A 115,343-nucleotide genomic window follows, 5' to 3' on the forward strand; every position below is an offset into this window, starting at 1 on the left:
ATCTGCGGTTGCACAGTTGACAGGCGAGCGATCCTGCCGCTTAAATTTCATCGGACAGCTAAATGATTGTTCCATAATGTAGAATATCAGGCGCGATACGGCGACGACATCGCGGCAGGGGGCAGGAATGCGGGTTTTTGTGGCGTCTCTGGCGACCGAGACGAATACGTTCTCGCCGCTCTTTGTCGATCGCAGCGCGTTCGAGGGGGCGTTCTATTGCCCGCCCGGCACCCATCCCGAGACGCCGACGCTCTGTTCCGGCCCGATGGTGGCGGCCCGCAACCGCGCCCGCATTGATGGCTTCACCCTGTTCGAAGGCACCGCGACCTGGGCCGAGCCGGCCGGGCTCGTTTCGCGCGAGGCCTATGAAAGCCTGCGCGACGAGATCCTGGATCAACTCCGCGCCGCCATGCCCGTCGATGTCGTGCTGTTCGGCCTGCATGGCTCGATGGTGGCGCGCGGCTATGATGATTGCGAGGGCGATCTGCTGGCGCATGCCCGCGCCATTGCCGGCCCCGATGCCATCGTCGGCGCTGAACTGGACATGCATTGCCACCTGACCGACCAGATGGTCGAGGCGGCCGATGTCATCACCGCCTTCAAGGAATTTCCGCATACGGATTTCCTCGAACGGGCGGAGGATCTGGTCGATCTCTGCCTGCGCGCCGCGCGCCGCGAGATTGCGCCGGTCAGTGCTGTGTTCGATTGCCGCGCCATCACCGGCTTCATGACCAGCCGCGAACCGGGTCGGAGCTTCGTCGACCGGATGCTGGCGCTCGAAGGGCAGGACGGCATTCTCTCGATCTCCGTCGCGCACGGCTTCCAGGCCGCCGATGTCTACGATGTCGGCACCAAGGTGCTTGTCATCGCCGATGGCGCGGAAAACCAGGAGAAGGCGGCGGCCTTGGCCGAGCGTCTTGGCCGCGAGATCCTAGGCTGGGGTGCCTCAGGCGGCGGCCCCTATCACTTCAAGCCGGAAGAGGCGATCGAGCAGGCGCTGAGCGAACTCGGCCAGCCGGTCATTCTGGCGGATCGCTGGGATAATCCGGGCGGCGGCGTCGCCGGCGACCAGACCGTCATGGTCGCGGCGCTGCTGCGCCATCCCGAAATTCCGGCAGCCATCGGCGCGCTCTGGGATCCGGTCGCGGTCGCCTTCTGCCGCGCCGCTGGCGTCGGTACGGAAATCGACCTGCGCTTCGGCGGCAAAGCAGCCTCCACATCGGGCAAGCCGATCGACGCCCGGGTGGTGGTGCGCGGCATCACCGACGATCTGCTGGTGCCGTTCGAGCAGAGCTGGGTCTCGCTCGGCGCGGCCGCCGCAATCACCATCGGCAATCTCGATGTCGTGCTGTCGTCGACGCGGGCGCAGACCTTCAGCCCGCCTGTTTTCACCGATCTCGGCATCGATCTCGCTGCCAAGAAAATCGTCGTGGTGAAGTCGTCCAACCATTTTCATGCCGCCTTCGCGCCGATTGCGCACAAGGTCCACTACCTCGATACGGGCGGCCCCTATCCAAGCGATACGGCCAGGATCCCCTACACCAAAGCCCGTCGCCCCCTCGCACCGATGGACCCCAATCCATGGCTCTGATTCCCCGCCTCGACATCGTTTCGCTCGACGCGCTCGAACTCGATCCCTCGACCAAGGGGCTGCCTTATGACGCGCCGCGCCTGACGGTTGGCGATGTCGGAAGCCAGGGCTGGAGCCTGCTCGCGGGTGATCTGCCATTGCCGGTCGCCGTGATCCGGCAGGATGTTCTGGCCGCCAACAGCGCCTGGATGAGCGCCTTCACGGCTGAGAACAATCTCGTCATCGCGCCGCATGGCAAGACGACGATGTCGCCGCATCTGTTCGACTTGCAGATCGCTGATGGCGCGTGGGCGATCACGGCGGCGACGCTGCAGCAGGTTGGAGTCTGCCTGCGCTTCGGCGTCAAGCGGGTGCTGCTCGCCAACCAGCCGATCGGTCGCCCGGCGATCGACGCCTGCTTCAGCGCGCTGCATACCGAGGGCGGCTTCGAGCTCTATTGCCTGGCTGACAGCCTCGACGGCGTCGCCTTCCTGGCCGAGGGCGCCCGCCGCAATCCGCCGCCGGAAGGCAACCCGCTGCGCATTCTCGTCGAGATGGGCTTTATCGGCGGACGCACCGGCGTCCGGACGCGAAAGGGTGCCATCGAACTGGCGCGCGCCATCGCCGCCGCGCCGGGACTGGAACTGGCCGGTTTCGAATGTTTTGAAGGCATGTTGCCGACGCCGGAAACGGCGGACGGGCTGATCGACGATGTCGCCGCCATGGCGCTGCTGGCGATGGAGGAGGGGCTGTTCGCCACCTCAGCGCGGATCATCATCAGCGCCGGCGGGTCCGCTTTCTTCGACCGGGTCGTCGAACGCTTCGATCTCGTCTCGTTCCCGTATCCGGTTCTGCGCGTGCTGCGGTCCGGCTGCTACCTGACGCATGATTCCATCGCTTACGCGGCAGCGTTCAAGCGCATCGTCGAGGAGACGACGCTACAGCTTCCCGAGGGCGGTCTGGAGCCGGCGCTTGAAGTCTGGGCGATGGTGCAGTCGCGTCCCGAAGGCGGCCGCACCATGCTGACCATGGGCAAGCGCGATGTCAGCCACGACGCCGGACTGCCGGTGCCGCTGCGCTGGTATCGGCCGGATGGCAGCATGACGGCACCGGCCGAGTTGTCGCCCGGCCATTCGGTCGTCGCGCTCAACGACCAGCATTGCCACATGATCACGCCGATCGACAGTCCGTTGCAGGCCGGCGACATGGTCGGCTTCGGCATCAGCCATCCCTGCACCACCTTCGACAAATGGTCGCTGCTGATGCTGGTCGACGAAGATTATCGCGTCACCGGCGGGCTGAAGACGTTCTTCTGATGACCGCAGGCGGCTTTTGAAGCCGTGTCGCTTCGAAAGGATGCCCGCTGCCGTCTGTGCGCGCGGGCATCTGATTTGGTTGAACTATAGAACTTGTTCCATCTGGCGAAACGTGGCGGCATTGACACGAAACAGGCCCATTAATAGCCTGAATTGAGGTCGGACTGCCTGTCCTTCGCAGTCACGGACCGAGTCTGCCTCGATCTTATACTCGGCGTCTCACAGCCGTTTGGATCGAAGAATAGGCGCCACAGCGGATCTATTCGTTCGCTTTCAATATTAGACATCATGGAGATGGTCGTTGCGTATCGCTGTCATTCACGTTTCGCAGGAAACCAACGACTTCAACCCGGTGCTGACCACGCTGGATGACTATGCGGGCTTCGGCATCTACGAAGGCGCGGAAATCTTCGAGAAGCTGCGCGGCTTCGGCCAGGTCGGCGGCCATCTTCAGGTGATCGAGGAATCGGGCCTCGAGATCGAGCAGATCCCGATCATCCGCGGCTATGCGTCGGCGGGCGGGCGGCTTTCGACGGAAACCTTCCAGTTTTTCCAGGACAAGATCCGCGCCGGCCTGCTGGCCGCCGGTCCGATCGACGGCCTGGCCCTGCAACTGCACGGCGCTTGCTCGGCCGAGGGCGTTGACGATGTCGAGGGCGAACAGATCGCGCTTTGCCGCGAAATCCTCGGTCCCGATGTCGCGATCGTGCTCGGTCTCGACCACCACGCCAACGTCACGCAGAAGATCATCGACAACGCGACCGCCATTGTCGGCCATCGCACCCAGCCGCATGATGTCTATGACACCGGCGTCATCGGCACGAAGCTGCTGCTGCGCATCCTGACCGAAGGCCTGAAGCCGACGACCGCGTGGCGCAAGATCCCGCTGGTCTCGCATCAGGAGCAGTTCCTGACCTCGCAGGGGCCGATGAAAATCTGGTTCGACGCGGCGCGTGCCGTCGAGGCCGATGCGCGCGTGCTGCAGGCGTCGAACTATCCGATGCAGCCCTGGCTCGACGTCGCCGAGGGCGGTTGGGCGACGATCGTCGTCACCGACAACGATCAGGCCCTGGCGGAAAGGCTCGCCGACGATCTGGCCGATCTCTGCTGGTCGCTGCGCGATGATTTTCAAATCCGCGAGTCTGTCTCGGTCGATGACGCCGTGCGTCAGGCCGACGCCGCTCCGGGGCTGGCGATCCTCAGCGACACCGGCGACACGGTGTTTGGCGGCGCGGCGGGCGACAGCAATCTGCTGCTCGAAGCCATGCTGCGCCTCGGAATCCAGAAGCGCGCACTGGTGCCGCTGATCTCGCCAAAGGCGGCAGCGGCCCTGGTCGCGGCCGGCGAGGGCGCGACGGTGACGCTGCCGCTCGGCGGCGACGCGGCGACGGAATTCTTCACGCCGCTCGAAGTCACCGGCACGGTGCGCACGGTCGGTGGCGGCCTGCTGAAGATCGAGGGTTACAACCACCAGAGCGAGGTCGACCTCGGGCCGTCTGTCATTTTCGATGTCGGTCCGGTCACGCTGATGATCACGACGCTCCGCGCCGTCGCCGGCAATGTGCCTGGCGTCTACCGGGCGATGGGCGTCGAGCCGACCGACTACGGCATTGCCGTGCTGAAGACCGCGTCGAACTTCCAGTATTTCGCGCCGATCGCTTCCGGCGTCATTCGCGCCGATACGCGTGGGCCCGGCCAGTCGGATGTCTTCACGCTGCCCTGGAAGCGCATTCCGCGCCCGATCTATCCGATCGAACAGTTTGATGACTGGCGCGCGCATTCGTCCCAGCCGGGCAAGCGCGTCGACGCCTGAGCCATCGCGGCCTCGGCCGCGACGAACACCTTGATAACGCATCGTTAGCCATAAAGCGCAACAGCGGGGAAAACAGCATGAAGACGAACCTGTTCCGGACACTCAGGCGGCTGGGTTTCCTGTTCCTCGCCGCGACGGCGCCCGTTGCCATGGGCGGAACGAACTGGATCGCCCCGGCGCATGCCGAAGAGGCGGCGCTGAAGGGCGGCACGCTTCGCGTCGCCCTGCTCAGCGACATGACCAACTACGATCCGCAGCAGTTCTCGACCGTGAATTTCCACCTGGTCAAGAACCTCTATGACAGCCTGATCGAGTATACGGCCGAGGGCGAGGCGGTGCCGAGCCTGGCGACCGCATGGCAGATCGCGCCCGACAACACCTCGGTGACGGTGACGCTGCGCGACGACGTCACCTTCCATAGCGGCGCCAAGCTGACCTCGGCCGATGTCGCGGCGACGCTGGCCAAGGCGGCCGATCCCAAGCGCGGCAAGAACGTCTACGCCACCATGTCGATCGTCAAGGATTGGACGACGCCGGACGCAAACACCGTCACGATCAACTTCAAGGCGCCGGTTCCCCTGCGCCAGATCACCGATCTGCTGCAATTCACGATCCCGATCGAGGCCGCCGGCATCGACACGGTCGAGACCGTTCCGGCCGGCACCGGCGCCTACATGCTCGACAGCCGCGCCGTCGGCCAGGGCCTGACGCTGAAGGCCAATCCGAACTACTGGCGCAAGGGCCAGCCGATTGCCGAGAAGGTCGATTTCACGATTTTCAGTGAAGACGCCTCGGCCAGCGCCGCGCTCGAATCCGACGCCGTCGACCTGATCTATGGCGGCACGTCGCGCAGCGCCGTCCGCCTGAAGGATGCCGGCTACCAGATGGTGCGCGGACCCGGTCCCCTGGTCATGGTTTTCCGCATCAACTCGACCCGCGCCCCCTTCACCAACGCAAAATTCCGTCAGGCCTTCAATTATCTGATGGATCGTGAAGGCATGTTGCGGGTCGGCTATGCCGGTCTCGGCGAAGTCGTGGCCCTGCCTTGGGCGCCGGCAAGCCCCGCCTTCAACGCGGCCTACACGGAAGAGTTCGCCTACAATATCGACAAGGCCAAGGAACTGATCGCCGCTTCCGGCCTGACGCCGGCCGAAATGAGCAACTGGAAGATGCTGGTCTGGGGCAATGACGAGCCCAGCGTCGTGCTCAGCCAGATCCTGCAGAGCGCCTTGGCCGAAGTCGGCATCAACATCGAACTGGATGTGCGCCAGGGTGCGGAATACACCGAGGCGCAGCTTGCCGGCGACTACGACACCACCTTCGGCGCCGTCGGCAATGTGCAGAAATTCCCCTCCCGCGTCGCCACCAACAGCATCTACCGCGGCGTCAAGAACCCGGTGCTGAAGGACCCGCATCCCCATGCCGATTATGTCGCCGCCATCGCGCAGGTGAACACGACATCAGGTCCGGATGAAGCCGTGAAGGCTTCCTACGACAATCTCAACCGCGTTCTGGTCAACGACGCCTTCGCCATCCCGACCAATTCCTATGACACCGGCCTGATCGTCGCCTCGCCGAAGCTGGGTGGATTGTCGCTCGACATCGACAATCTCTTCGTCGCCCGCACGGTAGGCTTCCAGTAATGCCGACGGGTATCGCGTCTCCCGCAGGCGGTCCACGCACGGCTGACCCGGTTCTCTCTGTCCGGGGGCTCAAGGTGGATTTCGGCGGCGAGGGACGTTCGGTACCCGTCGTTCGCGGCGTCGATTTCGACGTCTATCCCAATGAAGTTCTCTGCATCGTCGGCGAGTCCGGCTCTGGCAAGAGCGTCACTTCCCTCGCGGTCACCGGCCTTTTGTCGGAGACCGCGCGGGTTTCGGGCTCGATCCGGCTTTGCGGCATCGACGTCACCACCGCCGCGCCGGAAACGCTTCGAACGATGCGCGGCAGCGATGTCGGCTTTATCTTCCAGGACCCGACGACGACGCTTAATCCGGTGCTCACCGTTGGCCGCCAGATCACAGAGGGCGAGGTGGCGCATGGCAGGCTGAAGAAGGCCAATGCACACGCCCGCGCGGCGGAGCTATTGCGCGAGGTCGACATCGCCGATCCCGAGGGCAGGGCGGGGCAGTATCCGCACCAGTTCTCCGGCGGCATGCGCCAGCGCGCCGTCATCGCCATGGCGATGGCCGGTCAGCCAAAACTGATCATCGCCGACGAGCCGACGACGGCGCTCGACGTGACCGTCCAGGCGCAGGTGCTCGCCGTTCTGGCGCGCCGGCAGGCCGAAATGGGCTCGGCCGTCATCCTGATCACGCATGATCTGGGCGTCGTCGCGGAAGTCGCCGACCGCGTTGCCGTCATGTATGGCGGCCGCATCGTCGAGACGGCCCCCGTCGCCGACATCTTTGAAGCGCCGCGCCATCCCTATACGCGGGCGCTTTTGCGCAGCATTCCCCGCATCGACACCTCCGACAGCCGGCTCGATCCGATCCCCGGCCAGCCGCCGATTCCCGGCCACCTGCCCAAGGGTTGCGCCTTCCAGCCGCGCTGTGCCGTTGGCCGCGACCGGCCGCTCTGCGCGGCGGAGGATCCGGTCCTGCGCGCCATTGGCGAAAACCGCCAGTCCGCCTGCCACTATGCCGAGGAACTGCCGGTCACCCCGCTCCCCGCCGAGCCGCGCATCCACGCCGACGCTGCGCTGGCAAGGCCCGAACCGCTGCTGGTCGTCGATGGCCTGAAGGTTCATTTTCCGGTCAAGACCGGCGTACTTCGGCGCACGACTGGCTGGGTCAAGGCGGTCGACGGCGTCAGCCTCTCCGTCAATCCAGGCGAGACGGTTAGCCTCGTCGGTGAATCCGGTTGCGGCAAGACGACGACCGGCCGCGCCATTATGGGGCTGATCCGGGCGACTGGCGGCAGCATTCGCTTCGGCGGCAAGTCGATCCGCGATCTCGACCGTGGCGCGATGCGCGCCGCGCGCCGCCAGATGCAATATGTCTTCCAGGACCCCTACGCCTCGCTCAATCCCGTCCTTTCGGTCGAGGACATCGTCGCCGAGCCGCTGCGCATCCACGGCATCTATGACGAGATGGGCGGTGCGCGCCGGATTGCCGAGCTGTTCGATATGGTCGGCCTGTCGCGCACCATGCTGACCCGCTTGCCGAGCGAGTTTTCCGGCGGCCAGAAGCAGCGCATCGGCATTGCCCGCGCGCTGGCCTTGCAGCCCAAACTGCTGATCCTCGACGAGCCGGTGGCTGCCCTCGACGTTTCGATCCAGGCGCAGGTGATCAACCTGTTGCAGGATCTTCAGCGCGAACTCGGCCTCGCCTACCTGTTCATCGCGCATAATCTCTCGGTGGTGCGCCATGTTTCCGACCGCGTGGCAGTGATGTATCTCGGCCGCATCGTCGAGGAGAGCTCGCGCGACGGGCTCTACGACTTGCCGGTCCATCCCTACACGCAGAGCCTGCTTTCGGCCGCGCCCGTACCGGACCCGGCCGTGCGCGACACGCGGCGGCGGATCGTGCTCGAAGGCGAGATCCCCAATCCGGCCTCTCCCCCTTCCGGCTGCACCTTTCACCCACGCTGTTTCCGCGCCACCGAGATCTGCTCGGCCAAGGCGCCGGCCTTCGACCGTTACCTCGATTTTTCCACGCGCACCGCCTGTCACCATGCGGGCCCGCTCGAAGGACAGCGCAACGTGTTTGCGCCCCGCGCGATGGAGGTGGCGTCGTGAGCAAGCTTGGCCGCAAGACACTCTCCATTTTGGGCCGTCTGCTTTCCAGCAAGGGCTCTGCGCTGGCGCTGATCTTCCTCGTTGGCATCACGCTGGCGGCAATTTTCGCTGATTTCCTGCCGCTCAATCCGGTGGGACAGAAGCTTGCCAATGCGCTGAAGGGGCCCTCGGCCACCAACTGGTTCGGGACGGATGAACTCGGGCGCGACATCCTCTCCCGCGTCATCTTTGGCGCACGGACGTCGCTGATCACGGCGGGTGGCGCGGTGGCGATCGCAGCGCTGGTCGGCGTGCCGATCGGCCTCGTCGCCGGCTTCTTCGGTGGCTGGCGCGACGCGGCGCTGATGCGCTTCGTCGATGTGCTGCTGGCGCTGCCGGCGATCCTGTTCGCCATGGCGATGATCGCCGTGCTCGGTCGCAGCCAGGCCGCCGCCCTGATCGCCGTCGGCCTGACCGGCATTCCGAGCTTTGCCCGCATCACCCGGGCGCAGGTGCTGACGCTCCGCAAGCGCGACTTCGTCACCGCCGTCGAGGCGTTTGGCGGTACGGCGACCTACAACATGTTCCGCACCATCTTGCCGAATAGCTGGAGCCCGATCTTCGTCCAGGTCGTCGTGCTCTGCTCGGTGGCGATCCTGCTCGAAGCAGCGCTTTCCTTCCTCGGCGTCGGCGTGCCGCCGCCAACCCCAAGCTGGGGCGAGATGCTGCGAACCGGCAAATCTTATCTGCATGAGGCACCGTATTACGCCGTGCTGCCCGGCATCGTGCTGACGCTCACCATCCTCTCCTTCGACGTGCTTGGCCGGGCGCTGAGCGGCCTGCTCGAAGGCCGTCGTGACCCCGTCATCGCTCCCAAGGTCGAAGAGGTCACGACATGATCGGCTTTGTACTCCGCCGTCTGCTGCAACTTTTGCCGGTTCTGCTGCTCGCCTCGACGGCCATCTGGGCGATGATCTATGCCGTTCCCGGTGGCCCGATCGGCGCGATTGCCGGCGACAATGCCAGCCCCGAGCAGATCGCCGCCGCCACCGCGCAATTCGGCCTCGATCGGCCGGTGCTGGTGCAATATGCGGACTGGCTCTGGAACGCGATCCGCGGCGATTTCGGCATGTCGATCCGCGGCCGCGCGCCGGTGCTGCAACTGATCGGCGAACGCCTGCCGGCAACGCTGCAACTCGCCGTCGCCGCGACCATCGTCTCGCTTTTGATCGGCATTCCGGTAGCGATTGCCAGCGCGCTGCATCCCGGTTCCTGGCTCGACCGAATCCTGTCGGGCTGGAGCGCCATGGCGCTCGGCGTGCCGACCTTTTGGCTTGGCATCCTGCTGATCCTGGTATTCGCGGTCGAATTGCGCTGGCTGCCGTCTGCCTCCGCCTATGTGCCGATCTGGGTCGATCCGATTGGCGCGATCCGCAACCTGGCGCTGCCGGCGCTGACGCTCGGCATCTATGTCTCGGGCATCCTGGCTCGGTTCCTGCGCGCGTCGCTGGTCAGCGAACTCAGGGCCGATTACGTCCGCACGGCGCGCTCAAAAGGCCTGCCGGAGCGGCAGATCGTCGGTGTTCATATTCTCCGCAACGCGCTGCTGCCCTTCATCACGATTGTCGGGCTGATGATGGCGAATTTCATCGGCGGCGCGGTGGTGACCGAGGCGGTGTTCACCTATCCGGGCATTGGCCGTCTGCTGATCCAGGCGATCTCGACGCGCGATTACCCGCTGATCCAGGGCTGCATCGTCGTGATCCTGGTGCTCTACATCGCCATCAACATGGCCGTCGACGTGCTCTACGCCTACATCGACCCGCGTATCGAGTATCGGTGAGGCTTGGGGGCGGCGGCCCTTCAGGGCCGTCTCCGCCATCATCCTGAGGTGCTTCGCGCCAGCGAAGCCTCGAAGGAGGGTCCAGCGGGTATTTCATGCTGCCGATAGGATCTGGAAATCGGCACCGGGGATCCATGCCCGGGGGATCTCATCGACCCTCCTTCGAGGCCCGGCTTTGCCGGGCACCTCAGGATGATGGTCGCGTTTGGGAATTCAGCCGAGTGTGAATTGGCGACGGCTCCCAATTCAATCCGACAGGCCGCGCGCCTCGATCGGCCAGATGTCTTCCAGCTTGTCGCCGCGCACCACGTGCAGAAAATCGTGCAGATTGGCGGTCGGGTCGCAATGCGGCACGCTGCATTCGAGCCGCATGCCGACCGGCGGAACCGGCTTGCCCGGGATGGCTTCCAGCCGGCCGAACTCGTCGCCGACAAAGGTGATGCGGCCGATCTCGCGGCCGTCGAGATAGGCGCGAGGCTCCGGTCCGTCGACGGAAAAGCTCTTGCTGCCGGCATCGACAATCGCCTCGCCATGCAGATTGTGGGCGATCACGGTGACAGCGACGAACAGGGCGGTGCCGAACACATCGGCGCCGGAGCCATGCAGGTCGACCCGGCGATAATCCTCGTCCATGAAGACATAGGAGCCGGCCTGCACCTCGGTCAGAACCTTGTCTTCCAGGTCGAGAAGATGGCTTCCCGTGCCGCCGCCAGTGACGATTTCAGGCGGCAGGCCCGCTTCGTCGAGCGCGTTGACGATGGCGAGCAGGCGGCCCATGGCGACGCGGTTTTCGGCCCGACGCGCCTCGTGATCGAAGACGTGCTGCACGAAGCCGGCATAGCCCTGCACGCCCACGAAGCGGAGCGAGGGCTCGTCCGCGATCTGGCGCGCCAGTGCGACGGCGGCCTCCGGGGTGGCGACGCCGGTGCGGCGCTGGCCGACATCGCATTCGACCAGCACATCAAGGCGCACGCCTGCTTCCTGCGCGGACTGCGCATAGTCGGCGACGAGGGCGGCACGGTCGACGACCACGCTGATCTCGGCGCCCCGCGCAACAGCCTCCGTCAGGCGGTCGATCTTGCGGCGGCTGGCGACCGGGGCTGTCAGCATCAATGGGTTGATGCCGGCCTCGAATAAGGCCAGCAATTCGCCGATCTTGGCGCAGGCGATGCCAAGCGCTCCGGCCTCGATCTGTGCCCGCGCGATGGCGGCGCATTTGTGCGATTTGGCATGCGGGCGAAGGCCGAGGCCGGCTGCGTTCGCCATGCGGGCGAGGGTCTGGACGTTGTCGTCGAACGCGTCGGCGTCCAGCACCAGCGCCGGTGTTTCCAGCTTCGTCCTGCCGCCGCGCGCGCCGAGCCACGTTTCGTTCAGTCCGGCGACGCCGCGTCTCATTCGGTCAACTCCTGCCACGCCTCTCCCGGCACTCACGAGCGCGAGGCGGGGGGCTTCTCGATGGATACCCCGAATGCGGAGCGTATCGATGGAAATCAGCCAAGCTTGTGGCCAGGCCAGCCCATCAACAGTTTTGCGTCCTTCTCGGCTTCGCGCGCCTTGGCCGGATCCTTGAAGATCCGCGTCACGCATTGCGGCTTGGTGCGGTCGATCACGTCGTAGACCATGTGATATCCGGTCTTGTCCATGATCGGGCCGATCCAGCCGGCGCAGTGATCGCAATAGCGCTCCATCGGGGCGGCGTCATTGTCCAGAACCTTGGAAAGGCTCGGGCAGACATTCATCCGAAGTTCCAGCCGGTCCTCGTCGAAATCGAGGTCCATGTCGCAGTTTTCCTCGATCTTGATGTGCGACCAGTATTCGTACATCCCGGCGAGGCCCTCGGTCTGGATCAGATCGAGGATATGGCGCTCCTGGTTCTTCGAGATCGCCAGCCAATAGGCTTCCAGCGCCTCTTCGCCCTGCGTTTCGAGGAATTTGAAGATCTCGTTGTAGAACCGCGTGAAGTGGTCGCTCGGGATCATGCGCGCCTCCGGATGACCTGCCGGCACGAACCCTCGCCGGTGATTTCGGTGTCGATGGCATAGGGCGAACCCTCGGCCATGGCCTCGTTAGTGCGGCTGGTCTGGTCGCAGAAATGCGGCGAGACGTGGCCGACCAGGCCCTTCACATGATGCCACGCCGTGCAACGGCGCACCGTCAGCACGATCTCGTCCTCGCCGATTGCGATGTCGTAATCGGCGTTCTCGCGATCGAAGAAATGCTTCCAGTGGCGCACCAGCTGGCGCGTATCGCCGGCGATCAGATCCTGCCGGATGCTGACATAGACATCGCGGCCGACCTTTTTGAAGATCTCGTCCATGGCGTCGACGCCGAAGCGTTCGACGATGAAATCGATCGTCGTGTTGACCGCGCCGTGGAAATCGAGATGGACGTTGCCGTCCTCCTCATAGCGCATCGGGCTGTTCTGGCTCGCCATGCTCACACGCTCCCGTAAAGCCGCTCGCCACCGACATAGGTGGCTTTCACCGCCAGTGTCGCCGGATCGAGGACGCAGAAATCGGCGCGTTTTCCGCGCGCGAGACTGCCGATTTCGCTTTCCAGCCCAAGCACGCGCGCCGGCACCAGGCTCGTCGCATGGGCGGCTCGGACAAGATCCTTGCCCGAGAAGCTCAGATAGTTGCGCATCGCCTCATCCGGCGCCAGCGACGAGCCGCAAAGCCCGCCATTCGTATCGCGCACCGCCTTGCCGGGGGCGCTGGTGACGACATAGCCCGGATAGAACTCGAAGGTCTTGCCCGGCGTGCCGGCATATTTCATCGCGTCGGTTTCCAGGAACACCCGGTCTTCCGGCAATTGCGCCATCAGCCGGATCAGCGCGGGGTCGACATGAATGCCGTCGCAGATCAGGCCAAGCGCCAGAGTCGGCTCGGCCAGCAGTGCGTCGGTCAGCGACACGACATGCACGCCCATATTGCCCGGCGGATAGGTCGGCATGACATTGTACATGTGGGTGACGGCGTCGACACCCCACGACACATAGCGCGGCACGTTTTCCGGCCGCGCCAGGCTGTGGCCGAGATGGATCGAGACACCGGCCCGCTTGAGGACGCCGATGAAACCCTCCGCGCCCTCGCGTTCCGGCGCGACGGTGACGGCCTTCAGCATGCCGCTGGTGGCGGCCAGCATCCGTTCGGCCAGCTCGACGCTGGGGGCGACGATGTTTTCCGGGTTATGCGCGCCCGGCGAACCGAAGCAGGGCCCCTCGCTATGGACGCCGAGCGCCCGCGCGCCCTTCGCATCGACGCACTGCGCCGAAAGGCGGGCGAGCACATCCTCCATGTTGGCCGGCGGCAGGCAGGGGATTGCGGGCAGGAAACCCGTCACGCCATGCCGCAACATCACCTGCGAATTGGCGGCAACGGCGCCAGCGTCCGTGTCGCAATAGAGATGCTCGCCAAAGCCGTGCTGCAGCAGGTCGATGATACCGGGGTAGAGGATCGCGCCGCCGCCGTCGACCCGCTCCCAATCGTCTCCGACCGAGACATCCGCCGCCACGATCCCGGCGATCCGGTCCCGCTGGATGAGAAGATCGCTGGACCGGAGCCCCTCGGCGGTCACGACCGTGACATCCGTCCATCTCTGCTTGACGCGCATCGGTAATTCCATCGTTATGATGTTATCATGCTAACAACATAATTGACGGCAGCAAGGAGAAAGCGATGACGCAGTCCTGCGTTCTGGTGACGGGTTCGACCCATGGGATCGGCTATGGAATCGCCGAGGCGTTTGCCCGCCAGGGTGCCCGGCTGGTGATCAATTCGCACATGCCGGACAATGGTGCGCTGGCCAAGCTTTCGGCCTTGACCGAGTGCCATTTCATCCAGGCGGATCTTTCCACCACCGGCGGCGCAGTCGATCTCGTCGAGCAGGCGCATGCGAAGCTGGGGCGGCTGGATACGCTGGTCAACAATGCCGGCACCTTCCTCGACACGCCCTTCGATGAACTGACCGAAGAGCGGTTCGACCGCACCTTCAATCTCAACGTGAAGGCCTATGTGTTCGCCTCGCAGGCCTTTGTCCGCCTTCTGACGCCGGAGCAGGTGGGGGCGAGCATCGTGCTCGTCGGCTCGACCAATTCGGTCACGGCCGAGCGCCACAGCGTCGCCTATGACGCCTCGAAGGGCGCTGTCCTGATGCTGGTGCGCTCGCTGGCGGTTTCGCTTGCCGGGCGCGGCGTGCGGGTAAACGGCATCGGCCCGGGCATCGTCGAAACGCCGCTGACGCAGCGCGGACTGGACACGCCGGGCGTGCGGGCATCGCTGAACAAGCAGATCCCGTTCGGCCGCATCGGCCAACCGGAAGATGTCGGCGGCGCGGCGGTCTTCCTTGCTTCTCCCGCGGCAGGCTATATCACCGGCCAGATGCTGTTCGTCGATGGCGGGATTCTCGCCATCCAGAAGACGTGGGAACCGCCGGTTTGAACCTCGAGGCCTCGCCCCGCCATCTCCAGCTCCGCGACTGGCTTTTCCGGCGCTGGAAGACCGGGGGGCTCACGGCCGGCGACCGGATTGAATCGCAGAACGAGATCGTCAAACTCTGCGATTTCTCGCTGATCACCGTCATCAAGACGCTGAAGGATCTGGAGAGCGAAGGGGTCATCCGCCGACAGGTCGGCCGGGGTTCCTTCCTTCTCGCCACACCCTGGGCCGAGGCGCACCGGCGCATCGGCTTCTTCTATAATCGCGACATCGTCGGCGGCGGCATCTTCGACAACGAATTTTATACGCGGCTGGTGATGGCGTTCGAGAGGGGTGTCGTCTCGGCCGGGCATGAATTCGTCATGGGAAGCTTCACCGACGAGCGGATGCCCACAGGCATGTGGGACGCGCTCGACGCCGTGGTGCTGACCGGCTTTACACGACAGACTCGGCTGGAACCGCTGGGCGAAACGTCGAGCCAGGTCAGTTTGATCGACACCAGCCTCGATGATCCACGCTTCCACACCTATCGCCTCGACTACGGTCCGGCCTTTGCCGGCATGTTCGAAGCATTTGGTGGCGAGCGACAGACCTATCTCTACCTCGACTCGACCATCGGCTCGAAAGAGCAGGCGGCGCGTCTCGCGGCGTTTTGCGACGCCTGCGATCAAGCGCCGACGCCGCAGGATCTGGAGATCCTTGCCGTCAATCAGGAGACGGATATCGGCAATACCGAGGCTCTGGTCGCAGCGATCGAACGGGTTAAGCCGGATTTCATCTGCGGCCATATCCATCAAAGCTGGCGGCCGCTGATCCGCAGCCTGAGCGGGGCTCGGATCTATCCGTTCCTGCTCGACCAGAAGGGGCCCGGCTTCGTGGTCGATACGGCGCTCTGGATGGCCGAGGTCCTGCCGACAATCGAGGCCAACCTCGCCGACCGCCAGCGCCCGCCGGCAGTGCATGCTTTCGCAGCGCGGTTTTTGGGGTAGGGGCATGCGCCCTCAGCCACTCCCACGCTCGGCGTCATCCCAGGCTTGACCCGGGATCCATGCATCCGGGTTGATTGCCGTGCGAAAGGCCCCAAGCCTGCGGCCGTATGGGTCCCCGCCTTCGCGGGGATGACGGCGAGGGTTTGGATAGGAGGCATGCGCCGGCGAGCGCGGGGGTGGAGGTCGCCTACGCCAGCGCGTTCCCCGCGAGGCCGCTTTCGACCGTCAGGATCGCGCCGACCAGGTTCCGCGTGGCTTCGGCTTGCGGCCGGACAAAAAGGTCCATCGGCTTGCCGACCTCGACGATTTTTCCGGCCGACATCACGGAAACCCGGCTCGTCGTGTAGGCGACGACCGAGAGGTCGTGCGCGATGAAGACGAGGCTCAGGCCCAGATTGTTGACCAGATCCTTCAAGAGGTTCAGCACCTGCGCCTGGATCGAGACGTCGAGCGCGGAAACCGGCTCGTCGGCGATCAGCACTTTCGGTCCCGGCATCAGCGCGCGGGCGATGGCGATGCGCTGCAACTGGCCGCCGGAAAACTCGTGCGGATAGCGCTCCAGCGCCTGCCGGCTGAGGCCGACCTGATCCAGCACCTCAAACACGCGCGTTGCGTGGTCGCCTTCAATTTTGAGGCTGCGAAGCGGTTCGAGCAGCGAGACGCCGATGCGCATTCTCGGATCGAGCGATGAGCGCGGATTCTGCATCACGACCTGAACCGAGCGGCGGAAGGTTCGCCAGCGCTCGCCGTCGCCGTCCCAGATATCGGCGCCATTATAGAAGACATGGCCTTCGCGCGGCTTTTCCATGCCGGTCAAGATGCGCGTCAGTGTAGTCTTGCCCGAGCCGGATTCGCCGACGAGGCCGACTGCCTCGCCGGGGCGGACGTCGAAATCGATATGGTCGAGCACGGTCAGCGAAGGTCGGGTTCCCAGCAGCGTCGGGCGAGCGAGCGAATAGGTCTGCGTCACCTGCCGCATTTCCAGCAGCGGACGGCCGAGCAGGGGTGTTTCGACGGGTGCGTTCATGCCGTCACCATCGCAACGGAGGCTTCGATCGGGTGCCAGCAGGCGGTGCGGCGCGAGCCGTCGTCGAGCGGTGGAACTCTTGTCATGCAGGCTTCCGTGGCGGCGGCGCAGCGCGGGTGAAAGGCGCAGCCGGCAGGCAGGCTGTGTAGCGGCGGCACCATGCCGGGGATCGAGGCGAGGCGCGAACTGCCGTCGAGCGCGATGTTGTCCATGGTCGGCTGCGAGTCGAGCAGGCCCTTGGTGTAGTGGTGTCGGGGATTGCGGAACACCTCTGCCACCGGCCCCATTTCGACGATCCGGCCGGCATACATGACGGCGACCGTGTCGCACATCGCTGCGATGATCGGCAGGTCGTGCGTGATCATCATCAGCGCACAGCCGCGATCCTTTACGGCCGCGTTGAGGATGCGCAGCACCTGCTTCTGGACCGTCACGTCGAGCGCTGTCGTCGGCTCGTCGGCGATGATCAGCTGCGGATAGCAGGCGAGCGCCATGGCGATCATGATGCGCTGGCGCTGGCCACCGGAGATCTCATGCGGATAAGCCCGCATCAGTTGCTCGGGACGCGGCAGCGACATCTGGCGGAACAGTTCTATCGTCTGGCTCTCGGCTTCCCGCTTGCCGACATTGGTGTGTCGGCGAATGACGGAGGAAACCTGGACGCCGATACGGCGGACGGGATCGAGCGAGGACAGCGGGTCCTGGAACACCATCGAAATCGTGCGGCCGCGCCGACTGGAAAGCGCCCGGTCCGACTGGGCGATCAGGTCGACGCCATCGTGGTGGACGGTTCCATTCGCCTGCCAGCCCATCGGCAGCAGCCCCATCAGCGCCAGCGCCGTCAGTGTCTTGCCGGAACCGGATTCACCGACAAGGCCCATGCGGCCGCCGGCGGGCAGGGTGAAATCCAGCCCGCGCACGGCGGTCAGCGCCGTGTTGTGGACGACGAGGTTTTTCACCTCAAGCGCGTTCAATTGGGTCCCGGTCATGACGCCCTCCGCGCCAGCTTCGGGTCGAGCACATCGCGCAGCCCGTCGCCGAGCAGGTTGAGGCCCAGCACCATCAGCACGATGGCGAGGCCCGGCCAGATGGCGAGCGGCGAGGAGACGCCGACCTGCTGCTGCGCTTCGTTCAGCATCATGCCCCAGGAGATGGACGGGCGGTGGACGCCGACGCCGAGATAGGAAAGGCCGGCCTCGGTCAGGATGCCGGCGGCGAAATAGAGCGTGAACTGCACGATCATCACGCCGGCGATGTTGGGCAGCACATGGCGGGCGAGCACGAAGATCTTGCCGCGGCCATAAAGCTTGGCGGCGGTGATGAAATCCTCGTTCAGCACGCCGATAGCGGCCGAACGGATGACGCGGGTGAAGGAGGGCGTGAAGAAGGCGGTCAAGGCGAGAATGGTGGTGAGCGCGCCCGAGCCCATGGTCGCGGCCAGGACCAGCGCCGTCACCATGCCGGGGATCGACAGCATGATGTCGGCGCCGCGCGAGATTGCCTCGTCGGTCATTTTGCCGGAGGCGGCCGCGGCCAGTCCGGCGATGGTGCCGAGGATCAGACTGAAGGTGGCGCCGCCGGCGCCGACCAGGATCGAGGTGCGGGCGCCGACCATCAATTGCGCGATGATATCGCGGCCGAGCACGTCGGTGCCGAGCCAATGGCCGGGCGTGCCGGCGGGCAGCAAGCGGTTGCGGATCACCGGGATGTTGGGGTTCGACGGCAGGTAGAAGATCGAGACCAGCGCCACGGCGAGGAAGATCGTGGTCAGGACCAGACCGATGATCAGCGATGCGTTGCGGGGCAGCCGGCGACGCTTCTTGCTCGCGGTCGTCGGGGCGGGAACGCCGGGAGGGGCGGGGACGGGAATGCGGGAGGATTTGCTCATGGTCATCATCTGATTTCTCCCGCTCACCGTGTCGACCGGACGCGCGGGTCCAGGATGCCGTAGAGGAGATCGACGATGAGGTTCACGCCGATGACGAAGATGATGATCAGCATCACCGTCGACTGCACGACGATCACCTCGCGCGCGGCGACATTGGCGAGGATCATCCGGCTCAGGCCCGGCAGCGAAAACACTGTCTCGATGATGACGGTGCCGCCGATCAGCTCGGCGATCTGCAGGCCGACAATGGTGACGAGCGGCAAAGAGGCGTTGCGCAGGCCGACCTTCAGCAGCGCTTCGGTGCGCGTCATGCCGGCCGCCCGCGCCGTGCGCAGATAGTCCTGGTTCATGACGTCGAGCACAGCGGAGCGGACATAGCGGATCAGCACGGCGGCCATGATCAGGCCGAGCGACAGGACCGGCAGCACCAGCGAGCGGATCGCGCCCCAGACACTGTCCGACCAGTCGGTCCAGCCGCCGGTCGGCAGCCAGCCGAGGCGGACGCCGAAGAGCAGCGACAGCAGGATGCCGGCCCAGAACACCGGCACGGCAACGCCGATCTGGCTCACCAGCGCCAGCAGCGCGCCGGAAGGCGTGCCGACATTGCGGGCCGCATAGGTGCCGACGGGAATGGCGATGATCAGGCCGAGGATCAGGCCGGAAAGGGCGAGGGGGATCGAGACCGAGAGACGGGCGGTGACGAGATCGGCAACGCTCTCATTGGTGCGGAAGGAGCGGCCGAGATCGCCCGAAAGCATGCCGCGCACCCACTCGAAATACTGGACGGGCAGAGGACGGTCGAGGCCATAGGCATGGGCAAGTGCGTTGATCGCTTCCGGCGTCGCGCTCTTGCCGAGCACGACCGCGGCGACATTACCGCCAGCGCCTCGGATCAGCAGGAAGATCGCCACCGAGGCGATGAACACGGCCCCGAGGAAGAAGGCCAGTTTTCGTAAAGCGTAGATCGCCATGCAGGGGTCCCAGCCGGGGGTGTCGGGAGCGGCGGTGCGCCGAGGAAACAGGCCGCCACCGTCGCGAAACGTGCGATGGCGGCGGCCTGTTCAGCCTGTGGAGACTACCAGTGCAGCTTGGACATCTCGATCGCCACGCCGACGCGCGGCTCTTCAAAACCCTTCAGGTCGGGATTGAACAGGCCGACGCCCTTCTTGGCGATCAGCGGGATGATGACGGCGTCCTTGCGCAGGATGTCGGCGGACTTCTTCATCTGCGCGGCATAGTCGGCGTCGGTCAGCGCGACGTCGGCATCGGCGAGCGCCTTGGTGTAGTCAGCCGAGCAATAGGTGCTCCAGCCGGCCTTGGTCGGATCCGGGCAGGCCCACTGTACCGGGTTGGCGTCGCCCGACATGATCGTCACGTCGAACTGCGGCGGCCGGCCCTGGAAGATCAGCTGCGAGTAACGGGCGAGGTCGATGGCGTTGCGGGTGACGTTGAAGCCGGCAGCCTGCATGGCGGGCACCATGATGTCGGCCGGCAGCGACAGGTCCGGCACGTCGCTGAGCGAAGCGTATTCGAGCGGCGTGCTCGCATAGCCCTTCTCGGCGATCGTCGCCATCGCGCCTTCCATGTCATAGGGGAACGGGCAGGTTTCGGCGTTTTCGGGCGAGAACCAGACCTGGTTCGGCAGAGCGAAGGTGCAGGTGTTTTCCGCGCCCCAGGCAGCGCCGAAGGCGTCGTTGTAGGACTGGCGGTCGAGCGTCTTGGCGATGGTCTCGCGCAGATCCTTGTCGAGCTTCTGGTTCAGCACGGCATAGGTTGGCTCGCCGACCTGAGGATAGGTGACGAGGGTGAACTTCTTGTCGAGCTCGCGCTTGGAGAGCTGCTCCCAGAGATCGATCGTGATGACGGGGAGCGAATCCACTTCGCCGGCTTCGAGCGCATTGAGGCCGGCGGTGCCGTCGGTGATGATGCGGACGGTGACGTTCTGTACCGCCGGCTTTTCGCCCCAGTAGGTCGGGTTGGCTTCGAACTCGAAGGTGCTGTTGGTGGTGTAGGTCTTCAGCTTGTACGGGCCAGTGCCGATCGGGTTGGTGGCGATGGTGCCGGCCGCCGCTTCGGGCTGGATCAGGCCGGAAATAGCACCCATGCCGCGCCAAAAATTCTGGCTCGGGCGGGAGAGCGTCACCTTGACGGTGTGGTCGTCGACCTTGTCGATCGCCGTCACCGCCTCATAGGCGGCGGCATAGTCGACCACCGGGCTCGCCTTCATGGTATTGAGCGAATAGACGACGTCTTCCGCCGTCACCGGCGCGCCGTTCGAGAATGTCGTTTCGCGGATCTTGAAGGTGTAGGTCAGCTTGTCGTCGCTGATTGTCCAGCTTTCGGCGACGCCGGGCGCAACGCTGCCGTCCTTGTTGAAGTAGACGAGCGGCTCGACGATGTTCGCCGGAATCCACAGCCGCATGGCGGTCAGGTTGCTCTTGACGAAATCGAGCGTGCCGGGGTCCTGCCGGGCAACGAGGACCATCTTGTTCTCAGCCGCGCGCGGCGAGGCCGCCTCGGCGAAACTGGCCGTGCCGCCCAGAGCGCCGGCGAACAGCGCCGCCGCTGCCGTCAGCAGGCCCAGGCGCTTGGTGATTGGATGCATTGTATCCCGCATGGTCTCGGTTCCCTTCTGGAGGCGTGGTGTGATCTGATCTGTCACTTGCCACATTGGCTTTTGGCCGCCGCGCCTTTTGGGCGAGGCGTAATTGTCAGGCGCGATGTGCGCTCCTGCTGAATCCTGTCTCCGGGACGAATTTCGGGAGGGCAGCGGGCTGGTGGCGCGGTGCCGAAACATGCCGCGCATCTGCGGATCCCGATGGGAACGCACGCGGTGCAGTCTCGATCTCGTTCTTATTGCTCAAGCCAGACTTGCCACTCAAAAACTTCGTTCCATTATGTGGAATGAATATTCGTCCTCGTCTTTCTCAGTTTGTCGAGGATGCTGCGGCAATGCAAGTGGCTTGCCGTTCTGTTCGATAGCCCGTCCGCAGTCGCGAATAATTCGACGTCCGATCATTCTACAATATGGGATGAGATGTCGGTTGCCTGCTTGTTGAGGCTAGGTCGCGGTTCTGTTGGCCAGCCGTGGGCTGCCCGCGCGACGGCGCGGGAGAGGCGTATTTCAGCGATCGGCATTTTGGGCGGGGAAGGGGCGTGCGCGTCGTTGCGCGGGCGCTTCCGATTATCCGAAAGAAACTTTGGGAAAATCGGGCGGCGGCGCGACCTCATCGCGTGGACGAGGGCGGCGCGGCCGGTGGCGCAGACAATGCCCGCGACGAACGAAGGCCGCCCGCGCCGTTCTCCGGCGCGGGCGGGAAGGGGATCAGTTGTCGTCGGAACCCGAGATGGCCGAGGCAGGCATCAGGTAGCGGACGGCGACGAGGCAGAGCACCGTCGTGAACAGCAGCACCAGCGCAACCAGCGCGTTGATGTCGGGCGTGAAGCCAAGCCGCATCATCGCCCAGAGCCGGACGGGCAGGGTACTCTGCGTGCCGGTGACCAGCAGGGTGATCATCGTCTCGTCGAAGGAGAGCGCGAAGGCGAGGATGGCAGCACCTACCATGGCGCTGGAGAGGTTCGGCAGCAGGATCAGGCGAAACGTCTGCCAGCTACTGGCGCCGAGGTCGTAGGAGGCCTCGACCAGACTGCCGCTCAGCGATTGCAACCGCGTCAGGATCGTGCGGTAGACCAGCGCCAGCACGAACACCGTGTGACCGATGATGATGGTCAGCAGCGAGCGCTCGAATTCGACCTGCCGAAAGAAAATCAACAGCGCGAGGCCGGTGATGATCGGCGGCATCAGGAACGGCAGGAAGATGATGAACTGCAGGAAATTGCGGCCCTTCGCATGGGGCGAGGCGTAATAGAGCGCCAGTCCGGTGCCGAGCGCCACCGACAGCACGACCGCACCGGCGCCGACGATCAGCGTCGTCCAGAGCGCCGAGAGCACGCTGTCGTTCTGGGTCAGCGCCACATAGGCCGAGGTGGTCGGCTGCGACCAGTCGACGGCGCCGTGGCTGACGGTGAAGAAGGACGAGACGATCGGCACCATCAGCGGGCCGTAGAGCAGCACGAAGACGAAGAGGGTGAGGGTGATCAGCAGCGCCGGGGCTGCCCTGTCGGCGAAGCGCATCACTTGGCCCCTCCATGCTTGCTCTCGAGCCTGCCGCCGAGCCGGATCGCGAGGATCACGACGGCGGCAAGGATGACGGAAAGCGCCGCGCCGAACGGCCAGTTGAAGGCGGTTCCGAACTGGCTGTAGATGATGCGGCCGAAGGTGAAGCCGGACTGGCCGCCGACCATTTGCGGCGTGAGAAAGTCGCCGATCGCCAGCACGAAGACGAAGCTCATCGCCGAAAGCGTGCCCGGCAGGCTCAAGGGCACCGTCACGCGCCAAAAGGTCTGGGCGTTGGTGGCGCCGAGATCGGCCGAGGCATGGCGCAGCGCCTTCGGGATGCGCTCCAGCGACAGGAAGATCGGCAGCACGGCGAACGGGATCAGCAGCACGGTCAGCGTCAGCAGCACGGCGTTCAGGTTGAAGACGAACAGCATGGACGGCTTGTCGATCAGGCCGGTCGCGAGCAGGGCGCGGTTCAACATGCCATTGCCGCCGAGGATGCTGCGCACCGCGTAGATCTTGATGACGTAGCTCATCAGCAATGGCACCAGAAGCAGCACCAGCAGCATGTAGCGACTGCGCCCGCGCAAGGTCGTCAGGAAATAGGCGACCGGGAAGGCGAACAGCACGCAGAGCAGCGCGACGGTGAAGCAGAGCAGGCAGGTGCGCCAGAAGATCGGCAGGAACACCGGGTCGGTGAAGAAGCGGACATAGTTGGCGATCGTCGGCGAGAAGACGATGCTGCCGTGGTCGACGCTGAAGAAGGAATAGACGAGGAACAGCGCCATCGGCGCCAGTACGAAGCCGAGCGGCACGACATAGGCGGCGATGGTCGCGAGCCACGGCGCCAGCGCGCTTGGCCCGGCCGGAGCGGCGCGCTCGCTCATGCCGGCACCAGGCGGCAGGCGCTGCTCGGTACCACCAGCCGAACGGTCTCGCCCTGCGACAGCGACGTGCCGTCCGGGCGGCTTGGCAGGCGGGCTTTCAGGACCTGCTGCGGCTGGTAGACCGCCGCGGTGTTGACCATCGTCGAGGCGCCGCCGAAGGCGACCTGGTCGATGCGGGCGGCGATCCGGTTCTCGCCCTCGGCCGCTTCGCCGATGCCGACCGCCTCGGGGCGGAACACGGCCAACGCCGGACTGCCGGCCGGGAGTGCCGCGATCTGCGGCTGGCCATCGATCGCGCAGACCAGGCGGCCAACGGCCGTGTCGATCGAGCGGGTCGCGCCGTCGACCGGCCCGAGCGTGCCGGGGATGAGATTGTTCTCGCCGAAGAACTTGGCGACGAACTCGGTGCCCGGCCGGTAATAGACCTCGTGCGGCGAGCCGATCTGCTCGATGCGGCCGGCGCTCATCACGCAGATCCGGTCGGCCATGGCGATCGCCTCTTCCTGGTCGTGCGTCACGAACAGGAAGGTGGTGCGGATCTCGGTCTGGATTGACTTCAGGAAGGTCTGCATGTGGCGGCGCAGCTCGACGTCCAGGGCGGCGAGCGGCTCGTCAAGCAGGATCAGGCGCGGCCGGCAGATGATGGCGCGGGCGAGCGCCACGCGCTGGCGCTGGCCGCCGGAAAGCTGCGCCGGGAAACGCTTGCCGAGATGGCTGAGCTGCACCAGTTCGAGCGCATCGGCGACGCGCTTCGCCGTCTCGGCGCGGGGCGTGCCGCGCACGGCGAGGCCATAGCCGACATTCGCCTCCACCGTCAGGTGCGGGAACAGCGCATAATCCTGGAACACGGTGTTGAACGGGCGGCGGTTGATCGGCATGGCGGCGATGTCGTTGCCGTCGAGCAGGATCTGGCCGCCGGAAGGCTGGGTGAAGCCGCCGATCAGGCGCAGGATCGTCGTCTTGCCCGAGCCGGACGGCCCGAGAATGGTGATGAACTCGCCGTCATGCACGTCGAGATCGATCGAGTGCAGGATGGCGGTCGCGCCATAGCTTTTCGAAACCGACCGCAGTTTCAGAAGGATACCGGCTTCGGCCATTGCCACCCCGAACCATCGACAAAGGGTCCCGCGCGCAGTGCGCGCGGGGTGAGACAGGAGAGGATGGAGCCGTGGTTCCATCCGGTTTTCGGGGGGGGCGCTCTTCACCTCTCCCGGAGGGAGAGGTGAAGAGCGCAGTGCGGCGGGTGAGGGTTTACGGTCTCACCCGGATCGTTCCCTAAACCCTCACCCGGAGCTTCGCTCCCGTGACGCGCTTACTGCGAGGCCTTGATCTCGTTCCAGAGATCCGAGCGCTTCAACGGGTCTTCGACGCTTTCGAGCCAGACGAGCTTGTCATTGTCGTTGGCGTTCGAGCTGGCGGCGGCGGTGTTGCCGAAGCCGGTGCGCTCGGAAAGCTCGGCGCCGATCTTCTTGTCGAGCAGGAAGTTGACCCACTTCGCGGCAGCGTCGGGATCCTTGGCGCCGCTGGTCAGCGCCCAGTTGTCGAGCCAGGAGAGCGAGCCCTCGGTTGGCGCGATATAGGCGACATGGGCGCCGGCCTTCTGCATCGCCTTCAGCTGCTGCTGGCCGTAATTGGCCCAGATCAGCGCGACGTCGTTGTTCTGGTAGATCTGCAGGGCTTCGTCAGCCGTCGTGTAGAAGCTCAGGACGTTCGGCTTCAGCTCAAGTAGCTTGGCCTTGACCGTGGCGAACTGGTCGGTCGAGAGCTGGAACGGGTTCTCGATGCCGAGCGTCAGCGCGGTGAACGAGAAATTGTGCTCGCCATTGTCATAAGCCAGCACCTTGCCGGCATATTGCGGATCCCACAGCACCGACATCGAGGTCGGCGCCGGCTTCACCTTGTCGGTGTCGTAGATCAGGCCGATCGAATCGAAACAGAACGGAATGCCATAGACCTTGCCGTCGCGGGTCATGCCCGTGATCTTCGACAGGTCCTGGAAGCGGGGCAGCACGTCCTTCTGGTTCGGGATCTTGGAAAGGTCCCAGGGCTTGACCAGGTCGGCGTCGATGTAGCGCTGCAACTGAGCCGTGTTGACGGCCATGACGTCGAAGTCCTTGCCTTCGCTGCCCTTGATCTTGGCCCAGATCTCGTCGTCGCTGCCGACGAAGACGACGTCGACGTCGATGCCGCTCTGCTTGGTGAAGTCCTTGACCCAGTCCGGGTCGGCATAGCCTTCCCAGGCGAGAACGCGCAGCGTCTCGGCCGAGGCGGCGGAGACCCAAAGGCCGGCCGCCAGCGCGGCGGCTCCCAGCGCAGCTTTCAAAATCTTCATGACACTTCTCCTCTGGATGGGTGTTCTGGTGGTGTGTGAGGAGCGCCTTCACCGTGGCTCGGCTGGCGCTCTCTCAGGCTTTCTTGAACTTTTTGGCCGTCACGCTGCTCAGAGCGGCGTCACGGTAACCAGCTTCTCCTCAGGCCCGGCGACCATGCGGTTGCGCAGCGGCTTGCCGAAGGTCGGCGACACGATTTCGAACTCGTCGTTCACCTCGGTCTTCATGTTCGAGGCGTAGCTCATCGCGTCTGCGCCGAAGAAGTAGGCGTGCAGATCGCCCGGCCGGCGGAACATCGGGTAGCGGAAGTGGTAGTGCTCGAGATTGCCGATCGAGTGCGACATGTGGCTTTCGCCGGATAGGAACGACTCGTCCCAGACGACCTTGCCGTCGCGAATGATGCGGACGTTGCCAGAGACTTCCTGCGGCAACTCGCCGAGCAGCAGTTCCGGGCCGAGTGAGCATTCGCGCAGCTTCGAATGGGCGAGATAGAGGTAGTTCTTGCCCTCGGTGATGTGGTCGGAAAAGTCATTGCCGAGCGTGAAGCCGATGCGGCGCGGCTGGCCATCGCCGTCGACGATATAGAGCCCGACAATCTCGGCTTCCTCGGCGCCGGCGAGCGCGAAGCCCGGCAGGTCGAGCGGCGCGCCGGTCGGCACGACGCAGGTGCCGACGCCCTTGAAAAACCATTCCGGCTGGATGCCGATCGCGCCTTCGGCTGGTTTGCCGCCGTCGAGGCCCATCCGGTAGATCTTCATCGAGTCGGACTCGATCGCGTCCGGGCCATGCGTGTCCATGTGCATGCGGTTGCGCGCCGTGGCGCTGCCTGTATGTGTCAACCCGGTGCCGGTGATCAGGAAGCGGGCCGGCTCCGGGTGATCGAGCGGCGGCAGCACGCGGCCGGCGATCAGCACGGCGTCGTAATCGAGGGCGGCGTCGCGCGGGGTGTTGGCGACCAGCGCCTCCAGCCCCGTTCCGGTCTCGACACTCTTGAGCGCCAGTTCGTGAACGGTCGAAAAGCCCTGCAGCGGCAGCAGCGTTTCGCCATCGGCGCCGACCACGGCCACCCTGCGCTCGCCGGTCTCGGTCTTGAACTGAACCAGCCTTGTCCGGCCTGTCTCAACGCCGCGCATCAAACCCAACCCCCGTCCACGATGAAATTCTGCGACGTGCACATGCGGCTATCGTCGGCAGCGAGAAAAAGCGCCATGCGCGAGATGTCGGACGGCTGGACGCGGTCCTGCAGGCACTGGCGGTCTGCGATCTGGCGTTCGCCCTCGGGCGTCAGCCAGAGGCGCACCTGGCGCTCCGTCATGACCCAACCGGGGATCATGCAGTTGACGCGGATGCGCTCGGGTCCGAACTCGCGCGCCAAAGCGCGGGTCAGGCCGGTGATGGCGGCCTTGGCCGTCACGTAGGCAGGGCAATCGCCGTCGCCGACCATCCAGGTGATCGAGCCGAAATTGATGATCGAGCCGCCACCGGCTTCCTTCATCATCGGCCGCACGGCCTGCGCCGCGAAGAACTGGTGGCGCTGGTTGACCGCCATGCGGTCGTCCCAATAGGCGACGGTGACGTCTTCCGTGCGATGACGGTCGTCATTGCCGGCATTGTTGAGCAGGACGCGGATGGCGCCATGCTTCTCCTGCGTCGCCCGGATCGCCGCCTGCAGCTTCTCGATGTCGCGCAGGTCGCAGGGGATGAAGTCGGGTGCGCGGTGGCCATCAGCCCTGACGCTCTCGACCAGGGCGCGCGATGCGTCCTCGGCGAGGTCGACGAAGGTGACGTTGGCTCCCTGGGCCGAGAAATGCCGCACCAGGCTTTCGCCGATGCCGCTGCCGCCGCCGGTGATGAAGACGACGCGGTCCTTCAGGCTGGGATAAATCGCTTCGGAAAATTCGGGTTCCATCTGCGCCTCAATGAGAATGGCGGGGAATGCCCGCTTCGCGTTTGCCAAGCAGGAAGTCGAAATCGCAGCCTTCGTCGGCCTGCAGCACATGGTCGACGAAGAGCTTCTGGTAGCCGTTGATGCCCTCATGCGTCGGCGGCACCCAATCGGCGCGGCGGGCCTCCAGTTCGGCGTCGGAGACGTCGAGATGCAGGCGCCGTCCGGCAACATCCAGCTCGATCATGTCGCCGTCGCGAACCAGCGCCAGCGGGCCGCCGGCGGCGGCTTCCGGCGCCGTGTGCAGCACGACGGTGCCATAGGCCGTGCCGCTCATGCGGGCGTCGGAAATGCGCACCATGTCGGTGACGCCCTGCTGCAGCAGCTTGGCGGGAAGCGGCATGTTGCCGACCTCCGCCATGCCGGGATAACCCTTCGGGCCGCAGTTCTTCAGCACCATGATGCAACTGGCGTCGATGTCGAGATCGGGGTCGTCGATGCGCTTGTAGTAGTGCTCGATGGTCTCGAAGACGACGGCGCGGCCGCGATGCTGCATCAGCGCCTCGGTCGCCGCTGACGGCTTGATGACGGCGCCGCCAGGCGCGAGATTGCCGCGCAGCACGGCGATGCCGCCCTGCGGCGTCAGCGGCTCCTCGAAGGAGCGGATGACCTCGCCATTATAGTTGGGCGCATCGGCGACGATCTCGCCGATGGTCGGACCGGCGACGCTCGGCGCATTGCCATGCAGCAGGCCGTGCTCGTCGAGCACGCGCATGACGGCGCGCAGGCCGCCGGCATAATAGAAGTCTTCCATCAGGTAGCGGCCGGACGGCATCAGATCGACGATGGTCGGCACGTCGCGGCCGAACTTGTCCCAGTCGTCGAGCGACAGGTCGAGGCCGAGGCGGCGGGCGACGGCGATCAGATGGATGACCGCATTGGTCGAGCCGCCGATGGCGCCATTGACGCGGATGGCATTTTCGAAGGCCTCGCGGACGAGGATCTTCGACATCTTCACGTCCTCGCGCACCAGTTGGACGATGCGGCGGCCGGATTCCTGCGCCAGGATGGCGCGGCGGGAATCGACGGCGGGGATCGCGGCGTTGTCGGGCATGCCGATGCCGAGCGCCTCGACCATCGACGCCATCGTCGAAGCCGTGCCCATCGTCATGCAACTGCCGGCCGAACGACTCTGGCCCTGTTCGGCGGCGAGGAAATCGTCGACCGACATGCGGCCGGCCTTTACGTCCTCGTAGAACTTCCAGACATGCGTGCCGGAGCCAATCGCCTTGCCGCGGAAATTGCCGTTCAGCATCGGGCCGCCGGAGACGGCGATGGTCGGCAGATCACAGCTTGCAGCGCCCATCAGCAGGGCCGGCGTGGTCTTGTCGCAACCGACCAGCAGGATGACGCCATCGATCGGGTTGGAGCGGATCGATTCCTCGACATCCATCGAGGCGAGGTTGCGGAACAGCATCGCCGTCGGGCGCATGTTGCTCTCGCCGAGCGACATCACCGGGAATTCGAGAGGGAAGCCGCCGGCCTCATAGACGCCGCGCTTCACATGCTCGGCGATGGTGCGGAGATGCGCATTGCAGGGCGTCAGTTCCGACCAGGTGTTGCAGATGCCGATCACCGGGCGGCCGTCGAAGACGTCAGGCGGATGGCCTTCATTCTTCATCCAGCTGCGATGCATGAAGGCGTTTTTGCCGGCTCCGCCGAACCAGGAGGTGGAGCGATATTTACGCGGCTCATCGGCCATGGATGCCCTCGGAAATGTTTCTTATTGAAGAACACTATTTTGTATTACAGGATTCTATTCCTTTCCTGATCCGAGTCAACCAGGATGCGGTGGCTTTTGGGGGAGTGAAATCGGCGGCACACGCTGTCTTCGCGACCCGGTCCGAGCCGCCCGAAAGGCAAAATCCATGAGCGCCGCGCCTTTGCGAGGAATCCTGGAGGGGGAGCTGAAACGGTTTTTGTCACGACACAAAGTTTTGTATTGAAGAAGATTGTTTCTTATTGCGACTCGATTGCCGCCGAAATTGCTGCTTAGCTGGGCGTCGATCCAAATGAAGGGCGGCCGACGATGACGGATGAGCGATACAGGGTGCAGAGCCTCGGGCGTGCGCTCGACCTGCTGGAGCGGATTGCCGACAGCGGGCCGGCGGGCGCCAGGCTGACGGATCTGGCCCGCGATATCGGCCTGTCGAAGCCGGCGGCTTACGCGATCCTGGCGACGCTGCGGGCGAGGGGCGTCGTGACCGATAGCGGCGAAGGCATGACACGGCGCTACCGCCTTGGCCTGTCGCTGCTGCGACTTGGCGATCTTGCCGTCGCCAATACCGGGCTTGCCGAAGTGGCGCTGCCGGTACTGCGCGACCTGACGCAGGAGATCGGCATGACCTCGCGCGTCGCCATGATGGATGATGGCTTCGCGGTGGTGATCGGCCGCGTCGATGCGCCGGGCGCGATCCGCTTCGATGCGGCGCTCGGCCGGCGCGAACAGCCGCATTGCTCCGGCGTCGGCAAGGTGTTGCTCGCCGCCATGCCGCGCCCGAGCGCGTTGCAACTGCTGGAGCGCGTCGGCTATCCGGCGCGGACGCCAAAATCTTTGACCTCGATCGCGGCCCTCAGCGATGATCTCGACCGGATCGCGGCGCGTCACTACGCGATCGACGACGAGGAAGACCATGAGGGCATCATCTGCGTCGCGGCGGCGGTGTTCGGCCGTGGCGGCCAGACGCTCGGCGCCATCAGCGTCACGACGCTGAAGCAATTGCTGCCGCTGGAGGCGGTGGGCTCCATCGCCGAGCCACTGGTGCGCCATGCCGATCTGATTTCGCGCGCGCTCGGTGGTCCTTCGGCGCTCGAAGCCTGGACCCTGCGACCGCAGACGGACGTTTGACCGTGACCCGGGTCGATACCACCGGTCTGGAGACGGAGCGCTTTCGCCTGACCCTGCTGCCGGAACTGGGCGGCCGCATCGCCGCCTGCCAGTGGCGTCATCCCGACGGACGCTGGCTCGACCTGATCCGGCCGATGTCGCTGCCCTATGACGGCGACGAGGAGGCCGGTTGCTTTCCGCTGACGCCTTTCTCCAACCGCCTGCGCGACGGGCGTTTCAACTTCGCCGGCCGCGAGATCCAGATGCCGCGCAACACGCCGGGGCCGCATGTCGAGCATGGCCATGGCTGGCAGCGGCCGTGGACCGTCGCCGCGCGCGGGCCGGGCCAGATCGTCCTGCGCTATGAGCATGCCGGCGACGCCTGGCCGTTTCCCTATGCCATCGAGCAGGCGATCGAATTGTTGCCGGATCGGCTGCGCGTCACGCTGACGGCGCATAATCGAGGCGTGGAGCCGATGCCCTACGGCTTCGGGCTGCATCCGTTTTTCCCGGCGACGCCGGAAACCACGCTCGAAGCTCGGGTCGAATCGGTCTGGCATGTCGATGACGAGGTGATGCCGACGCGTCTCGGTCTGGCCTCCGAGCTTTGGGGCAGCGCGCCGCGTCTGGTCGTCAGCGAGGCATCGCTGGACACTGCCTTTGCCGGCTGGGACGGCGCGGCGACCCTTCGCTGGCCGGAACTTGGCGCGGGATTGAGCATGGCGGCCGATGCGCCGCTGCGTCATCTCGTGGTCTACACGCCACCCGGCGCTTCCCATTTTTGCGCAGAGCCGGTCAGCCATTCCACCGATGCGTTCAATCTCGCAGAGACCCGGAACGACACGGGAATGGTGGTTCTTGCCCCCGGCGAAACGCTGACAACGGCGATATCGCTGTCCCCGTTCGCCTTGCCGTGACGGCTGCCTTCGGCCGAAGGCCGCCGGCGAGCCGAATGCTTACCTTCAAAGCGCTTTGACTGATTTTCGGGCAGGCCGTGGCGAAGTGATCTTGCGCAACAACGCCCGTCTCAAGGACAGCCAAGTTGTAAGACGGTCGTTGACATTCCGCTTCAGCAAACATAGCATTTAATTACAGAACACTATTTCGTAATGCAAAACATTAAACATGGATCTGGCAGTGTTTCCTACGGAGGCACTGCGGGAGCGGCTCTTCTGTAGAGCAGCCCATGCATCTGCTCCCAGGGAAGGCGTCCCGTGTTCACGACATTCATCGACTTGTTTAATTTCGAGGGCTTCTGGGATTATTTCCCGGATTTGATGCGCGGCGCCGCCATCAGCCTTCAGCTTACTTTCTGCGTCATGCTCATCGCCTTGCCGCTCGGGCTTTTGCTGGCGTTGGCCAAGATCGGTCGATCGCGAATTCTGCGCATCGCCGCGTCATTCTACATCGAGGTCGTGCGCGGCACGCCCTGCCTGCTGCAGCTGTTCTACATCTACTTCGTGCTGCCGGCCTTCGGCATCCGTTTCGATCCCTTCATGGCCGGCGTCATCGGCCTGTCGATCAACTATTCGGCCTATCTCGCCGAGGTCTATCGCGCCGGCATCGTCGCCATTCCGCATGGCCAGGTCGAGGCTGCCAAGGCGCTCGGTATGTCGCGCCGCAAGATGCTGCGCCTGATCATCCTGCCGCAGGCGATCCGCGTCGTCGTCCCGCCGCTCGGCAACTATTGCATCTCGCTTTTCAAGGATACGTCGCTGGTATCAATCGTAACGGTGCGTGAGCTTATTTTCACCGGACAGATCATCTCGTCGACGAATTTCCAGTATTTCACCGTCTTCACGATCATCGGCGCGATCTACCTGTTCTTCTCCTATCCGGCGGCCTTGCTTGTCCGCTACCTGGAAAAGCGCATGGCGATCGGCGCGCGGCGCCCTGTCGTCGTGGCGTCCGACATTGCCCCGGTTGCCACCGTCGAAGGGACCGCCAAGTCATGATCCGCCTCGAGAGCATCAACAAGAGCTTCGGCGCCCACCACGTCCTGAAGGACGTCTCGCTGACGGTCGACAAGGCGGAAGTCGTCTGCGTCATCGGCCCATCGGGTTCGGGCAAGTCAACGATGCTTCGCTGCATCAACAACATGGAAGATATCGGCAGCGGCACGATCTCGATCGATGGCCAGCCGGTCTACCGCTACGAGCGGGACGGCAAGCTCATTGTCGACAGCGAGAAGCAGATCGAAGCGATCCGCGCCAAGGTCGGCATGGTGTTCCAGTCCTTCAACCTGTTCCCGCATCTGACGGTGACGGAGAACATCACCGTCGCGCCGATCCACGTGCTCGGACGGTCGCGCGGCGAGGCGACGGACATCGCGCTGGGCCTCCTGGAAAAGGTCGGCCTCGCCATGAAGGCGCAGGCTTATCCGCACGAGCTTTCCGGCGGCCAACAGCAGCGCGTCGCCATTGCCCGTGCGCTCGCCATGCGGCCGAAGGCGATCCTGTTCGACGAGGTCACCTCGGCACTCGATCCTGAACTTGTCGGCGAGGTGCTCCGCGTCATGCGGGCCTTGGCCGACGAAGGCATGACCATGGTGGTCGTCACCCACGAGATGGGTTTTGCCCGCGACGTCTCCGACCGCGTGGTCTTCATGGCCGACGGCAAGATCGTCGAAAGCGGCAAGCCGCACGAGCTTTTCTCCGCGCCGCAGCAGGAGCGGACCCGGGACTTTCTGCGATCTGTCCTCGAGCGCAACAGGGAAATGGGCGCCGCGGCCAGTCGATAGAGCGTTTGCCTTCAACAAAAACAACGAGGGGACTATCCAGTGAAACTGACCAGTTTTGTTCTTGCTTCGGTCGTGGCCGGCGTCATGTCGGCATCCGCCGCCTGGGCCGGCGACATCGGCGTCGGCAACGCCACCTATGATGGCGGCGACGGCTCCTACAAGCGCGCCATCGCCGACGGCATCACCCTGCTGATCGCCGCCGATCCGCCGAACACGTTCCAGGACGAGAAGACCAAGGAATATGACGGCACCGACGTCCGCATCTTCCGCGAGATCACCAAGCGCCTCGGCATCGAGAAGGTGACCTGGTCGCTGATCCCGTTCGACGCGATGGTGCCGACCCTGCTTTCGAACCGCGGCGACGTCATCGTCGACAATCTGCATGAGAACGAAAAGCGCCTGAAGGTTCTGGCCTTCACCGGCCCGTCCTACTGGTACGGCTCGGGCGTCACCGTCGCAAAGGGCAACCCGCTCAACATCCACAGCTGGGATGATTTCGCCGGCAAGACCGTCGGCACGCTGCGCGGCTCTGTCAATCACGGCCTGCTCGAGAAGCGGACCGACCTCAAGGAACTCAAGCTCTACACGAGCAACGAGGCCGAGTTCTCCGACATCATCGCCGGCCGTCTCGACGTCGGTATGGAAGACGACATCAAGGTGGGCCAGTTCCTGAAGAAGCATCCGGATGCCGCCATGGAGCTGGTTTCCGACTACAAGCCGCTTCCGGAAGAATACGGCTACGCCCGCTACGCGCTTCGCAAGGAAGACGTCGATCTGAACAGCGCCATCTCGCGCGCTCTGGCCGAAATCCGCGCCGATGGCACCATGTCCGCCATCATCAAGGAATTCGGCTACACCGACCGCAATCTCTGGTTCTTCCCGGTCGACAAGTAACCGCTTCCTCGCCCGGTCTCTGGATCGGGCGACATTCTGCGTCACACTCTGGCAGGCCGGCTCATGCCGGCCTGTTTTTGTTGGGATCCCCGCATAGCATTTGCTTCCGGCGCCAAGTCGCGCAAGGGTAGCGCGTGCGTCGATCGGCCGTCGCGCCGCGTCCCGAGCGACCCCGTCGCCGCGATCGCGGATATCCCCCGGCCGGGCCCCAGACGAACGAATTCGGGAGCACGCGCGGAAAGCCGCGCGACACGGCCGTCTGGCCGCGTGAAAAGAAAGAACATGACATGAAGAAGCGGCAGCTTGGGCGCACCGGCGCACAGATCTCGGAAATCGGCTTCGGCGCCTGGCAGATCGGCGGTTCCTGGGGCGACGTCAGCGAGGAAGACGGCAAGAAGGCCCTGAACGCCGCCCTCGATGCCGGCGTGACCTTCATCGACACCGCCGACGTCTATGGCGACGGCCGCTCGGAAAAGATCATCGCCGAAGTGCTGAAGGCGCGCGGTGGTGACCGTCCCTTCGTCGCCAGCAAGGCAGGCCGGCGGCTGAGCCCGCATGTGGCGGACGGCTATACCGGCGCCAATATCGAGGCCTTCATCGACCGCAGCCTGAAAAACCTGCAGATCGAGACGCTGGACCTCGTGCAACTGCATTGCCCGCCGACCGACGTCTATTATCGCCCCGATTTCTTCGGCGAGCTCGACGGCCTCGTCGCCAAGGGCAAGATCCGCAATTACGGCGTTTCGGTCGAGCGGGTCGAAGAGGCGCTGAAGGCGATCGAGTATCCGAACGTCGCCACCGTCCAGATCATCTACAACATCTTCCGCCAGCGCCCGCATGACCTCTTCTTCGCCGAGGCGAGCAAGAAGAATGTCGGCGTCATCGTTCGCGTGCCGCTGGCATCCGGCCTGCTCTCGGGCAAGATCACCCGCGACACCGCTTTCCGGGCCGACGACCACCGCAACTTCAACCGCCATGGCGAGCAGTTCGATGTCGGCGAGACCTTTGCCGGCGTGCCGTTCGACGTCGCGTTGCAGGCCGTCGACGAACTGCGTCCGCTGCTGCCGGCCGATGTCGCGATGTCGACCTTCGCGCTGCGCTGGATCCTGCTGCAGCCGGCCGTCTCGGTGGTGATCCCGGGCGCCCGCAACGAGACGCAGGCGCAGTCCAACGCCGCCGCGAGCAACCTCGCCGGCATCTCGCCGGAAAACCGCGCGCGGATCGTAGAAATCTACGACCGGCTGGTCAAGCCGCACGTCCACCATCGCTGGTAGGCCTTTGGCCGGCATTGCCGGGCCATCACCCTGACAAAGAAGCCCGGCCTGTCCACGACAGGTCGGGTTTTTTTGTTTGTCAGACTCAGAACCGGATGTCGTCGGCGCGCCAGATCGAGCGGATCACCGGGTGGCCGTCGACGAGGCGGACACGCAGCAAATCGGCCCGCCGACCCGGCTCGATCCGGCCGCGATCGGTAAGGCCGAGCATGTCGGCCGGGGTCGCACTCACGGTGGCGAGCGCCTGCGGCAGCGACATGCCGTTGCCGGCGAGCACGAAGGCTGCCTCAAGCAGGCTGGTCGGCACGTAGTCGGAAGAGAGCGCGTCGAGCAGGCCGTGGACCGCCAGTTCGGCGGCGCTGACATTGCCGGAATGCGAACGGCCGAGCACGACGTTCGGTCCGCCCATGACGATCTTCATGTCTCTGGCGCGTGCCTGTTGGGCCGCTGTCAGCGTCGTCGGGAATTCCGAGATTGCGACGCCCTCCTGCCGGGCACGATCGACCTCGTCCGGCGTGGTGTCGTCATGGCTGGCGAGCGGGATGCCACGCGCGGCGGCCTGTCGGCGGATCTCGGCGCGCTGCGGCGTCGAATAGGTTTCGCGGTCGGCGCGGCGCTGGGCGATGTAGGCGTCGAACTCGGCATCGGTCCAAACGCGGCCATTCTTCTTGCGGCGGAAGGCGCGATAGATCGCGAGATCGCTCCACTGGCCTTGGCCGGGCGTGTGATCCATCAGGCTGACCAGACCGAGGCGCGGATGGTCGGCATAACGTCCGAAGATGTCGAGCGCGCCGGCGTCGGATACCTCGCAGCGGAAATGCAGGAAATGGTCGGCCTTGAGCAGGCCATGCGCCCGCGCTGCGTCGAGGTTCTCTATGCTCTTGCCGATCATCGCGCGGCGCTCGCCGCCGCTGTCGTAATCGCCGAGCGAAATGGCGTCGTAGACGGTGGTGATGCCGGCGCCGAACATGTCGCGGTCATGGGCCAGCACGGCGCCGATCGCCGAAGGCCACGCGACGGCCGGGCGCGGCGCGAAGTGACGTTCCAGATTGTCGGTGTGGACGTCGATCAGGCCGGGAAGCAGGAAGTCACCGTCACCATCGATGGCGCCCGATACCGAACTGGCCTCGCTGTCGATTTCCTGGATGCGGCCGTCTTCAAGAACGACGCTGCCCCGGATGATCTCGGTCGGAAGGACGATCTGGAAATTGTTCAGGACGGTTTGCATGGCGATCCGGGATGCGGGTAGGGCGGAGGGATGGCCCAGAGACGAGCCTGCGGCCGCACCTAAGCCTGTTTTGTTGCGGTTTCGTGACGGACTTTCGGATGCGCGCAAGACGGCATGGCAAAGCCGGCCGCGACGGGTTCGCCACGGCCGGCTTTTGTTGAAACTGCTGGCTCAGCCCTTGATCGGGTTGAGCTTGCGCCAGGCCAGATATTCGTCCTGCGCGTCGGCGTGCAGCGGGTAGTAACGCTGCAGCGCGCCGCCTTCGAGCAGCTTGATCTTGGAGAATTCCTCCCATTCGTGATGCTCGGACGCCGTGGCGATCACTTCCTCCGCCAGCGCCGCCGGCAGCACCACCGCGCCGTCATCATCGGCGACGATGATGTCGCCGGGGATCACCGTCACGCCGCCGCAGGCGATCGGGATGTTGTAGTCCATCGGCATCAGCCCGGTCTGGGTGTGGAAGTTGGGCGTAAGGCCGCGGATCCACATCGGCATGTCGAGTTCGATCTGGCCGGGATAATCGCGGATGCAGCCGTCGATGACGAGGCCGGCACCGCCACGGCCCTTGAAATAGGTCATCATCATCTCGCCGAACACACCGGCGGTCATGTCGCCGCGCGAGTCGACCACCACCACGTCGCCCGGCTGGGTCTTGTAGAGCACGTGCCGGTGCAGCTGCTTTTCCGGGTCGGCATATTCGCCGTCGCCATAGAGATCCTCGCGCTTCGGCATGAATTGCAGCGTCAGCGCCGGGCCGACCATGACGCGGCCCTTGTGCCAACTGACAGGCCCGGTCATGTGCGGGTTGCGGATGCCCATATGGCCGAGCGTGCCGGCGACGGTCGCCGCGCCGATCTTCTTCAGCGCTTCGATCTGCGCCTTGGGCGGCCGCTTGATGTCCTTGATGTCCGCATTCGTCGTCATGGTCGTCTCCCCTGGCGGATTTCTGCCGCCGTCATCGCGTGATCAGGCGATGGCGCCCCGCTACCGGTGGCGCCCTTTGTGGAACCGGTTCGAGAGGCTCAGGCGTAGGGTGTCTCGCCGAAATAGCTGGAGCCCTTCTTGAGATGCGCCTTGGCGACGTCCTCGTTCAGCGTCAGGCCGTGGCCCGGCTTGTTGTTGAGCGGGATGAAGCCGTCGACGAGCGGGCTGCCGCCTTCGACCAGGTCGCCCCACCAGTCGACGTCATGGGCGTGGTATTCCATCACGAGGAAGTTGTTGATCGCCGCGCAGACATGGCCGCAGGCAACCGTGCCGATCGGGCTGGCGACGTTATGCGGCGCCATGGCGATGTAATACATGTCGGCATGGTCGGCGACCTTCTTGAACTCGAGCAATCCGCCCATCTTCGGGATATCGGGCGAGATGATGCGCGCCGCCTGCTTCTCGATCAGGTCTCGATAGCCCCATTTGGTGTAGAGGCTCTCGCCGGTCAGGATCGGCGTCTTGGTCGAGCGGGTGACCTGCACCAGCGCGTCGATGTTGTGCGGCGGCGTCGGGTCTTCCAGCCAGATCAGGTCGAGCGGCTCCAGCGCCTGCGCCAGCTTGATCGCGTCGTTGACGCCGAACTTCCAGTGCGCGTCCATCGCCACCATGATTTCGGGGCCGACCGCTTCGCGCACGGCGGTGGCGACACTGACCATCCAGGTCAGTTCCTGCGAGCCGATGACGCGGTTGTAGGGCTCGACCCACTGCCGGCTCGGATAATCATCGTCGGTGACGTCGAGCGTGTAGGGGTTCTCGTTGTCGAGGTCGAACTTGATCGCCGTGAAGCCATCGGCGACGACTTCCTTGGCGCGGCGGGCATATTCGGCCGGATCGGGCGTGTCGCCCTCGTGGCAATCGGCATAGATGCGGATCTTCTCGCGGAAGCGGCCGCCGAAGAAGGTCGAGATCGGCAGTTCATGAGCGCGCCCCATCAGGTCCCAGAGCGCGATCTCGATGCCCGACATGGCGGTAACGGTCGCGCCGCCTTGCGCACCTTCGCCGGAAAGCACGCGGTCGATGATGAACATCAGCTTGGCGATGTTGGTCGGGTCCTGGCCGATGATGTAGGGCGCGGCGCGATGCACCAGTTCGGCGACGCCGGCGCCCCAATAGGCCTCGCCAAGCCCGGTGACGCCCTTGTCGGTTTCAATTCGGACCAGCACCCAGGGAAAATTACCGTCAATGACGGCGGTGCGCACGCTCGTGATTTTCATTCCGGAAGCTTTCTGGCGGTGGACGGAAAAGGGTTTCAGGCGGCGGCCAGCGCCATTTCGGTGGCGCCGTCGAACAAGTGAATTTTGTCCTGGTCGAATTCGATCCAGACCTTCTGGTCCGGCTCGACGATGACGCTGGGGTCGAGACTGACGATGACAACCGAAGCGCCGAGGAAGACCTGGACGAAGGTAATGTCGCCGGTTGGCTCGACCGTATAGATGACGCCCGGCACGGTGCCCGGCGTCTGCGTCGTGTGCAGTTTCACCGTCGAGTGGCGGGCGCCGAGCACCACCTTGGCTGTCGTCGATGTCAGCGCTTTTCTCGCATTGGCGGCCGAGAGCGGCAGTTGCCAGCCTTCGGGGCTTCTCAGCGCGACGTCCGTGCCGTGGGTGACGACTTCAAGGGGCACCAGACTCATTGCCGGACTGCCGACGAAGCTCGCGACGAACATGTTCACCGGATTGTCGAAGACGTTCTTGGGCGAGTCGTATTGCTGCAGGAAGCCGCCATTCATCACCGCCATCTTGTCGGCCATGGTGACGGCCTCAAGCTGGTCGTGCGTGACGTAGACGACGGTCGCCTGCAGGTCCTGGTGGAAGCGCTTCAGCTCGGTTCGCATCTGCACGCGCAGCTTGGCGTCGAGGTTGGAGAGCGGCTCGTCCATCAGGAACACGCGAGGATCACGCACGAGGGCGCGGCCGAGCGCCACGCGTTGTTGCTGGCCGCCGGAAAGCTCGCGCGGCTTGCGCTCAAGCAGATGGGTGATGTCGAGCACCTTGGCGGCCGACAGCACCTTTGCCTCGATGTCGGACTTGGACAGCTTTCGCATCTGCAGCGGGAAGGCGAGGTTCTTGAATACTGTCTTGTTCGGATAGAGCGCGTAATTCTGGAACACCATGGCGATGTCCCGGTCCTTCGGGTCGAGGTCGTTGACCAGCCGGTCGCCGATATGGATATCGCCGCCGGACATCTCGATCAGTCCGGCAATCAGGTTCAGCGTCGTAGTCTTGCCGCAGCCGGAAGGGCCGACAAGCGCCACGAATTCTCCGTCGGCGACGGTCAGAGAGACATGGTTGACCGCGTAGACATTGCCGTATGTCTTGACGACTTGGTTGAGAACGACTTCAGCCATCGGAAATTCCTCTTGGTGTCTCAAAGGCCTGCGCCATGGGAAGACGCGATCAGGACTTGACCGCGCCTTCGGTGAGCGCTCGGACGAAATACTTTTGCAGCACCAGGAACAGCACGACGACGGGCACGCTCATGATGAAAGACGCGGCCATCAGGCCGGGCCAGTTGGTGGCGTATTCGGCAAAGAAGCGCTGCAGGCCGACGGGCAGGGTCAGCTTGTCCTTCGAGTTCATGAAGGTCAGCGCATAGACGTATTCGTTCCACGCCATGATGAAAGCGTAGATCCCGGTGGCGATGATGCCGGGCGAGGACAACGGCATGACGATGTAGAAGAACGCCTGGAAGCGCGTCGCGCCGTCGATGCGGGCCGCCTGCTCCAGCTGCACGGGAATGTTGTCGTAGAATCCCTTGAGCAGCCAGATCGACAACGGCAGGCCGAAGGTCAGGTAGGTCAGGATCAGCGAACCGTGCGTGTTCACCAGCCCAAGCCATTTCATCAGCAGAAACAGCGGCATAAGGAAGACGACCGCTGGGAACATGTTGCGCAGCAAAACCGAGAAGAACAGGAATTGCCGGCCCGGAAAGCGGAAGCGCGAGAAGGCATAGGCGGCCGGAACGGCGACGGCGACGCCGAGGATGGTCGACAGGATCGAGACGTAAAAACTGTTCCAGAAATACTGCAGGAACTCCTGGCCCACTTCATTGTTGGGTGAGAGAAGCTGGATATAGTTCTGGAACGTAACTTCTTCGGGCCACCATTGCGGCGGATATTGCAGCGCCGCCAGCTGCGACTTCAGCGAGGTGATGATCATCCACGCCATCGGCAGCGCGGTGAACAGCAGCAGGAAGGCGAGGATGCCCCGGCCGGCCCAGCGCCACCCGCCTATGCGCTTCTTCGAACGCTTGCGCGGAATGGCGGGCCCGAAACGAGGGGGAGGGGTTGCGGTTTGCGTGCTCATCCGACTTTCGCCTCATCGCCGCGGGTCAGGGCCTTCACGTAGAAATAGCCAAGCAACATCATCACGATGAACAGGATGACCGAATAGGCGGATGCCATGCCGAAGCGGATTCGGCCGAAGGCCATCTGGTAGATCTGCGTGATCCAGATGTCGGTAGCGCCGGCCGGGCCGCCGCCCGTCATGATCCAGGGGATGATGAAGGAGTTCAGATTGGTGACGACGAGCAGCAGGATCGTCACCATCGAGACGCCCTTCAGATGGGGCATGGTGATGTGCCAGAAACGCTGCCAGGCGTTGGCGCCATCGACCTGGGCGGCGCGCAGCAACTGGTCAGGCACCGTCTGCAGGCCGGCCAGCAGCATGATCATCGCGAAGGAGAATTCCTTCCAGATATTGACGACGATGATTGCCGGCAGCGCCGTATAGATGTTGTCGAGGAAGTTGATCGGCCGGTCAGTGAAGCCGAACTGCACCGAGAGCGCGCCGATCACACCGAAATCGGAATGATAAAGCCACTTCCAGACATAGGAGGCGGCAACAGCGCTGATCACATAGGGGATCAGCAGCAGCGCCCGCAGTATGCCGCGCCCCAGAAATTCGCGATTGAGCGCCAGCGCAGCGCCGAGGCCGAGCACGAAGGCGAAGAAGGTCGAGAATACGGTCCAGATCAGCGTGTTGTAGGTGACGTCCCAGAAGCTTCTCGATGTCAGGATCGCCCAGTAATTATCCAGACCGACGAATATCTTCTTGTCCATCGAAAGATTGGCGGGAGTTTTGAAGAAGCTCAGTTCGATCGTGTAGTAGATCGGGAAGGCGATCACCAACAGCATCACAAGGAGGGCTGGCGCGATATAGGTGTAGTCGTTCCAGTGGCGGACGATGCGCTGGAAGACGTTGGGTTTGCGGCGCAGGCGCGGTGCGGGCATAGCTCCGCCTTGATGAGCGACGTCGATCGTCATCCGGTACCTCTCGGGGGATCTGGAGATCGACCGCCTGGCGGCGGTCGATCGTCGTATCGGGAGAAGGCTACATTCCGTCGAGCAGGTCCTGGACCTTCTTGGCCGCGTCATCGGCGGCCTGGTCGACGGTCATCTTGCCAGTCAGCGCGTTCTGCAGCATGTCCGGGACGATGATGTTCATCAGTTCCGCCTGTTCCGGAATGACCGGGAAGGGGATGCCGCTCGGCAGCATGCTTGTCGTCACGTCGAGGAACTTGATCGTGTCGAGGCGTTCCTTCATCCACTTGGTGGTGAAGCCGTCGAGATGGCCGGGGTTGGAGCCCACCCAGGCGAGCTTGGTCGACCATTCCGGACCGGTCGAGAAGCAGACGAAGGCCTTGGCTGCCTTTTCGTCGAGGCCGCCATCCACCAGTTCGGGTGCGAAGATGTGCACGTTCGAACCGCCGAACACCACGGCGCGCCGCGCCGGGCCGCTCGGAAGCAGGCCGTAGCGCATGTTGGCCACAACCGCGTCGGCCTTCTCCTTGTCGGCGCCGGTCGCCTTGCTGGCCAGATCGACCATTTTCGCATACTCGGCCGGGTGGGCGATCATCATCGCCAGCTGGCCGGCGATGAACGGGTTCTGGTTCTCGTTCTGGGTGTTGGTCAGAGCCGAGGCCGGCACCGATTTGTCGCGCACATACATGTCGTAAGCCGCCTGCAGCGCGGCCTTGGAACCGGCATTATTCAGCTCGACGGTCTTGTAGGCAGGCGTGTCGGAGGTCTCGTCGAGCACGCCGCCGCCATAGGACCAGAGCTGCGGCATGTAGCGGAACGGCGTATTGCCGGCGTTCTGGCGTGCGACAAGGCCATAGCCATTGACGCCGAGCTTGTCCTTGATCTGCTTCGAATACTTGACGACGTCATCCCATGTCGCCGGCGGCTTTTCCGGATCCAGACCCGCATCGGCGAATATCTTGGCGTTCCAGATGAAGGCCATGGTCTCGTTGTTGGTCGGGATGCCGTAAGTCTTGCCTTCATAGGTGACGGACTTCATGGCGCCCGGCCAGAAATCGCTGGTCTCGTAGCCGACGTCCTCCGGCTTCAGTTCCTGCAACTGGCCCTTGGCGGCGAACTCGACACCCCAGAGAATGGGGAATTTGGCGACCATCGGCGCGGCATTGCCGAGGGCGGCGGTGCGCACCTTGTTGAGCATGTCGTTGTAGTCGAGGTTCTGCGCGTCGGTCTCGATGTTCGGATAGGCCTCCTTCCAGGCGGCCCAGAACTCGGCGTTCATCTTGTGGTCGATTTCGGGCTGCGCCTGGGTCGGGCCAACCCACCAGTAGGTGAGGCGACCCTTGTAGTCGCGGGGCACGACCTTGGCGCAGTCGGCGGCCGTGTCGACTTCCGCCGTTCCGGCGATCGACTTGATGTATTCGGGCGACCATTTGGAAAGATCGACATTGGCGGCGAAGCTCGCCGTCGAGCCGGTGATCATCGTTGTCGCCAGGAGAGCCGCGACGGTGCGGGCAGCGACGGAGCGGTTCAGGAATTTTCGGCGATGCGGGCGCAAGCCCACCCCCCCACGGTCCAGCAGGCTGGTCATGGAATATCCTCCCTCTGACGTGTTCGGCGGCGGATCCTGGTTCGATCTCTTCCGGATACGGAGGGGACGCTAGCGTCGATGCTCGAGCCCTGTCAACATCATAAACCGCAACGCATTGCGGTTGAAGTTAGCTTGTTAGGTTCGCACTTGCAGCAATTACGGAGCGGCACTCGAGGCCGTCGCCGGCGCGACGGCGAGGGCGTCAGGAACGTGGCATTCTGCGGCCGATCTCGAGCGCGGCGCCGGCCAGCGCCCGATGCAGGCGCTCCCGAAAAGCCTGGTCCCTGTCGGCGAGGAAGGGGATGCTAAGGGCTGCGAGAAACCGCCCGCCCATGTCGAACACAGGGACGGCGATCGCGTGCACGCGGGCATTGTGCTCGCCGAGATCGACGGCAAAGCCGAGCTTCTTGACCTGCGCCAACTCGCGGGCGAGGTGCTTCGGATCGGTGACCGTGCGCGGCGTGTAGCGGATCAGCGGGACGCTCAGATGGCGGGCAAGGTCGTCGGCCGCCATGTGGGCCATGATCATCTTGCTGGCGGCGCCCGCGTGGAGCGGATAGCGCGAGGTGATCGACGGCGCGAAGCTGGATTTCGGGCCGGCGACCGTGGCGGCGATCACATTGGCCTGGTCACCATCGCGGACGGAAAGCTTGTTCGGTTCGCCCGTTTCATCGCAGAGCTTCTGCATGATCGGCGTGGCGATCTGGGCGAGGTCCGCTGCGCCGACATCGTTGGGCACGCGGGCGGCGAGGGACACAAGCCTCTGTCCCAGCACATAATTCCCAATGGCCGTGCGACGGACGATCCGGCGTGCGAGCAGCGAATTCAAGATGCGGTAGACGGTGCTTCGCGGGACGTCGAGTTCGTCGACGAGCGAGCGCGGCGCGAGTCCGTCCGGCGATCGTTCCAGCAGATCGAGCAGGTCGAAGGTGCGGTCAATGACCGGCACGCCGTTCTTGATCGCGGGCTGCGCCATGCCAACTTCCTCCCGACCCTATCGGTAGCATTAAAATGCAAATGGTCGAAGTTCAGATTTGGGACAGCGGCGACGACTGTTCAGGCGGCGGTGGAGAGGGACGATATCAGTTTCTGCCAAGGCGGATTGCCTACCGGACCGGTCGAAGCGCGGCGGACGATCTCGGCTGCCAGCGCCATGCGGACGGGCGCTTTCGAACGGTTTTCAGGCATGGCGAGGCGGTCGGCGATACAGCGCACCATTGCGGCGCCCATCTCGACCTGCGGGGTGCGGACCGTCGTCAGATGCGGAGAAATCTGCGTGGCGCAGGCGAAGTCGCTATAGCCGACGATCGACACATCGTCGGGGATCCGCAGGCCCATCTGCAGCAGTTCCGAGACGGCGCTGACGGCAATGCCGTCATGGCCGCAGAACAGCGCCGTGGGCGTTCCGCCTTGGCGCAGATAGGCGAGGAACGGGCGGCGGAAGCCTGTCGCCTCGTCATAGATCAGGTCTTCAACGACGGCGCCGGGGGTCTCCAGCATGCCATCCCGGAAGCCGCGGAACCGCTCATGCCGGCCGAGAGGCAGGCTGCTGCCATGGACATAGACGGCATGGCGATGACCCAATCCAGTCAGCATGCGCGCCACGGCGACGCCGCTTTCCCAGTCGGCTCCAACGACATGGTCGAACCGGACCAGCGGTTCGACATAGCTCGCACAGACGACCGGCACGCCGCTGCGCGAAGCGATGTCGGCGATATCGGCCGGCCGTGGCACCGCCAGAATCAGCCCGACCACCGAAGGATCGAGATGCGCCGTGGCGCTTAGATAGCGGGCCTGACGAGGAATGACGGAATAGCCCAGCCGCTCAGCCTCGGCCTCGGCGCCATGCATGATGTTGAGCCAGAGCTCGCTCGAAACCGGATCGATCTCGCTGCGCACGAAGAGGATCTGGCCCACCGCATGGGTCATCTCCGCATGGCCCTGATAACCCATGGCTCGGGCGGCCTGGATCACGCGGCTGCGCGTGGTCTCCGCGACCCCCGGCTTGCCTGAGAGCGCCCGGGAGACCGAGAACTTCGACAGGCCAAGCCGATCGGCCACGTCCTGGATGGTTACGCGCGATGACATTGCGGGCCCATTGATTGGTGTGAGGCGCCTTTGACTACGGCGGTCCAGGGTTGTCAATCCGGAAGCAATTTTTACAAAACATATTGCGCTCCTTGTTTGGTAATAGTAGCAACAAAAATAACAACTAACAAACACGCTGGTCGGGAGGACCCTGTGATGACGGCTTTGGACGAAGGCGCTGCCCAGACGATCGAGAACAATGTCCGGATGAGTTCGCATCCGAGCGCGTTGCGGATCACGGATATCCGCGTCGCGACGGTGGTCGGGGCCGGCTACTATCCGATCGTCCGGATCGATACGAACCAGGGCATCTATGGCCTCGGCGAGGTGCGCGACGGCGCCCATCCCGATACCGCCCTTCGGCTGAAGCATCTCCTCGTCGGCCAGAATCCCTGCAACGTCGAATATCTGTTCAAGTCGATCAAAACCTTTGGCGGCGACAGCCGCGAGGCCGGCGGCGTCTGCGGTATCGAGATCGCGCTAATGGATCTGGTCGGCAAGGCCTATGGCGTGCCCTGCTATCAGCTGCTTGGCGGCAAGTTCCGCGACCGCGTCCGCATCTATGGTGATACGCCGGCGCCGAAGACGGCGACGCCGGAAGGCTATGTCGAGATCGTCAAGCAGCGCGCGGCGCTAGGCCTGACCTTCATCAAGTTCGACCTGCCGGGACGGCTGTTCGAAGAGACGCCCGGCGCGTTGATCGGCACGAAGACCCAGTTTGAATATCCGCAATACAAGCAGTGGTACGTTCCGGGGCGCGGGCCGGGCGCGCGCATCAGCGAGCGCGGCATCGAACTGGCAGCCGAGATCACCGCCGCGGTGCGCGACGCTGTCGGCGACGAGATCTCGCTCTGCACCGACCATTTTGGCGAAGGATTTGTCACCGCCGACGAGGCGATCCGCATCGGTCACGCGCTGGAGCCTTACAATCTGGCCTGGGTCGAGGACCCGCTGCCCTGGACCGATATCGCCAACCACAAGAAGGTCGCCGACGCGCTGCTGACGCCGGTGGCGGCCGGCGAGGACCTTTATCTCTGGGAGGGTTTCCAGGAGGCGATCGAGACGCGCGCCTTCGACATCATCCATCCGGACATGCTGAGTTCGGGCGGCTTGACTGAAACCAAGAAGATTGCCGACCATGCCGAGCGCTACGGCATTCCGACGGCTCTGCACGCCTGCTGTACGCCGATCGGCTTCATGGCCAATGTCCATCTGGGCGCGGCGATCTCCAGCCTCGTCGCCGTCGAACACCACGGACTCGATCAGGACTATTGGCCCAATCTCGTGACCGGGCTGGCCGACGACTACATGTCCGGCGGCTATGTCACGGTTCCCGATGGGCCCGGCCTCGGCGTCGATCTCAACGAAGAGGTCATCCGCGAGCACCTGCGCGACGGCGCCACCTACTTTGGCGACACGTCGGAATGGAATCGCCTGCGCGTCGGCTTCGATCGCGTCCCGCACGACTGATCGCCTTCGATCGTCCTTGAACATCGTCGCCCGCAAGGGCACCGAAGGGGATAGCTATGAAGATCACCGACCTGCGTTGCGCCGTTATCGGCAAGCATCCGATCGTCCGCATCGTCACCGACGAGGGGCTGTACGGCCTCGGCGAGGTGGAGTTCACCAAGCCCTATTTGAAGCCGTTCATCCTGCATTTTCGCGAGGCGCTGATCGGCGAGGATCCGACCGACGTCGAGCGCGTCATGCTGCGCATCCGCCAGCGTGGTTCGTTCAAGCCCTATGGAGCGGCGGTCAGCGCCATCGAGCACGCGCTTTGGGATATCGCCGGCAAGGCCGCCAACGTCCCGGTCTACAAGCTGCTTGGCGGCAAGGTGCGCGACAAGGTTCGCGTCTATAACGGTTCGATCCGCCGCAAGCGCAGCGGCGACAATCCTGAAGACTACGCTGCCGACGTCAAATGGATGATGGAACGGCCCGAAAAGTTCTTCATGGTGAAGCAGGGCATCAGCTTCCATTCCAACATGAAACACAGCGTCGAAGGCTTTCACTACGGCGTTGCCCAGCCCAAGCACTATCACGGCGCGATGGACCAGGGCGTCATCAGCGAGCGTGGCTTCAACCACATGCTCGATTGTGTCGCCGCCATGAAGGAAGTACTGGGCGACAAGGTCAGTCTGGCGCTCGATTGCGGGCCGGGCTGGATGTTGCCGGACGCCATCCGCTTCGCCCAGGCGGTGGAGAAGTACAATCTGATGTGGCTCGAGGACATGCTCACCGGCGACTATGTGCCCTGGGTCAATCCGCAGGCCTATCGCGAGCTCACCACGTCGACGTCGACGCCGATCCACACCGGTGAGCAGATCTATCTGCGCCATAACTTCAAGGAGCTGATCGAGACGCAGGCCGTCCGCGTCATCGGGCCGGATCCCGCCGATGTCGGCGGCATCGCCGAGCTCAAATGGATCACCGAACACGCCTACATGCACTCGATCCTGATGGCGCCGCACGGCACCGCCAACGGCCTGCTCGGCCTCGGCGCGCTGATCAATGTCTGCGCCACTTTGCCGGCAAACTACATCGCCTTCGAATATCCGAGCGCGTCGGAGCCGTTCTGGGACGAGATCGTCATCGGCCTGCCCAAGCAGATCGTCAGGGACAGCATGGTGGATGTGCTGGAAGCGCCCGGCCTCGGCGTCGATATCGATGCCAAGGCTGGCAAGCAGTATCTGCGCGAAGAGGATGCGGGCTTCTTCGACTGAGCCAAGGGAGCGCCCCGCCGTCGTGCGGCCGGGTGCTTCATTCCTGCATGGTCCGGACCGTTCGCGGACGTTGCGGACTATCGCGGCACGATCGCCCTGATGTCGGCGAAAATGGCATCCCATTCGTCGGCCTCGAACTGGGCCAGGCCGAGGCCGCGCAGCAGGAACGCGCCCTCCGCTGCAAGGACAGCCGTCAGCGCTCGCCGCCCGGCCTCGGTCTTCGTGTCGAGCTTGCCGAACAATTCCTGATAGGAGCCCTGAATCTCGCGTCGATAGCCGGGCGACTGCACGAGAGTGGCGAGGAGGGCGCTGGCGCGGATCGCGGCCAATTGGTCCTCGCGATGGCTGGCGTTGATATGGGCCGAAGCATCCGAATGCGGGGCGCGTTCATGGGTCGCCAGATAGTCGTCGATCAGGCTCTCATAGGATCGTCCGGCCCGGTCCAGCATGGCCTTGATGAGGGCGTCCTTGGTGCCGAAGCTGTAGAGGACGCCGCCCTTGCTGACGCCGGCCTCCGAAGCGACGGCGTCGATGGTCAGGCTGATGACGCCGCCCCTGGCGATCACCCTGTCCGCCGCGTCCAGCAATTCCTCCCGATCGATGGTCGATCTTCTGCCCATGATTTTTCTCTTTTAATACCGTCTGGACGGATATAAATCCGAGTTCCCGCCGCCGGCAACCCCCTTGGCGCGGGAATGGAGATGAAAATGACTGTCGCGCCCAGCAACCGCTGGCTCGTTCTGACCGCCGTGATCCTGGCGTTCCTGCCCGTTGTCGTCGACATGACGATCCTGCATATCGCTGTCCCGTCGCTGACGGCCGCTCTCGGCGCGTCGGGCACGGAGATCCTTTGGATCATCGACATCTACCCGCTGATCATGGCCGGTCTTCTCGTGCCGATGGGCACGCTCGGCGATCGCGTCGGCCATCGCCGACTGATGTTGACCGGCCTCACCATCTTCGGAACGGCGTCGATCTGTGCCGCCTTCTCGACGACCGCGATGATGCTGATTCTGTCTCGCGCCTTTCTCGCGCTCGGCTCCTCAATGATCATGCCGAGCGTTCTCGCCATCGTCCGGCAAACCTTCGAGGATCCGAAGGAGAGGGCCGTGGCGCTGGGCGTCTGGACCACGGTCGGCTCGGCTGGCGCCGCGATCGGCCCGCTGGTCGGCGGCCTCCTGCTCGAGCATTTCTGGTGGGGATCGGTGTTCCTGATCAATGTGCCGATCATGCTGGTCGTGCTGCCCATCGTGTTCGTGCTGGTTCCGAACCGGCCCGTGGCCGCCCAGGGGAGCTGGAAGATCGGCCACGCCATGCTGCTGATCGCCGGCCTGATTACCACGGTCTATGCGATCAAGACCGGCTTCAAGGCGGCCGACCTGTCCGTCTGGAATCTCGCCGTACTGGTGGCAGGGCTCGGCCTGATCGCCTGGTTCGCGCGGCTGCAGGTCGTCTCGAGCGAGCCGTTGCTTGACCTGTCGCTGTTCCGCAAACCGGCCATTTCGGTCGGCATGATGATAGCGTTCGTCGTGTCCGGGTCCTTTGCCGGTTTCGAACTTCTGCTCGCGCAGGAGCTGCAATACGTCTATGGTCGGACGCCGTTGCAGGCCGGCCTGTTCATGATGCCGCTCGTCATCGCGTCCGCCATCGCCGGCCCGATTGCCGGCAAGCTGGCGGGGCGCTTTAGCCTGCGCTGGCTTGGCACGATCGGCCTCGGCGCCGCCGCCCTGTCACTTTTCGGGATCAGCCAGTCCGACATTGGCGGTGATGTCGTGATCATCGGCAGCCTTCTGGCCGTGCTCGGCTTCGCGCTCGGCGTTGGCCTGCTGGCTTCGTCGGCCGCGATCATGGGCGCGGCGCCGGTCGAGAAGGCGGGCGCGGCCGGATCGCTGGAAGCTACAGGCTATGAACTCGGCGCGGGTCTCGGGATCACCTTCTTCGGCGTCCTGCTCAGCTCCATCTATCGGACCAATTTTACGGGAGCGGCCGGTCCAGGCATCGATCTTGAAGCGGCCTCTGCTTCGATCGGCGAGGCCATGGTGATCGCCCGCCGGATCGGCGGGACGGAGGGAGAGGCGATCGCTGAAGCTGCCCGAGTCGCCTTCGCCAGTGCGCATGGCTCGGTTCTGATGGTGACGGCGACCCTGATCGCGATGCTGGCCATTGTCGTTTTCGTGGCGTTGCGTCGCGAGGGTGCCCCGCTCGAAACCGGGGTAGTCGCGACGGAGCCCTGAGGCTCGACCGCTGGAACTCTATGCCCGGGGTGTCGATACGTCGCCCCGGGCCTTTTTTTGCCCGATGCTGCAATGCCCGCGCTCGATGATGGGCTTGCGTCAAAAAAGTATCAGTCAGATGATGCCGGTTTGGTAGCACAGGCCTTCATTGATCCCTACGGTAAGTGGCAAGCAGAGAACCACGTAAAAGCTGGCCTGCTGGGAGTTCCGTTACGATACCGGCGAAGAATCGGTATGGAGCGGTTTTGGGTGGGGAGGTCCGCCATGACGCCAGATCTGGAAGTCGTCGATATTCGACGTGGCGAATCCTATAAGGCTTGGGAGCACGGCTACCCGTTTCGTACGGTTCGCTGGCATTTCCATCCCGAATACGAGCTGCATCACGTCGTGGCGACGCATGGTCGTTATTTCGTGGGCGACTATATTGGCGAGTTCGAGCCCGGCAATCTGGTCCTGACAGGACCGAACCTTCCGCACAACTGGATCAGCGATCTGCCCGAAGGCGCGACGGTGCCTTTGCGCTGCCGCATGGTGCTGTTCTCGCAAGAATTCATCGGCAATCTGATGAGCGTGGCGCCGGAGCTGGCGGCCTTCGATCGGGTGCTGGAGATGAGCCGGCGCGGCGCACTGTTCCAGCCGGCGACCGTTGCCGAAGCAGCCCCGCTGATGCAGGACATGATCGAGGCGCAGGGCATTCGCCGGATCGAACTCTTCATCCGCCTGATGGGAATTCTGAGCCGGTCGAACGACATGCGGCCGCTGGCCAGTTCGCATTATCTGCCGGATCCGTCCGGCTACATGTCGGTCGGCATCAACCGGGCGCTGGCCTATGTCGGCGAACATCTGACCGAGCCATTCAGCGAGACGGATCTCGCCAATATCGCCGGCCAGAGCCCGAGCGCGTTTTCCCGCAGCTTCCGCCGCCATACCGGCATGGCACTGGTGCAGTTCGTCAATCGGCTGCGGATCAACCTGGCCTGCCAGTTGCTCATGAGCGACCGGGCGCAGCCGATCACCGAGATCTGCTACGCGGTCGGCTTCAACAATCTTTCCAATTTCAACCGCCAGTTCCTGGCGCAGAAGGGCATGCCACCCTCGCGCTTCCGGAGTTTGCTGGCGGAGAATTCAAGGGTGGCCAAGGCCGCCTGAGAGCCGCGGAAGAGCAGGGAGAAGTCGACTCCGGTCGAACGGGCTCTTCCGACAAGAACGAAGGCGCTGGGCAAGCTAATCGAATGGCTTAGGTCCGAAATGGATCGACGCTGAACGGTCTCAAGATCGGGTTCTCCGACCGCGGGCATCGTTCGATTGCTGGGTCCACAGCTTCGCATAAGTGTGATTTATCAAAGGGAGAAGACGGAATGACCAAATTTGCATGGAAACGCGTTGCCGCGCTGGCATTGGCGACCTCGATGCTGGGCGGCCTTGCCGTCTCGGCGCAGGCCGCTGAAGTCACGGACGCCACGGTTGCGTTCCTGATGCCCGACCAGGGCTCGACCCGCTACGAAGAGCATGACTATCCGGGCTTCAAGGCCGAGATGGAAAAGCTCTGCGCCGGTTGCAAGGTGATCTACCTGAACGCAGGCGCCGACGCGACGCGCCAGCAGCAGCAGTTCAACTCGGTCATCTCGCAGGGCGCCAAGGCGATCGTGCTGGATCCGGTCGACTCGGCCGCGGCCGCCTCGCTCGTCCAGCTCGCACAGAGCCAGGGCATCAAGGTCGTCGCCTATGACCGTCCGATCCCGGATGCCAAGGCCGACTTCTACGTTTCCTTCAACAATGAAGGCATCGGCAAGGCCATTGCGGATTCGCTAGTCGAAGAGCTGAAGGCCCGCAATATTTCGCCGGAAGCCGGTGGCGTGCTGCAGATCAACGGTTCGCCGACCGACGCGGCAGCCGGCCTGATCAAGAAGGGCATCCATGCCGGTCTCGACAATAGCGGCTACAAGATCCTGGCCGAATACGACACCCCGGATTGGACCCCTGCCAAGGCTCAGGAATGGGCTAGCGGCCAGGTAACGCGCTTCGGCGACAAGATCGTCGGCGTCGTTGCCGCCAACGACGGCACCGGCGGCGGCGCGATCGCAGCCCTCAAGGCTGCCGGCGTTGACCCCGTTCCGCCCGTTACCGGTAATGACGCGACCATCGCTGCGCTGCAGCTGATCATCGCCGGCGACCAGTTCAACACGATCTCCAAGCCGAGCGAGATCGTGGCGGCTGCCGCTGCCAACGTCGTCATGCAGCTCCTCAAGGGCGAGACGCCGAAGGCCGAGATGGAACTCTACAACACGCCGTCGCAGCTGTTCACCCCGGCTGTCGTCACCGCGAAGAACCTGAAGGCTGAGATCATCGACAAGAACATCACGCCGGCGGCAACGCTGTGCGTCGATCGTTATGTCGACGGCTGCAAGGCCCTCGGCATCACCAACTAAGCCGAACCGCCCGGCCTCTTTCGAGGCCGGGCGGACTTTTCTACGCGTATCCGTATCCTGTAGAGGCTTGCCAAGGCATGACAAACACAGAAGGCGCTCCTGCGACCGGCCAGCCGGTACTCAGCCTCCGGGGCATCTCCAAGCATTTCGGCGCCGTCTCGGCGTTGACCGATATCGATCTCGACGTTCACGCGGGCGAAGTGGTGGCGCTGGTCGGCGACAACGGCGCCGGCAAGTCGACGCTGGTCAAGATCCTGTCCGGCGTGCATCAGCCCAGTTCCGGCACCATCCGCTTTCAGGGCGAGACGGTCACGCTGAACGATCCAAGTGCCGCTTTGTCGCTCGGCATCGCGACCGTGTTCCAGGATCTCGCCCTTTGCGAAAACCTCGACGTCGTCGCTAACATTTTCCTCGGCAAGGAGCTCAATCCGCTGCAGATGGACGAGGTGGCGATGGAAACGCGCTCCTGGACGCTGCTGAATGAGCTTTCGGCCCGCATTCCCAGCGTTCGCGTCGCCGTTGCCTCGCTTTCGGGCGGACAGCGCCAGACGGTCGCCATCGCGCGCTCGCTGTTGCTCAATCCCAAGCTGATCCTGCTCGATGAGCCGACCGCAGCGCTCGGCGTTGCGCAGACGGCTGAAGTCCTCGACCTGATCGAACGCGTGCGCGAGCGTGGCCTCGCGGTCGTGATGATCAGCCACAACATGGAAGACGTCCGCGCCGTTGCCGACCGCGTCGTCGTGCTGCGTCTTGGCCGCAATAATGGCGAGTTCCCGCCGGATGCCTCGAACGAGGCCCTGGTGAGCGCCATTACGGGCGCATCGAACAATTCGGTTTCCAGGCGCGCCGGCAGACGGCAAGCCCAGGCCGCCCATCTTTCGGAGTCCGGCCAATGACAAACAACAGCAAACCCGGTACTCCCGCCGCGCAGCCGACCCTCGACCGCCGTGATGAGCGCGTCGCGCATTCCGCCGGTATCGGCGATACCATTCGTGCCTTCCTCGACCGCATCCGCTCCGGTGACCTCGGCATGCTGCCGGTCATTGTCGGCCTGGTGATCATCTGGACGGTGTTCTCGATCCTGAACCCGGTGTTCCTGTCGCCGAACAACCTCGTCAACCTGCTGTTCGATTCCTCGACGGTTGGCATCATCTCGCTCGGCATCGTCTGCATGCTGATGGTCGGCGAGATCGACCTTTCGGTCGGATCCGTCAGCGGCGTCGCTTCGGCCATCCTCGGCGTTCTCTGGGTCAATCAGGGTGTTCCTGCCGGATTCGCCATTCTGGCGGCCGTGCTTGCGGGCGCGGCGATCGGCTTCCTCTACGCCCAGCTCTACAATCGCTTCGGCATGCCGAGCTTCGTGGCGACGCTGGCCGGTCTCCTGACCTTCCTTGGTTTGCAGCTTTATCTGCTCGGATCGAGCGGCTCGATCAATCTGCCCTATGGCTCGCCGCTGGTGCGCTTCGGCCAGTTGATGGTGATGCCGGCGATCGTTTCCGTCATCTTCGCCGCCGTGCCGGGCATCGTCATGCTCTACACCGGCTATCGGACGGCAGCGCGCCGGCGGGCGGCTGGCCTTTCGGCGCAGTCCTCGGGCGGCATCATAGCCCGCGCCGCGGCGGTCACCATCGTGGCCGAGCTGGTCGTCGCCTATCTCAACCAGGGTCGCGGCGTGCCGTGGATGTTCGGCCTGTTCGTCGGCCTCGTGCTGGCGATGCAATATGCGCTGACCCGCACGCGTTGGGGCAGGTCGATGTTCGCTGTCGGCGGCAATCGCGAGGCGGCACGGCGCGCCGGTATCAACGTCCGCGCCATCTACACCAGCGCGTTCGTCCTCTGTTCAACGCTGGCGGCCTTCGGCGGCGTGATGGCGGCATCGCGTCTTGCCTCGTCCAGCCAGCAGGCCGGCACTGGAGACGTCAACCTGAACGCGATCGCCGCGGCGGTTATCGGCGGCACCAGCCTTTTCGGTGGACGCGGCAGCGCCTATTCCGCGCTGCTTGGCATCATCGTCATCCAGTCGATTTCGAGTGGCCTGACCTTGCTCGATCTGTCGTCGTCGCTTCGCTACATGATCACCGGCGGCGTTCTCGCCATCGCGGTTATCGTCGACTCGCTCGCCCGTCGTTCGCGCGCCAGCCACGGTCGCGCCTGATCCAGAAATCCTGACAGACGCCATCCTCGTAATGGCGCCTGTCTCCGCCTTGCAGACGTCAGGCAGCACCCCCTGCTGCCTGCACCGGGCTGCCTTGTCCGAAGCGTCGCGGCATCTCCACCGTGACCGCGCTCCCCCGTTCGACCATTTTTCAAGAAGGAAGACGATCGTGATCCCCAAGAGAGGCGAAGGCCAGGCTGTGCTCGTCACCGGCTCCTCGCGTGGCATCGGCCGTGCCATCGCGCAGCGTTTCGCAGCCGAGGGCTACCATGTCGTGGCGATGGACATTCCGCGTCAGGAAACCGACCTCAAGGAGGCCCAGGCGCTGATCCGCGAGGCGGGTGGCCGTTGCGACATCGTCTTTGGCGACGTCAGCAACCCGGAGTCGGTCAAGACCTTTGTCGCCGAAGCCAAGGCAATCGCCGGCCATATCGACGTCCTGGTCAACAATGCCGGCGTCCTGTCGCTGGCGCTGGTCGACGACATCGAGCCCGATGAATGGGATCGCATGTATGACGTCAACACCAAGGGCACGTTCCTGGTGTGCAAGGCGCTGCTCGCCCAGTTCCGAGAAGCAGGCCGGGGCCGCATCGTCAACATCGCCTCGATCGGCGGCAAGCGCGGCGCCCCGATGCAGGCGCATTATTGCTCGTCCAAGGCGGCCGTCATCGGCTTCACCCACATCCTCGCGCAGGAAGTGGCCAAGGACGGAATCACCGTCAACGCTGTCTGCCCCGGGATCATCGACACCGACATGGGCCGCAACAATTATCGCGACGAGAAGGCTTTGCAGGCCGTGAAGGACAAGACGGCGCTGGGTCGTCTCGGCTATCCCGACGATGTCGTCGGCGCGGTTGCTTTCTTTGCTTCCAGCGACGCCTCGTTCATCACCGGTCAGGCGCTGAACGTCTGCGGCGGCATCATCTTCCACTAAGGCCCAATTCCGCGATTGGCGCCGTCCCTCGCAAGGGACGGCGCATTTTTCTAGGCATCGGCATTCAGGCCGAGTTCGGCCAGCGCCTTCTCGGTCGAGGCGAGGTCGGTATGCACCAGCCCGCGAATGCCGAGGCCCGCGGCCAGTTCGACATATTGCGCCGTGTTGTCGATGTAGAAGACCTGATCCGGCGGGATCATCGCGATCTCCAGCGCCATTTTGAAGATCTCCGTATCCGGCTTGCGGACATGGACGAAGCTCGACGAGATGAAGGCGTCGAACAAATGGTCGAGGCCAAACGTCCGGATCCGGTACGCATTCAGCTCCCGCGCCTCGTTGCTGACGGCAACCAGCTTCAGGCCGTGGCGCTGCTTGAGTTTGGGAAACAGCGCCAGCATGCCGGCATCCGGCTCGGACTGCGCGCACATGAACGCCCAGAACGCCTCGCGGCTGAATGCGCGCGCTTCGTAGAAGATGACCCGATCCAGATAGTCATCGAGCGGAAGACGCCCTTCCTCATAGGCCGCGACATTGGCTTGATGCCGGCTCTCTACGGCGTCCCAATCGAGCCCGAATGTCTCGACCGCGCGCCGGCGGGCATGGCGGTCCCAGCCATTTGTCAGTAGGACGCCGCCGATATCGAGAAACAGGCAGGTGATTTTTGCGGGAGATGACATGAGGGATCACTCGCCCGCGTCGGACGCGGGTTCTCGCGTCGTCGCCAGCGGTACGATGGGTGATTTGCCTTCGAGGTGGCCGCCAAAGCCAAACCGCATGGCCGACAGCATCTTGTCGCCGAAATGCAGCTCCATCCGGGTGCGGAAGCGGGCATAGAGCGAGGCGGTCAGCACATCGGCCGGTACGGCTTCCTCGATTGCCGCCTGCACCGTCCAGCGTCCCTCGCCGGAATCCTGCACGAAGCCGGAGAACTCCTCCAGTTGCGGATCCCGCGCCAGGGCGGCGGCGCCGAGATCGAGCAGCCAGGAGGTGACGACGCTGCCGCGCCGCCAGACTTCCGCTATCTGCGCGATGTCGAGCGTAAAACGCTCGTCTTCCGGCAACTCGTCCGAATCCTTGTTGCGCAGGATGTCGAAGCCCTCGGCATAGGCCTGCATCAAGCCGTATTCGATGCCGTTATGGATCATCTTGACGAAATGGCCGGAGCCGGCCGGGCCGGTGTGGATATACCCATGCTCCGCCTGCGAGATGGCTTCGCCAAGCCCTGGCGTGCGGGGGATGTTGCCGATGCCGGGCGCCAGCGTCGCGAAAATCGGATCGAGATAGTCCACGGCATCCTTGGCGCCGCCGATCATCATGCAATAGCCGCGCTCGAGCCCCCATACGCCGCCCGACGTGCCGCAATCGACATAGCGGATGCCCTTTTGCGCCAGGTGGCGGGCGCGGCGAATATCATCCTTGTAGAACGCATTGCCGCCGTCGATCAGGATGTCGTCGGCCTGAACCAGACCTTCAAGTTCGGTGATTGTGTCCTCGGTGATCTTGCCAGCCGGCAGCATCAGCCAGATCGCACGCGGCCCCTCGGTCAGGGACGACACCATGTCCTCCAGCGAGCGAACCACGATCGCGCCCTCCAGAGCCAGCGATTCGCCGGCGGTAGGGTTGCGGTCGTAAACCACGCAGCGGTGCCCCGCCCGCATCAGGCGGCGCGCGATGTTTCCGCCCATGCGGCCCAGTCCGATCACACCAATCTGCATTTCAATCGTTCCTTGCGAGAGAGTGGAAGGCGAGTTTTGGGAGTGCGGTGTTCGTGGAGAATTCGGGTCGACCGTCCTGTCCTTGCCCCGGCGGAGACTTCGAGAAAGATAGCGCCGTCGCAGTCGATTTGAACCCCGGGGCGGTTCGCGGTGGACCCGCTCAGAGTATCAAGGCATGCGTAACCCTATGCGAGTGGACAAGGCGATGCGATGACGTTGATGCATCGGCCGACGAACGGAATTATCAAACCACACGGAACAGGTTTCCCACCCGACCCGTTGAGGCGTGGCGAGGGCTGGCGTTTCCTCGTCGGTCATGTCCCCAAGCTATGACTTCCGCACCGCGTAACCCTTCGTCGAAAAGGCACACCGATCGATCATGATAAAACTCGCAGTCTTCGACCTCGACGGCACGCTTGCCGAAAGCAAATCCTCGCTCGATCCGGAAATGGCGGCGCTGCTCGTTCGTCTGCTCGAAGTGACGCAAGTAGCTGTGATTTCCGGCGGCGCCTGGCCGCAGTTTGAAAGCCAGTTCCTGCGCAATTTCCCGAATGACGAGCGGCTCAAGGGCCTGTCGCTGCTGCCGACCTGCGGAACGCAGTTCTATCGCTACGATGGCGGCTGGACGAAGCTCTATGCCGAGGATTTCTCGGATGCGGACAAGCAGCAGATCATCGGTGCGCTTGACCGCGCCCTCGACGAAACCGGCCTGCGCCCGGCTAAACACTGGGGCGAACTGATCGAGGATCGCGGCAGCCAGATTACGCTTTCCGCGTTGGGCCAGCAGGCACCGCTTGAAGAAAAGAAGAGCTGGGATCCTGATTTCAGCAAGCGCAACCGGCTGAAGGAAGTGCTGCAGCCGATGATCCCGCGCTTCTCGGTCAATCTCGGCGGCGCCACCTCGATCGATGTGACGATGCCCGGTATCGACAAGGCCTATGGCATCCATAAGCTGCGCGAAATCCTGCACATCGCGATCCCGGACATGGTCTTTGTCGGCGACGCGATTTTCCCGGGCGGCAACGACTATCCGGCCAAGCAGGCCGGCGTCGCCTCGATCCGGGTCCGCGATCCCGAGGAGACTAAGCGCGTGGTCGAGGCCTTCCTTGCTTGCCTGGAGAGCGGGAGTCGGCCGTGACCGATTTCGAGATGAAGCGGATTGGCATGATCATGCAACCGCTGGCGGGCGAACCCAGCGAGGTGGAGGGCGTCCTCAACCCGGCCGCGATACGCGGCAAGGATGGGGAGCTCTATCTGTTCCCCCGCCTTGTCGCGAAGGGGAACTATTCCCGAATTGGCATCGCCCGCGTGCTGTTCGACGCCAATGGCGACCCGCGCGACGTCGAGCGCATGGGTTTCGCGCTTGAGCCAGAAGCTGAATACGAGCTTCGCGGAAATGGCGGCGGTGGCTGTGAGGATCCGCGCATCAGCTATGTCGAGGCTCTCGGCCATTACGTCATGACCTATACCGCGCTATCGTCGCGTGGGCCGCGCATCGCCATCGCCGTCTCCGACGATCTGTTTCACTGGAAGCGGCTGGGATTGGCCAGCTTCAGCCCCTATCACGGCATCCACTTCGAGGACGTCGACAACAAGGATGCCAGTTGCTTTAGCGCGCTGGTGCCCGACCCGTTGGGCCAGTTGAGGTTCGGGATCATTCATCGCCCACTCTTCCCCGGAACCCGTCCCGAGGAAACGGTCCATCAGGCTGATTCTCAGCCCCAGGGCACGGCTCAGGAGTGCATCTGGATCTCCTATTGCCGGCTTGGCGATCACGATGGCACGCCGCAGCTCGGCCAGTTCGTCGAGCATCACCGACTGGTCAGCCCCAAGGCCGACTGGGAGCGGCTGAAGATCGGCGGCGGCGCTCCACCCATCCCCTGCCGACACGGGTGGTTGATGATCTATCATGGTGTCGGAGACGTTGCGCATCCAAGCCGTTCCGGCCGAACGCTTCGCTATTCGGCGGGAGCGCTGGTGTTGGCGAAGGATCATCCCAACCAGGTCATCTATCGTTCCCCGGAGCCGGTTCTTGTGCCGGATACGCCGTTGGAACTGGAAGGAGCCGTCGATGCCGTCGTCTTCCCGACGGGCATCGATCGCCGCGACGACATCGGCCAGCCGGATCGCTTCGACGTTTATTACGGCATGGCGGACGATAGGATCGGCGTCGCGCGCTTGGACGTGCCGGAGATTTTGCCGGTGACGTCGTGATGGCGACGTTTCGTGGGATTAGCCCCGGCTGGAAGCCGGAGCTTTGTTGAAAGAAGCTAGCCCTTGACCGCACCCGCCGTGAGGCCGGCGACGATGTGCTTCTGGGCGGCGAAGAAGACGATGATCGTCGGCAGGATGGTGAGCGTGATGAACGCGAGCACCAGTTGCCAGTCGGTCGAGAATTCGCCCTGGTAGACCATGATCCCGAGCGGCCACGGATATTTGGAATCCGTGTTCAAGAGGATCAGCGGCATGATGTAGTTGTTCCAGGAATTCACGAAGGCGACGATGCCGACGGTCGCCAGGATCGGCCGCGAGAGCGGCAGCGTGATGTGCCAGAAATAGCCGATATAGCCGCAGCCATCGACCTGCGCCGCATCGAATAGTTCATGCGGCACGTTCTGGAAGAACTTGCGGAACAGCATGATGCTCATGCCGAGGCCGAAGGCCACCTGCGGCAGGACAACGCCCCAATAGGTGTCCAGCAGGCCGAGATCGCGGATGCGGATGAACAGCGGCAGGATCGCGGTGGCGACCGGGAACATCAGCCCGATAAGGAAATAGTTGAGCAGGAAGCCCGAGCCGAAGAATTTCACATGCGCGAAGGTGAAGGCGGCCATGGCCGCGACGGCGAGCGTCAGGACCACCGTCAGACAGGCAATGATCATCGAGTTGCCGAGCATCTGCCAATAGCGGGCACTGACCAGGATATCGAGATAGTTGGACCAGATCCATTCGCCGGGCAGGCCGAACGGATTGACCCGCAGGTCGCCCAAAGTTTTGAAGCCACCAATGGCGGTGGTGAGCAGCGGCAACAGCACGATCGCCGCCACGATGAACAGGCTCGCATAGAGATAGAGCCAAGTGAGGAAGCTCAGGCGATGCTTCGAGAAGACGTCGCGGCGTGGGCGCTTCGCAACGGCCGGCTTCGTGGCCACAGGGTTCCCGGCGATGATTGTTTGATCAGTCATTGCGCATAAAGATCCGTTTGTAGCCGAAGGCCAGCGTGATGCAGATGACGAACAGCACGACGCCGATGGCGCTGCCGAAGCCGACCTTCATGCGGGTAATGCCGTAGGAGTAGAGGAAGGTGACCATGGTCTGTGTGCTGTTCGACGGGCCGCCGCCGGTCAGCGGCATGATCATGTCGAAGAGCTGCAGCGAGCCGATCACCGAGAAGAAGACGGAGAGCCGGATCGTCGGCGCCAGCAGCGGCAGCGTGATGTTGCGGAAGCGCTGCCAGCGCGTCGCGCCGTCCATCTCGGCTGCTTCGTAGTAGCTCTTGTCGATCGATTGCAGGCCAGCGATGAACAGCATCATGTGGAAGCCGAAATACTTCCAGACGATGACGCCGAGCACGGCATAGATGGCGAGGTTCTTGTCGGCCAGAACATAGGGCGAGGCGACATTGAAGAACGAGGCGATGGCTGCGAACAGGCCATAGTCGCCGTCATAGACGAAGCGCCAGATCAGGCCGGCGGCCACGTCGGCCAGCACATAGGGCATGAAGAAGATCAGCCGGAACGAGACCGCGCCGGGGATGCGGTGCGAGACCATCGTCGCGAGCCAGAGCGCCAGCGGAATCTGGATCACGATCGAGACGACCATGATCAGGCCGTTGTTGATCAGCGCCTGGTGAAACGCGCCATTGCGAAACAGAACCTCGAAGTTCTTCAGGCCGATGAATTTCTCCGGCAGGCCATAGCCGCTCCAGTCGTAGAGGCTGTACCAGGCGGCTTCGCCCATCGGCAGGATGACGAAGAGGGTGAAAATCAGAAGGGCTGGCGGCAGGAACAGGACAAGGACGGGCAGGGTCCCGTTGTTCCTCCGGCGGCCGCTGTGGCCGGGCGCGCGCGCGGCAGTCATCGTTTGGGTCATCGGCCCGGACTCTCCGGTGAAAATTGATCGGCCGCCGCGGCGAGGGAACCGCGGCGGCGATGGACGGCCTCGGGGCTAGTTATCCAGCGCCCAGGCGTCCTGGATCTGCTGCGCGGCGTCTTCGGGCGACATCTGGCCGGAGACGATCTCGACCGAGACGTCATTGACCACGCGTCCGACGGCCGGGCCGAGATCCTGATCAAGGAAGTTCTGATGCCAGGTCGAGGCGGCGAGCCCCTGCGCGGCATTCTTGACCAGTGGCTCCTGGATCGCTTCGCCGCTGCCGATGGCGGCGGGAATGATCAGGTTCTTGCTTGCCATCAGCTTCTGGCTTTCCGGATTGGTCAGGAAAGCCGCGAATTCCAGCGCCTCGGGCGGGGCGTTCTTGGTCAGAACCCAGCCATTGATGCCGCCCATCGTGTCGGTCAGTTGGCCTGCGCCGCCATCGACAAGCGGGAAGGCGAAGGTGCCGATCTGATCTCTGGGCAGGCCCTTGCCGTCGGCAGCGCCGTTGCCCTGCATATAGACCGTGCTTTCGAAGCCGAGCAGAATCGCCGCCTTGCCGTCACCGAAGAGGCCGAGCGTCTGGGGCCATGTGGCGCCGAGATAGCCCTGCTGGAACGGCTCCAGCTTGCCAAGCGCCGCCAGGTCCTGGCCGGCCTTGACGAAGGCTTCCGATGTGAAGCCATCGCCTTCGCTGGCCTTGGCCGCGTCGAACGCCGCCTTGCCGCCTTCGCGCATGGCGAGATAGCCCCAGTAGAAATGGATCGGCCATTTCTCGCCGCCGCCACCGGCGATCGGTGTGATGCCGGCATCCTTGATCTTCTTGACCGCTGTCAGGAAGTCGGCCCAGCTCTTGATGTCGGCGGCGTCGACGCCGGCTTTCTCGAACAGCGCCTTGTTGTAGTAGAAGCTGACCAGACCCGTCTGATAGGGCAGCGCATAGACCTTGCCCTGGACCGTCAGGCCGTTCACCAGCGCCGGGTTATAGACAGCGCGCAGCTTGCCGCCATCGGCATCCATCGCTTCGGTCAGATCCTTGATCGCGCCGGTGCGGGCCTGCTCCGCCAGAACACCACCGCCCCAAGTATAGAAAAGATGCGGTGGCTCGTTCGACTGAAGCAGCGTCGGCAGCTTCGCCTTGAACGCCTCGTTTTCGAGGAACTGCATCTCGACCTTGACGCCCGGATGGGACGCTTCAAAGTTCTTGACGATTTCTCCCCAGGCGGCGCCGACATCCGGGTCCGTATTCAGGTGGAGCCATTTCACGGTAACATCGGCGAGCGACGTGCTGGCCGAAAGCGCAAGCCCAATGGCCGCGCCGAAGAGCGTTCTGAACTTCATCGATTGTCCTCCCAGACGGCCCCGGAAGTTTCCTCCCACCGGCGCTCGTTTAATAAACAATGCGGATTAAATCTGTTCTCGTTATGGGGCGTCTGTCAAGAGAAGCTCAATTTTGTTGCGCCGCAGCGCGGAATCGGGCGTTGACAGGCCCCCTTTGCAGTGTGAATAACTGCCTGACCCGGAATAAATGGCTCCCTGGAAATGAAGACAGCTGATCCCGAATTGATGCGCGCCATCAATCGCTTCCATGTCATGGACGCGATCCGGCGGTTTGGTCCGATCTCGCGCGTCGAGATCTCGGATCGCACGCAATTATCGGCAACGACGGTTTCGGCGATCACCGGCGCGTTGCTGGACGACGAACTGATCATCACCCATCAGCTTGGTGGAATTCGCGATGCCGCGCGCGGTCGACCCCGCGTCATGCTGGAGCTCAATCCGGCCGCGGCCTATGTCGTCGGCGTCAAGCTGGCGCTCGATCAGATCACGGTGGCGACGACCAATTTCCGCGCCGACGTGCTGTCGAGCCTCGTCCTGCCGATCCGCCTGCAACGCCAGTCCGTCACCGTCATTGCCGATCTGGTTGAGGACGGAATCCGTCGCTCCGTCGCGGATGCCGGCCTCACCATGGAGCAGATCTCCGGTGTTTGCGTCGGTCTGCCCGGCGTCGTGGAGCGACTGGCCGGCGTGTGCCGCGCCAGCCCGATCTTTGGCGAGCGCGACGTACCCTTTGCAGCCGAAATGACCGACCGCCTCGGCGGCGTCGTGGCGACCATCGATAGCGATGTCAATCTCGTCACGCTGGCCGAGCACTGGTTTGGCCAGGCGCGCGGCCTCGACGATTTTCTCGTCATCTCGGTCGAGGCGGGGCTCGGCCTCGGCATTATGCACAATGGCGAATTGTTCCGTGGCGCCAATGGTTTGAGCCCGGATCTCGGCGACCTGATGGTCCGCCCGCCGACCGGCAATGGCTCGACCCGGCTGGCAAGTGCTGCCTCCGAGGCCAGCATCGTCGCCGAGGCGCGCGAGATCGTTGCCGGGGGCGAACACGAGCATGCGTTTCGCCTCGGTCGCGGGCTCGAGAAGATTCTGGAGCTGGCTGAGGCCGGCGATCCACAGATCCTGGCGCTGCTGGAGCGGGCAGGCGGGGCGCTCGGCTTCGCCATTGCCAATCTGATCACGCTGTTCGCGCCACCCAAGGTCATCATGGCGGGCGCGGCGCTGGAGGCTGGCGATGCGCTGGTCGGACCGATCCGGCGGACGGTGGCGGAGCTTCTGCCGCCGAGCCTCGCCGATGTTTCCGACATCGTCGTCCACCACTGGCAGGACGATATTTGGGCGCGCGGCGCGGCCGCGATGACGCTTCGCGACCTCTATGGCGCGCCCTGGAACACCACGGGACCGGTCGTCCATCGCTGACGACCAACGAGACAAAAATCGCATCTGGGAGAGAGCGAGAGATGGTTGAACGGGTAGGAATTGGTTTCATCGGCTGCGGCAATATCAGCGCGGCCTATCTGAAGGCGGCGGCGGGTTTCCCGATCCTCGACATTCGTGGCGTTGCCGACCTGAATGCCGATGCGGCCAGCGCTCGCGCGGCGGAATTCGGCCTCAAGGCCCAGTCGATCGACGCCATGCTGGCCGATCCCTTGATCGAGATCATCGTCAACCTGACGATCCCGAAAGCGCATGTCGAAGTCGGCCTGCAGGTCGTCGCGGCCGGAAAACACGTGCATTCGGAGAAGCCGCTCGGCATTTCCACGGGCGAGGCTCGAAAACTGGTCGAGGCGGCCAAGGCCAAAGGCGTTCGCCTTGGCAGCGCGCCGGACACCTTCTTCGGCGGTGCGCACCAGACCAGCCGCAAGCTGATCGACGAGGGTGCTATTGGCACGCCGATCGCTGGAACCGCCTTTTTCATGTGCCCCGGCCATGAACGCTGGCATCCCAATCCCGGCTTCTATTATCTCGACGGCGGCGGACCCATGCTCGACATGGGACCCTATTACGTCACCGATCTGGTCAATCTGCTCGGTCCCGTCGCCCGCGTCGCCGGCGTCGCGACCAAGCTGCGCGACGAGCGCCTCGTCACCAGCGAGCCGTTGAACGGCACCAAGATCCCGGTCGAGGTCGCGACCCATGTCGCCGGCACGCTGCAATTCGTCTCCGGCGCCGTCGTTACCATCGCCATGAGCTTCGACGTGCCGCGCCACCAGCACAGCCCGATCGAACTCTATGGCTCGGCCGGCTCGATCCTCGTGCCCGATCCGAACCATTTTGGTGGTGACATCAAGCTCGCGACGGCGTCCGAGGACTGGCAGACGGTACCGACCCAGCACGCCTATGCCGACGGCAACTATCGCGTCATCGGCGTCGCCGACATGGCCGAGGCGATCCGCACCGGCCGGCCCCACCGTGCGAGCGGCGATCTCGCCTTCCACGCGCTGGAGGTTATGGAGGCATTCCAGCGTTCGTCCGACACCGGCGAGCACATCACGATTTCGAGCCGCCCGGAACGGCCGGCCGCGCTGCCGGTCGGCGTCGCCATCGGCGCGATCGGCTGAACCAAACCAATTCAAGAGGGAGAGAGACCATGCGCGAGGCATTGATTGTCTGGGGCGGTTGGAGCGGCCACGAGCCGGAGCAGGGCGCCAACGTCATCGCGGGGATGCTCGAGGAAGAAGGCTTCAAGGTCTACCTGGAGAATTCGACCGAGGCGTTCGCCGACCCGGCCATTGCCGACATGAGCCTGATCGTGCCGATCTACACCATGTCGAAGATCGAGAAGGAGGAGCTTCTCAATCTGACCAAGGCGGTCGAGGGTGGCGTTGGCCTAGCCGGCTATCATGGCGGCATGGGCGACGCGTTCCGCGAGGCGGTTGAATACCAGTTCATGGTCGGCGGCCAGTGGGTCGCCCATCCGGGCAATATCATCGACTACCATGTCGATGTGACGAAGCCCGAGGACCCGATCATGGAAGGCATTCCGACCCGCTTCCCGTATCGGTCCGAGCATTACTACATGCATGTCGACCCCTCGAACGAGGTGCTGGCGACGACGACCTTCACCGGAGACCACGCCTATTGGATTGATGGCGTCGTCATGCCGGTGGTCTGGAAGCGCAAGCACGGCAAGGGGCGGGTTTTCTATTCGTCGCTCGGTCACGTTGCCAGCGAGTTCAAGGTGCCGGAGATGAATACGATCATGCGGCGCGGCCTGCTCTGGGCAGCGCGCTGACCGAAGCGGCTGAGTGGAATGCCCGGCCGACCCAGCGGCCGGGCATCAAGGCGTTGCGCCTTTCGCCGGGAAGCGTCACAAGACTAGCGGCCAAACGACTTGCGCCAACAAGACCCGCGCCATCTCTGACCTCGGACGAGTGATCCATGAAAGCCTCTGACAAGAAGCACCTCAAGCGCTCCAATATCGATCTGACCCTGCTCGGTTTGGGCACGGCGCCGTTCGGCGGCCTGTATGCCCCGGTCGCGCTCGCCGACGCCGAAGGCGCGATGCAGGCGGCCTGGGACGCGGGGCTGCGCTACTTCGACAGCGCGCCGATGTACGGCATGGGCCGCGCCGAGCACCTGATGGGCCACTTCCTGCGCGAGCAGGATGCGGATTCGTTCCACATCAGCACCAAGGTCGGTCGCCTGATGAGCTTCGATCGCCCGGGCCGCGTCCTGCCGCCGGAGCCGCCGAAGAACGAGTTCGACTCGGGCTGGAGCAACGGCCTGCCGTTCCGCGAAGTGTTCGATTATTCCTATGACGCCATCCTGCGCTCCTATGACGACAGTCGTCAGCGCACCGGTCTTGGCCGTCTCGACATCCTGTTCCTGCACGATATCGGCCGCGTCACGCATGGCGAGTTGCACGACCATCACTGGAATGCACTGACCAAGGGCGGCGGCTTCAAGGCGCTGACCGAGCTGAAGGCCGCCGGCCTGATCGCCGGCTTCGGCCTCGGTGTCAACGAATGGCAGGTTATTCGCGATGCCATGCAGGAGGCTGATCTCGACGTCTGCCTGCTCGCCGGCCGCTACACGCTGCTCGATGGCGACGCCGCCGAGACCTTCCTGCCGCTGGCGCTGAAGAACGAGGTCGATCTCGTCATCGGCGGCGTGTTCAACTCCGGCATCCTGGCTTCGACCTCGGGCCGCAAGAAGTTCAACTATGTCGACGCCCCGGCCGACGTGCTGGCCAAGGTCGAGAAGCTGGAGGCTGTGTGCCGTCGCTTCGACGTGCCGCTGCCGGCCGCCGCGATCCAGTATCCGCTGCGCCACCCGGCCTCGACGGTCGTCGTGATCGGCGCCAAGACGGCGGCGCAGGTCCAGGGCAATGTCGAATGGTTCGAGCGCGACATCCCCGCTGAACTCTGGACGACGCTGGAAGCCGAAGGCCTCATCCCGGCTCTCTGAGTTTTCAAAAGCACCCAGCAGACTTGAGGACCGCCCCGATCCGGGCGGTCCTTTTGGAAAAAGAACGGACCCACTCGGGTCCGTTTTTTGTTTCTGGATGCCGGGCTTTCCTCGCCGAAGAGGCGAAGGCGAGGCTTCGTCAGACCGCTGGGGTCCACGGCAATATTGCTGATCGATCCCTGATCCGGCCGTCATTCCCTTCCAGACCAATCCAAAGCGGCAGGAAACGCAGCCTTGTCTGACAACCGAACTTGTCTGATGACATGACGTATGATAATCGGTCGATCAGTCAATCCTGGGAGGTGAATTTGACTGCTCTGAAATCACTCAATCGCGGTGTCATCGCCGGTGCGATGCTGGCGCTTTCGGCCGTCGCAGCCAACGCAGCCGATGGCGCTGTCGCCATCGCCGGCAAGTCCTTCTCCACCGAGCTTTGCGAGCCGGCCGATCCGGCGGCGGTCAAGGACATTCCGGCCGCCGTTTCCGGCTTCACCGGCTACGCATCCGAGCCGGGCGCCTGGCTCGATCAGCCGGAAGCCAGCGCCCTGACCGGCAAGCGCGTCGCGCTCTCCGTCATGGGGCTCGGCCAGCCCTATTTCCTGGCGATCAAGGGTCACTGGGAGCGGCTGGCCGCCAAATACAAGTTCGAGCTGAAGGTCTATGACGGCCGCTTCGACGCCGGCACGGTGCAGAAGCTCGTCGACGACATCATCTCGGACGCGCCGGACGCAGTTGCCTTCGCACCGCTCGATAGCGGTGCTGCCGTGCCGCAGGTCAAGCGCATGCTCGAAGCCGGCCTGAAGGTCGTTACCTACAACGTCCAGCCGACCGAAGTGGTCGCGCCGCGCGTCTTCGCCAATGACTTTGATGGTCCGCGCATCGTCGGCTGCAACGCCGCCCGCTACTTCAAGGAAAAGTTCGGCGACAAGCCGGCCGTCATCGGCATCGTCGACCTGCCGCAGTTGCCGCAGGTTCAGGATCGCAAGAACGGCTTCCTCTACGGCTTCAAGTCGCTGATCCCGACAGCCGTCGTTGCGCAGTCGGTGGATGGCGGCGGTGTCATCGACAAGGCCAATCCGGCAGCGGCGGATCTGCTGCAGGGCAACCCGACGCTGAACGTCATCTTCGGCATCAACAACGACTCGTCGCTTGGCGCCATCGCCGCGATGAAGGCGGCCGGCTCGTATTCGCCGGATTGGGGTGTCGTGGCGTCCGTGGACGGCTCCGAGCCGGTCATGAGCGAACTGGGCAGCGATGCCTCGCCGCTGAAGGCCGAGAGCGGTTACCCGCCCTATGACTTCAGCCTCGCGACCTTCAACCTTCTGGCCGCGACGGTAGAAGGCAAGACCAACCCGAACACGCAGGTTGTCGTCGGCTATCCGCCGATCAGCCCGACGGAAGAGGGCATCAAAACCTGGCTGACGCAGCAATATCCGCGTTGATCGTCTGATCTGGCGTGGCGGCGGGTCAAAGCCGCCGCCACGCTGATCTGCCTCTCACGTGCCTGAGCGCTGGATCGCGAGCGGGCCTGTGCCGCCCAAGGAAAGCTTGATGTCGTCGATAGATCTGGCGGAACCCGCGCCAAGGACCGAAACCGGGCAACCCGTTCTCCAGGCCTTCGGGCTTTCAAAGCAGTTTCCAGGCGTGCGCGCGCTCGCCGGAGTCGATTTCGACCTGATGCGCGGCGAAGTTCATTGCCTGATCGGCGAGAACGGCGCCGGCAAGTCGACTTTCGTCAAGATCCTGGCTGGTGCAACCCAGCCCGATAGCGGCGAGATTCTTGTGCGCGGCGTCAAGGCCGAGATGGCCGGACCGCGCGACGCCAAGGAACTGGGCCTTGCTTTCATCTTCCAGGAATTGAGCGTCGTCGACGGCCTGACGGTCGCGGAAAACATCGTGCTCGGTTCCGAGCCGGGCGCACGCGGTCGCTTCGATGCGCAGTCGGCCACTGCGACCGCGCGAAAAATCCTGCTCGGCATCGGCTTCGATACGCTGGATCCCGACATGCGTGTCGGGCGGCTTTCGACGGCGGAAAAGCAGGCCGTGATGATCGCCAAGGCGCTCTGCGCCAATGCCGACGTCATCGTCATGGACGAACCGACCTCGCCGCTCGAGGAGCAGGAGGTTCGCCAGCTGTTCCAGGTCATCGCCACGCTGAAGCAGCAGGGCAAGGCCATCATCTATGTCTCGCACAAGATGCGCGAGATCGAGGAGATCGGCGACCGCGTCACCGTGTTCAAGGACGGCGCCAAGGTGGCGACGCTGAACCGCGCCGAGGCGACGCCCCGAGAACTGATCCGCCTGATGGTCGGCCGCGACCTCGGCGACATCTTCCCTGCCAAGGATCGCCAGCCGGGTCGCGAAGTTCTCAAGGTGAGCGGCCTTTCCGGCGCGCGCATCCGCGATATCGACCTTTCCGTTCGGGCCGGCGAAATCGTCGGCGTCGCCGGCCTTGTTGGCGCGGGGCGCACGGAATTGTTGCGCTCGATCTTCGGAGCCGATGAGGTTGTGCACGGCGAAGTGTCCGTCGATGGCGAACTGGTGCCGGCCAATTCGGTCCGAGGTGCGATCCGATCCGGCATCGGACTGGTGCCGGAGGAGCGGCGCGGGCAGGGCATCGTCGGCGTGCTCAGTGTCTTCGACAATGTGCTTTTGCCCTGGCAGGAGTTTCCCGACAGCCGGCGCGACAATGGTGAGCCTGAAATCGTGGCGCGCCAGGCGGTCGAAAGCATGAACGTCAAGACGCCGTCGATCCGACAGCGCATCAGCCTTCTGAGCGGCGGCAACCAGCAAAAGGTCGTGGTCGGCAAATGGCTGACCATGAAGACGCGGGTTCTGCTGCTCGACGAGCCGACGCGCGGCATCGACATCGGCGCAAAGCGCGAGATCTACAAGCTGATCCACGACTTGGCCAAGTCGGGCCTGGCCATCCTGCTCGTCTCCTCGGAACTGCCGGAAGTGCTGGGGCTCTGCGACCGCATCCTCGTGCTCAACAACGGCTATGCCGTCGGCGAATTGCCGGGCAGCGCTTCCGAGGCGGACGTGATCGAACTCTCGATGCTGCATGGAGGCCAATCATGAGCGTGTCCGCCAGCAGCTATGACAAAAAATCCAAGAATAGCCTTCAGAATGGCGAGGGGAATTCCGTGCAGAGCCAATCCGTCTGGCGATCGATCATCGCAGACCGCCAGAAGCTTCAGACCATCGTGACGCTGCTGGTGCTGTTGCTGATGATCATCGTCTTCAGTTTCTTCAATCCTCGCTTCCTGACGCTTTCCAACTTCCAGAACCTGGCGCGCAATACGGCGCCGCTGATCATCGCTGCCAGCGCCATGACGGCGGTGATGATCGCGCGCGGCCTTGATCTTTCGGTCGGCAGCGTTCTGGCCGCGTGCTCCGTCGTCGCCGCCAGCCTCGCGGTCAAGGGCGTGCCGCTGCCGCTTGCTTTTCTCGCGGCGCTCGCCTTCGGCGCGTTCATCGGATTTTTGAATGGCGCGATCATCGTCAAGATGCGGGTCAGCCCGATCATCGTCACGCTTGGCTCGCTCAATATCGCGCGCGGCATCGCCTATCTGATCACGCCGAGCGCCATCCTAGTCGGCTTGCCGCCAAACTGGTCCACCCTCGGCACGACCAAGATTGGCCCGTTTCCGATGCCGATCCTGATCGCGGCGGTCGTGGCGCTTGTCTATAGCTGGGCCAGCCAGAAGACCAAGTTTGGCAAGCACGTCTATGCCGTCGGCGGCAATGAAGAGGCGGCGCGCCTTTCCGGCGTTCCGGTCGAACGCACGCTGATCTCGCTCTACGTCCTGAGCGGCATGATGGCGGCGCTCGCCGGCATCGTGCTGTCGACACGTGTCGGCTCCGGTGATCCGAATATCGGCGTCGGCTTCGAACTGGAAGTGATCGCGGCCGTGATCATCGGTGGCACCAGCCTGTCCGGCGGCGAGGGTCGCATCATGGGAACGGTGATTGGCGCCATTATCGTCGGCGTGCTGTCCAACGGCCTCAATTTGTCCGGTGTCGAGCCGTTCTGGCAATATGTGGCGCAGGGCATGGTACTGATCGCCGCGGTCGTGGTCGACAAGCGCGTCAATGAAGGCGTGTTGCGGATCGGGCGCCGGCGGCCGCGCGCGGCTTGATGTCTGACCGCAAGCGAGACCGAAAGTCCGAGCATGCTGGTGACTTGAGGGTGCTCTTCGGCGTATGAGGCCCAGATGAATCCCGCAGGGTGGGTCCCACCCGGTGTAACAAGATGAGGAAAACACACCGCGATGGAAATCAATCCGAACAAGGTCAACCGGCAGGGGCTTCCATCCCAAGTCGCAGCCTTTGTGCGCTTCGAAATCCTGCGCGGAAACCTGAAGCCGGGTGACCGGCTGCCGACGGAGCAGGAATTCGCGCTCCAGCATGGCGTCAGCCGGGCGGTGATCCGCGAGGCGATCGCCAAACTACGGCATGAGGGGCTGGTCGTCTCGCGCCAGGGGATCGGCGCCTTCGTCGCCTCGCCGGAGGCGGCGAATTCGTTGACGCTGGAGCCGAACAGCCTCGCCGTGCCGGAGGACTACCGTCATCTTTATGAGCTGCGGTTGATGCTGGAGACGGGATCGGCGGAACTCGCGGCAGTCCAGCGCACCGACGAAGACCTGGCCGAGATGGAGCGTTGCATCGACAACATGGCCAAGGTCACGGATCTGCACAGCGCCTATGTCGAGACCGACATCAGTTTCCACCGCGCCGTCGCCCGCGCGACGAAGAATCCATTCGTCGCGCTGTTCATTGCGTTCGTCGACGTGAAGCTGCAGGAGAGCATCCTGGTCGCTTTGCGCTCGCTCGACTTTGCCAAGACATCGGCGATCTCGCATGACGAGCACCAACTGATCTACGAGGCAATCCGGGCCGGCGACCCGGCCGGCGCAGCGGCGGCGATGCGCTCCCACCTGACGAATTCGTCTCGCCGGCTGGGGCTTTGAGTCCGGACCCGTTCGGATCCGAGGCACAAGCCTCGCAGACAATCCCGCCAGAGCGCGATAGATCAGCCCTGAATCACATTTCTTCGCCTTTTCCGCCGGAGAGTTGACGTCATACTCAACCGCTTGGATTTGGCTATTACTTTGATCGAGCATTCACCTCGGCAATTCGAGCGTGACTATTGAACTTTTGGATAGGTCGATCATGCTGCCAGCATGATCGATAAGGCTGTTCTTTTCACCCACAAGCCGCGCTTCCATGATGAGAATCTGGCGACGAAATACTATTTTCTGCCGGCATTTCTCCATCAGGCTCAGGCGGCCCGCCACAGCCGTATCATTTACTACGAGCCGAAGAGAGGTTCCGGAGTGCCGCAACGGAGGCATTTGCGGGGATACTGTTTTGCCAGGGCGAGCATTGCAGATATCGTCCAGGATCCACTTTGCCCAGGATACTATTGCGCACTCATAGAGAACTACCGGGAGTTTGACCGGCCGGTTACCTTTTCGGAGGTCGGCGTCTTTTTCGAAATTAGTCAGAGAAATTCGCCTGGTTCCAAGCAGAGCGTCCTGTTCGGACGAACCGTTCTCAACCTGTCCGATCCGGAGTTTCAACGGATCATTGCTGCCGGTTTCCCAAACCGGAATCCGGGCGATGAGCTGCATGCATTCGCTTCCAATCCGATCGCTTCTTCCTGCGCGTCGGGCATGGACGAGGAGGCAGCGGCGTTCCTAGACGATCTTTCTCCGCGCGGGATCGATGGATTGTTTATCACACGCCTGCATCGCGAGCGTGGCTTCGCCCCTGCGGTGTTGGAAGTCTATGACTATCGCTGCGCCATGTCGCGCATCAAGGTGCTCTTTCCGGCGGGGACGGCGGAGTGTGAAGCCTGCCACATCCAGCCCGTCGCCCGGGGTGGTCCGGACGATGTGCGCAACGGGATTGCGCTGACTGCTACGCTCCACAAGCTTTTCGATCGCGGACTTATCTCCATCAGCGATGACTATCACATTCTCATTAGTGCGTCGGTGCCCGAAGCAATACGTCGCTTGTTCCCAACGGATGGACGTATTGCCGTGCCAGAGCTCAAAGAACTGAGACCGCACCCCCAATTCCTGAAGTTTCATCGCGAGCATGTTTTTATCGGCTGATGGCCGCTGTCCATCAGCGAAGAGTTCGCAGTCTCTTGGGATTGGAGGGGGTGCTGCGCCCTAGGGCTCAATTCGCGTGCTAGCTTGCGTCCATCGAAACTCGGGCATCTGATCCCTCAACCAGGGATCGCGCTCGGAATATTGCCCCCATCCGGGTCTGGTTCGCTCGTCGCGAAGGAATATAGTTTTCATGCCCCAGATCACCCTGATCACCACCGGCGGCACCATTGCCTCCCGGCTTGCCGCGGATGGCCGCGACGTCGTCGCCAGTGTCTCCGGCGCCGATCTGCGGGCCACGCTGCACGATCCGCTCGAGGGCATCGAGATCGCGATCGACGAGTTCTGCAATGTCGGCAGCTACGCGATCGACCTGCCGCTCGCCTTCAATCTCGCCAGGCGCATTGCCGAGCATCTCGCCAATCCGGCCTGCGACGGCGTCGTCGTCACCCATGGCACCGACACGATGGAGGAGAGCGCCTGGATGGCTGATCTCCTCGTCACCAGCGACAAGCCGGTGGTGTTCACCGGCGCGCAGCGCAGCGCCGACGAGCCGGATACGGACGGCCCGCGCAACATCGCCGACGCGATCCGCATTGCCGCAAGCCCCACGGCGCGCGGCCTCGGCGTGATGATCGTCTTCGAGCAGGATTTCCATGCTGCCCGCGACGTCACCAAGACCCACGCCTCGCGCGTCGACACCTTCCGCTCCGGCGAGCACGGCAAGCTCGGCGAGGTCGATGGCGATCGCGTCCTCGTCCATCGCAAGCCCCTGCTGCGCAAGGCCTACGCGCCGGGCCAGGTCGAGACCGACGTCGAACTGATCAAGATGGTGATGGGCGCTTCCGACCGCGCCATCCGCTTCGCGGCGGCGAGCGGCGCCAAGGCGATTGTGCTCGAGGGGTTTGGCCGCGGCAACGCGACCCCGGCCGTCACCCGGGCCGTCGCGGAACTGGCCGAAACCGGCATTCCCGTCATCGTCGCGTCGCGCTGCCCGGAAGGTCGGGTCAAGCCGATCTATGGCAATGGCGGCGGCAAGGATCTGGAGCGCGCCGGCGTGATCTTCGCCGGCGATCTCTCCGGCATCAAGGCGCGCATCCTCGCCTCGGTATTGCTGGGCCTGGGGCTGGAGCGGGAGGAGATCCGGGCGGAGTTTGAGGTGCTGGGCGGGTAGGGGGGCTTTTCCCGCTCCTCCTACGGACTCCGCCAAACCATCTACCGTCATTCCGGCGAAAGCCGGAATCCATGCAGCCGAAACCTCGGTCCGATGTCGCTTGGCCTCCCGATGACCCGGCTGTATGGATCCCGGCTCGGGGGCCGGGATGACGGCGAGCGTGGGAACAAGATCGTGATCCTGCTGTCATAGCTCACGCCTTCACCTCTCCCATGGGGAGAACTCGACGGCCGGAGGCCGGCGGGTGAGGGTTGCTATCTACCCGGAGGGGCCCCCTGGGTTTCTGCCGTCATCCTCGCGAAGGCGAGGATCCATGCATCAGGGTTGCCGGAGGTAAGACCTCGGTCTGTTCCGACCTGCGAATGTTCAGGGTGTATGGATCCTCGCCTTCGCGAGGATGACGGCGAGCTTGACGATGCGCCCTGCGGAAATCCGCTCCAGGAGCGCCAGACTTATTCTAAGCGCCCTTGGTCAGCCCGCCCGCCAGCTGCGCCAGGCCGTTGAAGGCCCGGAAGGAACGCTCGACCAGCACTGGGTCTAGCCCCTTGGCGATCACCACGAGATGCGTGCCAGTGACGCCATCCGGCCAGCGGTCGAGGTGCATCGGCTTGTGGATCAGGTGCTGCACGCCCTGGATGACGACCGGGCTGTCATTGCCCTCGATGTCGAGCAGGCCTTTCAGGCGCAGGATCTCGCCGCCATGGCGGTTGAGCAGCATTGACAGCCAGAGGCCGAAGCGCGCCCAGTTTAGCGGCGCGTCGCCCATCAGCACGAAGGCACGGATGTCGCCATGCCGGTTGACGTCATGCTCATGCGCATGGTGGTGAGAATGACCGTGATCGTGATGGTGCCCGTGAGCAGCATGCGTGCGCGTCTCGGCCTTGAGCCAACGGGCGACTTCCTGGCCGCGTGCCACGATGTCGTGGATGTCGCGGACGAACAGCGCATCGTCCGGCTGCATCGTTTCGTCGAGTTCGAGGATCTCCGCCGCCGGATTGAGCGCTTCGAGCCGGGCGCGCAGGTAGGCGGTGTCTTCGGGCGCGGCGATGTCGCTCTTCGAGATGATGAGCCGGTCGGCGACGGCAACCTGGCGCTGCGATTCCACGAAGGCGTCGAGATTGACGAGGCCGTTCGGCACATCGACGACGGTGACGATGTTGCCGACCCGAAAGTGATGGCGGAGCATCGGATCGGCGGAAAGGGTCGCCACGATCGGCGCCGGGTCGGCGATGCCCGTCGTCTCGATGGCGATGCGCGAGAAGCGCGGGATCTCGCCATTGCGGCTGCGTTCGAACAGCGACAGCAGCGCGTCCTTCAGGTCGGTGCGGATGTTGCAGCAGATGCAGCCGCTCTTCAGCAGCACGATGTCGTCGTCGATCGCCTCGACCAGCAGATGGTCGAGCCCGACCTCGCCGAACTCGTTTATGATGACTGCCGTGCCGGCGAGCGAGGGGAGGCTGAGCAGGCGCTTCAGCAGCGAGGTCTTGCCCGCGCCGAGAAAGCCGGTCAGCACATTGGCGGTGATGCGGTCGTCGCCGTCGTCGGAAACGGTCATCACGAAATCCCCTCCATCCGGTCGAGGGTTGCCGGGTCGAGCGGGTCGAAGCTCCGGCCGGTCAGCTTTTCCGCTTCCGGCCAGATGGCGCCGAAATGGTCGATGATGGCGGTCTTGCCATTGCGGGCGCGGAGCGTGAAGCGGCCGGCCCATTCGTCGAGCGTCAGCCCGTAGGGCTTCAGGATCTGGTTGGCGATGCGGGCGCGCGCCTGTCGTTCGGCCGCTGGCGTCAGGCCGGTCGCCGTCGCCGCGTTGCCGCCGGTCCAGTGGTCGCTGCCGCCAAAGGCGCCGCACAATCCGCACATCGTCTCGTCTTTCCAGCCCGTGTCTCGGTTGGGGCGCGGCGGCGGTCCGAAAAACCGTCGCCGCGCCAAAATGTCGATCAGGACTGCGGGCGTGCCGTGCCGTTTTTCGGGAAGCGCGTTGCAAAATCCTCGGCGATGGTTTCCATCGTCACGAACTTCACGCCCTCAAAACCCTTCATGTATTCGAACAGGCGCTCATGCATCTTCAGCACGTGCGGCTTGCCCGAGACGTCGGGATGGATCGTCAGCGGGAACACGGCATAGTCGTAGTTCTCGTAGACCCAGTCGAACTGGTCCTTCCACATCTGCTCGATATCGCGCGGATTGACGAAGCCGTGGCTGTTCGGCGAGGCCTTGATGAACATCATCGGCGGCAGGTCGTCGAGATACCAGGAGGCCGGGATCTCGATCAGGTCGGTCTCCTCGCCCTGGACATAGGGCTTCATCCAGGTCGAGGGATGCTTTGAGTAATCGATCTTGGTCCATTCGTCGCCGACCGTCACATAATAGGGGTGATGGTCGTTGTGCATCAGCGAGTGGTCGTACTTGATGCCCTTCTGCTTCAGCAGCTCGTTGGTCTTGGAGCCGAATTCCCACCACGGCGCGACGTAGCCGCGCGGCGGCTTGCCGGAGAGCTTGGTGATCAGCTCGACGCATTTGTCGAAGATCGCTTCCTCCTGCTCGGGCGTCATGGCGATCGGGTTTTCATGGCTGTAGCCATGCATGCCGATCTCGTGGCCGGCGTCGGCGACGGCCTTCATCTCGGTCCAGAAGCTCTCGATCGAGTGGCCGGGGATGAACCAGGTGGTCTGGATGCCCCACTTCTCGAACATCCGCAGCAGGCGGGCGCTGCCGACATGGCCGGCAAAGGCGCCGCGCGAGATATCGCAAGGGCTGTCCTCGCCGCCATAGGAGCCGAGCCAGCCGGCTACGGCGTCGACGTCGATCCCGTAGGATACGAAGATCTCTTTCGGCATGTCGTTCCTTTCCGTCCGGTCAATCTTTTGGAGCGCGACGGCGCTGTGGCCGGATCATTGCAGCATCGGATTGGTCCGGCCAGACACTCATTTGTGCAGGGTTTTGTGCAGTTGCCACGATTGACGGCAAGGAGCGGACGCCGTCCCGCTTGAGCTTGGCGGCGAACTCGGTTATTGGCGGCTCAGGTGCGGGACGACCCGTATCGACGCTGCATTCGGGGACGGCCCCATTATCTCGATAGGAGATAGTGGACGTGCTCTGTCCCATACGAATGCCTCAGCCCGACATCATTTCGGGCATTCCCCTTCAGATCCCGAGCGAACGGCGCCTACCACCCATGCGGCGCTTCGTTGCGTCTGCATGCGCCCCCGGACCGTCGGTCCCGGGCCTCGGCGATCTGCATTCCTTCAACATGAAAGGTGCATGATGGCCGGGCCCATCGAACAGTTCGAAATCAAGACGTTGCTGCACATCGCCGAAATCGGCGGGCAGAAGATCGCCTTCACCAATTCGACCGCCTTCATGCTGCTGACGGTGGCCGCCATCTTCGCCTTCCTCACGCTGTCGACACGGGCCCGCGCGCTGGTGCCGGGGCGCTGGCAGTCGGTCGCGGAGGTGCTCTACGAATTCGTTGCGAAGACCCTCAGCGATAATGCCGGCCGCGAGGGGATGCGGTTCTTCCCGCTGGTCTTCTCGCTGTTCATGTTCATCCTGGTCGCCAATCTGATTGGCATGTTCCCCTATGCCTTCACGGTGACCAGCCAGATCATCATCACCTTCGCGCTGGCGATGACCGTCTTTCTCACGGTCACCGTCTACGGCCTCTGGCGCAATGGCTGGAAGTTCTTCCGGCTGTTCCTGCCGTCCGGCGTGCCGCTGGCGCTGGCGCCGGTCGTCGTGCCGATCGAGATGGTCTCTTACATCTCGCGGCCGATCAGCCATTCGGCGCGTCTGTTCGCCGTCATGCTGGCCGGCCACATCACGCTGAAGGTCTTTGCCGGCTTCGTCGCCGCGCTCGGCGGGCTTGGCGGCCTCGGCATTGCCGGCGCGCTCCTGCCGCTCGTCATGATCGTGGCGCTTACCGGTCTCGAACTCATGATGGCGATGATCCAAGCCTACATCTTCACCATGCTGACCTGCATGTATCTGAACGACGCGCTGCATCCGGGCCACTGAGGCATCCCGATAGGCGGAATCACCCTGGGGCGAGTCGTCCGGCATGCGTCGCCCCGGGGTATGCCATTGCTGCGGCGATGGGCGGCGATGTCATGCCGTTCTGTTGCTGACCCGGCAAAGTGAAATACTCTACCGATCCGATCGAGTTTAAATTGACAGCCGTTTCGGCGGTCTCCTACGCCTGCTGGCAGGAGGACCGCAGCGCCATCGCAGGCTCTCCAAAACGCGCAGTCAACAGGACATTCCCATGAGCTCTTCCGCTGTCGCCCCTTCGAGCGGTGCCCGTTTTTATGCGCTGCGGCTGAAGCCCGGCCAGGACGTCGCGCTCGAACTGCGCAAGTTCGTCGATGATAACGGACTGAAGGCGGTCAGCATCGTCACCGTGGTCGGCAGCCTGACCAAGGCGTCGCTGCGCTTCGCCAATACCGGCGTCTGGGTCGAGCGCGAGGGCCATTTCGAGATCGTCTCGCTGGTCGGCACCGTCGACGCCAAGGGCGACCACCTGCATATCGCGCTATCCGACCGCCATGGCGTCACAACCGGCGCCCATTTCGGCCCCGGTTCCTCCGTGTACACCACGGCCGAGATCGTGCTCGCCGAATTGACCGACCTCGACTTCACCCGCGAGCTCTGTGCGCTCTCGGGCTACGAGGAACTGATCGTAAAGCCGCGCGACTGAGCCGGAATTTCCAAGCGATCGCGCCGATTGGCGCCGATCCCACGTTCAAGACCAAGCTGGGGGTATGAGACCATGACGACCAACACGGCTACCGCGAGCCTCATCAGCACGCGCGTTCTCGTCCTGATCGCGGCGGCGATCGTCATCAACATCGTCGGCGGCCAGATCAACGATGCGCTGCGCCTGCCGATCTTCCTCGATTCGATTGGCACCGTGCTGGTCGCCGTGTTGGCCGGGCCGATCGCCGGCGGCCTTGCCGGCCTGCTGACCAACCTGATCTGGGGCCTTCTCACCAATCCGGTCGCCGCCGCCTTCGCGCCGGTAGCGCTGGTGATCGGCGTCGTCGCCGGTATCCTGGCCCGTCTCGGCTGGTTCCGCACACTCTGGCAGGCGGCGATTTCCGGCGTTGTCATCGCTTTCTTCCTGACCCTCGTCGCCGTGCCGATCCAGGTCTACCTGTTCGGCGGCGTCACCGGCGCCGGTTCCGATTTCGCCGTCGCCTACCTGTCGCAGGTCGGCCAGTCGCTGTTCGGCTCGGTCGCGCTCACCGTGTTCGGCTCCAACATCATCGACAAGGTCGTCACCGCACTGATCGTCTGGCTTCTGGTCCGCCAGCTGCCGCAGCGCCTGGTCACGGGCTACGACTATCTGAAGTTCAGCCGCGCCTGATGGCTTCAGGCGTTCTCTATAGCCCGGTGGAGTCCTGGCTCCATCGGGCCAATCCCTTGACCAAGCTTTGCGGCCTGGTCTGGATCGTCAGCCTGACCTTCGTCCTGCCGCCCGCCTGGGTCTGGGGGCTGGTCGGGCTGATCCTGCTTATGGCGCTTGCGCTCGGCATGGGCCGCGCGGTGCTGCAGCGGTTCGCGGCGACGGCGCTTCCCTTCGTCGCCTCGATCTCGATCGTGCAGGCGCTGTTCATCGTCCATCCCGACGCGCGGCCGCTGATCGGGCCGCTCTCGATCAGCGATATCGGCCTGGCGCATGCGGTCTCGATCGGCGGCCGGGTCGCGGCCATCATCGCCGCGTCGCTGGTCTTGGTCACGTCGACGCACCCCTCCGTCCTGCTGCGCGCCTTCGACGCCGCCGGCTGGCCGCCGGCGCTCGCTTTTCTGTTCGCGAGCCCTTTGCTGATGATCGAGACCTTCGGCAACCGCGCCAAGGCGATCCGCGACGCACAGGCGACGCGGGGACTGCGGTTGAAGGGCCGCTTCCTGTCGCGCGTGAAGAGCATTCCCGCGCTGGTGGCGCCGCTGGTCACCACGGCGCTGATCGAGGCGGACGAGCGCGCCCATGTTCTGGCCGGCCGCGGCTTTCGCGCCCATGCCCGCCGCACCACGCTGGAGCCGGTCGTCGATGCCCCGTTCGAGCGCCCGCTGCGCATTGTCCTGCTCGCACTCGCCATTCTCCAGATCGCAGTCCGCCTATGGCTTTGATTGAAATTCGGGGGCTTTCCGCCGCCTTCGGCAACACCACCGTTCTCGACCAGCTCGATCTCTCTGTTGAAGCCGGGACGACGCTCGCCATTCTTGGCGGCAACGGTTCCGGCAAGACGACTTTGGCCCGGCACCTCTCCGGCTGGAGCGGAGATGGTGATGCGGTCCGGATCGATGGCAAGCCGCTCGCCGGGCGCTCGATCGCCGAGCGCGCCAGCCTGATCCAGTATGTCGGCCAGGTACCGAGCCGCCATCTCTCCGGCCGTGCCTTCAGCGTGCGCGACGAGATCGCCTTCGGCCCGGAAAACCTGCTGCTGCCGCGCGGAGAAATCGCCCGCCGCGTCGAGGCGGCGCTGGAACGGACAGGGCTGACGGGGCTTGCCGCGCGCGATCCGTTCACACTCTCCGGCGGCGAGCAGCAGCGGTTGGTTCTGGCGGCGGCGCTCGCCATGGAGCCAGAAATCCTCGTGCTCGACGAACCGGTCTCGAACCTCGATCCCGAGGCGCGCGGCGAGGTGCTCGACATCCTGGCCGAACTCGTCGGGCGGGTGACGCTGGTCTGGCTCGACACGTCGCCGGAGTTGCTGCGTCAACTCGGCGGTCGGCTGCTTCGGCTGGAAGAGGGGAGGTTGCACGAGGTTGATCCTCTCGAACTGCCTCCGAAAACGGACATCGCGGCGACCGAGGCGAAGCTCTCTGCATTGCCGACGTTTCGGGCCGCAGCATACGAGCCTGTCCCCGTGGCACTCGGCGCAGCTGCATCGCCGCCGGTTCTTGCCGTGGAAAGACTTTCCTTCCTCTATGCCGGCGCGGCTCCGCTGCTGACGGATCTGAGTTTTCGCGTCGGGGCAGGGGAGATCCTCGCCCTGATCGGCCCGAACGGCGCCGGCAAGAGCACGCTGCTGCGGCTGATCAACGGTCTGCTGAAGCCCCGCGCGGGCCGGATCGAGATCGCCGGCCGCGATACGCGAAAACTCCGCGTCGACGAACTGGCGCAGCATGTCGGCACCGTGTTCCAGGAGCCGGAATACCAGATCTTCGAACCGACCGTGCGCCGCGAGGTCGAGTTCGGTCCGAGGCAGCTCGGCGTAGCCAAGGCCGTGATCGAGAGCCGGCGTGACGCGGCTTTGACCCGGACCGGGCTTGTCGTCGAGGCGGATCGTCATCCGCTTGACCTGACGCATGCGCAGCAGCGCTTCGTCGCCATCGCCTCGGTGCTCGCCAACGCACCGAAACTGCTGCTGCTCGACGAGGCCCAGCGCGGCCTCGACGCCGTTCACACCGAACGGCTGGAGGCGATCCTGGCGGCGGAACGGGCGGCCGGCACGGCGACCGTCATCATCAGCCACGATCTCGATTTCGTCGCCCGCAACGCCACCGCCATCCTCGACCTCGGCGCGCGTTAAGCCGTGCCAGCGGAGCATTGATGGGTGGATTGTCGAGCGGAGCCGTGGCGCTTCTGCTGGTTCAATTCATCGATCGTGGCACTGAAATCTTGGTTGTTTAACGCCAACGGGCAGCTCGCATGCAGGCTCGCTGCATGCGGTCGTTTATCAAGACTCGACATCGTGTGTAATCTTCGGCATCAATCGTACATAATCTTCATTCGATCGCGTGCTTTTGTCCGGAGCGGATGGCGGGCATGCGGATGTCGGGGCTGCGCGATCCATGAGCATCGTACCGAGCCTGGAGTTGCCGACGCTGGACCGCGAGGCCTCGGTCTATGAAGCCATTCGCGAAGAGATTATTTCGGGAAGCCTGCCGGCCAACGGGCGGCTGATCGTGGCCGATCTGGCCGAGAGGCTCGGCACCTCGACCAATCCCATTCGCGAGGCGTTGCATCAGTTGCGCGGCGAAGGGTTTGTCGTGATGGCGCCCAACCGAGGCGCCCGGGTTCGGCCGATCGACGAGGATTTCATTCGCGACATCTACGAGATCGAGGTGCTGATCGAGCCAGCCCTGACGCGCTGGTTCGTCGGTATCGCCACCGATGCGAATATTGCGACACTGGAAGCGCTTCACTCTGAGATGCTGCAGCTAAACTATGCCGATCCGGTGCGTCATGGTTGGCTCGACACCCAGTTCCATCACACGATGTATGAGCGCCACTACAACCGGCAACTGGTCCAGCTCTGGTGGAAACACCGCGAGATTCTGCGCGCGATCAGCCGCCGGCATCGTATCTCGCTCGGGCGGCAGGCGGCGGTGATGCGCGATCACGCCGATCTGCTGGAAGCCATCAAGGCACAGGACGAGACGGCTGCGGCCATGGTCGTCGCGCGGCATGTCGAAGGTTCGGGCCGTCACATCATCGAGCAAATGCGCGCCGCGCGGCGTGACAACCAGAACGATAAGGCGGAGTTGCCACCCTACACCTGATCACGCCGAGGAAACGCCATGACGAAGACGGCCTGGCCGTTGGAATTGACGGAATGCGTCAAGACTGTCGTTGGTGCTGCGTCCCTGCCGTCAACCGGCCGGGACAGGGTGGCTTTGAGTCGTTCTCTTGTCGTCCGGCTTCTTCGAAGAACTGTCCGCGCCTCTTGGCGACGAAGCGCCCCGATCCGCTCGGGGCGCCTGTATTTCCGCACTGCCGCCAATACGGTGGTTGTCAGAAGCGCTGCCCTAGTCGGCCAATTCGGCCATCCGCAACAGGCCCTGCATGTAGCCCACCGCATGGGCGCGGCCGCGATGGTTCCAGTCGGTGTCATCGTCCATATGCGGGACGTGGTCGTCGAGCAGGAAGCCGGAGAAGCCGCTCTTCTTCAGCAGCGTCATCACTTCGGCCGGGTTGAAATTGCCCTCGCCGATGAAGCATTCGATGAAGTCCGGCACCGTGCCCTGCACGTCGCGAAAGTGGATGTAGAAGATCCGGCCCTTCGGGGCGAAGAAGCTGATGAGATCCCTCACGTTCTCCGCGCCGCCTGGCATTTCCGAGCAGCAGCCGAGGCAGAGGTCGAGGCCCCAGGACGGGCTGTCCGCATAGCGGGTATAGGCGCGCTTGAAATCGGTCGGCTCCTTGAAGATGCGCGCGACGCCGCCCAGCATTGGCACCGGCGGATCGTCGGGGTGGAGCGCGATCCTGACCCCAGCCTCTTCGGCGACCGGCAGCACGGCATCCATGAAGTAGATGTAGTTGGCCCACATCATCTCGGCGGTGATGATGCCGTCTTCTTCATCGAAGACGGGCATGGAGTCGGCACGGCCAAGCGTCGTCGGCATGAAGCCACGCCAATCCGCCTTGGTCGCCGCCTCGACCTTTGCCAGTTCGAAGCGGGTATTGCCGGCGCCGCCGCGCCCCGGCGCCCGGCGCTCGGTGCGCCATACCGAGTTCGGCATGAAGTGCAGGCCCAGGATCGGCACGCCCGCGCGGCCGACATTGCGCACCGTCCGGCAGTAGTTCTCGATCTGCTCGTCGCGGCCAGGCAGGCCGAGCATCGCCTTGTTGTAGAAATGGGTCGGCACGTTTTCAATTGCCTCGAAGGTGAGGCCGGCTGCCTCGATCCTGTCGACCAGCTTTCGAATGTCCGCCTCTTCCCAATAGCTGTCGCCGGGAAGCGTGGGGTTGTTCATCTGGATTCCGTTGACGCCGATCTGTGCGGCGAAACGGAGTTTTTCGTCCGAAAGTTCATGGAACTGACCGACTGCGACGCGCATGGCGGCTTCCGTCATGGATTATTCGTCCTCGTGATGGTCGTGGGCTCGGGGGCGTGGGCGACCTGCAGAACAGAACGTGCCGATGGAGGGACTGGAGTCCTGAAATTTAGCAGGCTGAAGGATGGTTCGTGATTGACCGAGTCGTTAAACTGCCATAACGCTTAGGCAACAATATAAAAATAGCGGATTGCTTTCATGAATTGCAATACCGCGAGGGGATGAAGCCAAAAGATTCCGATCAAGTATGATTCGGACAAAATGTATTCATGCAGCTATGTTCTTCCGGCGATTTTTTCCGGCTGAATACTATTGTCTGATCGAGGGTCGGCTACGTGTGTTGGGTGGTGTGAGCGAGGCGACGAGGCGCCAGCTTGCACTTCGCTTGAATGGTTCGCTGCGGATGCAAGTTGATTTGGCCACGTTCGGGATTCCCGAAATAGAAAACATGCCTGAATAGAGCATCCGCAATGAAGGATACCGCCAGATAAGCCGTAACAAGAAAGTTGGCGGGCGGTTGGAATGCTAAAATACAGAAGTTGTTCCATTCGACAGCAAGGGAGGATCTCTGTCATATGGTCAATCTGAAAGGTATTACCGGCGCACTCATGGTCGTTGCGGCCATTCTGGCGCCCACTGCGTCTTTCGCGCAGAGTGCGGGACTACCCGCTGCACAGGAAATCACGCCAAAGGGGGCTCTGCCCGAGGTTCCGCGCGATCAGTCGCTCATTCTCGGTTGGGGCGTTGCCGGTGGCACGTCGATCGGCGCCACCAATCCGTGGGTGCTGCCAGGCTACACCCACCAGGAGGGCAATAATCTTCTGTTCGAGCCGCTGATGTATTTCGGCATCTTCAAGGGCGAATACATCCCTTGGCTCGCCGACAGCATGGAATATACAAACAAGGATTATACCGCGCTCGAAATCAAGCTGAACAAGGACGCGAAGTGGAGTGATGGCAAGCCTGTTACGTCCAAGGACGTTGTCTATACGTTCGAAGGGCAGATGAAGCGCGAAACCTTGCCCTATCACACCCATTTCGACCAGTTCGTCGAAAGCGTCACCGCCAAGGATGACCTGACGGTCGAGGTGAAGTTCAAGCAGCCGGCGCCGCGCTTCAAATTCGAGGTGCTGACGGAGAAGTTCGATACCGGCCTGCCGATCGTGCAGGCGGAATGGATGCAGGCCCAGGAAGACCCGACCAAGGCGGTTGGCGTCGACCAGATCCCGCATTCCGGGCCCTATGATGTCGTGGCCTGGAACGCCAACCAGAAGATTCTCGACCTGCGTCCCGACTGGTGGGGCGTGAAGGCCGGCCGCTCGGCCGAGCCTGCCGTCAAGCGGGTCGTGGTCGTCAATATCCTGAACCAGCCGATCGACACCGTGGCCCAGCGCCTGGTCAACAACGAGTTCGATAGCTCGGTCGATATGCGGGCCCAGATCATTGCCAATATCCTCGAGCAGAACAAGGATATCCAATCCTGGACCGGCACCGAGTCACCCTATGGCTATCTCGACTGGTGGCCGAATTCTCTCTGGATGAACGATAGTCTGCCGCCTTACAATGATGTGCGCGTGCGCAAGGCGATCAGCCTCGCCATCGATCGCGAGCGTATCAATGAAGTGCTGTATGACGGCGCCAAGATCGCCACCATCTATCCGTTCCCGCTCTATCCGAACCTGCAGAAGTTCGCAGATTCGGAAGCGGTAAAGGCAGAGCAGGCGAAGTACGAGCCGGGCAAGTTCGACCAGGAAGAGAGCGCCAAGCTCATGACCGAGGCCGGCTTCACCAAGGACGGCGACGGCCTTTGGGCCAAGGACGGCAAGACCTTCGACGCGACGATCCAGGCTTTCGAAACCATCCACGGTGATATCGCCCCGATTCTGGCGGAAATGCTGCGCCAGGCGGGCTTCGATGCCAACGTGAACTTCGGTACCGATGCCTTCCAGAACATGGTCGACGGCAAGGCGGGCCTCTACCTGTTCGGTCATGGCGCCAGCTTGTTCGATCCGTTTGAGGCGCTGAACCTCTTCCACGGCAAGTTCAGCGGCACCATCGGCTCCGCCGCCGGCAACAACCGGTTCTCGCGTTACAAGAATCCGGAGTTCGACGCGATCCTGGACGAGATCTCTCCGCTTGGTTCGGACGATCCCAAGTTCCAGGAAGGGGCGGCCAAGGCTCTTGGCATCTACTGGCGCGACGTCATCGACGTGCCGGTGATCCAGTGGCTGCACCGCATCCCCTACAACAACCACTACTGGAAGAACTGGCCGAGCTCGACCAACCTTGCCTCGGGTGCCAATGGCGCGTTCTGGGCTCATACCGGCCTGCCGGTGATCACGGCGCTTCAGCCCGCGGGCGCGAAGTAAGCCGCTTGCGAAAAGGGGTGCGCGCCGGGTCGGCGCGCACCATCCCGACCGGCAAGCACCACACCGGCAAGAAATACCAGGAATGCGCTCGTGACCCTCAAGTTTGTCATCAAACGCCTGGTCTTCCTCGTTCTCGTTATATGGGCGGCGTCGACCATCGTCTTCTTCATCCCGCGCCTGTCGAGCCGAAACGCGCTGCGCGAACGGTTCGGCGAACTGGCCCGGACCGGCGGCTTCTCGCCCGGCGACATGGAGAAGATCATCGCCTCGATGCAGCAGCAGTTCGGCCTCGATCGGCCCTTGCTGGAGCAATACTGGCAGTATCTCCACAACATCGTGCGGCTGGATTTCGGCTATTCGCTTTACCGCTATCCATCGACGGTCTCAGACCTGATCGCGCAATCCTTGCCGTGGACGATCGGCCTGTTGCTGGTCTCGACGATTTTGAGCTTTCTCATCGGCAATCTGCTGGGCGGGATCTCGGCCTGGCCGCGAGCGCCGAAGTGGATGCGCGCGGTTGCGACACCCTTCATCCTGCTGACGGGCGTACCGCCTGTGATCATGGCCATTCTTCTGATCTTCTTCATCGGCTTCAAGCTCAAGTGGCTGCCGCTCGGCGGTGCTTATTCCGTTGGCCAGGTGCCGAACCTTTCCTGGGGCTTTGCCCTCGACATGCTCCGGCACCAGATCCTGCCGGCACTGTCCCTAATCTTCGGCTCCGTCGGTGGCTGGGTGCTATCCATGCGCGGCATGGGCATCACCATCCAGGGCGAAGACTACGTGAATTTCGCCGAACACAAGGGGCTGACCGGCGGCCGGATTTTCCGCGATTACTACATGCGCAACGCGCTGCTGCCGCAGGTGACCGGCTTCGCCCTGGCTCTCGGCACCGTCGTGACTTCAGCCATCATCGTCGAAGGTCTGTTCGGTCTGCCGGGTATTGGCACGATGCTCAATCTCGCCATCCGCTCGAACGATTTCCCGACGATCTACGGCATCGTGCTGTTCATCACGATCACCGTCGCCGTGCTGATGACCATCGTCGAGTTCCTCTATCCGCTGCTCGATCCCCGCGTCCGGCAATCATAGGAGGGCAGGCATCATGTCCGCTATCGCGCTACCGCCCTCTACGCAGGCGTCGATCGAACGCCCGGGAAGCCTGGTCCTGCTGTTGCGCTATCTGCGCCGCAACAAGGGCCTCGCCATCGGTCTGCTGATCCTGCTCGCGCTCGTGGCTTTCACCGTCATCGGCCTGCTGACCGTCAATACCAAGAACGCCTATCCGCTCTCGGTGGCGCTCAAGAAGCCGCCGAGCTGGAAGTATCCATTCGGCACGGATTTCTTCGGTCGCGACCTGCTCGCCGCCATGGTGGTGGGCATGTGGCAGACGGCCTTCATCGGCGTGTTGGCGGGCGGACTTGGAACGTTCATCGGCGTCGTTCTCGGCTTTATCTCGGCCTATTTCGGCGGCTGGATCGACGGCACGATCCGGACGATCTGTCAGGTCCTGGCGCCGATCCCGGTGCTGCTGATCCAGGTCGTGATCGCCGGATCGCTCGACAAGCGCGACGTCACGATCGTCACCATGGCGATGATCGTGGTGCTGCTTGCCTGGATGGGGCCGACGCTGGTGATCCGGGCCCAGGTCCTGACGATGAAGGAGAGGCAGTTCGTCTCGGTGGCGAAGCTTTCCGGCGTCAGCGATCTCGGCATCATCTTCAAGGAGATCCTGCCCTGCCTGCTGCCGTTCATCGCGGCCGCTTTTGTGGCTCAGGTTTTCGTGGCGGTGTTCGCGGCGTTCTACCTCGCCGTGCTCGGGCTTGGGCCCCTGCGCGAGCCGCTGCTCGGCAACATCATCTGGGCCGCCCAGAGCCAGGGCGCCATCTTCAATGGCTGGTGGTGGTGGCCGATCATCCCCTCCGTGGGAATGATCCTGATCCTCGGGTCTCTCGCGCTCATCAATATGGGACTGGATGAGTTGGCCAATCCGCGCGTGCGCAGGACGGAGTGACGGCAATGAACGTAACGCTCGTGCAAGGCGTGGTTCAGCCGCGCGTTCCGATACACTCCGTCGGTGCCATGGCGGCAGAACCGATCCTCCGCGTCCGCAACCTCGAGGTGACCTACTATACCGACTCGGGCCGTGCGAAGGCGCTCGACAATGTGAGCTTCACACTGAAAGCCGGCGAGAAACTCGGCATGGTTGGGGAGTCCGGCTCCGGCAAGAGCACGCTGGCGCTCGCCATGATGCGGATGATCAAGCCGCCAGGCCGGATCGAAGGTGGCCAGGTGATCGTCGGCGACACTGACCTGATGTCGCTGGACCAGGAGGGCATGCGCAAGGCGCGGCTGAGCCGCATCGCCTATATCCCGCAGGGCGCGATGAACTCGCTCAATCCGGTGATGAAGATCGGCGCGCAGATGATGGACGCGGTGAAGTCGCATCTGCCGGATGAGGCTCGCCCGGCAATCGAGGCGCGGTGCAAGCGGGCGTTGCAATCCGTCGATCTCGATGCGAGCGTCTTCAAGATGTTCGCGCATGAGCTTTCCGGCGGCATGAAGCAGCGCGTCTGCATCGCCATCGGCATCCTGCTCGATCCCGACGTGATCATCGCCGACGAGCCGACCAGTGCGCTCGACGTCGTCACCCAGCGACAGGTGATGGAGACGATCGACAACGTCCAGAAGGCGATCAACGCCGCCGTAATCCTGATCGGCCACGACATGGGCCTGATGGCGCAGTTCGTCGATCGGGTGGCGGTGATGTATGCCGGCCGGCTCGTCGAAATGAGCACGGTGCGCGAGATGTTCACGGACCCGAAGCACCCCTATTCGCGGGCGCTGATCAGCAGTCTGCCGAGCCTCGACAACAAGGGCGTCTTCCAGGGCATTCCCGGCCTGGCGCCGTCGCTGCTGCGACTGCCCAGCGGCTGCGCCTTCCATCCGCGCTGCGCCAGCGTCATGCCGACCTGCAGCACGATACGCCCGGAGGCACAGATCCTGCCCGGCGGTCGAAGCGTCACCTGCCATCTCTATGATGGTGAAGCCCTCCACGAAGGGAGGACCTGACATGGCTGATCTTTTGCGGCTGGAGAATATCTCCAAGGTCTATTCGCGCGGCCTGATCAACGCTCAGTCCAATGTGGCTCTGAGCAATTTCTCGCTGACGCTGCGCGAAGACGAGCCGACGATCCTCACCGTCGCGGGCGAGAGCGGAAGCGGCAAGACCACCCTGGCCATGCTTTTGCTCGGTTTTACCGCGCCCACGACGGGTCAGATCATCTATCGCGGACGGGATATCTCGACGCTGCGCGGCGAGGAAAAGATGGCCTATCGCCGCGAGGTCCAGGCGGTGTTCCAGGATCCTTTCGCGGTGTTCAACCCGTTCTATACGGTCGACCACCTGCTGACCGTGCCGATCAAGCGCTTCAAGCTGGCGAAGTCGAAGGCAGACGCCCGCAACAAGATGGAGGAGGCGCTGACGGCGGTCGGCCTGCGTCCGGAAGACATTCTGGGACGTTTCCCGCACCAGCTTTCGGGCGGCCAACGCCAGCGCATCAACGTGGCGCGCGCCCTTTTGCTGAAGCCAAAGCTGCTGATCGCGGACGAGCCCGTATCGATGGTGGACGCGTCGCTGCGGGCCACCATCCTGGAAACGCTGCGCAACCTGCAGCGCGATCATGGCGTCTCGATCATCTACATCACGCACGATTTGACCACCGCCTATCACATCGCGAAATCCATCATTGTGCTCTATCGCGGCTCGGTCATGGAAGCGGGTGATGTCGATACGGTGATCAAGGATCCGCAGCACCCCTATACGCAGCTTCTGGTCGACTCGATCCCCTGGCCCAATCTGGACCAGCGCTGGGGCGCGCAGCCGATCAAGGCGCGCGAAGCCGGGGGCGGGGGAAGCGGTTGCCGGTTCCGTTCGCGCTGTCCGAAGGCGATGGATATCTGCGCGACCGAGCCGCCGCTGTTCGAGATCAACCCGACCCACACCGCCTCCTGCTTTCTCCACCACGCGCAGCCGCACGTCGCGATGGAGCGTCTCTCTCAACTCCTGCCGGCCTGAGGCCGGTCTCGCGGTCCAACCTTCTGAGATTTCTCACCTCGATGCCGGTCGTCGGATCGGTCGCAGACACGGGAATTTTCTACCATGCTCGAAATAGCCGAATTCATCAGCCCGACGCCGTCGCCGGTCTGGAGGCTTGCCAAGCAGGCGGGCGTCGATCTGGCGGTCGGCGGCCTGCCATCCGATGATCTCCGGCCCGGGGACGCGCCTTGGGATCTGGCGCCGCTGACGCGGATGAAGGCCAACTACGAGGCCAATGGGTTCGAATTGCGCGTGATCGAGGCGCGGCCGCCGCTCAACAAGGCGAAGCGCGGCCTGCCAGGACGCGACGAGGAGATCGCCACCGTCTGCACCTTGCTCGAAAGCATGGGCAAGCTCGGCATTCCGGTGTGGTGCTACGAGTGGATGACCGACTTCAACTGGGTGCGCACCAATCTCGCCACGCCGTCGCGCGGCGGCTCGGTCGTCACCAGCTTCGATATCGACGATGTGCCGGCCGATCTCACCAGCAATCCGCCGATCGATGAAGAGGCGCTCTGGACCAACCTCGAATACTTCCTGAAAAAGGTCCTGCCGGTCGCCGAGAAGGCGAACGTCAAGATCTCAATGCACCCGGATGATCCGCCACTCTCGCCGATCCGCGGCGTCGGCCGCATCATGCGCTCGATCGACAATTATCGTCGCCTGGTCGAACTGGTACCGAGCCCGATGAGCACGATCACGCTCTGCCAGGGCAATTTTACCCTGATGACCGACGATCTGCCCGCCGCCATTCGCTCCTTCGGCAAGAAGATCTCGTTCGTGCATTTCCGTGATGTGCTGGGCACGCCGCAGCGCTTCGAGGAAGCGTGGCACGACGCCGGCAAAACCGACATGCTGGCCTGCATGCAGGCCTATCGCGATATCGGTTTCGACGGCGTGCTGCGTCCCGACCACGTGCCGACCGTCGAGGGCGATAGCAACGAGCATGCCGGCTACTCAGCCTTCGGTCGGCTCTATGCCATCGGCTACATCCGCGGCCTGCATCAAGCCGTTTACGCGTCATAGGACCGGGCCCCATGAAAATCGCCATTACCGGAGCCACCGGCAGGATCGGTCGTGCCATCACGACTGAAGCACTGCGCCAGGGCCATAGCGTCGTCAGCATCGATCGTATTGCCCCGGCCGAGCCGGAGGCGCGGGAAAATTGCCGTTTCGTCCAGGCGGATATCGGCGACTATGACGCGCTGGTCGCCGCCTTTTCAGGCTGCGACGCACTGATCCACATGGCCGCCATCCCGGCGCCGATCGGGCATCTCGATCATGTCGTCCACAACAACAACGTGGTCGGCAGCTACAACGCCATGCGGGCCGCCATCGAAGTGGGCATCCGGCGGATCGTGCAGGCGTCGAGCGTCAATGCGATCGGCCTATCCTTCAGCCGCGCGCCGCATTTCGACTATTTCCCCATCGACGAACAGCACCCCAACCATAGCGAGGAGCCCTACAGCCTCTCCAAATGGATCTGCGAACAGCAGGCGGATACATTTGCCCGCCGCTATGAGGATATCCGCATCGCCTCGATGCGCTTTCATCTCGTGGTGGAACAGAAGTCCGACGCCGTGGCCGCGTTTGGTGTCGCGACCGAGGCGGCGGCTCTGCACCTTTGGGCCTATACGCGATATGACGCCGCCGCACGGGCCTGCCTTCTGGCGCTCGAAGCGGCCTTCAAGGGCCATGAGGTCTTCTACATCATCGGGCCGGATAGCCTGCTGGACATCCCCACGCTCGAACTTGCCGCGCGCTTCTTCCCGGATGTGCCGGTGCGCGGTGATCTCAGCGACCATCGCAGCTTCTTCTCCTCGGCCAAGGCCGAACGAATGCTCGACTGGCGGCACGACCCCCACTGATTTCGTTCCGACCAGCCTCCAAAGCTCTCGCAAAATCTCAAGGCAGAACTCATGAAGATCACGGACGTCAAAGTCATCGTCTGCTCGCCGGGACGCAATTTCGTCACCGTGAAGATCCTCACCGACGAGGGAATCTACGGCATCGGCGACGGCACGGTGAATGGACGCGAACTCTCGGTCGTCAGCTATCTGCAGGATCACGTCGCGCCGCTGCTGATCGGGCGCGATCCCTCGCGTATCGAGGATATCTGGCAATATCTCTATCGCGGCGCTTATTGGCGGCGTGGGCCGATCACCATGGCGGCGATCTCAGCCATCGACATGGCGCTCTGGGATATCAAGGGCAAAGTGGCCAACATGCCGCTCTACCAGTTGCTCGGCGGCGCTTCGCGCGAAAAGGTGATGGTCTATTCGCATGCTCAGGGCATGACAATTGAAGAAGCCGTCGACGCGGTCGGCAAGAAGCGCGACGAGGGCTATGTCGCCATCCGCGCCCAGGTTGGCATTCCCGGACTGCCCGCGATCTACGGCACCGGCAAAGGCTCAGACCAGGGCAAGGGCGGCATGGTCGATGCGCTGCCGAATGAGGAAGTCTGGTCCACTTCCAAATATATGGGCCACATCCCAAAACTGTTTGCGAGTCTGCGCGACACCTATGGCGATGACCTGCATCTGCTGCACGATACGCATCACCGGCTGACACCGATCGAGGCGGCGCGGCTCGGCAAAGATCTCGAGCCGTTCCGCCTGTTCTGGCTGGAAGATCCGGTCCCGGCCGAATTGCAGGAAGGCTATCGTCTGATCCGCCAGCACACGACGACGCCGATCGCGCTTGGTGAGATCTTCAATACGATCTGGGATGCGAAGCTGCTGATCGAGGAACAGCTGATCGACTATATCCGCACCACCTCGGTGCATGCCGGCGGCGTCACCGGGCTGCGGCGGATCTTCGATTTCGCCTCGATCTATCATGTCCGGACCGCCTGCCACGGACCGATGGATGTGTCTCCGGTTGCCATGGGGGCCAACGTCCATATCGACCTCTGGGTGCCCAATTTCGGCATCCAGGAGTTCTCCGGCTACACGCCGCTGATGCACGAGGTGTTCCCGCATGCCTGGAAGCAGGATGGCGGTTATCTGCACCCGGGTGAAGCGCCGGGGCATGGCGTCGATATCGACGAGACGCTAGCGGCCAAATACCCCTATGAGCGCGCCTATCTGCCGGTCAATCGCCTCGAAGACGGCACGATCTGGCACTGGTAGGCGTCGAGACGAGGCGGAAACGTCTCCTGAAATGAGGTTCGGCCGAGCGCCGAACCATCGCGTTTCTCTCAGATCCGGATAGCGAGATCATGAAAATCACCGCCATTCGTCCCTATCCGGTCTGGGTGGGGACGCGGAACCAGCTTATCGTCAAGGTCGAAACCGACGAGGGCATCTTCGGATGGGGCGAAAGCGGCCTTTCCGGGCGCGAAAAGGCGGTCGTCGGCGCGCTGGAGCACTATCGCGAATTCCTGATCGGCCGCGATCCAATGCGCATCGGCGCGCTGTGGCAGGAGATGTATCGCAGCCAGTATTTCGAAGGCGGCCGGGTGTTGCAGGCGGCAATCTCGGCGCTCGACATCGCGCTCTATGACATCGTCGGCAAGGCGCTCGGGGTGCCAGTGTACCAGTTGCTGGGCGGCAAGCAGCGCGACCGGATTCCGACCTTCGCTTCCACCTCGGCGCCGCCCGGGCCGGAGATGATCGAGCAGGCGAGGGGGCTGATCGAGGCGGGCTGGAACGCCATGCGCCTGTCGCCGGCCGGTCATGGCCAGTCGAACATCTATGAGCCGCGCGAACACATTGCCACCTCGGCGAAGTGGTGCGTCAAGGCGCGGGAGGAACTGGGCGACGACGTCGTTCTGGGCATCGACTACCACCACCGCCTGTCGGTCGCGGAAGCCGCGAGTTTCTGCCAGAAGATGCCTAGCGGCACGCTCGATTTCCTCGAGGAGCCGATCCGCGACGAGACACCGGAGGCCTATGAGGCGCTGCGTCGGATGGTCGATATCCCGTTCGCCATCGGCGAGGAGTTCGCCTCGAAGTGGCAGTTCCTGCCTTTCATCGAGCGCGACATCCACCAGTTCAACCGGATCGACATCTGCAATGTCGGCGGCTTCACGGAGTCGATGAAAGTTGCCGGCTGGAGCGAGGCCCACTACGTCGACATGATGCCCCATAATCCGCTTGGGCCGATCTGCACGGCGGCGACGGTGCATTTCTCTGCGGCGGTCGCCAACTTCTCCTGGCTGGAGACCCGCACATCGACGGCCGAACAGCTCGGCTTCGACAATTCCGAGTTCTTCCCGGTGCAGCCCCGGATCGAGAAGGCGCACTACGCCGTCTCCGATGTTCCGGGTCTCGGCATTGAGGTCAACGAGGAACTGATTCAGAAGCAGAGCTTCAAATTCTGGGAAGCGCCGCACCTGAAGCGTCACGATGGTTCCGTGACAAACTGGTAGACTTGTACCGGAAGGGGCCTAGCCGCAGCCTCGGGCCCCTTCGTCGACGCGCGGACCCCAATGGCCGTGGCGCCTTGTCAACGGTTGCGCTCGCTTGTCGAACCGACTGAATGCAGCTTGGAGCGGTGTCGCTGACCCGCCGGCCGCGTCAGCGCCTTCCCGGCTTCATGAGATGACCACCCTCGGTCGGGGCTCCGGCACGGGCTGGCGATTCGACGCTGGAATCCTCGGCGGATGCCCGCCGGCTACGCGTGCCTTGCCATACCAGGCGGTCTCCGCGGAGTGGCCTTCACCACGGTCGATGCTTCGATGTGCTGGGGGTATGCCGCTGATCTTGGCTCCGGCCTCGTCGTGGGCGCGGTGGATAACTCGACGCCCGAATCCTGGTCAAAGTCTCCGACGCCGCCCTGGTGGTGAAATTCTCCGCAAGTCGTCCACGCCGACTGCCGATCCCCCATGCCGGCTATGGATTTCAAAATTCATTGGATCAGCAACGATATATTTCGGATGTCGATGCTATCCAGTAACGTCCGTTTCTCGCGACGTAACGTCCGGATAGCTTTGTTTTAAGCCATTTTGAATGAAGGTCTGACTTCATTTTAGGCGGCGTTTCGCTCTGCCTGCGGCGCAACAAAATCGATTGACTGTTGATAGACAAATGAAATTATCTTCTCCTGATCGCCGCCATTTCGCACAGACGGTTACGGCGATAGAGCAGGGGAAACATCATGACTCGAGACAAGAATTTCATCCTTGGCGGCCGGCTGAGCCGTCGTACCTTCCTGGGTGGCGCCGCGGCGCTTGCATTGCCGCTCGCAGCCCCCAGCCTGGCGCGCGCGCAATCGTCGAGCTTCAAGCTTGGCGTCCTGCTACCGTTCTCCGGCGGCCTTGAGCTCTTCGCCCAGCAGGGCATGCAGGGCGTGAAGATGGCCGTGGATGAGTTCAACGCCAATGGCGGCGTGCTTGGCCGCCAAATCGAGATCGTCCAGGCCGACGACAAGACCGATCCGCGCACCGCTGTCGAGCGTGCGACCCAGTTGATCCGCCGCGATGCGGTGAACGCGATCGTCGGTCCCGTCACCAGCGCCAATCGAGACGCGATCAAGTCGACCATCGAGCGCGGCAAGACTCCGCTGCTCTACGCGACAGACTATGAAGGCGGCGTCTGCAGCCCCTGGATGGCCTGCTACAGCGCCGTTCCAGCCCATTTCGTCGAGCCGCTGATCCCGTTCCTCGCCGGACGCGGCGCCAAGAGCTTCTATCTGTTCGGCGCCGACTACACCTGGCCGCAAAAGATGAACAAGGCGATCCGCGCCAAGATCGAGGCCGGTGGCGGTACGGTCGCGGGCGAGGAATACACCCCGTTCGGCATGAAGGACTTTGCTCCCACGCTGCGCAAGATCGAAGAGTCGGGCACCGATTTCGTGATCCTGACCCTGCCGGGCGCAGACGGTGTGACCTTCGTCAAGCAGTTCGCCGCCTCGGGCCTGAAGGGCAAGGTTGGTCTCTCCTTCCTGGGCTTCAACGAGAACTATCTGCCGGGCTTCAGCGGCGACGAAGCGGAGGGGATCATCGCGCCGCTGCCGTTCATGCAATCGCTCGACCGCCCCGAGACCAAGGATTTTGTCGCCAGGCAGCGCAAGGCGTTCGGTGACGACGTGGTCGTGACCTACTACGCCGACTCCCATTACGGGCTGACGAAGTTCTACCTCGATGCGGTGCGCAAGGCCGATAGCGACGACAAGGCCGCCATCATGGCAGCTCTGCCCAACCAGTCGATCCTGTCGGGCAATGGCGACGTCACCCTGCGTGCGTCCGACCGGCACGTCGATCTGAACATCCTGATCGCGTCGGTGAAGGGCGGTGGTCTTGCGATGGAAGAATACATCGGCAAGGTCGCGGCTCCGGATCAGTGCAGCATCTAGTGGGGCCGTCCGTGACCGCCGACTTTCTCAATATCGACGGACTGCGCAAGAGCTTTGGCGGCATCCATGCCCTGCAAGGGGTGAGCTTTTCGCTCGGTGCTGCCGGGATCAAGTGCATCGTCGGGCCGAATGGTTGCGGCAAGAGCACCCTTTTCAACGTGCTGACCGGGGTCTTGGCCCCGGACAGCGGTACGGCGACGCTGGAGGGGAACCGTATTTCGGGCCTCAACGCGCACCGTGTCAGCCGCTTGGGCGTCGGGCGCAAATTCCAGGTGCCCGGCGTGCTCTCCGACCTGACGGTCATGGAGCATATGGAAATCGCGCTTGCCGCCCGGGCTACGGGCGGCAAGGTCTGGAAGACATTGAACTGGCGCGGCAATCGCGCCGAGTCGCTGGCAATGCTCGCCGATGCCGGCCTTGCCGAATATGCCGACAAGATCGCCTCGCAATTGCCGCATGGCATCAAGCAACGGCTTGAGATCCTGATGCTCGTCGCGCGCGGCATGAAGCTGCTGCTGCTCGATGAGCCGACGGCCGGCATGACCGCGACCGAGACACAGGCGACGATCGACCTGATCCGCCGGATCAACCAGACGACCGGCGCGGCCATCCTGGTGATCGAGCACGACATGACCTTTGTGCGCAATCTTGCCTGCCCGCTCATCGTCATGATGCGCGGCGAGGTGCTGCGCGAGGGAACCTATGACGAGGTTCGCGCCGATCCGCAGGTGCGGTCCGCCTATCTGGGAGATCGTCATGCTTGAGATAAAAGGTCTCCGATCCGGCTATGCGCGCGGTGCCGACATCCTCAAGGGCATCGACCTTAACGTGACGGCGGGCGAGCGCGTGGCCATCATGGGCCGCAATGGCATGGGCAAGACCCTGCTCGCCAAGACGATCATGGGTCTGGTGAAGCCTTCGGCGGGAGACATCCGTCTCGAAGGCGCACCAATCGGCGCAATGCCGGCCCACAAGATCAGCAATCTAGGCGTCGCCTACGTGCCGCAGGGGCGCGAGATCTTCGGCGATTTCACCATCCTCGAAAATTTGCGCATGGGCGTCATCGGCAAGCCGAAGCTCGGTCTTGAAGGTCTGGAGAAGATCTACGACTGGTTCCCCATTCTGCGCGAGCGCCAGTCGCAGCGCGCCGGCACCATGTCGGGCGGCCAGATGCAGCAGCTTGCCATTGCGCGTGCGCTGATCGGACGGCCGAAGCTGCTGCTGCTGGACGAGCCTTCCGAGGGGATCCAGCCGAACATCGTTCATGAGATCGCCGAAAAGCTGAGCGCAATCAGCGCCACGGAAGGGCTGACCGTGATCGTGATCGAGCAGAATTTCGAGATGGTCGAAATCCTCGCGGAACGTGTGGCGTTTCTCGAAAACGGCCTCATAACGGGCGAGAGCCCCACGTCTAGATTGGTCGCTGAGCCTGAGCTGATCACGCAGAACATGGGGCTTTGAGGCGATGGTGACACTTTTCGGCTTGGCGCTCGACGCCATGAACTACACGTCGGTCCTGCTGCTGGTCTGCATCGGACTGGTCGTCATTTTCGGCCTGATGCAGGTCATCAACCTCGCGCATGGGGAATTCTTCCTGCTCGGCGCCTATACCGTGCTGGTGGCGCAGGGCGTGGGTATTCCGTTCTGGCTGGCCGTCCCGATGGCGTTTGTCGCGGTCGCGATCGTCGGTCTGCTGTGTGACGCCGTGATCCTGCGGTTCATCTATGACAGGCCGGTCGACACCATCCTGGCCACATGGGGTCTATCGCTGGCGATCCGGCAGGCGATCGTCATCGTCTTCGGCGCGCAATCGCAGCAGGTCGCAGCCCCGCTGACCACGCCAGTCGAGTTGTTCGGCGTATCTTACTCGTCCTACCGGCTGGTCGTGATGCTGATCGCCGTCCTGGTCGCGCTGGCGGTGTTTCTCGTGCTGTACCGTACCTCCATTGGCCTTGCCGCCCGCGCGGCGATGGCAAATCGGCAGATGGCGCAATGCCTCGGCATCAACATGCGCCGGCTTGACCGCTCGACCTTCAGCGTCGGCGCGGGCCTCGCCGGCCTGTCCGGCGCGGTGATGGCGCCGTTGATGAGCGTCGATCCGCAGATGGGCATGGGCTTCGTCCTGCCTGCCTTCCTGTCGATCCTGGTCGGTGGCGTCGGCAGCCCGGTCGGCGCGATCTGGGGGTCCGTTGTCATCGGCGGCTCGACCACGCTGGTCTCCGCCTGGTGGACGCCGGTGATCGCGCAGATCGTCGTGTTCCTGCTGGCGATCGTAACCATCCGCTTCCTTCCTTCCGGTCTGTCGGGGCTTCGCAAAAGATGATGGCTCGCCTTCTACCTACCCTGGCTGTCTGGGCCGTTCTCGCCATGCTGCCGTTGCTGCTGGGTGAATGGGAATTGGCGATGTTCGGCCAATTGCTGATCTACGGCATTGTCGCGATCAGTCTGGCCTTCATCTGGGGGCAGGGCGGTCTGGTCAGCTTCGGCCAGGCCCTGTTCTTCGGCGCCGGCGCCTATGCCATGTCGCTCACCGCCAAGGGGATGCTGCCGGGAATTCCGGCCTCCCCATGGCTCGGCCTTTTGTTCGCCATCGCCGCCGGCGCCATCTTCGGCGCGTTGGTCGGCGGGGCGCTTTTCTTCGGCAAGGGGCTGCGCACCGCCTATTTCGGCATTATCACCATCGCGGCGGCAGTCATCGCGGAGCGTGTGACCACAAACTGGCGCTTTATCGGTGGCTTCAACGGCCTGCTCGACGTGCCGCCTTTGCCGCTTCCCGGTGGTCTCGACAGCGCCGATCCGCTGGCCGGCTATCTGCTGGTTCTGGGATTCGCGCTGCTGGCGTTCCTGTTCCTGCTGGCTGTCGAGCGCTCGCCCTATGGAACGGTGCTGCGCGGCATTCGCTGCGATGAACGCCGCATCATGAGCCTGGGCTTTTTTGTTCCGATCTGGAAGGTCGTGGCGCTGGCGCTTTCCGGTGGTGTCGCCGGGCTCGCCGGTGGCCTGTTCGCCACGCAGTTCAATTTCGTCTCGCCGGCCGTCATCGGACTGGCGCTCTCGACAGAAATCCTGATCTGGGCGGCGGTCGGCGGCAAGGGCGTGCTGATGGCTGCCTTCATCGGCGCGATCGTCGTGAAGTACATGGAAGGCTATCTGTCCGAGACCATCGGCAACTATTGGCTGCTGGTAACGGGGATCGCCTTCATCGTCGTGGTGGTCCTGTTCCCGCAGGGACTTCTCGGCCGGCTGTTCAAGCTGCCGACTCCATACCGTCTGCGCGGGGACTAAGTCCCGAAGGATAGATACTTCGATTAACGGGATCCGCCTGCGCGCCAGGCGGATCCCGTTGTTGTTTCAGCCCTTGTCGGGCGTCAGGCGGAGCAGCCGGCCCGGATCATCATCCTCGATCACCCAGAGCGCGCCGTCCGGCCCGACGGCGACATCGCGGATGCGGGCGCCCATGTCCCACCGATCCGCCTCGCTCGCACCGCCTGCCTCGTCGAAAGTAACCCGCACCAGCGCCGACGCGGCGAGACCGCCGATGAAGGCCGATCCGCGCCAATCCGGGAACAGCGAGCCTTCATAAAAGGCCAGTCCGGCCGGGGCGATGACGGGATTCCAATAGAGTACAGGAGCTGCGAATTCCGGGCGCGTCGCATGACGCGGGATCGATGTCCCGCTGTAATTGTCGCCGTTGGAGACGATGGGCCAGCCATAGTTCCGATCGGGCTCGATCCGGTTCAACTCGTCGCCGCCGCGCGGCCCCATCTCATGCAGCCAAAGCGTGCCGTCCGGGGCAAAAGCCAGGCCGTAGGGGTTGCGATGGCCCGTTGTCCAAGTCTGTCCGAGCACGCCGCCTTCACTGGCATGCGGATTGTCGGCCGGGGTCGATCCATCCAGATTGAGCCGCAACAATTTGCCGCGAGCCTGGTCAGGGTCCTGCGCGGTCTTCGGGCGCATCCGGTCTCCCACGGTGAGGAAGAGATGCTCGCCCTTGGGGTCGAAGGCGATGATGCCGCCGGGCTGGCCGCCGCCGCCGGCCGGCGTCTGTTGCCAGATGGTTTCGATTTCATCCAGTGCCGCCTTGTTCGGCGATGTCGCGAGCGTCGCGCGGATCAGGACCAGCCGGCCGCCTCCCTCGCTGGGTTGCACGAACGTCACATAGACCTTGCCGTCGCTCCGAAAGTTCGGCGAAACCGCGATATCGAGCAGGCCGTTCTGCCCGCTGGCCGCAACATCAGGTACGTTGGAAACTGCCGTCTTGCGACCGTTCCGCGTCACCAGGAAGATCTTTCCGGGCTTTTCGGTCACCAGCATATTGCCATCGGGCAGGAACGCGAGCGCCCAGGGCGTGTCAAAGCTGGCCACTTCCTTGGCGACGAATGGCTTCGTCGCGCTTGCCTCTCGGTCGCCGACGAGAACGCTCTCGCCATGCGCGCTGCCGAGAAGGGCAACCAAGATCGCTGCCGTCGCCATCAATCGTTTCATGCTCGTCCCTTCGAATGGGTGTCCGTCTGATCCTGCTTATCGTTAAGTGCTGGGCTCCGCATCCTGTTCCCAAACAAGTTGGCGATCCGTTTTCCCGCCACGACGTAGGCGCAGTTAGAGGGAGCTCGGCACGATCGCAAATTTCAGGTTCCCACTCACCAAACCAACGGTTTTCTACGGCCCATACCGAAGTATGATTTGGGCAACCCCACGTAGAATAGTTCCGAGGCGGGTTCCGTCCGATGCTGTGAGCGTCATCCAGCCGACAGGCGGCAGGTTCCTTCAGATGCAAAACGGAGAGAAACCATGAGCACATTTCAGGTGAAAGACGGCACCTCGATCGCCTACAAGGACTGGGGCAAGGGGCAGCCCATCCTGTTCTCGCATGGCTGGCCGCTGGCCGGCGACGCCTGGGCGCCGCAGATGCTGTTCTTCGGCTCGCAGGGCTATCGCGTCATAGCCCATGACCGTCGTGGCCACGGCCTCTCCGACCAGACCTGGGACGGCAACAACATGGACCAGTATGCCGACGACCTGGCCGAGCTGATCGAGGCGCTCGATCTGCGCGATGTCGTGCTGGTCGGCCATTCGACCGGCGGCGGCGAGATCGTCCATTATGTCGGCCGCCATGGCACCGGCCGGGTCGCCAAGATGGTGCTGGTCGGCGCCGTTCCGCCGCTGATGCTGAAGACCGAGGCCAATCCGGAAGGCACGCCGCTCGAAGTATTCGACGGCATCCGCAAGGGCACGGCCGGCGACCGCTCGCAGTTCTTCAAGGACCTGTCGATGCCGTTCTACGGCTTCAACAAGGAAGGCGCCAAGGTCAATGAGGGGCTACGCGAGAACTTCTGGCGGCTCGGCATGATGGGCGGCATCAAGGGCGAATATGACTGCGTCCACGAATTCTCCGAGGTCGACTACACCGAGGATCTGAAGAAGATCGACAAGCCGACGCTGGTCATTCATGGCGACGCTGACCAGATCGTTCCGATCGCGGCCGCCGGCCTGAAGACCGCCAAGATCGTCAAGGGGGCCGAACTCAAGGTCTATCCGGGCGCGCCGCATGGCCTCGCCGAAACGGAAACCGACAAGTTCAACGCCGACGTGCTGGCGTTCATTCGCGGCTGAGCCCGAGCGTGCGCGAGCATCGCAGCCCCCCGCGCGGTGCTCGCGCACCCTTCCGCCTCGCCCCGAACCCGCTCCAGGAGACGAACCACGTCGATGCAATGCCATCACGTTGACACTATCGGGCGGTCACCCCCGGCATTTAGCCCGAAAGTGCTCGGCGTGATGGATGGGCCGGATCGCACCACCTTATTTGCAGACCAGCCGCATGATCGTGTCGATGTTGAACGTCAAACGATCTTCTAGCGCCTGCGGCGTCATCAAATCCTTCTCGAATATGATCGAGCCGGTGAACCGGTTGTTCAGGTAGTAATAACCGATGGCGGCGATGGTGATGTTGAGTTGGACCGGGTCGATGCCGGCGCGAAACGCGCCTTCCTGGACGCCGCGCTCCAATAGCTGCTCGACCAAAGTCACCACCTTGCGGCTGACGACGTGGATCACCTGCGAGTTCTTCAGGTGCTTGGCCTTGTGCAGGTTCTCGCTGTTGACCAGGGTCAGGAATTCTGGATTGGCGAGATAGTAGTTCCAGGTGAAGCGTACCAGCGTATCAAGCGCCGCCTTGGCGTCGAGATGGTCGAGCTGCAACTTCTGTTCGGCCGTGCGGATGTCGGTATAGGCGTCCTCGAGAACCCGCTGGAACAACGACTCCTTGCTCTCAAAGTAATGATAGATCATCCGCTTGTTGGCTTTTGCGCGCTCGGCGATCAGGTCGACGCGGGCGCCGCCCAGTCCATTCTTGGCAAATTCCTTCTTGGCCGCGGCCAAGATCCTCTTTTGGGTCGCCTCAGCATCGCGGGCACGCGGTTTTTCCGGGGTGGAGGTGACCATTGCTTTCTCGATTTCCCTCTTCTTGACCATATCTCATAGCGTTTCGGCATCGGGCTGCAAAGTAACCGCAGCCACAGGTCGATCGGCTGCGACCCTGCCGGGATCACCGCTGGAGCGGCAACGAATGACGCTCCGTAGCACGTACGTCGCCAATTATGAACTAACTGGATAATTACATGCGCCGAGCCGGCGCGGCGGCTTTGCGTGCCCGGCAGCGTGATTGACAGGGGGCAATCATCCCAGTAACTAGTTAGTGCAATATGTCCGTCGTGGCGGCGATGCGTGGGTGGGTACGCACCGCACTTGGCCGCAGGGACTTGGCTTGTTTCGGGATGGTTTTGACAGGGAGGAACCAATGTCGTTCATCAAGGATTTTATCGAGAAGGAAACGCTCAACCGGCGGAATTTTCTGCTGGCCTCGGCGTTCGGAATAACGGGCGCCGCAGCGGCCTCGATCGTTGGCGCGGGCAGGGCGCATGCCGCTGGAGCCATCGAGGATCCGACGATCGCCTGGAGCTATCGCGACCGAACCAACCCCTACTGGAATTCGATTGTCTCTGGTGGTGAGTCCTTCGTCGAAAGCCTCGGCAAGCCGAAGAGCGCGCTGGTGCATCTGATCAACGAGGGCAGCAGCGAGAAGTCATTGGCCGACGTCAAGGCGTTGCTGGGCAAGACCGACGGCAAGCTGGCGCTCGCCATCGACGCCAACGACTCTCCGAATGCCCGCCCCGTGGTCGAAGCCGTGGTCGCCAAGGGCGCCTTTGTCTCGACCATCTGGAACAAGACCGACGACCTGCATCCCTGGGACTTTGGCGACAATTACGTTTCGCACATGAGCTGGTCGGATATCGGACCGGCAGAGCAGACGGCGACGATCCTGCTCAAGGCGATGGGCGGCAAGGGTGCCATTGTCGGTCTCGGCGGCATTGCCTCCAACAATCCGGCGATCGAGCGCCGCACCGGCCTCGACAACGCGCTGAAGAACTTTCCGGACGTAAAGCTGCTCGACTACCAGGCGGCCGACTGGGACACCCAGAAGGCGAACAGCATTATGTCGAGCTATCTCACCCGCTTCGGCGACGAGATCACCGGTGTGTTCTGCGCCAACGACACCATGGCTTACGGCGTCCTCGAGGCGTTGCGCGCCGAGGGACTGGCCGGCCAGATCCCCGTCGTCGCCTATGACGGCAACGCCCAGGCCGTCGATCTGATTCTCGCTGGCGAACTGCTTGCCACTGTGTCGACGAACCCGCATTGGGGCGGTGGTATCACCGCGGCTCTGGCCTATTACGCCGCGACCGGCGCGTTCAAGCCGTCCGACGAACCGCATGAACATCGCGAGTTCAACGGCCCGACCGTGCTGATCACCAAGGCCGACGCCGAGGAATTCAAGAAGAAGTACATCGACGCGACGCCGACCTATGACTGGAAAGACTTCTGGGGTCCTTCCGCCGGTCCGATCACCTACTAGGCCTCTCTCCAGCGCAATCCCATCGAGCGAGGCGTCCGGGACCGGGCGCCTCGCAGTCGAAGGTCGTGCGCGAAATTGGCCTCGCATCGTCCCGGAGCTCGCTTTCAAGGAGCCAATATGTCGAACCTCGCGTCCCGTGGTGATCTTCAACGCTGGGCACCGCTTCTGGTGCTGGTGGCGCTGATCGTCTTCTTCACCCTGGTCAATCCAAATTTCCTCTCCTTGAAGAACTTCGCCCGCATCAGCATTTCCGCGACGCCGCCACTGATGGTCGCGATCGGCGCCACCTTCATCATCATCATGGGGTCGATCGACCTGTCGATGGAGGGTTCGGTCGCCGTCTGCGCGGTGATCTTCGCCACGTTGTTCACGGCGTTGGGCGGCACGCTCGGCGGCTGGGGCTGGGTCGCCCTGCCAGCCTGTTTGATCGTCGGCGCGATCTGCGGCCTCGTCACCGGCACGGTGCATGTGGGCCTACGCATTCCCTCCTTCATGGCAAGTCTCAGCATGGGCTTTGTCGGCATCGGTCTGTCGCTGATGATGACCGGCGGCGACCGCATCCGCGTCGAGGATCCGCTGTTTCGCTCGCTGCTGACCCAGCGCTTCCTCGGCTTCCCGCTGATGGTGCATGTCGCCTTCGCCGTGCTGCTCGCGGCATGGTTCATCCAGCGCAAGACGACGTTGGGCCGCAATTTCTACGCGGTCGGTGGCGGCGAGGAGCTGGCGCATGCCTCCGGCCTCAATGTGCGGCGAGTCCGCATCGCCGGCTTTGCGCTCGCCGGTGTCTTTTATGCCTTTGGCGCGCTGTTCGCCGTGGCGCAGCTCGGCATCGCCGAGACCGCGACCGGCTACAATTTCATGTTCGTCTCGATCACCTCGATCGTCGTCGGCGGCACCGCGCTCTGGGGCGGCAGCGGCGGTGTCTGGAACACGCTGGTCGGCGTGCTGATCGTCAACGTCATCAACAACGGCATGATCGTCATGGGCCTTCCCCGCTACGTGCAGGACGGCGTCCTCGGCCTTCTGGTCATCATCGCGGTCGTGCTCTCGACCGACCGCAAATCCCTCGCTTTCGTGAAGTGATCGCCCATGTTCGAGCTTAGGAAAGTCGAGAAGAACTTCCCCAATGTCCGGGCGCTGAAGGCGATCGATTTCGAAATCCGGCGCGGCGAGATTGTCGGGCTGGTCGGCGAGAACGGTGCCGGAAAGTCGACGCTGATGAAGGTGATCTACGGCGCCTATCAGCATGATGGCGGCGAGGTGCTGATCGACGGCAAGGCTGTGCGCTTTGAAAACCCGCGCCAGGCGATGCAGAAGGGCATCGGCATGGTGTTCCAGGAACAGTCGCTGATCCCCAATCTCAGCGTGATGGAGAACATCTTCCTCGGCTTCGAGCAGCAATTCGTGAAGCTCGGCGTCGTCAACTGGAAGAAGATGGCCGCTGCCGCCCGCTATCAACTGGCCAAGGTCAAGCTCGACATCGACCCGAAGACGATCACGTCGAAGCTCTCCTTCGCACAGCGCCAGCTGGTCGAACTCGCCAAGGTGCTGACGCTGGAAGAGCGTGTCGACGGCGAACTGGTCATCCTGCTCGACGAGCCGACATCGGTGCTGGCGAAGGAGGAGGTCGAACTCCTGTTCAAGCTGGTGCGCGAACTGCGCTCGCGCGCCGCCTTCATATTCGTCTCGCACCGGCTCGACGAGGTGCTGGAGTTGGCCGACCGCATCTATGTCATGAAGGATGGCGAGGTCGTCGACCACGTTTCGTCCGCCGAGGCGAGCGCGGAAAACATCCAGCACAAGATGGTCGGTCGCGACATCAGCAAGGAATACTACCGCGAAGAGAAACAGCTCGCCTACGACGCCGACCGGGTGTTGGTCGAGCTCGAGAAGGCGACGTTGCCCGGCCACTATCAGGACATCTCTTTCCAGCTGCATGCCGGCGAGGTGCTGGCGCTGGTCGGCACCGAGGGCTCGGGCCGCGAGGCGATCCTGCGCACCATTTTCGGGCTCCAGAAGCTGGTGCTCGGCACGGTAACCATCAAGGGTTGCAAGGTTGAGAGCTTCTCGGCCGAGGCGGGGGTCGCCAGCGGCGTCGGCTACATCCCGCGCGAGCGCAAGATCGAGGGCATCGTCGGCGGTATGAATGTCTACGAGAACATCACGCTCTCGCAGATGAGCCATTACAGCCGTTTCGGCTTCCTGCGCATCGGCGACGAGAAGGCGACCGCCCGGGACTGGATCTCGAAGCTATCGATCAAGGCGTCGTCGGAACTGGCCGATTGCGGCAATCTTTCCGGCGGCAACCAGCAGAAGGTCGTGCTCGCCAAATGGCGCAGCGGCGGCTCCGACATCATTCTGCTCGATCATCCGACCCGTGGCCTCGATATCGGCGCCAAGGAGGACGTCTACGAGATGGTGCGGGCGATGAACGCCGATGGCGTCGGCATCATCCTGATCGCCGATACGCTGGAGGAGGCGATCGGCCTGTCGCACACCATCCTGGTGATCAAGGACGGTGCGATCCAGAAGCGGTTCGAAGGCAGTCCCGGCGCAAAGCCGTCCCTGTTCGATCTCGTTCACTACATGATCTAGGGGGCGCGCCAATCATGAACCTTCACAGTCTCAAGAAGCATTTCCCCTGGATGACGCTGGTCGCGTTGACGCTGTTTGTCGGCATTCTCGACCCAAATTTTCTGCGGCTGGACAATCTGATCGCTCTGGCCGGCGATATCTCGACGCTGTTCATCATGGCGCTTGGCATCACCTTCGTCATCTATATCGGCAGCATCGATCTCTCGGCGCAGTCTGTCGCCAACATGATCACCGTTCTGGCGACCCTGTTTCTGGCACAGCTCGGCTGGTTCGCCGCCCCCGTCTGCATCGCCATCGGCGCGCTGTTCGGGCTTGTCTCGGGCTATGTCTCGAACCGGCTCAAGGTGCCGTCCTTCATCGCGACGCTGGCGGTCGGCGGCATCGCGCTTTCGGTCGGGCAATATGCTTCCGGCCAGAAGGCGCTCTACATGGATGCCGGGCTGCGCAACGAGGCATTCGGCTGGATCATCGGTACCACGGCCGGCTTGCCGCGCGAGATGATCATCGCTTTTGTGCTGCTGGTCGTTGCCCTGATCATCGAGCGGCGCACCGTGCTCGGCCGCGCGCTGCAAGCGATCGGCGCCGGTGAGCCGGCGGCGATTGCCTCCGGCCTTCGGGTCAACCGCTACAAGATGATCGCCTTTGCAATATCCGGGGCGTTCGCCGCGATGGCGGGGCTGATCTTCGCGGTCAAGCTTTCCGGCGGCTCGCCGGTCATGGCCAACGGCTTCCTGCTGCCGGCGATCGTTGCCGTGCTGGTTGGCGGCACGCCGTTGACGGGCGGCGTCGGTGGCGTTCTCAACACCTTCATCGGTGCGCTGATCGTCGCTGTCATCCGCACCAGCATGCTCTATCTGAATGTTCCGCCGACGGCCCAGCAGATATTCTTTGGCCTGGTCCTGGTCGGTGCCATCGCCCTCACGATCGACCGCAGCAAAGTGAGGACCGTCAAATGAGCGGATCGTCCAAACACATGCGCGCGGCGGTTCTGGTGGAGCCCGGACGGTTCGAAATTCGCCAGGTGCCGGTCCCGACACTCGGCCGTGACGACGTCCTGATCCGGGTTGAGCGTTGCGGCATCTGCGGCACCGACATGCACATGTTCAACGGCCACTACGCGGCCGACAACCTGCCGATCATCCCGGGGCATGAATTCTCCGGCACGGTGGCGGCTATCGGCGACGATGTGACGGGCTTTGCGACCGGCGACCGCGTCGTTGCCGATATCAATATCGGCTGCGGACATTGCTTTTACTGCCGCCGCAACGAGGTGCTGAACTGCGCCGAAGTCCGGCAGGTCGGCATCTCGCGCGACGGTGCTTTCGCCGAATTCGTGGCGATGCCGTCGAGGCTGGTGATCGCTGCCCCGGCCGACGCGCCGTTCGATCTGCTGGCGCTGGTCGAGCCGATCGCCTGCGTCGTGCGCGCGGCGCGCAAGGCCGATGTCCGCTTTGGCCAGTCGGTCGTCATTCTCGGCGCCGGGCCGATCGGCAATCTGCATGTGCAGATGATGCGCCTCGTCGGCGCCGCGCCAATTATTGTCTCCGAGCCCTCGGCCATGCGTGGCGCCATGGCGCTGGAGGCGGGAGCCGATATCGTCGTTTCCGACCCGGCGCAGCTGCGCGAAACCGTGCTGGCGCATACCGGCGGCCGTGGCGCGGATGTCGTCATTGAGAGCGTTGGCTTGCCTTCGCTCTATTCGCTCGCCTTTGAGCTGATCCGCCCCGGCGGCCATGTCGCCGCCTTCGGTATTGCCGGGCCTCAGGACACCGTACCGCTGCCGCTGCTGAAGACGGTTTTGCGTGAGAATTCGGTCAAGGGATCGGTTGCCGGCATGGGCGAGGACATGCACGACGCGCTGACACTGCTGGCGCATGGACGCTTCAAGACGGACGCGTTCCGTGCCCGCAGCTTTGCGCTCGCCGATATCCAGCAAGCGTTCGAGACGCTGCCACGCCATCCCGAAGCGCTCAAGGTGCAGATCGCGATGGCCTGACGGCACGGTTTGAATGGACGGACGGTTACTTACATCCTGAACCGTCGAGCGGTGCGGGAATGGCTAGGAGAATAGTGATGGACGTGAACTCTGCAGTCTGGACGATACCGGCGAGCCCGCGCGAATTTGGCTTCTTCGTTGGTGGCCGTTGGGTGGAGGCGGGCGACCGCGCCATGGCCGAACGCAGGAGCCCGGCGCATGACGTGGCTGTCACCCGCACGGTCCGTTGCACCAAGGCCGATATCGACCAGGCCGTCCATGTTGCGCGCGAAGCCTTCGAGGATCGCCGCTGGTCCGGTCTTCCGGGCGGCCAACGCGCCGCCGTGCTGCTGAAGGCCGCCGCCGGTATTCGCGCCCGCGTCGAGGAACTGGCGCTGCTCGAGACGCTCGAAAGCGGCAAGCCGATTGCCCAGGCGCGTGGCGAAATCGAGGGTGGTGCCAGTATTTTCGAGTATGCCGCCGGTGCGGCGCGGGCGCTGCATGGCGACGCCTTCAACAATCTCGGCGACAACATGCTGGGGCTCGTGACGCGCGAGCCGATCGGCGTCGTCGGCCTGATCACGCCGTGGAATTTCCCGTTCTTCATCCTCTCCGAGCGGGTGCCGTTCATCCTCGCCGCTGGCTGCACGATCGTCTCGAAGCCGAGTGAAGTCACCTCGGCGACGACGCTACTGCTGGCTGAAATCCTGTCCGATGCCGGCCTGCCGGATGGCGTGTTCAACGTCGTCACCGGCAGCGGCAGCGTGATCGGCCAGGCGTTGGCGGAGCATCCCGATGTCGACATGATCTCGTTCACCGGCTCGACGGCGGTCGGCCGCAGCGTGCTGCTCGCCTCGGCCGGCAATTTCAAGAAGGTCGGCCTGGAACTCGGCGGCAAGAACCCGCAGGTCGTTTTCGCCGACGCCAATCTGGACGAGGCCGCCGACGGCGTCGTCTTCGGCATTTGCTTCAATGCCGGCCAGTGCTGCGTCGGCGGCAGCCGTCTCGTCGTCGAGAAGTCGGTCGCGGCCGAATTCGAGGCGCTGGTCGCGGCCAAGATGGCGCGGGTGCGCATCGGCGATCCACTCGACCCGAATACGCAGATGGGCGCGATCGTGACGACCGCGCAGAACGCCACCATCCTTGGCTATATCGAGGCCGGCAAGCGCGAAGGCGCACGGCTGGTTTGCGGCGGCGAGGCCTATCCGAGCGATGCCGGCCAGTTCGTCCGGCCCACCGTCTTCGCCGATGTCACGCGCGAGATGAGCATCGCTTCGGAGGAAATCTTCGGACCGGTCCTCACCGTTTCGACCTTCGAGACGTTCGACGAGGCGATGGCTATCGCCAACGACACGATCTACGGCCTCGCGGCCAGCATCTGGACCAGCAATCTCGACAAGGCGACCGAAGCCTTCCGCCGCATCCGCGCTGGCCGCGTCTGGGTCAACACGACGATCAACAACGGCCCGGAATTGCCGCTTGGTGGGTTCAAGCAGTCCGGCACCGGCCGCGAGGCCGGCATTTACGGTGTCGAGGAATATACCGAGGTCAAGGCGACGCATATCGCGCTCGGCCGTCGCGAGCCCTGGGTGTCGTAATGGCGGCGAAGGGCTACGATTACGTCATCGTTGGTGGCGGCTCGGCCGGCTGCGTCATGGCCAGCCGCCTCAGCGAGAATCCGGACGTTCGCGTCCTGCTGCTCGAGGCAGGCGGCCGCGATACCAACCCCTACATTCACATGCCAGTCGGCTTCGCCAAGATGACGACGGGGCCGCTGACCTGGGGTCTTGTCACCGCGCCGCAGAAACATGCCGGCAATCGCGAGATCCCCTATGCGCAGGCGCGGGTTCTAGGCGGCGGCAGTTCGATCAATGCCGAGATTTTTACCCGCGGCGTGCCTGATGATTATGATCGCTGGGCCCGTGACGAGGGTTGCGAGGGCTGGTCGTTCGAGGACGTACAGCCTTATTTCCTGCGCTCGGAAGGCAACGAGATCCTCGCCTCCGGCTATCACGGCACCGAGGGACCGCTGGGTGTCTCCAACATCCGCGACCCGCAACCGGTGACGCGTGCCTTCGTCCAGGCCTGCCAGCAATATGGCATGCCGTACAATCCGGACTTCAACGGGCCCACGCAGGAAGGGGCGGGCGTCTATCAGACGACCATCCGCAACGCCCGTCGCTGCTCGGTCGCTGTCGGCTATCTGCGCCCGGTGATGGGGCGTCCGAACCTAACCGTCGAGACCGGCTGTCTGACGACGAAGATCCTGTTTACCGGCAACCGCGCCATCGGCGTCGAATACCGGCAGGACGGGACGCTGAAAAGCGTCCGGGCGGATCAGGAGGTCGTGGTCACGGCCGGCGCCGTCGGCTCGCCGAAGATCATGCTGCTTTCCGGCGTCGGCCCCGCCGACCAGCTCAAGGCGCTCGGCATCGATGTGGTGCAGGATCTCCCCGGTGTCGGCGAGAATTTGAGCGACCATTTCGGCATCGACATCGTTTATGAGCTGAAGACCGCCGACAGCCTCGACAAGTACAACAAGCTGCACTGGATGCTATGGGCGGGGCTGCAATACACGCTGTTCAAGTCCGGCCCGGTGACGTCCAACGTCGTCGAAGGCGGCGCTTTCTGGCGTCAGGATCGGTCACTGGCCAATCCCGACCTGCAGTTCCATTTCCTCGCCGGCGCCGGCATGGAAGCCGGCGTGCCGGCGATCCAGTCCGGCTCGGGATGCACGCTCAATTCCTACACGCTGCGCCCGAAGAGCCGCGGCACAGTCAAGCTGCGCAGCGACCGGCCGGAGGACAAGCCGATCGTCGATCCGAACTTCATCGCCGAGCCGGACGATCTCCGCATCTCGGCTGAAGGCGTGAAGATCAGCCGCGAGATCATGAACCAGCCGGCCTTCGCCAAATATGTCCGGCAGGAGCATTTCCCTGGCAAGGACGTGCGCACCCAGGCGGATTTCGAGAACTACGCCCGCCAGTACGGCCGCACTTCGTACCACCCGACCGGCACCTGCAAGATGGGCGTCGACGAGATGGCGGTGGTCGATCCGCAATTGCGGGTGCGTGGGCTCGAGGGCATCCGCATCTGCGATTCCTCGATCATGCCGAGTTTGATCGGTTCGAACACCAACGCGCCGACGATCATGATTTCTGAAAAGGGATCCGATCTGATCCGGGGCAATCACTAAGCCGGCATCGTATTTCTCCCGACCCTCCCGACTGCGGCGCTCCAAGGAGCGCCGCTTTTCTTTGGAGAACGGTTCAGTCCCATTCGGGAGCGGTCGGCACCTTTGCCTTGTCGACGCAGCGATAGCCGGTCGCGCGCATCGCATCGATGCGGTCCATGTCGATGCTGGAGAGCGTGAAATCCATCACGTCGAAATTGGCGCGGATGTTGTCCGGCTTGGTCGACATGGTGTTGATCGGCACGCCCTTCTGCAAAATCCAGCGCAGCACGGTCTGGGCCGCCGTCTTGCCGTAGGGGGCGCCGATATCTGCGAAGAGCGGATATTTGAACACTTCGCCGCGCGCCACCGAGCAGTAAGAGGAGAGGGGGATGCCGGTCTCCGTCGCCGCCTTCAGCAAGATCGACTGGTCGAGCAGCGGGTGAAACTCGACCTGGTTGGTGATGATCGGCTCATCGAGCAGAGCGGCCGCGTCGCGCATCATCTTCGCGGTATAATTGGAGATCCCGATATGGTCGGCGAGCCCCTGGCGCTTCGCCTTTTGCAGCAGGCGGAGTGACGTGGCATTGTCACCATCATAGGCTGGCCAGTGCAGCAGCAGCGCGTCGACGCGGTCGAGGCCGAGCTTCTTCAGGCTCGATTCTACCGAGGCAAGGAAGAGCGCATCGGTGAAATTGTCGGGGTGGACCTTCGTGGTGACGCAAACCTCTTCGCGCGGAAGGCCCAGCGCGGCAATCGCAGCGCCGACTTCCGCCTCGTTATTGTACATCTGCGCCGTATCGAAGGCGCGATAGCCGACCTTGGCCGCATCGGCGACAGCGTTGGTCAGCGTGTCTCCTGTCAACGGAAATGTGCCGAACGAGCGCTGGTAGGCTTTCTGGAAATACAGATTCATTGGTCGTCTCCCCTCAATTTATAACTAATTAGTTACTTACTATATCCGAAGTCGGAAGGCGTTCAAGCCTCGTGGAAATTCAGCCTCTATCCCGCTTTTATGGGATCAAGTCCGGGTTCGTCCGGCCGATGCGAAAGCGGACAGGACATTTTGCCTCTTGCGGCGCGCCTTTGGAATTTTTAAGGTAATAACCAACTGGTTACTTAATTGAATGTACGGAGGAATGATGTCCAAGTTGCGAGCCGCATCCGAAGTGGCGGCCCTGATCCGGGACGGGGCCATCGTCGCTGTGAATTCGTCGAGCGGTCTCGCCTGTCCCGATGCGGTGCTGGCGGCGATCGGCGAACGCTATCGCAACGAAGGCGCGCCGCGCGGGCTGACGACGATCCACCCGATCGCCGCCGGCGACATGTTCGGCACCAAGGGCGTCGATCATCTGGCGCAGCCGGGCCTGATCTCGACCATAATCGGCGGATCCTATCCCTCCGGCCCGTCCTCGGCCGAGCCGCCGCTGATCTGGCAAATGCTCGGCCGCAACGAGATCGCCGCCTACAACGTCCCGAGCGGCGTGCTGTTCGACATCCTTCGCGAAGGCGCCTCGAAGCGGCCAGGCGTTCTAACCAAGGTCGGCCTCGATACCTTCGTCGACCCGGACAATCAGGGCTGCGCGATGAACGAGCGCGCCCGCGCCAAGCCGGTCGTCAGCAAAGTTCAGTTCGCCGGCGAGGAATGGCTGTATTTCCCGTCGATGCAGCCGGATGTCGCGATCATCCGCGCCAGTACGGCCGACGAGCGCGGCAACCTGACCTTCGAGCATGAAGGCGCTTATCTCGGTGCGATGGAACTGGCGCTCGCCGGTCACAATAGCGGCGGCATTGTCATCGCGCAGGTGAAGCGCGTTGCCCAGGCGGGTACACTGCGCCCGCACGATGTCCGCGTGCCGGGCATCCTCGTCGATTACATCGTCGAGGTGCCGGACCAGTTACAGACGACGGCGACCGAATATGACCCTGCTATTTCGGGCGAATTGTTCCGCCCGCTCGACACGTTCAGCCTGCCGGCCTTCGACGTCGCCAAGGTGATCGCCCGGCGCGTCGCGCAGGAATTGCAGCCCGGTTGGGCCGTTAATATCG

General features: G+C 63.6%; 102 protein-coding genes (1 of these 102 cut by a window edge). 64 read left to right on the forward strand and 38 right to left on the reverse strand.

Annotation, left to right across the window (positions count from 1 at the left end; translation table 11 throughout):
- Nucleotides 1–127: 127 nt before the first annotated feature.
- The 7 genes from OSH12_RS13565 to OSH12_RS13595 all read left to right on the forward strand — a co-directional run bounded on the left by OSH12_RS13565 (nt 128) and on the right by OSH12_RS13595 (nt 10,260).
- Nucleotides 128–1,591, forward strand: a complete 1,464-nt coding sequence (locus OSH12_RS13565) for a M81 family metallopeptidase (RefSeq protein ID WP_266344102.1) — start codon at nt 128–130, stop codon at nt 1,589–1,591.
- A complete protein-coding gene (locus tag OSH12_RS13570; RefSeq protein ID WP_266344103.1) occupies nt 1,582–2,886 on the forward strand; it encodes a type III PLP-dependent enzyme domain-containing protein in 1,305 nt (434 codons plus the stop codon). The genes OSH12_RS13565 and OSH12_RS13570 overlap by 10 nt, the downstream gene beginning before the upstream one ends.
- Before the next feature lie 301 nt (nt 2,887–3,187).
- Nucleotides 3,188–4,699: a M81 family metallopeptidase gene (locus OSH12_RS13575; RefSeq protein ID WP_266344104.1), complete on the forward strand. Its 1,512-nt coding sequence runs from the start codon at nt 3,188–3,190 to the stop codon at nt 4,697–4,699.
- Between the two features lie 77 nt (nt 4,700–4,776).
- Complete coding sequence (locus OSH12_RS13580; protein WP_266344105.1) at nt 4,777–6,342, forward strand: ABC transporter substrate-binding protein; 1,566 nt, start codon at nt 4,777–4,779, stop codon at nt 6,340–6,342.
- Nucleotides 6,342–8,438, forward strand: a complete 2,097-nt coding sequence (locus OSH12_RS13585; RefSeq protein ID WP_266344106.1) for an ABC transporter ATP-binding protein — start codon at nt 6,342–6,344, stop codon at nt 8,436–8,438. Before OSH12_RS13580 ends, OSH12_RS13585 begins: the two co-directional genes overlap by 1 nt.
- On the forward strand, nt 8,435–9,316 hold the full coding sequence (locus OSH12_RS13590; RefSeq protein WP_266344107.1) for an ABC transporter permease: 882 nt from the start codon (nt 8,435–8,437) through the stop codon (nt 9,314–9,316). The genes OSH12_RS13585 and OSH12_RS13590 overlap by 4 nt, the downstream gene beginning before the upstream one ends.
- Nucleotides 9,313–10,260 (forward strand): ABC transporter permease, encoded by a 948-nt coding sequence (locus OSH12_RS13595; RefSeq protein WP_266344108.1) that lies wholly within the window; start codon nt 9,313–9,315, stop codon nt 10,258–10,260. The genes OSH12_RS13590 and OSH12_RS13595 overlap by 4 nt, the downstream gene beginning before the upstream one ends.
- A gap of 246 nt (nt 10,261–10,506) precedes the next feature.
- Here the strand turns inward: OSH12_RS13595 and OSH12_RS13600 are convergent, their stop codons facing one another.
- From OSH12_RS13600 to OSH12_RS13615, 4 genes are all read right to left on the reverse strand, one after another.
- Nucleotides 10,507–11,655 carry a DSD1 family PLP-dependent enzyme gene (locus OSH12_RS13600; RefSeq protein WP_266344109.1) on the reverse strand — a complete coding sequence of 383 codons (1,149 nt, stop codon included), beginning with the start codon at nt 11,653–11,655 and terminating at the stop codon, nt 10,507–10,509.
- Nucleotides 11,656–11,750: 95 nt separating this feature from the next.
- Nucleotides 11,751–12,239 carry a hypothetical protein gene (locus OSH12_RS13605; RefSeq protein ID WP_266344110.1) on the reverse strand — a complete coding sequence of 163 codons (489 nt, stop codon included), beginning with the start codon at nt 12,237–12,239 and terminating at the stop codon, nt 11,751–11,753.
- Nucleotides 12,236–12,694 carry a hypothetical protein gene (locus OSH12_RS13610; RefSeq protein WP_266344111.1) on the reverse strand — a complete coding sequence of 153 codons (459 nt, stop codon included), beginning with the start codon at nt 12,692–12,694 and terminating at the stop codon, nt 12,236–12,238. Before OSH12_RS13610 ends, OSH12_RS13605 begins: the two co-directional genes overlap by 4 nt.
- A gap of 2 nt (nt 12,695–12,696) precedes the next feature.
- On the reverse strand, nt 12,697–13,872 hold the full coding sequence (locus OSH12_RS13615) for an N-acetylglucosamine-6-phosphate deacetylase (protein ID WP_266344112.1): 1,176 nt from the start codon (nt 13,870–13,872) through the stop codon (nt 12,697–12,699).
- A gap of 65 nt (nt 13,873–13,937) precedes the next feature.
- Between OSH12_RS13615 and OSH12_RS13620 the strand changes: the two genes are divergently transcribed.
- Complete coding sequence (locus OSH12_RS13620; protein ID WP_266344113.1) at nt 13,938–14,699, forward strand: SDR family NAD(P)-dependent oxidoreductase; 762 nt, start codon at nt 13,938–13,940, stop codon at nt 14,697–14,699.
- A complete protein-coding gene (locus tag OSH12_RS13625) occupies nt 14,696–15,685 on the forward strand; it encodes a GntR family transcriptional regulator (protein WP_266344114.1) in 990 nt (329 codons plus the stop codon). Before OSH12_RS13620 ends, OSH12_RS13625 begins: the two co-directional genes overlap by 4 nt.
- 187 nt (nt 15,686–15,872) lie before the next feature.
- On the opposite strand, the gene OSH12_RS13630 is transcribed toward OSH12_RS13625, so the two are convergent.
- From OSH12_RS13630 to OSH12_RS13685, 12 genes are all read right to left on the reverse strand, one after another.
- A complete protein-coding gene (locus OSH12_RS13630) occupies nt 15,873–16,712 on the reverse strand; it encodes an ATP-binding cassette domain-containing protein (RefSeq protein ID WP_266344115.1) in 840 nt (279 codons plus the stop codon).
- Entirely contained in the window at nt 16,709–17,701 is a 993-nt protein-coding gene (locus tag OSH12_RS13635) for an ABC transporter ATP-binding protein (RefSeq protein WP_266344116.1), read from the reverse strand. The genes OSH12_RS13630 and OSH12_RS13635 overlap by 4 nt, the downstream gene beginning before the upstream one ends.
- Nucleotides 17,698–18,609, reverse strand: coding sequence for an ABC transporter permease (locus OSH12_RS13640; protein WP_266344117.1), 912 nt, complete (start codon nt 18,607–18,609; stop codon nt 17,698–17,700). Before OSH12_RS13640 ends, OSH12_RS13635 begins: the two co-directional genes overlap by 4 nt.
- 14 nt (nt 18,610–18,623) lie before the next feature.
- Entirely contained in the window at nt 18,624–19,571 is a 948-nt protein-coding gene (locus OSH12_RS13645; protein WP_266344118.1) for an ABC transporter permease, read from the reverse strand.
- A gap of 104 nt (nt 19,572–19,675) precedes the next feature.
- Complete coding sequence (locus OSH12_RS13650) at nt 19,676–21,217, reverse strand: ABC transporter substrate-binding protein (RefSeq protein ID WP_266344119.1); 1,542 nt, start codon at nt 21,215–21,217, stop codon at nt 19,676–19,678.
- A gap of 708 nt (nt 21,218–21,925) precedes the next feature.
- Complete coding sequence (locus OSH12_RS13655; RefSeq protein ID WP_266344401.1) at nt 21,926–22,735, reverse strand: ABC transporter permease; 810 nt, start codon at nt 22,733–22,735, stop codon at nt 21,926–21,928.
- The gene (locus OSH12_RS13660) at nt 22,735–23,607 is read right to left on the reverse strand and encodes an ABC transporter permease (RefSeq protein ID WP_266344120.1); all 873 of its coding nucleotides are present in this window, start codon (nt 23,605–23,607) and stop codon (nt 22,735–22,737) included. Before OSH12_RS13660 ends, OSH12_RS13655 begins: the two co-directional genes overlap by 1 nt.
- Entirely contained in the window at nt 23,604–24,704 is a 1,101-nt protein-coding gene (locus OSH12_RS13665) for an ABC transporter ATP-binding protein (RefSeq protein ID WP_266344121.1), read from the reverse strand. Before OSH12_RS13665 ends, OSH12_RS13660 begins: the two co-directional genes overlap by 4 nt.
- Nucleotides 24,705–24,919: 215 nt before the next feature.
- Entirely contained in the window at nt 24,920–25,939 is a 1,020-nt protein-coding gene (locus OSH12_RS13670; RefSeq protein ID WP_266344122.1) for an ABC transporter substrate-binding protein, read from the reverse strand.
- A gap of 108 nt (nt 25,940–26,047) precedes the next feature.
- Entirely contained in the window at nt 26,048–27,070 is a 1,023-nt protein-coding gene (gene araD1 / locus OSH12_RS13675; protein ID WP_266344123.1) for an AraD1 family protein, read from the reverse strand.
- Complete coding sequence (locus tag OSH12_RS13680) at nt 27,070–27,846, reverse strand: SDR family NAD(P)-dependent oxidoreductase (protein ID WP_266344124.1); 777 nt, start codon at nt 27,844–27,846, stop codon at nt 27,070–27,072. The genes araD1 and OSH12_RS13680 overlap by 1 nt, the downstream gene beginning before the upstream one ends.
- Nucleotides 27,847–27,853: 7 nt before the next feature.
- On the reverse strand, nt 27,854–29,584 hold the full coding sequence (locus tag OSH12_RS13685) for an IlvD/Edd family dehydratase (protein WP_266344125.1): 1,731 nt from the start codon (nt 29,582–29,584) through the stop codon (nt 27,854–27,856).
- A gap of 327 nt (nt 29,585–29,911) precedes the next feature.
- Between OSH12_RS13685 and OSH12_RS13690 the strand changes: the two genes are divergently transcribed.
- From OSH12_RS13690 to OSH12_RS13715, 6 genes are all read left to right on the forward strand, one after another.
- On the forward strand, nt 29,912–30,730 hold the full coding sequence (locus OSH12_RS13690; protein WP_266344126.1) for an IclR family transcriptional regulator: 819 nt from the start codon (nt 29,912–29,914) through the stop codon (nt 30,728–30,730).
- Between the two features lie 2 nt (nt 30,731–30,732).
- Nucleotides 30,733–31,626: an aldose 1-epimerase gene (locus OSH12_RS13695; RefSeq protein ID WP_266344127.1), complete on the forward strand. Its 894-nt coding sequence runs from the start codon at nt 30,733–30,735 to the stop codon at nt 31,624–31,626.
- Nucleotides 31,627–31,923: 297 nt separating this feature from the next.
- Nucleotides 31,924–32,664 (forward strand): amino acid ABC transporter permease, encoded by a 741-nt coding sequence (locus tag OSH12_RS13700; protein ID WP_266344128.1) that lies wholly within the window; start codon nt 31,924–31,926, stop codon nt 32,662–32,664.
- On the forward strand, nt 32,661–33,449 hold the full coding sequence (locus OSH12_RS13705) for an amino acid ABC transporter ATP-binding protein (protein WP_266344129.1): 789 nt from the start codon (nt 32,661–32,663) through the stop codon (nt 33,447–33,449). Before OSH12_RS13700 ends, OSH12_RS13705 begins: the two co-directional genes overlap by 4 nt.
- A gap of 39 nt (nt 33,450–33,488) precedes the next feature.
- Entirely contained in the window at nt 33,489–34,343 is an 855-nt protein-coding gene (locus OSH12_RS13710; RefSeq protein WP_266344130.1) for a substrate-binding periplasmic protein, read from the forward strand.
- Between the two features lie 287 nt (nt 34,344–34,630).
- On the forward strand, nt 34,631–35,617 hold the full coding sequence (locus tag OSH12_RS13715) for an aldo/keto reductase (RefSeq protein WP_266344131.1): 987 nt from the start codon (nt 34,631–34,633) through the stop codon (nt 35,615–35,617).
- Nucleotides 35,618–35,702: 85 nt separating this feature from the next.
- Here OSH12_RS13715 and OSH12_RS13720 read toward each other — a convergent pair whose 3' ends face one another.
- The 9 genes from OSH12_RS13720 to OSH12_RS13760 all read right to left on the reverse strand — a co-directional run bounded on the left by OSH12_RS13720 (nt 35,703) and on the right by OSH12_RS13760 (nt 45,769).
- Entirely contained in the window at nt 35,703–36,851 is a 1,149-nt protein-coding gene (locus OSH12_RS13720) for an alpha-D-ribose 1-methylphosphonate 5-triphosphate diphosphatase (protein WP_266344402.1), read from the reverse strand.
- Between the two features lie 165 nt (nt 36,852–37,016).
- Entirely contained in the window at nt 37,017–37,769 is a 753-nt protein-coding gene (locus tag OSH12_RS13725; protein WP_266344132.1) for a ribonuclease activity regulator RraA, read from the reverse strand.
- 98 nt (nt 37,770–37,867) lie between these two features.
- A complete protein-coding gene (locus OSH12_RS13730; protein WP_266344133.1) occupies nt 37,868–39,046 on the reverse strand; it encodes a mandelate racemase/muconate lactonizing enzyme family protein in 1,179 nt (392 codons plus the stop codon).
- 35 nt (nt 39,047–39,081) lie between these two features.
- Nucleotides 39,082–40,179 carry an ABC transporter ATP-binding protein gene (locus OSH12_RS13735; RefSeq protein ID WP_266344134.1) on the reverse strand — a complete coding sequence of 366 codons (1,098 nt, stop codon included), beginning with the start codon at nt 40,177–40,179 and terminating at the stop codon, nt 39,082–39,084.
- A gap of 49 nt (nt 40,180–40,228) precedes the next feature.
- Entirely contained in the window at nt 40,229–41,137 is a 909-nt protein-coding gene (locus OSH12_RS13740) for a carbohydrate ABC transporter permease (RefSeq protein ID WP_266344135.1), read from the reverse strand.
- Nucleotides 41,134–42,063: a carbohydrate ABC transporter permease gene (locus OSH12_RS13745; RefSeq protein WP_266344136.1), complete on the reverse strand. Its 930-nt coding sequence runs from the start codon at nt 42,061–42,063 to the stop codon at nt 41,134–41,136. The genes OSH12_RS13740 and OSH12_RS13745 overlap by 4 nt, the downstream gene beginning before the upstream one ends.
- A 100-nt stretch (nt 42,064–42,163) precedes the next feature.
- A complete protein-coding gene (locus OSH12_RS13750) occupies nt 42,164–43,573 on the reverse strand; it encodes an extracellular solute-binding protein (RefSeq protein WP_266344403.1) in 1,410 nt (469 codons plus the stop codon).
- Nucleotides 43,574–43,883: 310 nt separating this feature from the next.
- Nucleotides 43,884–44,657 (reverse strand): IclR family transcriptional regulator, encoded by a 774-nt coding sequence (locus tag OSH12_RS13755; protein WP_266344137.1) that lies wholly within the window; start codon nt 44,655–44,657, stop codon nt 43,884–43,886.
- A gap of 80 nt (nt 44,658–44,737) precedes the next feature.
- Nucleotides 44,738–45,769, reverse strand: coding sequence for a LacI family DNA-binding transcriptional regulator (locus tag OSH12_RS13760; RefSeq protein ID WP_266344138.1), 1,032 nt, complete (start codon nt 45,767–45,769; stop codon nt 44,738–44,740).
- Between the two features lie 156 nt (nt 45,770–45,925).
- Here OSH12_RS13760 and OSH12_RS13765 point away from each other — a divergent pair, with 156 nt between their 5' ends.
- The gene (locus OSH12_RS13765; protein WP_266344139.1) at nt 45,926–47,239 is read left to right on the forward strand and encodes a mandelate racemase/muconate lactonizing enzyme family protein; all 1,314 of its coding nucleotides are present in this window, start codon (nt 45,926–45,928) and stop codon (nt 47,237–47,239) included.
- A 56-nt stretch (nt 47,240–47,295) separates the two neighbouring features.
- A complete protein-coding gene (locus OSH12_RS13770; protein ID WP_266344140.1) occupies nt 47,296–48,492 on the forward strand; it encodes a mandelate racemase/muconate lactonizing enzyme family protein in 1,197 nt (398 codons plus the stop codon).
- A gap of 77 nt (nt 48,493–48,569) precedes the next feature.
- On the opposite strand, the gene OSH12_RS13775 is transcribed toward OSH12_RS13770, so the two are convergent.
- Nucleotides 48,570–49,112 (reverse strand): TetR/AcrR family transcriptional regulator, encoded by a 543-nt coding sequence (locus OSH12_RS13775; RefSeq protein WP_266344141.1) that lies wholly within the window; start codon nt 49,110–49,112, stop codon nt 48,570–48,572.
- Between the two features lie 87 nt (nt 49,113–49,199).
- Here OSH12_RS13775 and OSH12_RS13780 point away from each other — a divergent pair, with 87 nt between their 5' ends.
- The 6 genes from OSH12_RS13780 (at nt 49,200) to OSH12_RS13805 (ending at nt 56,244) form a co-directional block, all read left to right on the forward strand.
- Nucleotides 49,200–50,726: an MFS transporter gene (locus OSH12_RS13780; protein ID WP_266344142.1), complete on the forward strand. Its 1,527-nt coding sequence runs from the start codon at nt 49,200–49,202 to the stop codon at nt 50,724–50,726.
- 264 nt (nt 50,727–50,990) lie between these two features.
- Nucleotides 50,991–51,875, forward strand: coding sequence for an AraC family transcriptional regulator (locus tag OSH12_RS13785; RefSeq protein WP_266344143.1), 885 nt, complete (start codon nt 50,991–50,993; stop codon nt 51,873–51,875).
- 209 nt (nt 51,876–52,084) lie between these two features.
- Nucleotides 52,085–53,155 carry an ABC transporter substrate-binding protein gene (locus OSH12_RS13790; RefSeq protein ID WP_266344144.1) on the forward strand — a complete coding sequence of 357 codons (1,071 nt, stop codon included), beginning with the start codon at nt 52,085–52,087 and terminating at the stop codon, nt 53,153–53,155.
- 77 nt (nt 53,156–53,232) lie between these two features.
- Entirely contained in the window at nt 53,233–54,051 is an 819-nt protein-coding gene (locus OSH12_RS13795) for an ATP-binding cassette domain-containing protein (RefSeq protein WP_266344145.1), read from the forward strand.
- Entirely contained in the window at nt 54,048–55,310 is a 1,263-nt protein-coding gene (locus OSH12_RS13800; RefSeq protein ID WP_266344146.1) for a sugar ABC transporter permease, read from the forward strand. Before OSH12_RS13795 ends, OSH12_RS13800 begins: the two co-directional genes overlap by 4 nt.
- A gap of 169 nt (nt 55,311–55,479) precedes the next feature.
- Nucleotides 55,480–56,244 carry an SDR family NAD(P)-dependent oxidoreductase gene (locus OSH12_RS13805; protein ID WP_266344147.1) on the forward strand — a complete coding sequence of 255 codons (765 nt, stop codon included), beginning with the start codon at nt 55,480–55,482 and terminating at the stop codon, nt 56,242–56,244.
- Nucleotides 56,245–56,294: 50 nt separating this feature from the next.
- Here OSH12_RS13805 and OSH12_RS13810 read toward each other — a convergent pair whose 3' ends face one another.
- The gene (locus OSH12_RS13810) at nt 56,295–56,921 is read right to left on the reverse strand and encodes an HAD family hydrolase (RefSeq protein ID WP_266344148.1); all 627 of its coding nucleotides are present in this window, start codon (nt 56,919–56,921) and stop codon (nt 56,295–56,297) included.
- 6 nt (nt 56,922–56,927) lie between these two features.
- Nucleotides 56,928–58,082 (reverse strand): phosphogluconate dehydrogenase (NAD(+)-dependent, decarboxylating), encoded by a 1,155-nt coding sequence (gnd, locus tag OSH12_RS13815; protein ID WP_266344404.1) that lies wholly within the window; start codon nt 58,080–58,082, stop codon nt 56,928–56,930.
- Between the two features lie 256 nt (nt 58,083–58,338).
- On the opposite strand from gnd, the gene OSH12_RS13820 reads away from it, so the two are divergent.
- Together OSH12_RS13820 and OSH12_RS13825 are read left to right on the forward strand one after the other, a co-directional pair.
- A complete protein-coding gene (locus OSH12_RS13820; RefSeq protein WP_266344149.1) occupies nt 58,339–59,097 on the forward strand; it encodes an HAD-IIB family hydrolase in 759 nt (252 codons plus the stop codon).
- Nucleotides 59,094–60,173, forward strand: coding sequence for a glycoside hydrolase family 130 protein (locus tag OSH12_RS13825; RefSeq protein ID WP_266344150.1), 1,080 nt, complete (start codon nt 59,094–59,096; stop codon nt 60,171–60,173). The genes OSH12_RS13820 and OSH12_RS13825 overlap by 4 nt, the downstream gene beginning before the upstream one ends.
- A gap of 56 nt (nt 60,174–60,229) precedes the next feature.
- On the opposite strand, the gene OSH12_RS13830 is transcribed toward OSH12_RS13825, so the two are convergent.
- The 3 genes from OSH12_RS13830 to OSH12_RS13840 form a co-directional block, all read right to left on the reverse strand.
- Nucleotides 60,230–61,144, reverse strand: a complete 915-nt coding sequence (locus OSH12_RS13830) for a carbohydrate ABC transporter permease (protein ID WP_266344151.1) — start codon at nt 61,142–61,144, stop codon at nt 60,230–60,232.
- The gene (locus OSH12_RS13835; RefSeq protein WP_266344405.1) at nt 61,137–62,039 is read right to left on the reverse strand and encodes a carbohydrate ABC transporter permease; all 903 of its coding nucleotides are present in this window, start codon (nt 62,037–62,039) and stop codon (nt 61,137–61,139) included. Before OSH12_RS13835 ends, OSH12_RS13830 begins: the two co-directional genes overlap by 8 nt.
- An 87-nt stretch (nt 62,040–62,126) precedes the next feature.
- Nucleotides 62,127–63,395 (reverse strand): ABC transporter substrate-binding protein, encoded by a 1,269-nt coding sequence (locus tag OSH12_RS13840; protein WP_266344152.1) that lies wholly within the window; start codon nt 63,393–63,395, stop codon nt 62,127–62,129.
- Between the two features lie 201 nt (nt 63,396–63,596).
- On the opposite strand from OSH12_RS13840, the gene OSH12_RS13845 reads away from it, so the two are divergent.
- The 10 genes from OSH12_RS13845 to OSH12_RS13890 all read left to right on the forward strand — a co-directional run bounded on the left by OSH12_RS13845 (nt 63,597) and on the right by OSH12_RS13890 (nt 75,098).
- Nucleotides 63,597–64,814, forward strand: coding sequence for an ROK family transcriptional regulator (locus tag OSH12_RS13845; protein WP_266344153.1), 1,218 nt, complete (start codon nt 63,597–63,599; stop codon nt 64,812–64,814).
- Between the two features lie 41 nt (nt 64,815–64,855).
- Nucleotides 64,856–65,956 carry a Gfo/Idh/MocA family protein gene (locus OSH12_RS13850; RefSeq protein WP_266344154.1) on the forward strand — a complete coding sequence of 367 codons (1,101 nt, stop codon included), beginning with the start codon at nt 64,856–64,858 and terminating at the stop codon, nt 65,954–65,956.
- A 29-nt stretch (nt 65,957–65,985) separates the two neighbouring features.
- Complete coding sequence (locus OSH12_RS13855; RefSeq protein ID WP_266344155.1) at nt 65,986–66,630, forward strand: ThuA domain-containing protein; 645 nt, start codon at nt 65,986–65,988, stop codon at nt 66,628–66,630.
- 146 nt (nt 66,631–66,776) lie between these two features.
- Nucleotides 66,777–67,805 carry an aldo/keto reductase gene (locus OSH12_RS13860; protein ID WP_266344156.1) on the forward strand — a complete coding sequence of 343 codons (1,029 nt, stop codon included), beginning with the start codon at nt 66,777–66,779 and terminating at the stop codon, nt 67,803–67,805.
- 308 nt (nt 67,806–68,113) lie between these two features.
- Entirely contained in the window at nt 68,114–69,247 is a 1,134-nt protein-coding gene (locus OSH12_RS13865; protein ID WP_266344157.1) for a sugar ABC transporter substrate-binding protein, read from the forward strand.
- A 109-nt stretch (nt 69,248–69,356) separates the two neighbouring features.
- Nucleotides 69,357–70,886, forward strand: coding sequence for a sugar ABC transporter ATP-binding protein (locus OSH12_RS13870; RefSeq protein WP_266344158.1), 1,530 nt, complete (start codon nt 69,357–69,359; stop codon nt 70,884–70,886).
- Nucleotides 70,883–71,947 (forward strand): ABC transporter permease, encoded by a 1,065-nt coding sequence (locus OSH12_RS13875; RefSeq protein ID WP_266344159.1) that lies wholly within the window; start codon nt 70,883–70,885, stop codon nt 71,945–71,947. Before OSH12_RS13870 ends, OSH12_RS13875 begins: the two co-directional genes overlap by 4 nt.
- Nucleotides 71,948–72,079: 132 nt before the next feature.
- On the forward strand, nt 72,080–72,778 hold the full coding sequence (locus OSH12_RS13880; protein WP_266344160.1) for a FadR/GntR family transcriptional regulator: 699 nt from the start codon (nt 72,080–72,082) through the stop codon (nt 72,776–72,778).
- Nucleotides 72,779–72,991: 213 nt separating this feature from the next.
- Nucleotides 72,992–73,927, forward strand: a complete 936-nt coding sequence (locus tag OSH12_RS13885; protein ID WP_266344161.1) for an HNH endonuclease — start codon at nt 72,992–72,994, stop codon at nt 73,925–73,927.
- A 190-nt stretch (nt 73,928–74,117) separates the two neighbouring features.
- Nucleotides 74,118–75,098 (forward strand): asparaginase, encoded by a 981-nt coding sequence (locus tag OSH12_RS13890; protein ID WP_266344162.1) that lies wholly within the window; start codon nt 74,118–74,120, stop codon nt 75,096–75,098.
- 457 nt (nt 75,099–75,555) lie between these two features.
- Here the strand turns inward: OSH12_RS13890 and OSH12_RS13895 are convergent, their stop codons facing one another.
- The 3 genes from OSH12_RS13895 to OSH12_RS13905 all read right to left on the reverse strand — a co-directional run bounded on the left by OSH12_RS13895 (nt 75,556) and on the right by OSH12_RS13905 (nt 77,935).
- A complete protein-coding gene (locus tag OSH12_RS13895; RefSeq protein ID WP_266344163.1) occupies nt 75,556–76,653 on the reverse strand; it encodes a CobW family GTP-binding protein in 1,098 nt (365 codons plus the stop codon).
- Nucleotides 76,653–76,958 (reverse strand): hypothetical protein, encoded by a 306-nt coding sequence (locus OSH12_RS13900; RefSeq protein ID WP_266344164.1) that lies wholly within the window; start codon nt 76,956–76,958, stop codon nt 76,653–76,655. Before OSH12_RS13900 ends, OSH12_RS13895 begins: the two co-directional genes overlap by 1 nt.
- A 77-nt stretch (nt 76,959–77,035) precedes the next feature.
- Nucleotides 77,036–77,935, reverse strand: a complete 900-nt coding sequence (locus tag OSH12_RS13905) for a polysaccharide deacetylase family protein (protein ID WP_266344165.1) — start codon at nt 77,933–77,935, stop codon at nt 77,036–77,038.
- A gap of 427 nt (nt 77,936–78,362) precedes the next feature.
- Here OSH12_RS13905 and OSH12_RS13910 point away from each other — a divergent pair, with 427 nt between their 5' ends.
- The 6 genes from OSH12_RS13910 (at nt 78,363) to OSH12_RS13935 (ending at nt 83,603) form a co-directional block, all read left to right on the forward strand.
- Complete coding sequence (locus tag OSH12_RS13910; protein ID WP_266344406.1) at nt 78,363–79,112, forward strand: F0F1 ATP synthase subunit A; 750 nt, start codon at nt 78,363–78,365, stop codon at nt 79,110–79,112.
- A gap of 247 nt (nt 79,113–79,359) precedes the next feature.
- Complete coding sequence (locus OSH12_RS13915; RefSeq protein ID WP_266344166.1) at nt 79,360–79,791, forward strand: PPC domain-containing DNA-binding protein; 432 nt, start codon at nt 79,360–79,362, stop codon at nt 79,789–79,791.
- Between the two features lie 72 nt (nt 79,792–79,863).
- Entirely contained in the window at nt 79,864–80,460 is a 597-nt protein-coding gene (locus OSH12_RS13920; protein ID WP_266344167.1) for an ECF transporter S component, read from the forward strand.
- The gene (locus OSH12_RS13925) at nt 80,460–81,224 is read left to right on the forward strand and encodes an energy-coupling factor transporter transmembrane component T family protein (protein WP_266344168.1); all 765 of its coding nucleotides are present in this window, start codon (nt 80,460–80,462) and stop codon (nt 81,222–81,224) included. Before OSH12_RS13920 ends, OSH12_RS13925 begins: the two co-directional genes overlap by 1 nt.
- A complete protein-coding gene (locus OSH12_RS13930) occupies nt 81,215–82,630 on the forward strand; it encodes an ABC transporter ATP-binding protein (RefSeq protein ID WP_266344169.1) in 1,416 nt (471 codons plus the stop codon). Before OSH12_RS13925 ends, OSH12_RS13930 begins: the two co-directional genes overlap by 10 nt.
- Nucleotides 82,631–82,892: 262 nt before the next feature.
- A complete protein-coding gene (locus tag OSH12_RS13935) occupies nt 82,893–83,603 on the forward strand; it encodes a GntR family transcriptional regulator (protein ID WP_266344170.1) in 711 nt (236 codons plus the stop codon).
- 246 nt (nt 83,604–83,849) lie between these two features.
- On the opposite strand, the gene OSH12_RS13940 is transcribed toward OSH12_RS13935, so the two are convergent.
- Nucleotides 83,850–84,896: a mannonate dehydratase gene (locus OSH12_RS13940; protein ID WP_266344171.1), complete on the reverse strand. Its 1,047-nt coding sequence runs from the start codon at nt 84,894–84,896 to the stop codon at nt 83,850–83,852.
- Between the two features lie 557 nt (nt 84,897–85,453).
- Between OSH12_RS13940 and OSH12_RS13945 the strand changes: the two genes are divergently transcribed.
- The 14 genes from OSH12_RS13945 to OSH12_RS14010 all read left to right on the forward strand — a co-directional run bounded on the left by OSH12_RS13945 (nt 85,454) and on the right by OSH12_RS14010 (nt 100,925).
- The gene (locus OSH12_RS13945; protein WP_266344172.1) at nt 85,454–87,247 is read left to right on the forward strand and encodes an ABC transporter substrate-binding protein; all 1,794 of its coding nucleotides are present in this window, start codon (nt 85,454–85,456) and stop codon (nt 87,245–87,247) included.
- Nucleotides 87,248–87,337: 90 nt separating this feature from the next.
- Nucleotides 87,338–88,336, forward strand: coding sequence for an ABC transporter permease (locus OSH12_RS13950; RefSeq protein ID WP_266344173.1), 999 nt, complete (start codon nt 87,338–87,340; stop codon nt 88,334–88,336).
- Between the two features lie 13 nt (nt 88,337–88,349).
- Nucleotides 88,350–89,258 (forward strand): ABC transporter permease, encoded by a 909-nt coding sequence (locus OSH12_RS13955; RefSeq protein WP_266344174.1) that lies wholly within the window; start codon nt 88,350–88,352, stop codon nt 89,256–89,258.
- Nucleotides 89,259–89,263: 5 nt separating this feature from the next.
- The gene (locus tag OSH12_RS13960; RefSeq protein WP_266344175.1) at nt 89,264–90,316 is read left to right on the forward strand and encodes an ABC transporter ATP-binding protein; all 1,053 of its coding nucleotides are present in this window, start codon (nt 89,264–89,266) and stop codon (nt 90,314–90,316) included.
- A 1-nt stretch (nt 90,317) separates the two neighbouring features.
- Nucleotides 90,318–91,322: an ABC transporter ATP-binding protein gene (locus OSH12_RS13965; RefSeq protein ID WP_266344176.1), complete on the forward strand. Its 1,005-nt coding sequence runs from the start codon at nt 90,318–90,320 to the stop codon at nt 91,320–91,322.
- 84 nt (nt 91,323–91,406) lie between these two features.
- Nucleotides 91,407–92,369 (forward strand): mannonate dehydratase, encoded by a 963-nt coding sequence (locus OSH12_RS13970; protein ID WP_266344177.1) that lies wholly within the window; start codon nt 91,407–91,409, stop codon nt 92,367–92,369.
- Between the two features lie 11 nt (nt 92,370–92,380).
- Entirely contained in the window at nt 92,381–93,211 is an 831-nt protein-coding gene (locus OSH12_RS13975; protein ID WP_266344178.1) for an NAD-dependent epimerase/dehydratase family protein, read from the forward strand.
- A gap of 51 nt (nt 93,212–93,262) precedes the next feature.
- The gene (gene manD, locus OSH12_RS13980; RefSeq protein WP_266344179.1) at nt 93,263–94,474 is read left to right on the forward strand and encodes a D-mannonate dehydratase ManD; all 1,212 of its coding nucleotides are present in this window, start codon (nt 93,263–93,265) and stop codon (nt 94,472–94,474) included.
- Nucleotides 94,475–94,563: 89 nt separating this feature from the next.
- On the forward strand, nt 94,564–95,715 hold the full coding sequence (locus tag OSH12_RS13985) for a mandelate racemase/muconate lactonizing enzyme family protein (protein ID WP_266344180.1): 1,152 nt from the start codon (nt 94,564–94,566) through the stop codon (nt 95,713–95,715).
- 728 nt (nt 95,716–96,443) lie between these two features.
- Nucleotides 96,444–97,640 carry a substrate-binding protein gene (locus tag OSH12_RS13990; RefSeq protein WP_266344181.1) on the forward strand — a complete coding sequence of 399 codons (1,197 nt, stop codon included), beginning with the start codon at nt 96,444–96,446 and terminating at the stop codon, nt 97,638–97,640.
- A gap of 11 nt (nt 97,641–97,651) precedes the next feature.
- Nucleotides 97,652–98,404 carry an ABC transporter ATP-binding protein gene (locus OSH12_RS13995; protein ID WP_266344182.1) on the forward strand — a complete coding sequence of 251 codons (753 nt, stop codon included), beginning with the start codon at nt 97,652–97,654 and terminating at the stop codon, nt 98,402–98,404.
- Complete coding sequence (locus tag OSH12_RS14000; RefSeq protein ID WP_266344183.1) at nt 98,397–99,101, forward strand: ABC transporter ATP-binding protein; 705 nt, start codon at nt 98,397–98,399, stop codon at nt 99,099–99,101. Before OSH12_RS13995 ends, OSH12_RS14000 begins: the two co-directional genes overlap by 8 nt.
- Before the next feature lie 4 nt (nt 99,102–99,105).
- Nucleotides 99,106–99,963: a branched-chain amino acid ABC transporter permease gene (locus OSH12_RS14005; protein ID WP_266344184.1), complete on the forward strand. Its 858-nt coding sequence runs from the start codon at nt 99,106–99,108 to the stop codon at nt 99,961–99,963.
- Nucleotides 99,960–100,925 carry a branched-chain amino acid ABC transporter permease gene (locus OSH12_RS14010; RefSeq protein ID WP_266344185.1) on the forward strand — a complete coding sequence of 322 codons (966 nt, stop codon included), beginning with the start codon at nt 99,960–99,962 and terminating at the stop codon, nt 100,923–100,925. The genes OSH12_RS14005 and OSH12_RS14010 overlap by 4 nt, the downstream gene beginning before the upstream one ends.
- Nucleotides 100,926–100,991: 66 nt before the next feature.
- Here the strand turns inward: OSH12_RS14010 and OSH12_RS14015 are convergent, their stop codons facing one another.
- Complete coding sequence (locus OSH12_RS14015; RefSeq protein ID WP_266344186.1) at nt 100,992–102,125, reverse strand: PQQ-dependent sugar dehydrogenase; 1,134 nt, start codon at nt 102,123–102,125, stop codon at nt 100,992–100,994.
- 306 nt (nt 102,126–102,431) lie between these two features.
- Here OSH12_RS14015 and OSH12_RS14020 point away from each other — a divergent pair, with 306 nt between their 5' ends.
- Complete coding sequence (locus OSH12_RS14020) at nt 102,432–103,253, forward strand: alpha/beta fold hydrolase (protein ID WP_266344187.1); 822 nt, start codon at nt 102,432–102,434, stop codon at nt 103,251–103,253.
- 186 nt (nt 103,254–103,439) lie between these two features.
- Here the strand turns inward: OSH12_RS14020 and OSH12_RS14025 are convergent, their stop codons facing one another.
- On the reverse strand, nt 103,440–104,081 hold the full coding sequence (locus OSH12_RS14025; RefSeq protein ID WP_266344188.1) for a TetR/AcrR family transcriptional regulator: 642 nt from the start codon (nt 104,079–104,081) through the stop codon (nt 103,440–103,442).
- A 355-nt stretch (nt 104,082–104,436) separates the two neighbouring features.
- Between OSH12_RS14025 and OSH12_RS14030 the strand changes: the two genes are divergently transcribed.
- From OSH12_RS14030 to OSH12_RS14060, 7 genes are all read left to right on the forward strand, one after another.
- Entirely contained in the window at nt 104,437–105,552 is a 1,116-nt protein-coding gene (locus OSH12_RS14030; RefSeq protein WP_266344189.1) for a sugar ABC transporter substrate-binding protein, read from the forward strand.
- A gap of 117 nt (nt 105,553–105,669) precedes the next feature.
- Nucleotides 105,670–106,635: an ABC transporter permease gene (locus OSH12_RS14035; RefSeq protein ID WP_266344190.1), complete on the forward strand. Its 966-nt coding sequence runs from the start codon at nt 105,670–105,672 to the stop codon at nt 106,633–106,635.
- A 6-nt stretch (nt 106,636–106,641) separates the two neighbouring features.
- Nucleotides 106,642–108,147, forward strand: a complete 1,506-nt coding sequence (locus OSH12_RS14040) for a sugar ABC transporter ATP-binding protein (protein WP_266344191.1) — start codon at nt 106,642–106,644, stop codon at nt 108,145–108,147.
- A 14-nt stretch (nt 108,148–108,161) separates the two neighbouring features.
- The gene (locus OSH12_RS14045; RefSeq protein WP_266344192.1) at nt 108,162–109,103 is read left to right on the forward strand and encodes an ABC transporter permease; all 942 of its coding nucleotides are present in this window, start codon (nt 108,162–108,164) and stop codon (nt 109,101–109,103) included.
- Nucleotides 109,100–110,143, forward strand: coding sequence for a zinc-dependent alcohol dehydrogenase (locus OSH12_RS14050; protein ID WP_266344193.1), 1,044 nt, complete (start codon nt 109,100–109,102; stop codon nt 110,141–110,143). The genes OSH12_RS14045 and OSH12_RS14050 overlap by 4 nt, the downstream gene beginning before the upstream one ends.
- 77 nt (nt 110,144–110,220) lie before the next feature.
- The gene (locus OSH12_RS14055; protein WP_266344194.1) at nt 110,221–111,720 is read left to right on the forward strand and encodes an aldehyde dehydrogenase family protein; all 1,500 of its coding nucleotides are present in this window, start codon (nt 110,221–110,223) and stop codon (nt 111,718–111,720) included.
- A complete protein-coding gene (locus tag OSH12_RS14060) occupies nt 111,720–113,318 on the forward strand; it encodes a GMC family oxidoreductase (protein ID WP_266344195.1) in 1,599 nt (532 codons plus the stop codon). Before OSH12_RS14055 ends, OSH12_RS14060 begins: the two co-directional genes overlap by 1 nt.
- A 73-nt stretch (nt 113,319–113,391) precedes the next feature.
- Here the strand turns inward: OSH12_RS14060 and OSH12_RS14065 are convergent, their stop codons facing one another.
- Nucleotides 113,392–114,210, reverse strand: a complete 819-nt coding sequence (locus tag OSH12_RS14065; RefSeq protein WP_266344196.1) for an aldo/keto reductase — start codon at nt 114,208–114,210, stop codon at nt 113,392–113,394.
- A 226-nt stretch (nt 114,211–114,436) separates the two neighbouring features.
- Here OSH12_RS14065 and OSH12_RS14070 point away from each other — a divergent pair, with 226 nt between their 5' ends.
- A protein-coding gene (locus OSH12_RS14070; protein WP_266344407.1) for an acyl CoA:acetate/3-ketoacid CoA transferase crosses the window boundary here: on the forward strand, nt 114,437–115,343 show its 5' portion. Its footprint extends 680 nt past the window's final position; only the first 907 of its 1,587 coding nucleotides appear in the window; the start codon lies at nt 114,437–114,439; its stop codon lies beyond the right edge, outside the window.

This window comes from Kaistia terrae, assembly GCF_026344005.1.
Taxonomy (GTDB): Bacteria; Pseudomonadota; Alphaproteobacteria; order Rhizobiales; family Kaistiaceae; genus Kaistia; species Kaistia terrae.

Bases quoted from the DNA above. Each gene is read 5' to 3' on its own strand.
- OSH12_RS13920 (WP_266344167.1), top strand. From the start codon at position 79,864: ATGACGACCAACACGGCTACCGCGAGCCTCATCAGCACGCGCGTTCTC.
- OSH12_RS13705 (WP_266344129.1), top strand. From the start codon at position 32,661: ATGATCCGCCTCGAGAGCATCAACAAGAGCTTCGGCGCCCACCACGTC.
- OSH12_RS13605 (WP_266344110.1), bottom strand. From the start codon at position 12,239: ATGATCCCGAGCGACCACTTCACGCGGTTCTACAACGAGATCTTCAAA.
- OSH12_RS13870 (WP_266344158.1), top strand. From the start codon at position 69,357: ATGTCGTCGATAGATCTGGCGGAACCCGCGCCAAGGACCGAAACCGGG.
- OSH12_RS13835 (WP_266344405.1), bottom strand. From the start codon at position 62,039: ATGACTGCCGCGCGCGCGCCCGGCCACAGCGGCCGCCGGAGGAACAAC.
- OSH12_RS13755 (WP_266344137.1), bottom strand. From the start codon at position 44,657: ATGGCGCAGCCCGCGATCAAGAACGGCGTGCCGGTCATTGACCGCACC.
- OSH12_RS13630 (WP_266344115.1), bottom strand. From the start codon at position 16,712: ATGAACGCACCCGTCGAAACACCCCTGCTCGGCCGTCCGCTGCTGGAA.
- OSH12_RS13615 (WP_266344112.1), bottom strand. From the start codon at position 13,872: ATGCGCGTCAAGCAGAGATGGACGGATGTCACGGTCGTGACCGCCGAG.
- OSH12_RS14045 (WP_266344192.1), top strand. From the start codon at position 108,162: ATGAACCTTCACAGTCTCAAGAAGCATTTCCCCTGGATGACGCTGGTC.
- OSH12_RS13925 (WP_266344168.1), top strand. From the start codon at position 80,460: ATGGCTTCAGGCGTTCTCTATAGCCCGGTGGAGTCCTGGCTCCATCGG.
- OSH12_RS13620 (WP_266344113.1), top strand. From the start codon at position 13,938: ATGACGCAGTCCTGCGTTCTGGTGACGGGTTCGACCCATGGGATCGGC.
- OSH12_RS13715 (WP_266344131.1), top strand. From the start codon at position 34,631: ATGAAGAAGCGGCAGCTTGGGCGCACCGGCGCACAGATCTCGGAAATC.
- OSH12_RS13990 (WP_266344181.1), top strand. From the start codon at position 96,444: ATGACTCGAGACAAGAATTTCATCCTTGGCGGCCGGCTGAGCCGTCGT.
- OSH12_RS13890 (WP_266344162.1), top strand. From the start codon at position 74,118: ATGCCCCAGATCACCCTGATCACCACCGGCGGCACCATTGCCTCCCGG.
- OSH12_RS14035 (WP_266344190.1), top strand. From the start codon at position 105,670: ATGTCGAACCTCGCGTCCCGTGGTGATCTTCAACGCTGGGCACCGCTT.
- OSH12_RS14015 (WP_266344186.1), bottom strand. From the start codon at position 102,125: ATGAAACGATTGATGGCGACGGCAGCGATCTTGGTTGCCCTTCTCGGC.
- OSH12_RS13880 (WP_266344160.1), top strand. From the start codon at position 72,080: ATGGAAATCAATCCGAACAAGGTCAACCGGCAGGGGCTTCCATCCCAA.
- OSH12_RS13785 (WP_266344143.1), top strand. From the start codon at position 50,991: ATGACGCCAGATCTGGAAGTCGTCGATATTCGACGTGGCGAATCCTAT.
- OSH12_RS13725 (WP_266344132.1), bottom strand. From the start codon at position 37,769: ATGACGACGAATGCGGACATCAAGGACATCAAGCGGCCGCCCAAGGCG.
- OSH12_RS13985 (WP_266344180.1), top strand. From the start codon at position 94,564: ATGAAAATCACCGCCATTCGTCCCTATCCGGTCTGGGTGGGGACGCGG.
- OSH12_RS13585 (WP_266344106.1), top strand. From the start codon at position 6,342: ATGCCGACGGGTATCGCGTCTCCCGCAGGCGGTCCACGCACGGCTGAC.
- OSH12_RS14020 (WP_266344187.1), top strand. From the start codon at position 102,432: ATGAGCACATTTCAGGTGAAAGACGGCACCTCGATCGCCTACAAGGAC.
- OSH12_RS13965 (WP_266344176.1), top strand. From the start codon at position 90,318: ATGGCTGATCTTTTGCGGCTGGAGAATATCTCCAAGGTCTATTCGCGC.
- OSH12_RS13690 (WP_266344126.1), top strand. From the start codon at position 29,912: ATGACGGATGAGCGATACAGGGTGCAGAGCCTCGGGCGTGCGCTCGAC.
- OSH12_RS13660 (WP_266344120.1), bottom strand. From the start codon at position 23,607: ATGAGCGAGCGCGCCGCTCCGGCCGGGCCAAGCGCGCTGGCGCCGTGG.
- OSH12_RS13845 (WP_266344153.1), top strand. From the start codon at position 63,597: ATGAAGACAGCTGATCCCGAATTGATGCGCGCCATCAATCGCTTCCAT.
- OSH12_RS13770 (WP_266344140.1), top strand. From the start codon at position 47,296: ATGAAGATCACCGACCTGCGTTGCGCCGTTATCGGCAAGCATCCGATC.
- OSH12_RS14055 (WP_266344194.1), top strand. From the start codon at position 110,221: ATGGACGTGAACTCTGCAGTCTGGACGATACCGGCGAGCCCGCGCGAA.
- OSH12_RS13685 (WP_266344125.1), bottom strand. From the start codon at position 29,584: ATGGCCGATGAGCCGCGTAAATATCGCTCCACCTCCTGGTTCGGCGGA.
- OSH12_RS13960 (WP_266344175.1), top strand. From the start codon at position 89,264: ATGAACGTAACGCTCGTGCAAGGCGTGGTTCAGCCGCGCGTTCCGATA.
- OSH12_RS14065 (WP_266344196.1), bottom strand. From the start codon at position 114,210: ATGAATCTGTATTTCCAGAAAGCCTACCAGCGCTCGTTCGGCACATTT.
- OSH12_RS14030 (WP_266344189.1), top strand. From the start codon at position 104,437: ATGTCGTTCATCAAGGATTTTATCGAGAAGGAAACGCTCAACCGGCGG.
- OSH12_RS13740 (WP_266344135.1), bottom strand. From the start codon at position 41,137: ATGAGCACGCAAACCGCAACCCCTCCCCCTCGTTTCGGGCCCGCCATT.
- OSH12_RS14005 (WP_266344184.1), top strand. From the start codon at position 99,106: ATGGTGACACTTTTCGGCTTGGCGCTCGACGCCATGAACTACACGTCG.
- OSH12_RS13565 (WP_266344102.1), top strand. From the start codon at position 128: ATGCGGGTTTTTGTGGCGTCTCTGGCGACCGAGACGAATACGTTCTCG.
- OSH12_RS14040 (WP_266344191.1), top strand. From the start codon at position 106,642: ATGTTCGAGCTTAGGAAAGTCGAGAAGAACTTCCCCAATGTCCGGGCG.
- OSH12_RS13775 (WP_266344141.1), bottom strand. From the start codon at position 49,112: ATGGGCAGAAGATCGACCATCGATCGGGAGGAATTGCTGGACGCGGCG.
- OSH12_RS13905 (WP_266344165.1), bottom strand. From the start codon at position 77,935: ATGCCGAAAGAGATCTTCGTATCCTACGGGATCGACGTCGACGCCGTA.
- OSH12_RS13930 (WP_266344169.1), top strand. From the start codon at position 81,215: ATGGCTTTGATTGAAATTCGGGGGCTTTCCGCCGCCTTCGGCAACACC.
- OSH12_RS13955 (WP_266344174.1), top strand. From the start codon at position 88,350: ATGTCCGCTATCGCGCTACCGCCCTCTACGCAGGCGTCGATCGAACGC.
- OSH12_RS13790 (WP_266344144.1), top strand. From the start codon at position 52,085: ATGACCAAATTTGCATGGAAACGCGTTGCCGCGCTGGCATTGGCGACC.
- OSH12_RS13800 (WP_266344146.1), top strand. From the start codon at position 54,048: ATGACAAACAACAGCAAACCCGGTACTCCCGCCGCGCAGCCGACCCTC.
- OSH12_RS13855 (WP_266344155.1), top strand. From the start codon at position 65,986: ATGCGCGAGGCATTGATTGTCTGGGGCGGTTGGAGCGGCCACGAGCCG.
- OSH12_RS13600 (WP_266344109.1), bottom strand. From the start codon at position 11,655: ATGAGACGCGGCGTCGCCGGACTGAACGAAACGTGGCTCGGCGCGCGC.
- manD (WP_266344179.1), top strand. From the start codon at position 93,263: ATGAAGATCACGGACGTCAAAGTCATCGTCTGCTCGCCGGGACGCAAT.
- OSH12_RS13670 (WP_266344122.1), bottom strand. From the start codon at position 25,939: ATGAAGATTTTGAAAGCTGCGCTGGGAGCCGCCGCGCTGGCGGCCGGC.
- OSH12_RS13730 (WP_266344133.1), bottom strand. From the start codon at position 39,046: ATGAAAATCACGAGCGTGCGCACCGCCGTCATTGACGGTAATTTTCCC.
- OSH12_RS13885 (WP_266344161.1), top strand. From the start codon at position 72,992: ATGATCGATAAGGCTGTTCTTTTCACCCACAAGCCGCGCTTCCATGAT.
- OSH12_RS13680 (WP_266344124.1), bottom strand. From the start codon at position 27,846: ATGGAACCCGAATTTTCCGAAGCGATTTATCCCAGCCTGAAGGACCGC.
- OSH12_RS13940 (WP_266344171.1), bottom strand. From the start codon at position 84,896: ATGACGGAAGCCGCCATGCGCGTCGCAGTCGGTCAGTTCCATGAACTT.
- OSH12_RS13750 (WP_266344403.1), bottom strand. From the start codon at position 43,573: ATGATCACCGGCTCGACGGCGAGCTTCGCCGCCAATGTCGATCTTTCC.
- OSH12_RS13900 (WP_266344164.1), bottom strand. From the start codon at position 76,958: ATGTGCGGATTGTGCGGCGCCTTTGGCGGCAGCGACCACTGGACCGGC.
- OSH12_RS13830 (WP_266344151.1), bottom strand. From the start codon at position 61,144: ATGACTGATCAAACAATCATCGCCGGGAACCCTGTGGCCACGAAGCCG.
- OSH12_RS14025 (WP_266344188.1), bottom strand. From the start codon at position 104,081: ATGGTCACCTCCACCCCGGAAAAACCGCGTGCCCGCGATGCTGAGGCG.
- OSH12_RS13795 (WP_266344145.1), top strand. From the start codon at position 53,233: ATGACAAACACAGAAGGCGCTCCTGCGACCGGCCAGCCGGTACTCAGC.
- OSH12_RS14010 (WP_266344185.1), top strand. From the start codon at position 99,960: ATGATGGCTCGCCTTCTACCTACCCTGGCTGTCTGGGCCGTTCTCGCC.
- OSH12_RS13650 (WP_266344119.1), bottom strand. From the start codon at position 21,217: ATGCGGGATACAATGCATCCAATCACCAAGCGCCTGGGCCTGCTGACG.
- OSH12_RS13910 (WP_266344406.1), top strand. From the start codon at position 78,363: ATGGCCGGGCCCATCGAACAGTTCGAAATCAAGACGTTGCTGCACATC.
- OSH12_RS13665 (WP_266344121.1), bottom strand. From the start codon at position 24,704: ATGGCCGAAGCCGGTATCCTTCTGAAACTGCGGTCGGTTTCGAAAAGC.
- OSH12_RS13850 (WP_266344154.1), top strand. From the start codon at position 64,856: ATGGTTGAACGGGTAGGAATTGGTTTCATCGGCTGCGGCAATATCAGC.
- OSH12_RS13595 (WP_266344108.1), top strand. From the start codon at position 9,313: ATGATCGGCTTTGTACTCCGCCGTCTGCTGCAACTTTTGCCGGTTCTG.
- OSH12_RS13875 (WP_266344159.1), top strand. From the start codon at position 70,883: ATGAGCGTGTCCGCCAGCAGCTATGACAAAAAATCCAAGAATAGCCTT.
- OSH12_RS13970 (WP_266344177.1), top strand. From the start codon at position 91,407: ATGCTCGAAATAGCCGAATTCATCAGCCCGACGCCGTCGCCGGTCTGG.
- OSH12_RS13765 (WP_266344139.1), top strand. From the start codon at position 45,926: ATGACGGCTTTGGACGAAGGCGCTGCCCAGACGATCGAGAACAATGTC.
- OSH12_RS13640 (WP_266344117.1), bottom strand. From the start codon at position 18,609: ATGATGACCATGAGCAAATCCTCCCGCATTCCCGTCCCCGCCCCTCCC.
- OSH12_RS14060 (WP_266344195.1), top strand. From the start codon at position 111,720: ATGGCGGCGAAGGGCTACGATTACGTCATCGTTGGTGGCGGCTCGGCC.
- OSH12_RS13915 (WP_266344166.1), top strand. From the start codon at position 79,360: ATGAGCTCTTCCGCTGTCGCCCCTTCGAGCGGTGCCCGTTTTTATGCG.
- OSH12_RS13580 (WP_266344105.1), top strand. From the start codon at position 4,777: ATGAAGACGAACCTGTTCCGGACACTCAGGCGGCTGGGTTTCCTGTTC.
- OSH12_RS13860 (WP_266344156.1), top strand. From the start codon at position 66,777: ATGAAAGCCTCTGACAAGAAGCACCTCAAGCGCTCCAATATCGATCTG.
- OSH12_RS13655 (WP_266344401.1), bottom strand. From the start codon at position 22,735: ATGCGCTTCGCCGACAGGGCAGCCCCGGCGCTGCTGATCACCCTCACC.
- OSH12_RS13935 (WP_266344170.1), top strand. From the start codon at position 82,893: ATGAGCATCGTACCGAGCCTGGAGTTGCCGACGCTGGACCGCGAGGCC.
- OSH12_RS13945 (WP_266344172.1), top strand. From the start codon at position 85,454: ATGGTCAATCTGAAAGGTATTACCGGCGCACTCATGGTCGTTGCGGCC.
- OSH12_RS13975 (WP_266344178.1), top strand. From the start codon at position 92,381: ATGAAAATCGCCATTACCGGAGCCACCGGCAGGATCGGTCGTGCCATC.
- OSH12_RS13570 (WP_266344103.1), top strand. From the start codon at position 1,582: ATGGCTCTGATTCCCCGCCTCGACATCGTTTCGCTCGACGCGCTCGAA.
- OSH12_RS13735 (WP_266344134.1), bottom strand. From the start codon at position 40,179: ATGGCTGAAGTCGTTCTCAACCAAGTCGTCAAGACATACGGCAATGTC.
- OSH12_RS13840 (WP_266344152.1), bottom strand. From the start codon at position 63,395: ATGAAGTTCAGAACGCTCTTCGGCGCGGCCATTGGGCTTGCGCTTTCG.
- OSH12_RS13810 (WP_266344148.1), bottom strand. From the start codon at position 56,921: ATGTCATCTCCCGCAAAAATCACCTGCCTGTTTCTCGATATCGGCGGC.
- OSH12_RS13610 (WP_266344111.1), bottom strand. From the start codon at position 12,694: ATGGCGAGCCAGAACAGCCCGATGCGCTATGAGGAGGACGGCAACGTC.
- OSH12_RS13745 (WP_266344136.1), bottom strand. From the start codon at position 42,063: ATGCCCGCACCGCGCCTGCGCCGCAAACCCAACGTCTTCCAGCGCATC.
- OSH12_RS13895 (WP_266344163.1), bottom strand. From the start codon at position 76,653: ATGACCGTTTCCGACGACGGCGACGACCGCATCACCGCCAATGTGCTG.
- OSH12_RS13760 (WP_266344138.1), bottom strand. From the start codon at position 45,769: ATGTCATCGCGCGTAACCATCCAGGACGTGGCCGATCGGCTTGGCCTG.
- OSH12_RS14050 (WP_266344193.1), top strand. From the start codon at position 109,100: ATGAGCGGATCGTCCAAACACATGCGCGCGGCGGTTCTGGTGGAGCCC.
- araD1 (WP_266344123.1), bottom strand. From the start codon at position 27,070: ATGCGCGGCGTTGAGACAGGCCGGACAAGGCTGGTTCAGTTCAAGACC.
- OSH12_RS13780 (WP_266344142.1), top strand. From the start codon at position 49,200: ATGACTGTCGCGCCCAGCAACCGCTGGCTCGTTCTGACCGCCGTGATC.
- OSH12_RS14000 (WP_266344183.1), top strand. From the start codon at position 98,397: ATGCTTGAGATAAAAGGTCTCCGATCCGGCTATGCGCGCGGTGCCGAC.
- OSH12_RS13820 (WP_266344149.1), top strand. From the start codon at position 58,339: ATGATAAAACTCGCAGTCTTCGACCTCGACGGCACGCTTGCCGAAAGC.
- OSH12_RS13645 (WP_266344118.1), bottom strand. From the start codon at position 19,571: ATGGCGATCTACGCTTTACGAAAACTGGCCTTCTTCCTCGGGGCCGTG.
- OSH12_RS13635 (WP_266344116.1), bottom strand. From the start codon at position 17,701: ATGACCGGGACCCAATTGAACGCGCTTGAGGTGAAAAACCTCGTCGTC.